91 protein-coding genes and 1 pseudogene (1 of these 92 running past the window's edge) are annotated in these 115,343 nt (G+C 61.6%); 40 read left to right on the top strand and 52 right to left on the bottom strand.

What is annotated here, in order from left to right; genetic code table 11:
- The 20 genes from C8J43_RS17845 to C8J43_RS17750 all read right to left on the bottom strand — a co-directional run.
- Positions 1–2,696 carry the 5' portion of a conjugal transfer protein TraG N-terminal domain-containing protein gene (locus C8J43_RS17845; RefSeq protein WP_133032061.1) on the bottom strand. The gene continues 76 nt to the left of window position 1, outside the view, so 2,696 of the gene's 2,772 nt are visible here — the first part of the coding sequence; the start codon lies at positions 2,694–2,696; the stop codon falls past the left edge of the window.
- Positions 2,697–2,711: 15 nt separating this feature from the next.
- Positions 2,712–4,106, bottom strand: a complete 1,395-nt coding sequence (locus C8J43_RS17840; protein WP_243645663.1) for a conjugal transfer protein TraH — start codon at positions 4,104–4,106, stop codon at positions 2,712–2,714.
- A 68-nt stretch (positions 4,107–4,174) separates the two neighbouring features.
- Entirely contained in the window at positions 4,175–5,101 is a 927-nt protein-coding gene (locus tag C8J43_RS17835; RefSeq protein WP_243645662.1) for a conjugal transfer protein TraF, read from the bottom strand.
- Positions 5,082–5,432, bottom strand: a complete 351-nt coding sequence (locus C8J43_RS17830; protein WP_056678275.1) for a hypothetical protein — start codon at positions 5,430–5,432, stop codon at positions 5,082–5,084. The genes C8J43_RS17835 and C8J43_RS17830 overlap by 20 nt, the downstream gene beginning before the upstream one ends.
- A gap of 34 nt (positions 5,433–5,466) precedes the next feature.
- Positions 5,467–7,260, bottom strand: a complete 1,794-nt coding sequence (locus C8J43_RS17825) for a conjugal transfer protein TraN (RefSeq protein WP_243645661.1) — start codon at positions 7,258–7,260, stop codon at positions 5,467–5,469.
- Positions 7,261–8,001, bottom strand: a complete 741-nt coding sequence (gene trbC / locus C8J43_RS17820; protein ID WP_133032059.1) for a type-F conjugative transfer system pilin assembly protein TrbC — start codon at positions 7,999–8,001, stop codon at positions 7,261–7,263.
- A 12-nt stretch (positions 8,002–8,013) separates the two neighbouring features.
- A complete protein-coding gene (gene traU, locus C8J43_RS17815; protein WP_133032082.1) occupies positions 8,014–9,003 on the bottom strand; it encodes a conjugal transfer pilus assembly protein TraU in 990 nt (329 codons plus the stop codon).
- 23 nt (positions 9,004–9,026) lie between these two features.
- Positions 9,027–9,305, bottom strand: coding sequence for a hypothetical protein (locus C8J43_RS17810; protein ID WP_133032058.1), 279 nt, complete (start codon positions 9,303–9,305; stop codon positions 9,027–9,029).
- A complete protein-coding gene (gene traW, locus C8J43_RS17805; protein WP_133032057.1) occupies positions 9,305–9,916 on the bottom strand; it encodes a type-F conjugative transfer system protein TraW in 612 nt (203 codons plus the stop codon). The genes C8J43_RS17810 and traW overlap by 1 nt, the downstream gene beginning before the upstream one ends.
- 23 nt (positions 9,917–9,939) lie before the next feature.
- Positions 9,940–10,491, bottom strand: a complete 552-nt coding sequence (locus C8J43_RS17800; RefSeq protein ID WP_133032081.1) for a S26 family signal peptidase — start codon at positions 10,489–10,491, stop codon at positions 9,940–9,942.
- Entirely contained in the window at positions 10,472–11,128 is a 657-nt protein-coding gene (locus C8J43_RS17795; protein ID WP_133032056.1) for a TrbI F-type domain-containing protein, read from the bottom strand. Before C8J43_RS17795 ends, C8J43_RS17800 begins: the two co-directional genes overlap by 20 nt.
- Positions 11,125–11,466: a hypothetical protein gene (locus C8J43_RS17790; RefSeq protein WP_133032080.1), complete on the bottom strand. Its 342-nt coding sequence runs from the start codon at positions 11,464–11,466 to the stop codon at positions 11,125–11,127. The genes C8J43_RS17795 and C8J43_RS17790 overlap by 4 nt, the downstream gene beginning before the upstream one ends.
- A gap of 5 nt (positions 11,467–11,471) precedes the next feature.
- On the bottom strand, positions 11,472–14,054 hold the full coding sequence (gene traC / locus C8J43_RS17785; protein WP_133032055.1) for a type IV secretion system protein TraC: 2,583 nt from the start codon (positions 14,052–14,054) through the stop codon (positions 11,472–11,474).
- On the bottom strand, positions 14,051–15,004 hold the full coding sequence (locus C8J43_RS17780) for a conjugal transfer protein TraV (RefSeq protein ID WP_133032054.1): 954 nt from the start codon (positions 15,002–15,004) through the stop codon (positions 14,051–14,053). Before C8J43_RS17780 ends, traC begins: the two co-directional genes overlap by 4 nt.
- A complete protein-coding gene (locus C8J43_RS17775) occupies positions 15,001–15,867 on the bottom strand; it encodes a DsbC family protein (RefSeq protein WP_133032053.1) in 867 nt (288 codons plus the stop codon). The genes C8J43_RS17780 and C8J43_RS17775 overlap by 4 nt, the downstream gene beginning before the upstream one ends.
- Positions 15,854–17,191 (bottom strand): TraB/VirB10 family protein, encoded by a 1,338-nt coding sequence (locus C8J43_RS17770; RefSeq protein WP_133032052.1) that lies wholly within the window; start codon positions 17,189–17,191, stop codon positions 15,854–15,856. The genes C8J43_RS17775 and C8J43_RS17770 overlap by 14 nt, the downstream gene beginning before the upstream one ends.
- Positions 17,192–17,194: 3 nt before the next feature.
- Positions 17,195–18,013 (bottom strand): type-F conjugative transfer system secretin TraK, encoded by an 819-nt coding sequence (locus C8J43_RS17765; protein ID WP_133032051.1) that lies wholly within the window; start codon positions 18,011–18,013, stop codon positions 17,195–17,197.
- A complete protein-coding gene (locus tag C8J43_RS17760; RefSeq protein ID WP_133032050.1) occupies positions 18,010–18,582 on the bottom strand; it encodes a type IV conjugative transfer system protein TraE in 573 nt (190 codons plus the stop codon). The genes C8J43_RS17765 and C8J43_RS17760 overlap by 4 nt, the downstream gene beginning before the upstream one ends.
- Before the next feature lies 1 nt (position 18,583).
- On the bottom strand, positions 18,584–18,874 hold the full coding sequence (gene traL / locus C8J43_RS17755; RefSeq protein WP_031439148.1) for a type IV conjugative transfer system protein TraL: 291 nt from the start codon (positions 18,872–18,874) through the stop codon (positions 18,584–18,586).
- Positions 18,875–18,933: 59 nt separating this feature from the next.
- A complete protein-coding gene (locus tag C8J43_RS17750) occupies positions 18,934–19,254 on the bottom strand; it encodes a TrbC/VirB2 family protein (RefSeq protein ID WP_133032049.1) in 321 nt (106 codons plus the stop codon).
- Positions 19,255–19,894: 640 nt separating this feature from the next.
- On the opposite strand from C8J43_RS17750, the gene C8J43_RS21985 reads away from it, so the two are divergent.
- From C8J43_RS21985 to C8J43_RS17730, 5 genes are all read left to right on the top strand, one after another.
- The gene (locus tag C8J43_RS21985; RefSeq protein WP_165899672.1) at positions 19,895–20,032 is read left to right on the top strand and encodes a hypothetical protein; all 138 of its coding nucleotides are present in this window, start codon (positions 19,895–19,897) and stop codon (positions 20,030–20,032) included.
- 265 nt (positions 20,033–20,297) lie between these two features.
- Positions 20,298–20,813, top strand: a complete 516-nt coding sequence (locus C8J43_RS17745; RefSeq protein WP_133032048.1) for a hypothetical protein — start codon at positions 20,298–20,300, stop codon at positions 20,811–20,813.
- An 84-nt stretch (positions 20,814–20,897) separates the two neighbouring features.
- Positions 20,898–21,518 (top strand): GntR family transcriptional regulator, encoded by a 621-nt coding sequence (locus C8J43_RS17740; RefSeq protein WP_133032047.1) that lies wholly within the window; start codon positions 20,898–20,900, stop codon positions 21,516–21,518.
- Between the two features lie 226 nt (positions 21,519–21,744).
- Complete coding sequence (locus C8J43_RS17735) at positions 21,745–22,392, top strand: lasso peptide biosynthesis B2 protein (protein ID WP_133032046.1); 648 nt, start codon at positions 21,745–21,747, stop codon at positions 22,390–22,392.
- Positions 22,389–24,098, top strand: a complete 1,710-nt coding sequence (locus tag C8J43_RS17730; RefSeq protein ID WP_165899671.1) for an asparagine synthase-related protein — start codon at positions 22,389–22,391, stop codon at positions 24,096–24,098. The genes C8J43_RS17735 and C8J43_RS17730 overlap by 4 nt, the downstream gene beginning before the upstream one ends.
- Before the next feature lie 31 nt (positions 24,099–24,129).
- Here C8J43_RS17730 and C8J43_RS17725 read toward each other — a convergent pair whose 3' ends face one another.
- From C8J43_RS17725 to C8J43_RS17710, 4 genes are all read right to left on the bottom strand, one after another.
- Complete coding sequence (locus C8J43_RS17725) at positions 24,130–26,577, bottom strand: alpha/beta fold hydrolase (RefSeq protein ID WP_133032044.1); 2,448 nt, start codon at positions 26,575–26,577, stop codon at positions 24,130–24,132.
- Positions 26,574–29,531 (bottom strand): TonB-dependent receptor, encoded by a 2,958-nt coding sequence (locus C8J43_RS17720; RefSeq protein WP_133032043.1) that lies wholly within the window; start codon positions 29,529–29,531, stop codon positions 26,574–26,576. The genes C8J43_RS17725 and C8J43_RS17720 overlap by 4 nt, the downstream gene beginning before the upstream one ends.
- Positions 29,532–29,618: 87 nt before the next feature.
- A complete protein-coding gene (locus tag C8J43_RS17715; RefSeq protein ID WP_133032042.1) occupies positions 29,619–30,590 on the bottom strand; it encodes a FecR domain-containing protein in 972 nt (323 codons plus the stop codon).
- Positions 30,583–31,128, bottom strand: coding sequence for an RNA polymerase sigma factor (locus C8J43_RS17710; protein WP_133032041.1), 546 nt, complete (start codon positions 31,126–31,128; stop codon positions 30,583–30,585). The genes C8J43_RS17715 and C8J43_RS17710 overlap by 8 nt, the downstream gene beginning before the upstream one ends.
- Positions 31,129–31,888: 760 nt before the next feature.
- Here C8J43_RS17710 and C8J43_RS17700 point away from each other — a divergent pair.
- The 6 genes from C8J43_RS17700 (at position 31,889) to C8J43_RS17680 (ending at position 37,745) form a co-directional block, all read left to right on the top strand.
- Positions 31,889–32,365 (top strand): sigma factor-like helix-turn-helix DNA-binding protein, encoded by a 477-nt coding sequence (locus C8J43_RS17700; protein WP_133032040.1) that lies wholly within the window; start codon positions 31,889–31,891, stop codon positions 32,363–32,365.
- A 331-nt stretch (positions 32,366–32,696) separates the two neighbouring features.
- Entirely contained in the window at positions 32,697–33,806 is a 1,110-nt protein-coding gene (locus C8J43_RS17695; RefSeq protein WP_133032039.1) for a metallophosphoesterase, read from the top strand.
- Complete coding sequence (locus tag C8J43_RS17690; protein WP_243645660.1) at positions 33,803–35,788, top strand: AAA family ATPase; 1,986 nt, start codon at positions 33,803–33,805, stop codon at positions 35,786–35,788. Before C8J43_RS17695 ends, C8J43_RS17690 begins: the two co-directional genes overlap by 4 nt.
- A gap of 1 nt (position 35,789) precedes the next feature.
- The gene (locus C8J43_RS22410; RefSeq protein ID WP_243645659.1) at positions 35,790–36,431 is read left to right on the top strand and encodes a hypothetical protein; all 642 of its coding nucleotides are present in this window, start codon (positions 35,790–35,792) and stop codon (positions 36,429–36,431) included.
- A gap of 323 nt (positions 36,432–36,754) precedes the next feature.
- Entirely contained in the window at positions 36,755–37,357 is a 603-nt protein-coding gene (locus tag C8J43_RS17685; RefSeq protein ID WP_133032038.1) for a DUF6338 family protein, read from the top strand.
- 199 nt (positions 37,358–37,556) lie between these two features.
- A complete protein-coding gene (locus C8J43_RS17680; protein ID WP_133032037.1) occupies positions 37,557–37,745 on the top strand; it encodes a hypothetical protein in 189 nt (62 codons plus the stop codon).
- Positions 37,746–37,748: 3 nt separating this feature from the next.
- Here C8J43_RS17680 and C8J43_RS21980 read toward each other — a convergent pair whose 3' ends face one another.
- On the bottom strand, positions 37,749–38,129 hold the full coding sequence (locus C8J43_RS21980) for a hypothetical protein (RefSeq protein ID WP_165899669.1): 381 nt from the start codon (positions 38,127–38,129) through the stop codon (positions 37,749–37,751).
- A 130-nt stretch (positions 38,130–38,259) separates the two neighbouring features.
- Here C8J43_RS21980 and C8J43_RS17675 point away from each other — a divergent pair, with 130 nt between their 5' ends.
- From C8J43_RS17675 to C8J43_RS17665, 3 genes are read left to right on the top strand one after another with little or no spacing between them, the layout of a single operon-like run.
- Entirely contained in the window at positions 38,260–39,402 is a 1,143-nt protein-coding gene (locus C8J43_RS17675) for a metallohydrolase (protein ID WP_133032036.1), read from the top strand.
- A complete protein-coding gene (locus C8J43_RS17670; RefSeq protein ID WP_133032035.1) occupies positions 39,399–41,678 on the top strand; it encodes a Mov34/MPN/PAD-1 family protein in 2,280 nt (759 codons plus the stop codon). Before C8J43_RS17675 ends, C8J43_RS17670 begins: the two co-directional genes overlap by 4 nt.
- On the top strand, positions 41,675–42,364 hold the full coding sequence (locus C8J43_RS17665) for a hypothetical protein (protein WP_133032034.1): 690 nt from the start codon (positions 41,675–41,677) through the stop codon (positions 42,362–42,364). Before C8J43_RS17670 ends, C8J43_RS17665 begins: the two co-directional genes overlap by 4 nt.
- Positions 42,365–42,799: 435 nt before the next feature.
- Here C8J43_RS17665 and C8J43_RS17660 read toward each other — a convergent pair whose 3' ends face one another.
- Entirely contained in the window at positions 42,800–43,042 is a 243-nt protein-coding gene (locus C8J43_RS17660; protein WP_133032033.1) for a helix-hairpin-helix domain-containing protein, read from the bottom strand.
- Positions 43,043–43,171: 129 nt separating this feature from the next.
- On the opposite strand from C8J43_RS17660, the gene C8J43_RS17655 reads away from it, so the two are divergent.
- Positions 43,172–44,599, top strand: a complete 1,428-nt coding sequence (locus C8J43_RS17655) for an RES family NAD+ phosphorylase (RefSeq protein ID WP_133032032.1) — start codon at positions 43,172–43,174, stop codon at positions 44,597–44,599.
- On the opposite strand, the gene C8J43_RS17650 is transcribed toward C8J43_RS17655, so the two are convergent.
- Complete coding sequence (locus tag C8J43_RS17650; RefSeq protein ID WP_165899668.1) at positions 44,596–46,182, bottom strand: VRR-NUC domain-containing protein; 1,587 nt, start codon at positions 46,180–46,182, stop codon at positions 44,596–44,598. The two genes, C8J43_RS17655 and C8J43_RS17650, sit on opposite strands and share 4 nt — an antisense overlap.
- A gap of 405 nt (positions 46,183–46,587) precedes the next feature.
- Between C8J43_RS17650 and C8J43_RS17645 the strand changes: the two genes are divergently transcribed.
- Both C8J43_RS17645 and C8J43_RS22405 read left to right on the top strand, forming a co-directional pair.
- On the top strand, positions 46,588–47,424 hold the full coding sequence (locus C8J43_RS17645; protein ID WP_133032030.1) for a hypothetical protein: 837 nt from the start codon (positions 46,588–46,590) through the stop codon (positions 47,422–47,424).
- Positions 47,425–47,572: 148 nt separating this feature from the next.
- Positions 47,573–47,759 (top strand): annotated as a pseudogene (locus C8J43_RS22405) (DNA repair exonuclease); the annotation flags it as partial.
- 389 nt (positions 47,760–48,148) lie between these two features.
- On the opposite strand, the gene C8J43_RS17635 reads toward C8J43_RS22405, so the two are convergent.
- Together C8J43_RS17635 and C8J43_RS17630 are read right to left on the bottom strand one after the other, a co-directional pair.
- Complete coding sequence (locus C8J43_RS17635; protein WP_133032029.1) at positions 48,149–49,732, bottom strand: hypothetical protein; 1,584 nt, start codon at positions 49,730–49,732, stop codon at positions 48,149–48,151.
- Positions 49,733–49,950: 218 nt separating this feature from the next.
- Positions 49,951–54,384, bottom strand: coding sequence for a hypothetical protein (locus tag C8J43_RS17630; RefSeq protein WP_133032028.1), 4,434 nt, complete (start codon positions 54,382–54,384; stop codon positions 49,951–49,953).
- 125 nt (positions 54,385–54,509) lie between these two features.
- Here C8J43_RS17630 and C8J43_RS17625 point away from each other — a divergent pair, with 125 nt between their 5' ends.
- From C8J43_RS17625 to C8J43_RS17610, 4 genes are all read left to right on the top strand, one after another.
- Entirely contained in the window at positions 54,510–55,337 is an 828-nt protein-coding gene (locus tag C8J43_RS17625; protein WP_133032027.1) for an HNH endonuclease signature motif containing protein, read from the top strand.
- Between the two features lie 87 nt (positions 55,338–55,424).
- Complete coding sequence (locus C8J43_RS17620) at positions 55,425–56,417, top strand: serine protease (protein WP_133032026.1); 993 nt, start codon at positions 55,425–55,427, stop codon at positions 56,415–56,417.
- A gap of 344 nt (positions 56,418–56,761) precedes the next feature.
- Positions 56,762–57,016 (top strand): hypothetical protein, encoded by a 255-nt coding sequence (locus C8J43_RS17615; protein ID WP_133032025.1) that lies wholly within the window; start codon positions 56,762–56,764, stop codon positions 57,014–57,016.
- 383 nt (positions 57,017–57,399) lie between these two features.
- Positions 57,400–58,101, top strand: a complete 702-nt coding sequence (locus C8J43_RS17610) for a hypothetical protein (protein WP_133032024.1) — start codon at positions 57,400–57,402, stop codon at positions 58,099–58,101.
- A 166-nt stretch (positions 58,102–58,267) separates the two neighbouring features.
- Here C8J43_RS17610 and C8J43_RS17605 read toward each other — a convergent pair whose 3' ends face one another.
- From C8J43_RS17605 to C8J43_RS17595, 3 genes are all read right to left on the bottom strand, one after another.
- Positions 58,268–59,467: an ROK family transcriptional regulator gene (locus C8J43_RS17605; protein ID WP_243645658.1), complete on the bottom strand. Its 1,200-nt coding sequence runs from the start codon at positions 59,465–59,467 to the stop codon at positions 58,268–58,270.
- Positions 59,440–60,513 (bottom strand): hypothetical protein, encoded by a 1,074-nt coding sequence (locus tag C8J43_RS17600; protein WP_133032023.1) that lies wholly within the window; start codon positions 60,511–60,513, stop codon positions 59,440–59,442. Before C8J43_RS17600 ends, C8J43_RS17605 begins: the two co-directional genes overlap by 28 nt.
- An 89-nt stretch (positions 60,514–60,602) precedes the next feature.
- Complete coding sequence (locus C8J43_RS17595; RefSeq protein WP_243645657.1) at positions 60,603–61,499, bottom strand: DUF6528 family protein; 897 nt, start codon at positions 61,497–61,499, stop codon at positions 60,603–60,605.
- A gap of 112 nt (positions 61,500–61,611) precedes the next feature.
- Between C8J43_RS17595 and C8J43_RS17590 the strand changes: the two genes are divergently transcribed.
- Positions 61,612–64,305 carry a TonB-dependent receptor gene (locus C8J43_RS17590; protein WP_133032021.1) on the top strand — a complete coding sequence of 898 codons (2,694 nt, stop codon included), beginning with the start codon at positions 61,612–61,614 and terminating at the stop codon, positions 64,303–64,305.
- 111 nt (positions 64,306–64,416) lie between these two features.
- Entirely contained in the window at positions 64,417–65,616 is a 1,200-nt protein-coding gene (locus tag C8J43_RS17585; protein ID WP_165899667.1) for an MFS transporter, read from the top strand.
- Here C8J43_RS17585 and C8J43_RS17580 read toward each other — a convergent pair.
- Positions 65,604–66,767 carry an ROK family transcriptional regulator gene (locus tag C8J43_RS17580; protein ID WP_165899666.1) on the bottom strand — a complete coding sequence of 388 codons (1,164 nt, stop codon included), beginning with the start codon at positions 66,765–66,767 and terminating at the stop codon, positions 65,604–65,606. The two genes, C8J43_RS17585 and C8J43_RS17580, sit on opposite strands and share 13 nt — an antisense overlap.
- Before the next feature lie 123 nt (positions 66,768–66,890).
- On the opposite strand from C8J43_RS17580, the gene C8J43_RS17575 reads away from it, so the two are divergent.
- Together C8J43_RS17575 and C8J43_RS17570 are read left to right on the top strand one after the other, a co-directional pair.
- The gene (locus tag C8J43_RS17575; RefSeq protein ID WP_133032018.1) at positions 66,891–69,629 is read left to right on the top strand and encodes a TonB-dependent receptor; all 2,739 of its coding nucleotides are present in this window, start codon (positions 66,891–66,893) and stop codon (positions 69,627–69,629) included.
- Positions 69,626–70,735: a hypothetical protein gene (locus C8J43_RS17570; protein WP_207893442.1), complete on the top strand. Its 1,110-nt coding sequence runs from the start codon at positions 69,626–69,628 to the stop codon at positions 70,733–70,735. The genes C8J43_RS17575 and C8J43_RS17570 overlap by 4 nt, the downstream gene beginning before the upstream one ends.
- 356 nt (positions 70,736–71,091) lie before the next feature.
- Here the strand turns inward: C8J43_RS17570 and C8J43_RS17565 are convergent, their stop codons facing one another.
- From C8J43_RS17565 to C8J43_RS17540, 6 genes are all read right to left on the bottom strand, one after another.
- Positions 71,092–71,643: a hypothetical protein gene (locus tag C8J43_RS17565; protein ID WP_207893441.1), complete on the bottom strand. Its 552-nt coding sequence runs from the start codon at positions 71,641–71,643 to the stop codon at positions 71,092–71,094.
- Positions 71,644–71,923: 280 nt separating this feature from the next.
- Positions 71,924–73,645 (bottom strand): restriction endonuclease subunit S, encoded by a 1,722-nt coding sequence (locus tag C8J43_RS17560; RefSeq protein WP_133032016.1) that lies wholly within the window; start codon positions 73,643–73,645, stop codon positions 71,924–71,926.
- Positions 73,642–75,099 carry a class I SAM-dependent DNA methyltransferase gene (locus tag C8J43_RS17555; protein ID WP_133032015.1) on the bottom strand — a complete coding sequence of 486 codons (1,458 nt, stop codon included), beginning with the start codon at positions 75,097–75,099 and terminating at the stop codon, positions 73,642–73,644. The genes C8J43_RS17560 and C8J43_RS17555 overlap by 4 nt, the downstream gene beginning before the upstream one ends.
- 3 nt (positions 75,100–75,102) lie before the next feature.
- On the bottom strand, positions 75,103–77,562 hold the full coding sequence (locus C8J43_RS17550; RefSeq protein ID WP_133032014.1) for a DEAD/DEAH box helicase family protein: 2,460 nt from the start codon (positions 77,560–77,562) through the stop codon (positions 75,103–75,105).
- 790 nt (positions 77,563–78,352) lie between these two features.
- On the bottom strand, positions 78,353–79,555 hold the full coding sequence (locus C8J43_RS17545; RefSeq protein ID WP_133032013.1) for a site-specific integrase: 1,203 nt from the start codon (positions 79,553–79,555) through the stop codon (positions 78,353–78,355).
- Positions 79,552–80,724 carry a site-specific integrase gene (locus C8J43_RS17540; protein WP_133032078.1) on the bottom strand — a complete coding sequence of 391 codons (1,173 nt, stop codon included), beginning with the start codon at positions 80,722–80,724 and terminating at the stop codon, positions 79,552–79,554. The genes C8J43_RS17545 and C8J43_RS17540 overlap by 4 nt, the downstream gene beginning before the upstream one ends.
- A 2,002-nt stretch (positions 80,725–82,726) precedes the next feature.
- On the opposite strand from C8J43_RS17540, the gene C8J43_RS17525 reads away from it, so the two are divergent.
- The 4 genes from C8J43_RS17525 (at position 82,727) to C8J43_RS17505 (ending at position 87,109) form a co-directional block, all read left to right on the top strand.
- Entirely contained in the window at positions 82,727–83,104 is a 378-nt protein-coding gene (locus C8J43_RS17525) for a hypothetical protein (protein WP_133032011.1), read from the top strand.
- A gap of 57 nt (positions 83,105–83,161) precedes the next feature.
- Positions 83,162–83,668 (top strand): hypothetical protein, encoded by a 507-nt coding sequence (locus C8J43_RS17520; RefSeq protein WP_133032010.1) that lies wholly within the window; start codon positions 83,162–83,164, stop codon positions 83,666–83,668.
- A 993-nt stretch (positions 83,669–84,661) separates the two neighbouring features.
- A complete protein-coding gene (repC, locus tag C8J43_RS17510; protein WP_133032008.1) occupies positions 84,662–85,993 on the top strand; it encodes a plasmid replication protein RepC in 1,332 nt (443 codons plus the stop codon).
- 216 nt (positions 85,994–86,209) lie between these two features.
- The gene (locus C8J43_RS17505; RefSeq protein WP_056678516.1) at positions 86,210–87,109 is read left to right on the top strand and encodes a replication initiator protein A; all 900 of its coding nucleotides are present in this window, start codon (positions 86,210–86,212) and stop codon (positions 87,107–87,109) included.
- A 654-nt stretch (positions 87,110–87,763) separates the two neighbouring features.
- On the opposite strand, the gene C8J43_RS17500 is transcribed toward C8J43_RS17505, so the two are convergent.
- The 5 genes from C8J43_RS17500 to C8J43_RS17480 all read right to left on the bottom strand — a co-directional run bounded on the left by C8J43_RS17500 (position 87,764) and on the right by C8J43_RS17480 (position 91,536).
- The gene (locus C8J43_RS17500; RefSeq protein WP_133032007.1) at positions 87,764–87,946 is read right to left on the bottom strand and encodes a hypothetical protein; all 183 of its coding nucleotides are present in this window, start codon (positions 87,944–87,946) and stop codon (positions 87,764–87,766) included.
- A gap of 50 nt (positions 87,947–87,996) precedes the next feature.
- A complete protein-coding gene (locus C8J43_RS17495) occupies positions 87,997–89,646 on the bottom strand; it encodes an IS66 family transposase (protein ID WP_133032006.1) in 1,650 nt (549 codons plus the stop codon).
- A 76-nt stretch (positions 89,647–89,722) separates the two neighbouring features.
- On the bottom strand, positions 89,723–90,016 hold the full coding sequence (gene tnpB / locus C8J43_RS17490) for an IS66 family insertion sequence element accessory protein TnpB (protein ID WP_133032005.1): 294 nt from the start codon (positions 90,014–90,016) through the stop codon (positions 89,723–89,725).
- 49 nt (positions 90,017–90,065) lie between these two features.
- Positions 90,066–90,413 (bottom strand): transposase, encoded by a 348-nt coding sequence (locus tag C8J43_RS17485; protein WP_133032004.1) that lies wholly within the window; start codon positions 90,411–90,413, stop codon positions 90,066–90,068.
- A 229-nt stretch (positions 90,414–90,642) separates the two neighbouring features.
- Positions 90,643–91,536: a lytic transglycosylase domain-containing protein gene (locus tag C8J43_RS17480; RefSeq protein WP_243645654.1), complete on the bottom strand. Its 894-nt coding sequence runs from the start codon at positions 91,534–91,536 to the stop codon at positions 90,643–90,645.
- A gap of 114 nt (positions 91,537–91,650) precedes the next feature.
- Here C8J43_RS17480 and C8J43_RS17475 point away from each other — a divergent pair, with 114 nt between their 5' ends.
- The gene (locus tag C8J43_RS17475; RefSeq protein ID WP_133032003.1) at positions 91,651–92,943 is read left to right on the top strand and encodes a hypothetical protein; all 1,293 of its coding nucleotides are present in this window, start codon (positions 91,651–91,653) and stop codon (positions 92,941–92,943) included.
- Between the two features lie 4 nt (positions 92,944–92,947).
- Here C8J43_RS17475 and C8J43_RS17470 read toward each other — a convergent pair whose 3' ends face one another.
- Positions 92,948–93,217, bottom strand: coding sequence for a hypothetical protein (locus C8J43_RS17470; RefSeq protein WP_133032002.1), 270 nt, complete (start codon positions 93,215–93,217; stop codon positions 92,948–92,950).
- Between the two features lie 231 nt (positions 93,218–93,448).
- Here C8J43_RS17470 and C8J43_RS17465 point away from each other — a divergent pair, with 231 nt between their 5' ends.
- The 5 genes from C8J43_RS17465 to C8J43_RS17445 all read left to right on the top strand — a co-directional run bounded on the left by C8J43_RS17465 (position 93,449) and on the right by C8J43_RS17445 (position 104,413).
- On the top strand, positions 93,449–93,673 hold the full coding sequence (locus C8J43_RS17465) for a hypothetical protein (protein WP_133032001.1): 225 nt from the start codon (positions 93,449–93,451) through the stop codon (positions 93,671–93,673).
- Positions 93,674–93,685: 12 nt separating this feature from the next.
- The gene (locus tag C8J43_RS17460; RefSeq protein WP_133032000.1) at positions 93,686–94,558 is read left to right on the top strand and encodes a toprim domain-containing protein; all 873 of its coding nucleotides are present in this window, start codon (positions 93,686–93,688) and stop codon (positions 94,556–94,558) included.
- A gap of 37 nt (positions 94,559–94,595) precedes the next feature.
- Positions 94,596–98,816 carry a strawberry notch family protein gene (locus tag C8J43_RS17455; protein WP_133031999.1) on the top strand — a complete coding sequence of 1,407 codons (4,221 nt, stop codon included), beginning with the start codon at positions 94,596–94,598 and terminating at the stop codon, positions 98,814–98,816.
- 395 nt (positions 98,817–99,211) lie between these two features.
- On the top strand, positions 99,212–103,183 hold the full coding sequence (locus tag C8J43_RS17450; protein WP_133031998.1) for a tetratricopeptide repeat protein: 3,972 nt from the start codon (positions 99,212–99,214) through the stop codon (positions 103,181–103,183).
- A 270-nt stretch (positions 103,184–103,453) separates the two neighbouring features.
- Positions 103,454–104,413, top strand: a complete 960-nt coding sequence (locus C8J43_RS17445; RefSeq protein WP_133031997.1) for a hypothetical protein — start codon at positions 103,454–103,456, stop codon at positions 104,411–104,413.
- Between the two features lie 21 nt (positions 104,414–104,434).
- Here C8J43_RS17445 and C8J43_RS17440 read toward each other — a convergent pair whose 3' ends face one another.
- Positions 104,435–105,640 (bottom strand): SMEK domain-containing protein, encoded by a 1,206-nt coding sequence (locus C8J43_RS17440; RefSeq protein WP_133031996.1) that lies wholly within the window; start codon positions 105,638–105,640, stop codon positions 104,435–104,437.
- A gap of 165 nt (positions 105,641–105,805) precedes the next feature.
- Between C8J43_RS17440 and C8J43_RS17435 the strand changes: the two genes are divergently transcribed.
- The 3 genes from C8J43_RS17435 to C8J43_RS17425 all read left to right on the top strand — a co-directional run bounded on the left by C8J43_RS17435 (position 105,806) and on the right by C8J43_RS17425 (position 109,928).
- Complete coding sequence (locus tag C8J43_RS17435) at positions 105,806–106,240, top strand: hypothetical protein (protein WP_133031995.1); 435 nt, start codon at positions 105,806–105,808, stop codon at positions 106,238–106,240.
- Between the two features lie 293 nt (positions 106,241–106,533).
- Entirely contained in the window at positions 106,534–107,622 is a 1,089-nt protein-coding gene (locus tag C8J43_RS17430; RefSeq protein WP_165899665.1) for a DUF5694 domain-containing protein, read from the top strand.
- 1,367 nt (positions 107,623–108,989) lie between these two features.
- Positions 108,990–109,928 carry a hypothetical protein gene (locus C8J43_RS17425; protein WP_133031994.1) on the top strand — a complete coding sequence of 313 codons (939 nt, stop codon included), beginning with the start codon at positions 108,990–108,992 and terminating at the stop codon, positions 109,926–109,928.
- A gap of 60 nt (positions 109,929–109,988) precedes the next feature.
- Here the strand turns inward: C8J43_RS17425 and C8J43_RS17420 are convergent, their stop codons facing one another.
- The 5 genes from C8J43_RS17420 to C8J43_RS17400 form a co-directional block, all read right to left on the bottom strand.
- Complete coding sequence (locus tag C8J43_RS17420) at positions 109,989–110,672, bottom strand: hypothetical protein (protein WP_133031993.1); 684 nt, start codon at positions 110,670–110,672, stop codon at positions 109,989–109,991.
- A gap of 22 nt (positions 110,673–110,694) precedes the next feature.
- On the bottom strand, positions 110,695–111,396 hold the full coding sequence (locus C8J43_RS17415) for a hypothetical protein (RefSeq protein WP_133031992.1): 702 nt from the start codon (positions 111,394–111,396) through the stop codon (positions 110,695–110,697).
- Between the two features lie 163 nt (positions 111,397–111,559).
- Positions 111,560–112,393 (bottom strand): aspartyl protease family protein, encoded by an 834-nt coding sequence (locus tag C8J43_RS17410; protein WP_133031991.1) that lies wholly within the window; start codon positions 112,391–112,393, stop codon positions 111,560–111,562.
- 19 nt (positions 112,394–112,412) lie between these two features.
- Positions 112,413–112,829: a BlaI/MecI/CopY family transcriptional regulator gene (locus tag C8J43_RS17405; RefSeq protein WP_133031990.1), complete on the bottom strand. Its 417-nt coding sequence runs from the start codon at positions 112,827–112,829 to the stop codon at positions 112,413–112,415.
- Between the two features lie 334 nt (positions 112,830–113,163).
- Positions 113,164–113,535: a GNAT family N-acetyltransferase gene (locus C8J43_RS17400; RefSeq protein ID WP_243645653.1), complete on the bottom strand. Its 372-nt coding sequence runs from the start codon at positions 113,533–113,535 to the stop codon at positions 113,164–113,166.
- A 171-nt stretch (positions 113,536–113,706) separates the two neighbouring features.
- Here C8J43_RS17400 and C8J43_RS17395 point away from each other — a divergent pair, with 171 nt between their 5' ends.
- The gene (locus tag C8J43_RS17395; RefSeq protein WP_243645652.1) at positions 113,707–114,348 is read left to right on the top strand and encodes a TMEM175 family protein; all 642 of its coding nucleotides are present in this window, start codon (positions 113,707–113,709) and stop codon (positions 114,346–114,348) included.
- Positions 114,348–114,860 (top strand): DUF2306 domain-containing protein, encoded by a 513-nt coding sequence (locus C8J43_RS17390; protein ID WP_133031988.1) that lies wholly within the window; start codon positions 114,348–114,350, stop codon positions 114,858–114,860. The genes C8J43_RS17395 and C8J43_RS17390 overlap by 1 nt, the downstream gene beginning before the upstream one ends.
- Positions 114,861–115,115: 255 nt before the next feature.
- On the opposite strand, the gene C8J43_RS17385 is transcribed toward C8J43_RS17390, so the two are convergent.
- Positions 115,116–115,343: transposase (locus C8J43_RS17385; protein WP_165899664.1), on the bottom strand; the 228-nt coding region annotated here is incomplete at its 5' end.

Raw genomic sequence — 115,343 nt, 5'->3', positions numbered from 1 at the left:
AGTTCTGCAGCGCCGGTTGTAACAACTCCGTCCTCCCGATCTGTCGATGGTTTGCCGCTTGCGACCGGATGGGGAGAGCTAAGGCCGCTGCCACCCGAATAACGCCCCACAATGCTCGCCTCGGAGGCCACACCCGGCAACTCCATACCTTCAAGAGCAGGGTTGCGTAGCGCGCTCTGGATATCACGCTCGATCCCTTCCGAACGTTGGTTGGACCACTTGCCGATCGCGGCGTTCCGCATGCCCTCTTGCGTCGAGCTGAGGTTCGTCTCCCAAAGGCTAGGTAGGACACCGTCGGGACTGCTGGCGACTTCTTTGTCGTAATAGCGAGCGAGATCTTGGCGAAGATCTTCCGAAAGGTTGAAACCGTGACTTTCGGCGAAGCTGGCATGCTGCTCCAAGGACGAGGACAGTTCGCGATAGTGACGGGCCTGCTCGTTGTAAGACTCGATGCGGCTAAGGGACTCCTCGATGGCTTTCGTTCGCGACTCACTCTGCTGAGAACGGGAGAACTGACCGGACTGACTGAAGGTCCCATCATTGGTGCTCACGGTCGCGCCAGTGGCATGGTCACGATTGATACCGTCAGTAACGGAAAGTGAATTGTCACGATTGGCAGAGGCGGTGTCCGTATCGCCTGTCGTGTTAGCGCGGGTATAAGTTTGATTGTAACCAGCGTAGGCCTCACCTTTAAGCCCTAGCATACCAGCGGCAGCGCCAATGATGCCTCCGCCCTTTCCACCCTCGCCCGCGCCAATGCTACCGCGAACACCTCCGATGGCCTGATCCGACCAATTGGTGCTCTTGCCGGCTTCGGATTGGCGGCGAGTGCCATTGCCAACGCTCTGGCTATTTTGCACGCCGTCGGTGCCAGTGATCGTGTTGCGATCACTAAGCTCGGTGTTGCTGCCGCTACGAACACCGGAACTGGAGTCGTAACCAGACGAGTTCTCGCTCGACCAGGAATGGCCGTTCCGGAGGGCATTTAGGTGCGAGATCTCGCGACGACTAGCCTGCTCGAACCCGTCCGCAACACGAGCGGCCATCGTCGCCTGACGGCCTTCCGTAGCGACTGACCCCTGCGTCATCGAAGCAGAGAACGGAATATTCGAGATCGCCTTCGACGTATCGTAGACGTTCTGACCGTCGCCAAAGCCGTTCGTTGTCGCGCCGTTGTCGTGCCGGAAGCTGGATGCAAATGAACCGGTCGAGAATGCCGGCGCGTCCGACCACTGGTTGCTCTGACGCATGTTCGACGTCGAGTTCGAGAAGCTGGCATTGCCATATGAGTAGTTGCCTGTGGTCTGCTCAGCGGCTGCAGCCTCCGCAGCGTTCTGCGCCGGCGATAGAACCGACGTTGCCTGGCCCGAGATGCTCATGGCACCCTTGGCTAAGCCAGCTGCAAGGAACGGCACTGACATCAGCATGAAGCCTGCGATAGTCGCAGTTTCAGCGTTAACCGCACCGATACCGGCATAGGACCCTAACGACATGCCGCCATCCGCTACACCCTGAGCCGCGGCTGTCGCACGCGTCATGCAGATCATGTGGAGGATGACATAAAGCGGCCCCCACGCGGCCAGATAGAAGAACCCGGTCAGGTAGCCCTTGAGCGCGCCGACCCCGGTCTGCGGCATCAGGAATAGCGGAAAGATTACCGGGAACATCGCATAGAAGACGACGGTCAGCACGATGTTCAGGATCGGGACCCAGCTCATCGCCTGCTGCGCGATCGAGTTGTACGTGTTGCGCGCCTGGATATCGGCCCGCGTCGTCGCGAACGTGTCAATCGAGGCAGCGCTCGGACCACCGGCCATGCCGTCACGCGCCTGCATGAACGCATTGATCGCCGTGTTCTGCCGAACGATGTTTTCGTAGCCAGCGCTGGACGCCGTGAACGCCTGATTGACGATCGGAACATCGGCCCGCAGCTTCGCGGAGGCGACGGCGGTCGAAAGCTTTGGATAGGTTTCCTTGGCCCAAAGCGACGTCTGGGCGTCGATCATGCTGTGCCAAAGACCATCAAGCATCCCGTATGCCTGTCGGCAGCTGACGATGCTGCTGGACGTTGTCGCGCCGGAGCGCTCTACCCAGGGTTGCGACCGCGCAGCAGAGCCGGGTCCCATCGTTGCCCAGAGGTCTTTCGCGGAGGCGAGATCGGTCATCGACTTCTGGCCGAGCATGACGTCGCCGAACACGCAGTTCTTGAAATGCGACGAAAGGTTGGTCGCGAACTCGGCGTCGCGAATCTGAAAATTGCGCGTCGCATCGAGCAGACGGGCACCATAGACCATGCCGTTCGACGAATAGGTAAGCTGGCTCGGCATCGTGAAAACGGTTTCGGCCGTCCGTGTCAGCCAGTCACCGACCTGACTAGTGAAGCTGGCGATTACCCCCAGGCCGAGGGGCACGTTGTCGACAACGGCGGGAGCCAGTGAAGGATTGATCCGGTCCGTCACCTTAACCGTGACGGTCGGCACCATTAGACACATGTAGATGAGCGACGAGCCGAGGAACCAGTTGAGCCAGACGCGGACGTTCATGGTGAAAGCGACGGCAAGGAGCGAGTAGATCAGCCCAAGAACCATTACCACCTGCAAGAGGGAACGGTAGCCGCCTCCGCCTGTCCAAGCTGCTACCGCGTTGAAGGTGTTGACGATGTATTCGCCACCGCCAATCGTGAAGACCTCAACCATGCTCCGTCACCCGTCCTAGTTGAGACCCTGCGCACTCAGGCCCCGCGAGAAATTCAGCGATGCAGACATTGCCGGCGACATGCTGTTCTGAAGGGTAGATTCGAGCATCACCGACTTGTTGATGAGCGCGATCGTCTGATTGAGCGTGGCCTTCAGCTCGACGTTGCGCTGAGCATACCGGGTGCGTGCCTCCGCAAGCTGGTCACGCCACATCTTGCCCATTTCCGCGTCGGCGGGCTGGACCTGGACGGTCGACTGGCTGATCCGGTCGAGCATGTTCTCGATCATGGAGGACAGGAGGTTGACCGAGACGATCTCGGCAAGCGCGCTGGTCTCGCCGTCGGCAAAGTTTTGGTGCGCCATCGCCTGTACCGCGAGCATCTTGTAAAGCGGGAGCGTCGTCATGTTGAGCAACTGCTGTTCCTGAGCGTCGAGCGCCGCATCGGTACGAATCTTGCCGTTGATCGAGTCGATCATCGCCTTGATCTTGGTGCGTAAACCCGGCCCGGGCCGCAGCGTCTGTTCAGTCATGTTCAGACACTTTTCGTCGTCGTCGCAGTGCAGGATCTTGACCGGTGTGCCGGTGCCAGCGCCATCGAGAAGAGCTGTCACCACCGCATCCTCGGCAGGACCGACGAAGCCGACGATCGCACCCTCGGCCGCCTTGGGATTGATGACGATCGTTCCAACCAGAGTCATCAGGAACTCGGAAAACTCCTTGTCGGTGCCGGCGAACTTGTTCGACTTTTTGATCGCATCCCACGTGTAATTTCGCGGGTTACCGGGGATCTTGTCGGCCATTGCCGGATCGGTGTTGGCGTCGAGCGTGGCGTCTTGTTCCCCACCGGCACCGCAGCCCTGCCGGGAGCGCGCCCAATCGGAGAACTTGCCTTGGCTGTTACCAACCGCCGCGCAGACCGTGGATCGTGCACCAGCCATTTTCGGCCATACCGAACCGACCAACCCCTGGGCCGCTTCACACGACGAGATGTTCATCTGGTTCATCTGCTGCGCTTTGTTGGCCATGCTATCCATGACCTTGCCGATCTCGGGCGAGACGCTGTCGATCGCGAGCTGGAAGGCAAAGCCCAACGCGTTGTTGGCAGTCGCCTTCAGCATGGCAACCATTTCAGCGCCATTGATGAAGCTGAAGGAGCCGGTGAAGAGGTCGATGCCACCGCAGCCTGCCGAGACCTTGGGCATCTGCAGGTTGAACGGCTGCACGCTCTTTTGCGGAAAGCGCGTCCAGACGTTGCCCATCGAATAATAGCCAGCGGTCTGCCCCTGATAGGCGCTCGGCCCGGTCACGTTCGCGGCCCCGCCCGCATCCTGGAAGAAGCTGTTCATCTGCCCAGCGACGTCCGCGCGGGCCATACCAACGGGGATCATGCTCGCGGCACCAAGGCTCATAGCGACTGCAGCCGTCCGGCGAAGGAGGGCGCGGAAGGGGGAGGGACGAGGAGAAGGGGCGATCGACATCAGAAGTCACTCCCGACCTTGGCGTTGGTGAGCATGAAAATACGCTCCATCACTTCGTCTGCCGACATGACGCCAAAGCCGATCGGGACGGTTTTGCGGGTGATGGTATCGAACAGCACCAGTGCCGGCGTTGCGAGCGGCACGCCCATGCGCTGACGCTGGCCGCTATCAACGACGTAGTTGGGAAACTGGCGGCTTGGACCACCGTCCGTCGATACCGCCATCACCGTGATGCGGTGGCTTTCGGCAACCGAGCGCAGGATCGGCGAGAACACCTCACAGGCAGCACAGGACTGCGCGAAGAAGTAGAACATACCGTAGCGCTGGCCGAGCCGTGAAAGGACCTGGTCACGCGTAGCAGCGCGATTGTCCGTCCATGCTCGCTTGCCGACGGTCGAGACCGGCCGCTGCAGCGTGTAATCGATGTCCGGGTTTTGCCAGAGCGCACGCTGCCAGGTGTCGGAGAAGGTCGACGCGCGATCGAGCTGCTCACGCTGGTAGCGGACATAGGCGATCACATTCGCCTCGCTTGGCTCGAGGATGGCCCGGGCTTTAAGCTCATCCAGCTGTTTGGTGATCGCCTTTAGCTGCGACGTCGACGACTGCTGCGGCTGCGCGGACGCTTGTGGGGTGGATGGCTTCGCCTTGGGTCGCTCGCAATAGAACCACTGGCCTAGTTTGCGCTCACCGCAATAGAAGTCGCCGCCTTGCTGCTGCTCCCCAGCGTCAGACGTCCGATCAAATTCCGGTTCGACCACAGTGTTTCTGGCCTCGGCATCGTCGTCACCGATCGCATCAGCCATCGCTGCGCTCTGCAGGTCGACGGATTGCGCGAGCGCCGGCGTGGCCAAGGGCGCCGTAGCTGCAAGCAGCATAAGAACGCTAGCGGTTAGCCGCCCGGTACGCTTAGTCTTGATCGTCGTCATCATCATGCTCCCCGTCGAGCTCAATCATTGCGAGTTTGAGAACTGACATCATCGCGGCGACATCGAGCATCCTGGTGCCCTGATCGAGCATCCGGACGATGCCGCGAAGGTGGCTGCGACCGTGCTTCCGCCCCTTGATGGTCGCGCGCATTCCGGTTTCGCGGCGGACAAGCCAGCCCTTGTCGGCCATGCGCGGAAAAGCCTGCTCGACCTCGTGCGGATCGATGTCGCACTGAAACCAATGCGAGATGGTCTGTGCGACCTCACCGGCCGAGGTGCCCCGACCGGACCGATGGATGCGGAGGAAAATGGCAAGATCGAGCACCGACATGTCGATCGAACATAGCCCCCCCGGACCGCTTGCATCATTTGCTCCCGTGAAGGTCATAGTACCCCTGAATTTTGGTTTGAACGTCGGCCATCACGGAGACCTCACTGGGCAGCTTTGCTGCGTCCATGAACTCCGCATAGACCTCGGAAAAATCCATCTGACTCAGGTCGAGGCGCTGAAACTCCTCGATCGTGAAGCCCTTGCAGGTCTCGTCCTTGGGCTTGGCCCAAGCTTTGCCAATCTGCTGACGGCCCTGCTCCTGGAGGATGCGCGAGAGCTTGCTCCCGAAGCAGCAATACGCATCCTTCGACGTGACGCAGACGCCCAGGATCTTGCCCGAACAATAGGACCCGACCTTGTGGCAAAGACCCTTGTCGTCCTTCTCGTCGAGCTGCTTTTCGGCAGAGCTACACAGCCACGGCGTCAGGAGCGGTACGCCGCTGCCTGAACAGCAATTCGACGCACCGAAGATCTTCTTGTTGCAGGTGCCCCGTTCTCCAGAAAACACGGCTAGGTTGGCTGGGTCGAACTGCTTGCCGGCGTCGCCGATCGAGTGAAGCGCGACCAGCGCGTCCTTGAACTCAGTCGAGGCCTCGCGCTCGATCGTCTCGCAGCTGCCGTTGAGGCAATAAACGTCGCCGCCACAGACATACTGCTTGTCGGTGGGCGCCTTATCGTCGGGCAGGGGGCAGCTATAGACGCGCTGCGACACCTTGCATGCGCCGCTCTGCGGATCGTCGAGACATTCGTCGCGAAGGAACTTGCACAGCTTGTTGTCGTCGAGCGCGCTGCAATCGCTGGCCGGCGTGAGACGCTGACAGGTGAAGGAACGCGACCAGGCCCAGCATGCTTGCGTAACGGGAACGCCCTCAATGATGCGGGTCTCAGGGCCTTCGGTGCAGACCTCAGTCGCTTGCGGGACACACGTGGTGTCGGCAGCCAGCGCCGGGCAGGTGCCCTCGTTGCGGGCGACGGTAACGCTGAGCGTCCCTTCTTTCTTCAGATAGGCCATACCAGTCGCAAAGTTGTGGTGGCTGCCGATCTCTGCGGCCGACAATTCGGGATTGCAGGAATACAGCTGCGCCGTGCCGCTGACATTCTTCTTGCAGTATTTGCGGTAGCCTTCGACGTCGTTCCCGCCGGCGCCAAGATCGATTTGCGCGTCGCAGATGTGCTTGGAGACCGGCTCTGCACGGCAAACGCCGGCATTGACCTTCGCCTGCATGACGCTGTTTTTGGCGAACCCGTAGCCCTCGTTTTTGTCGAGAACGCCGTAGTAGAACCAGCGCGCGGTGTTGATGACGGTCGGCACGAGGTTTCCGCGGCAGGCCTCGACCGTGTCCGTAACTTTCGACCCCTTGTTGCAGGTAGCCTCGTAATAGCCTTTTGAACCGACGGGAGGAGGAAGGGCCGTGCATGTACCCTCCGCGCCGCCAAGGTTCTGGCCGCCCAGATACGTGTCAGGGTCTTTCTCAATCGCGGTGCCGCGCGAGGTCGCTGCCAGGATCTCGGCATTGCTGAAGGTCGCTCGCGTGCGTGCGCGATCGGTCACCGTGCCGAACGCCTCATCGGTGCCGGCCTTCGAACCACCATCGACCACCAGCCGGTCGGGGTCGTCGAAATAGACCTTCTCCGCCAGATCGGTGCCGCCATAGCCCGGCAGTTGTGAGAGCTTGGCGTCGTTCGGCCCGAGGCTTTCGTCAGCGCGCATCGTTTTGCCGAGATCGGCGCCCTGCTTGCGTGCTTCCTCGATCGTCGTCTGTGCGACGACGCCGCTGGTGGCGCCCGCCAGGACGCTCAGTAGCAAAGAGAAAGCGATGCGCTTCACTCAGACGCCCTTGGCGAGATTGCGCAGCGCAACCGACGCCACGCCGGCACCGGGGCCGTGCGCCGCAACAAAGGTGTCGAGCACGTAGCGAACCGAGACGTTGCCCGTGATCTTGTCGTGGGTCGGCACCGAGGTGGTGCAATTCAGGCCCGAGCAGAGATCGAAGTCGGTCGATACGGCGACATAGGTCGGGACCGCCTCGACGTTGAACGCGCGAAAGAGCCGGGGATCTATCCCGACATTGGACAGCTGATCCTTGTCGGTGACGACCTTGCCCAGCATGGCGCTGAAGGCCTTCATCGAATTGTTCGGGAAGCCCCGGAAGACGACGACGCCGCCCGCCTTTGCAGTGTCGGCAATGAGCTGTCGCAAGGCTGCTGGCGGCATCGACAGGCTGGCAAAGGCGATGAACTGAGGCGCGTCACCCTTGGTGCCGGCGACATTCTGGCTTGCGCCCTTGATGATTTCGTCGAAGTCGAACGCGCCGTCACCGTTCACTGGTAGATCGGCTTTTGCGAGCGATGCGAGATTTGCGCCGCTCTTCGCCTGGATGGCCACGGCTTCCTCGCGAAAGACATCGCCGCGGTTGCGGACGTGTTCGGCAAAGATGTCGGCGTCACCCTGCATGGCGGCCGAACGACGCTTGATGGCCTCGAGGTCGAGACCGTCGACGGTCTGGGCGATCGCCTGGATGCCGGCGAGACCGGCAAGTGCGGCGATGACGATGGTGATGCGGCGCATGATTGTCTCTCCTCAGAGCACGCAGCAGTTGCGCTTGCGCCAGACGAGGTAGCCCATGTCCTCGCCCTTCACGGGGAAGGACCGGCCTGCCTGCGGTGGCATGGTCGAGGCTCCGAGCGGCGAGCAGGCCATCTTGCCGCTGACCATCGGGATCGGATTGACCATCTGGACGCGGTATTGCTGCTTGCGCAGCACCGGCATCGGATACTTGTTGCAAAGCCCCTTGGAGCCCATCGTTCCCCAGGCGAGGCCCTCGCGGTGGATCTTGAACGCGAAGCGGGCCAGCGCGAGACGCGACGCCTGCACATGGCCGATCGAGGCGGCGATGTTGCCGTTGACCGGGTACATCGGCCCCTGACAGCCAGCGCACCAGAAGGTCGCATCGAGCGGCAGCTTGGCGGTTGCCGCGATGCAGTCGCCGGCGCACGCAGCCTGCGCGATCGGCGATGAGAACAGCACGGCTTCCGGGTTGATAAGCGCGGTAAGCGAGTCATCCTGCCAGAGCGGGTCGACCTCGGTCATGTAGGCGATGTCGAACGACGCCTGCTCGAAGCACAGGAAATCGGTCAGGATCTCTATCCAGTAGAGCAGCGGATAGACGTACCAGTGGACGTGCCACTTGGACGTGTTCTGCCCGTTTCCGCCGGTCTGCGATGGTCCAGACAACTGGCCCTGGCCAATGTCGAAGCCGGGCGCGATCTTCGTGCCACCCAGATTGACGAAGCACCACGGCTTGGTGGTGACGTCGGCAAGACGAACGGGCTCCCAGAAGCCGGCCGAAATGCCAATGCGCGGCACCGGACTGCCACACGCGCAGACGGGGAGGGACGGGTTTTCCGTATCGGCGCGATTGCTCGGCCAGATCTTGAGGCCGCCCACCGAAAGCGGGAACAGGCACGACCAGCAGACGTCGGTGATCGGGTTGACGAATTTGCCCGAGCACTTCGATTGCGCCTCCGCGCGCGGGCTCAGCGTCATCGATAGCACGAACGCACCGAGCATAAGCGTGAGGAGGCGCAGAAGCTTCACGCGCGCTCCTCCGCCGACTGAGCGGCGTCGAGGAAGGCGTTGTCGGCCCGGTTCTTCCGGAAGACGTACAGGGCGGTATGCAGCGCCGTCGTGGCAAGGATGGCCGCCACAATGAACGAAGCCGGACGGCCGAACAGCGCAACAAGCGGCGAGATCGCGATCACGCCAACGCCGGACAGAACGCAAAGCACCTGAAAGGTTCGCCGCATTGCGCGAAGATCGTCTGTTTCAGGAGCCGCCATTGGCGTGCGCAGGAGATCGAGCCACAACGGCATCAGCTTATTCCCTTCAGCTTGATTTCGGAGAGCTTCAGGACGCGTCCATTCTGGACGGCGACGGCCGGCGTGTGCCGAATGCCGAGTTTGCCGGTGAGGCGACCTTCCTGGTCGAAATAGAAGCGCCGTTTGCGGTTGGTCATCTCCTCGATTGGCGAGCCGTTCACGAGGATGATCTTTGCTTTCATGTCGCTGTACTGCGACGTCGCCCATTCCATCTGTGCGGCGTCATCGCCGTCGACGAAAACAAGGGCCTGATGGACCGCCACGAAATCGAGCGGGTTCACGGTCTGGCCGGCACGAGCGATGTAATTGCCCTTCTGGTCCTGCACGTCCCGCTCGATGACGATCGTCGGATCATAGGCCCAGCTGCGTGGCTCCGTCGTTGTGGTGATCCCTGCGACCGGCTTCGGCCGACGCACGCGCGCCTCGGACCGCTTGGCGAACTCCGCGTTCATACGGTCGATCCCGCCGGTGGCTTGGAGACGCTGCAGGCGGGCCTCGATCGTCGTCAGCAAATCTGGCTCGATGATCGGAAAGGCCTGGCCGACGACGCCGTGGTCACTGGCGATCGCAACGGAGGAGGTCAGCAGCGCGCTGACCGCGAACATCACACAGAGATCGAGGGCGGTCCTCACAGGATTGGGTCCCCGACGCCAACGATCTTGTTCGAGCAGGCGTAGCCGATCGCGGCATAGCGGCTGTCGAAACCGTCCTTGTGCGGGCTGCCGACATAGTGGCAGCCCTGTGGGATCACGCCCGTCGGGCCGGCTACCAGCGGCTCACCCAGTTTGGTGAAAGGCTTCATGTGGCTGACGAGCTTGCCGGCGACGAACACATCCGCGCCGCGGTGCACGACGGTATCACCCGGCATGCCGTAGACGATCTTGCCGAACATCTGCTTCTTCGCACCGAAATGCTTGATGACGAGCGGCACGGCAGGCGGCACGAAAAAGACGTATTCGCCACGCTTGGGCACTGCCGTCTTGTGGATGACGAATGCCCAGTTCGGCAGCGATTCCGACGCGTTGATGAGCAGCCCGTGCGTGTCCCGCCACTCCGCGATCGCGTTCAACGATATCCCACCGGCGACGAACAGGCCAAGCGCTGCCCAGAGGCGTTTGCGGGGACGGAAGCCCTCGGCCACTGCTGGCGCCGCAATTGCCTTACTGGCCACCGGGACCACCAAAGCTCGAGACCATGGCACCGGCAACCGACGGATCAACCGGTGCGACGTCCTGCGCAGTGGCGGGGGCAGGCACTGCGGCAAAGGGGTTCGGCGCGGCGGGAACGGGTGCGACCTGCGCCATTTCGACAGGCGCGATCGCCGGCGCGGCAGGCACCTGACCCTGCATCATCGACCCCATCTGCGCGGGCGTCGCCGGCATCGGTGCCTTTACGCCAGACGCGTAGACGGCTCTGGCCACGTCGGCCGTGATGTCGGGCACGCTCTTGGACAGAACTGCCTCCCCGACGAGAACAACCTGACCAGCCGCACCGCGACGCTGCAGCTCAGTATCGAGCGATGCCATGAACGTGCGCATCTGCGCCTGGACCTGATCGGGCGGGGTCGCGCTACGGGCCTGCGCCTGCACATACTCGCCAACGATCCGGGACAGGTCTGCCTTGACGATGTGCTGCGGCATTTCCGCCATCACCAACTTGGTGACCCACATGGCCCAGACCAGCGCAAGAACGAGGGCGGCAGCGATCAGCAGTTGCGCGGCGGTGTAGCCGGCGAACGCCGTCTTGCGCCGGACTGTGATCGCGGCAGGAGCGGTCATAGCGGGCTCGGCCGTGGGGGTGTCGACGGCCTCGGTCATGCGCCGTGCTCCAGGCGGGCGGCATCACGTGGCAAAATAGCGTGACGGCGGAAGAACATGATCGCGCCGGAGATGACCATATGAACGATACCGACGATCATCTTGAATTGGTCGAGCCGGCCCACGTCCGCTGCGAGGTAGCGGCTGGTCATGTTCTGCAGATGGTTCATCATGCCATCGAGCGAGAAGCTGCCGAGCGCCAAGAAAAACAGGACGAAGACGCCCCATGTCATCAGTAGGGTCGTGGCCATAAAGCCCGCGAAGTGTAGGCCGAAATAAAGGAAATAGCCGTAGTTGACCTTGCGTGTCGTATGGAGGGGCTGAAGAACGGTTGCCATGGTGGTCACTCCGCTGCGATCGCCAGCGCGTCATCAGCGCTCGGATCGGTCCATTTCTCTGGGTTGTCGGGGTAAGCGACCCGTTCGATCGCCTCTTCCATCGTCAGGCCCTGCGCGAGCAGGTCATGGATGGCTGCGAAGGTGCGGGGCGATGACGAGTAAACCGTCGCCGAATAGGGATCGAGGACGAGCCGGCCGACTGCCAGCGTCTCTGGACCCTTAATCATCACGTCGGAATATTCGGAGCCGTTGCGCTTCAACGAGCGGAGCAGCGCGTCGGTGTAATCGTCCATCTCGAAGCGATCGTGCTTCTTGAAGTTGGCGATCGTTTCCGCCTTCTGCTGCAGGATAACAAACCAGTCGCTGTTCTCCAGCGCGGCTTTGGAACCGTCCGACTTGTAATAGTCGTTGAGGCTCTGCGTGGCGGTCACCAGCGATGCGCCGTATTTGCGGCAGGTACGTGCATAAGCTTCGATGAAATCGGCCATCGAACCGCCCTTCAGCATCTGCCACGCCTCATCGAGCAGCAGCGCCTTGGGGACCGAGCGGTCTTCGCGGCGCATCGCCTGGCTCGCCATAAACATGATCGCGGTTAGGGCGACCGAACGAAGTTCCTCGCGCGACGACAGATCCGACAGTTCGAACACCGTCAGGTTGTTCTTGAGCTGGAAGGACACCTCGCCCTCGAAAAAGCGGCCATAGGTGCCGTCGGTCGAGAAGGGGCGCATCGCGATCGCGAGATTGATGGCGAGCGGGTTTGTAGTTTCGTCGAGCGCCGCGATGACGTCGTTGACCGAGCCTTGCCGACCTTTCTCCGCCCAGACCTTGTTGATCGCGCCATCGATCAGGCCGCGCTCGGTATCGTCGAGCTTGTCGATGTGCCGCGCCATCTGGTTCACGATCGATTTCAGCATGGCGAAGCAGTCCATGAGGTAATCCTCATCGGTTTCCGCCAGCACCGGATCGATCATCGAGAACGGGTTGATGCAGAAGCCCGAGGACATCGTAAACTCGACGAACGCGCCGCCCTGCAGCTTGCAGGAATGCTCGAACGAACGGCCGTCATCGATCACGACGACCTTGGCACCGGCGCCGACCATCGAGGAGCAAAGCTCTTGCAGTGCGACCGACTTGCCCGACCCCGACTTGCCGAAAACCGCCACGTTATGGTTGCCCGCCGTGTTCTCAAACGGCGACCAGAAAAAGGGCTGACCCCGCCTGCCGATTAGCATCAGATGCGGGTTGTTGCCGCCCAGATACTCACCCTGCAGCGGCATCAGGCTTGCGGCCGTAGTGGTCAGGACGGTGCGCAGGCGCTTCATGTTCTTGAGGTCGAACGACAGGCCGTTGGCCATCGTCATCGGCATCGCAGCGAGCAGTCCCTGGATTTGCAGATAGCGATCGTCGAGCAGGTCCCAGCCTGCCGCGCGGTACACCGACTTCAGGATGCGCTCATTCGCGTCGCCTTTGCCCTTCGGGCTGAACGATGTGACCGAGTAAAAAGCCTGCACCAGCTTGCGGCCTTGGCGCAGCTCGTCCTTCACGAAACGCCACTCTTCGGACTGGTCCTTCAGCTGTGGAAGCATGCGCGCGGACTTGCTGTCGGCGAGACTGGTGGTGCGCATGAACTTCCGGCCGGCGCGCTGCCCGGAGGCTTCGGCGTCCGGGAAGTCGAGGCACAGGTTGGTCGACACCGGGCAAGGCATGCGCAGCTTGTCGGCGAACATGTCGCCGATCAGCTTGGCCATGTCCCAGGGCGCCCAGCGCTGCGGCAGGTTGCGCACCGAGAAGGAGCGCACGTCAAACGTGTCTGGATAGATTTCGCCAATCTCGGGCGCGTTCTCGACGGTCTTGCCGGTAGGGCGAAAGCGCTCGGTGCGCAGCAGAATGCGGTCCGGCTCGATCTTCATTTCCAGATCGTGGCGCACCGCCTGGTCTGCGATTGGGTCGAACGGATTGTAGGTGATCGTGTCGTCACCAGGCGCCGTCGTCGGCGAGGTGATGTCGTCGATCCACGAGATGAGGCCCTTGGGGTCGACTGCGCGCGCATGGACGCCGAGCGACTCCAGCGCCGAGATCAGCCCTTCCATGACCGAGGTAATTTCCTCGTTCGAGACGCGGCTCGATTCCGGCGTCGAATAGGACAGGCCGAGGCGGTGATTGCGCAGGCAAAAGGGAGCTGATGCTGACAACGAGTTCCAGACGCCGCCCATCAGATACTCGGTGCGGTGCCGCGCCATGCGCTCGTAAATGCCCGATGCCGAATAGCGCGGCATGTACCACTGCGAGAGCTTCTCGCTGATCCGCGGGCTCATCCAGCCATGGACCTGCAGGGCACCCGGCGTCGGAATGCCTTCCGACAGCAGCTGGGCCAGCATTTCGTGGCTTTGCTCAGTTGCGCCGATCATCGGCGTTGCCTCGAGGAAGAACCCGCGTGAGGCGCTATTGTAGTAGATTTGCGTCTTCGGATCGTAGCTGCGGTAGGGCAGCCAATGGACAAACCGCGGGACAACCGAGTCCGGACGGCCGTTCTCAGGCTTGGCGGAGTCGCCGAGGAGCGTGGCAAGCAGGCCCTTAAAGATGCTCACTGGACAACTCCGGGGAACGAGGATGCGCGTAGCACGGGCAGCGGGTTCGCCGTCTTTGTCGCCTCCCGCGCTTCAGGTTCGGCGCGAGCAAGACCGGCACGGATGGCGGGGTTAGCGCCCACTGCGGCGATCGCGGTGCGACCAGCCGGGGTTACATACTTCGGCGCTGTGAGTGCCGAGGTGGACGTGACGGCCGGACGGACAGGCGCGGGTGAGGAAAGGGGTTTGGCGGCGGTGGTCATGCCGACCGCGACCGGAAAGTTTGGCGTGGGGGACGTAGACTTCGAGCCATAGGTCACAGCGGGCGGGGTGCGGAGTGCCGATGGCGATACCGAAAGGCGACGCGGGGCTTTCGAGAGCCGACGCGCGACCTGGTCCTTGATGTCACCGACAGGATCCGCCTGAACGCGAGCGGCAGCAACCGCAGCGGCGCTTGGCATATCTGGATCAGCAGTCGCAGAATCCTCCATGAAAGGAGGATCGGCACGGTCAACAGCTGCAAGCAGCGTGTCGCCGCCCGTTGCCGCCTGAACTTGTGCTGGCGTCGTCGCGACCGCGTTGCTCGCCAGCGCGCGCTGCCATTCGCCGCGCTCGACGACGGCATGGACCGCAGTCTGTTCGTGCAGGCGACCGGCACCGTCGATCTGCGCCGGGAAGACGATGCGAAGCACGCGTTCCTGGCTACGCGCAGGCGCAGTGGCAGCGGTATCGAAACCGCGGCCGGCGCTTTGCGGCGCGCTGTAGGGACCAGCGGGCGTAATCATGCGATCGCCATCCTCTCCGGCGATCATTGCCAGAGCGCGATCATCGATCGTCGAACTGGGCGCGCAGATGCCGTCGGGTGCGACGCAGGTGAAGCTGCCCTTGATGTTGCCGCCCATTGTCGTGCAGCCGGTCATCATGGTGCCGGAGGCGAGGGCGACCGCGAGACAAACATGGACCTTATTCACGACCGGCCTCCAGCGATGAAGGAGGCGAGCGCCTCCTTGGGACGATAGCCCTCGATCATCGCGCCATCGGCGCGGACGATGACGGGTGTTCCGTTCAGGCCGTGCGAGCGAGCGAAGCGCTCATTGGCATCGAGGCCTGAGGTGTCGCAGGTGGCGGCGTTGCGCAGAGGCTCGCCGGCATAGGCCTGATGCAGCGCGGTCTCGCGGTTCTTGGCGCAATACACCTGATTGGCGAGGTCACGACTTCCGAGAACAGAGATCGGACGTTCGACGACACGCACGTTCATCGACCGCAACGTGTTCGAGAGTGCCCGGCAATAGCCGCAGCGGAAGTCGCTGAAGACTGTTACCGTCTTGCCCGTCTGGTTGCCCCACACGATTGCGCCGTCCTTGGGGAGGCCATCGAGCGAAATGCGCGAAGGTGCGGCCGGGGCAGAAGCGCCGACAGCCTTGGCAATGGGAGGCTCGCCGCCCTCGGGTGCATTGTTGGCCTTGGCAGCACCGCCAATCAGCGTGTCCGGATTGATCTCGAGGAGGCGGGTTGCGGTCAGATCTTGCCGCGTCTCCATGTCGTAGACACGACCGATAACGAGATAGCGTCCCGACCGATCGACGTAGAACAGGTTGTTGCCGGCCGTCACTTCGCAGAGGCCATCGACGACTGCGCAGTCGACCTTGCTGACCTGCGTCTTGGGCAAGCGAGCTTTCAGGAGGGCGATCACCGATGCGTCTGCCGGACGAAGCGCGGCATAGGCGGCCTTCGCGCCGATCGCGGCAGCAACGAACGCTGCGACGACCAAAAGAAGGACCAGCACCCGACCAACGGTCAGACGCCTGTCGGCGGTGCTATCAGTTCCGAACATAAACACCCTCCAGGAAGACGATTTCAACGTCGACGCCGGTCGGCATTTCGATGACCGGCTGGTACTGCTCGGCACGCTCGATCAGGTATTTCGAGACCATGTCGCCAGCCTCGCCGACGCCATTTCCGATCCCGCCTTGCGCGATATCACCCATGCCGAGCTGCTGGCGCTTGCCGTTGACCTGAACATTGCTGCCCTGGAGGAAAGAGTTCGAATTGGCTGCGAAACCCTTTCCGATCCCGCCGACGAGGCCTGCAATGAAAGCTTGGCTGACGAGTGACCCTTCGCGGCTGACGACACGTCCGCGAACGCCGGTTTTGCCACCGAACGCGATGAAGCCTTTGACCTCGGACACCGCGTAGCGCCCACCCGGCTGAGGGCAGGTCATCTTCTGCAGCTTCACATAGACCTTCTCGCTCGACAGCTCGCCGCGGGCGGCGCCGTTGATGAGGCAGCCTTGGATCTTCGTGGTCAGAAGCTTGCCGTTCTGCAGCACCGATCGCGCAGGGCCGGTGACGCGCAGGACGACGGGCAGGGGGTCGGTCTGGCTGTTGACCCCGGCTGCGGCATCGACACCGACGATAACCTTCGCGCTGGCAAAGCTGTTGGGTGGAAGGTAGTTCGGACTGTCGGTGTAGACCGTGTTGCCCTTGGAAACCTTCGAGGCGTTACCGGCCTCAGCGGAGCCAAACGAGACCATTTTAACTTCGCTGAGGCGCGCAGGGGGAAGGTCCGGACCGGGAGTAGCGCCTGCCGCGCCGGGCCGACCGTAGAGGGCGGCGCTACCAGGGCCGTACATTGCCTGCGGCCCAGGCATCGGGGCAGGCGCTGCGGCACGCTCGTTGACCTGCCGACGCAATTGATCGTTTTCGGCCTGATAGGCGGATACGACGCGCTGGCCGTCGCTCGACATCGACTGGTTCTGCGCGCGCATCGCATCGAGCTGCTCGGCTAGCTGCGCGACGCGAGCGTTGGTGCCCTCGACACCCTTCAGCTGGTTTTCGTTCGACTGGAAACGGTTCTCCGACTGCGCCATCCACTCCTGCTCGGACTTGGTCTTGTTGGTCATGTCGCTGACCGAAACCGTCTTCTTGTCCGCGCTATCGGGATCGATCTTCTTGACCGCGTCGTCACCGCCAAAGATCCAGAAAGACGATGCGACGAGAACCACGCCGCAGCCTACCGCCAGCTTCATCTGCTGCTTCTTGCGGATCTCGACGTTGCCATCCAATTCCGAGGCGATCGGGGATACTCCGTCGCCGTCAACGACTTCAGGAGCGTCGAGCGGTTTACGCTCGCGAGAGAAAATATCTTTGATACCCATGGCTTAGTTTCCGTTCCGCGAGACGAGGTAAGCGGTCGTGACCCGACCAGGCGCGAGCTTAGGTTCGGCGATCGAGACCGCGAGTGCGCTCGATGGCGCCACGCTGGCCTCGGTCAGCACAGTTTCCTTGGTGCCCTTGTTTTCAATGCGCAGGACGCGGCCGGTGAGAGCGTCGCCGCGATATTCAGCGATCATCTGAACCTTGAGGTCGCCGACATAGACGGGCTTGAGCGAGCGCTGACGCATCTCGAAACCGTCGACCGTCTTGTTGGCGTACATCGCCTGCACCAGCGTCACAGCGGCTTCTTCCGGCGAGGACCTTTGTGCGACCTTGGTGGTCGTGCCGGCTTCCGCCGCATCGGCCTTGGCAATCGCCGGGTTCGAGACGAACACCTGCACCGCCTGGTCGCCGCTGATCCGGCACTGAAACTTATAAACGTAGCCGCGCTTGCTGGTGCCGAAGAACGACAGGAGCTGGCGGCCAAAGCCCTCCGGCACCGAAAGGTAGATGTCGCCGCGGACCGGCTCGTTCACGACGGAGAAGTCGTCCGAGGGGTTGCCGGTATTGATCTTGGACACACCAGCGAACTCGTCACCGACAAGGCTGATCCGGGTGAGATCCTTGGCGGACGCGTTGCAGGATACCTGCGCACCGTCGTCGGCCATTAGCGTCTGGTCGCCAGCCGCGAAGGCGGGGGCCGCAAAGACGAAGATCGCCACGGCAATTAGAGCGGCACCGGCGATGCGGCTCAGCCAGCAAAAGTTGCGGCTGGAGAGGGCAGTGCCGAGCGCAGCACTGCCAAAAGCGTAGATTGCGGTCACATCGCAGCTCCCGGACGGGTCTTGGGTTGGACCATGCTGAAGCCGACGAGCTTCAAGGTCATGCCGGCATATTCCCAGTCGTAGACAAAGGTCCGCTGCTCGGATGACACGATTTTCTGGCCGATGACCGTGTTGAGCTTGCCCGACACGGTGGACTGGAGCGCCTTGGGGTCGATCTCCATGCCCTCGAGCGTAAAATACTGCGACATGCTGGAGCCGCGCTGCTCATCGACGATCTTGAGGAGGTCGGCTTTGATCTTGCCCTGCGACTTGGGCGAGACGATCGCGAGAACCGACTTAATCCAATAGTCGAGGCTGCTCGGCGTGCGGTTAAGCGTCAGCACGGCCGTGTCGCGGGTCACAAGCTCCAGATACTCGCGCGAGACACCCGACGTGGACAGCGTGACCGGCGAGCCAAGAACAGGCTGCAGCACGATTTCGCGGCTACGTGTCGCCGACATCAGGAGCAGGAGCGCAACAAAACCGGCAAGAACCAGTGCGGCTATACCGAGGACATTACGCTGGCGAAGGACGCGCTGGCTTTGCGCGTGCTGGTAGGAAAAATCCATGTCAGCCCACCATTAGTCGGAGGTAGGAAGGTGGCGTGGCGCGCAGCGACGGGAAGCCGCCTGGCAGATGCCAATACGCCAGATGAATCAGCCACGACGTTGCCCGTCCCGCCTTTGCCCTCCTAAGGGCCCACCAGCCTAGGACGGCTAAGCCGATCCCGATGACGATGTGTTGGGACAGGATCCCCCAAGTGAAGGGGATAACCATCGCGAGGAACTCGTCGAGCGTCCAGAACCCGATCAGCTCAGGATCGTCGAGGTGCGATGGGATCACGTACTTATCGGCTGACATCACGCCACCTTCAAAGACGGTGCCGGCGAAGCTGCTATCAACGCCGGCACCGGGCCGGTTCAGATGGTGGCGGTGACGGTCGAGGTGACGATCGGAATGCCGGTACCGGCACCGACGCCCACGCCGACCGGGATTGCGACCTGGCCGAGCGAGAAGCGACCCGATGCCAGACCGACGACGCCGCCAGCCAGTGAAAGGACGGTGATGATCTTGCCACCCGAACCTTCGAGAAAGCCCGTGAATTTTGCGAGGGCGGTGTCGAACGTTGCGTCGGCGCCGGCGAAGGCAGGGTGGGCCATCAGCACTGCGGCAGCAGCCGTGCCGATGACCGCCAAGGTGGTCGTCTCGGCACGACGGCCGATCTTAAGCATGGTCTTCATGGTAAGGAGTCTCCCTTCGATCGGGCGCATTTCAGCACGCCCACAAAAAGGCTGGTGGCGTGGCATCGAAGCGGCAACTCCAAATTCATGGAACCTTGAGGCTCCGGGAGCATCGCGGGCGCTACGAAAGAGATTCTCACCTTGTGGCTGCAAAACTGTCGCGCACGTGCGACATCTTTGCCCCTTTTCGAACCCGCCGGCTCATATATGAGCTAGTCGAACCGACGATGCTTCGGGCGGGGCGGAGGTGAAGCGTCGTTTCGCCGGATTGATTACATGTGGCTGGAAGGACGATTCGGGCCAAATCTTGCTCTTCGCGCTATCCTCATTTATGTCGCGGCGCCGCCACTTGGTGACGACGGGATTGTCCGAAAAACTTGATATTACGATCGCTGAACGTTCAGGACAGTTTGCGAGACAAAAAGCTTCAACTCGAACCGCCATGTCTTCCGGTGAGGCAGGACCCGCCGCCTAATTACGCTGAAAAGCACGGGTCGGCGACAAAAAGGCATCGGCATGAAGCTGATGTGTTTGAAACAATACTACGGTAAACTTCGTCCCTCCGGAAATGGCACGCAACCGTTCCGCTGCCTCACGCAACGGCGAGATCAAACGGTGAGATCAATACGATCCGCGGGCCGTGAATCTAGGCTGCGATCGCGCGCGCTCAGATCCACCGGCGGACGAGGCAGAGTGCCCTTTCGAACTCGGCGGCGTCCTGTTCGTCGGCATCAAGCCGGCGATCATGATCCGCTCGATTTCGGGCCGCGTCAGTTGAGCCTTGATGTATATCGCACGATCTGCCCGTGTATGCTCAGTACGTTCGGCCTGAAAAATACAAAGGACGAGCCTCACAAGCTTACTTGCGCGGCGCAGAAGTCGCGCACCTCGTAAGATAACAGCGCATCAGAGATATCGTTGATAGACAAAACGACCGGCAGCCAACGTCTGAGGGCGGGCTGCAATGATGCCAAATTGGCATCGATTAAGGTTGCGCACTGCGGTCAACGCGTGGAATCCTTCGTTCAGATATGGAGGATCCCGTGAGTGCGATTTCCAGTTCAGGGCATGCTAGTCCAAAGACCGTCCCAAGCAGCCGTACTATAATTGATTATATTCTCTTCAAGGTAGACGGCAGACGTGTCAGCATTCGAAGGCTCGGAGAACTGGCCGGCATCAACCACAGTAGATGCGCTCGCATCCTGCATAAAGATCCGGCGCGGCGTCATGAGATCAAGATTTACGAACTATCACAGATCCTCGACGTCCTGAATGTCGAATTCATAGAGGCAGCCCTCGCGAGCGATGCCTGGCGTCACGATCCGGTGATCCCGCACGCTTCCGTCGAGCGCGCCGCAATATTGACATCTGAGTTTGTCCGAGGACTTCCAGCAAAAATTATCGGTATCGTTGGCGAAATACAAGGTCTCGACTGCCTCGATATCAGAAAAGAGCAGGGCCATCCTCTAAAGTGTTTGATCATACAGATAATTAGCAAGCATTACGCGGAGATAGCCCGGCGTCGCGATGTAAGGATAGAATTTGAATATAAGATATAGGCTTTAGGCACTGATGCAGCTCAGCCGCTCGAGGCTAAGTATGGAACCGCAGTTCTCTTTGGCTGCCAAGCGAAAGGCACTTACTTGCGACAATTGTCAAGAGTCGAGGGCGTCCGACGACACATACTTCAAGGGCTGCGCAATGGTGATCAGCGACCTGGCGCTGTCATCAACGTAAAGGAAATAGCGGCCGGCTTGGGTACGAGCCCGACGCCCGTCAGGGAAGCGCTCGAGCGCCTTGCAGGGGAGGGCATCGTTCATGCGGGGCGAGGCGAGCGAGGGTTTTCGGTTCCCCGCTATGGTGCGCGCGAACTGTCAGATCTTTACCGACTGTTGGAGACACTGTTGCAAATTGCTCACCGAGATCACGGCCCGCTCAAGTCCGACGAAGACATACGCGTAAGTATCGAAGACGGAGCTCCAGCTTTAGCTGTCGAGAGCGTGTTGAGTCATGTAGCAAGCCGAACCACAAGCAGGATTCTGTCCGGCGAAATCCGTCGGATCATCAATATCCTCGGCCCTTACCGTATTGAAGAGCCCAGAATTATTCCAAACTGGCGAGAAGAGCTGGGGGATCTACGCGCGAGCCTGACTGCCAATGACCAGGTTGCGAAATCAATCCGATTTCATACAAAGCTCCGATTGCAGCAGGTCGCTGCGTTGATCGCATCGGTCGACGAGGATGATCACGGCCAAATATATTGAAGATATAGCAAGAATAGAGACGCGCATGATGCTCTATTAGCCGGGCCGCGATGGTGCGGCGTACAGGAAGGAAATGATCATGAAGACGTTCTCGCTCATTGATCTAGGCCGCGCGAGCAAGGTCACCGCCGCATCGCTGATGGGGCCGGTCGCAGAGCGCGACAGCGTTACCCTGCGCAACTATATCTGAAGGGTCGGCGGCGTCTTCGGGCGCCGCCGCATTCATGTGATTGCGCTATCCAATTTTGCCTATGGCGTCGTCATCGGCTCGGACGCCATCCTGCTAGATGTCCGAGCTGACCGCTATCACGCGATGGTAGGAGCAGCGGCTGACAAAGATGGACCGATCCCCTTGCCAGAGACCGGCCGACATCTGGTTCCGGAAGCATGGACAGCACTGATTGAGACAGGGTTGGCATTCCGGGGATCGGGACGCGGCTTCAGCAATCTGCACAGGCCCGAACATGCGCTTGTGCTCTCTGAAGACATTTGCGAGCGCTCCACCTTGCGTGACTCTGTCGATCTGGTCGTTGCGATCATGACCGCCCGGTGGAGATTGCGGAGAGGCCTGCCTTGTCGCTCTTACAACGCGACGAGGCGGGCGCCCAACGCAGCGACCGTGACTGCACTGCATTCCGCCATGACGGCATTGCGCAGGGTCAGATTGTTCATCCCGACACCTCGACGCTGCCTTCCGGCATCGTTGATCACGGCTTTGTTCCTGGCGCGTCGTGGCGTCACGACGCAGATCGTGTTTGGCGTTCGATCCTATCCGTTCGAGGCGCACTGCTGGGTCGAGCACGACGGCGTCGTCGTTGACGACGACCTGGACAAGGTATGCGCCTTCCTACCGATCGTGGTGGGACATCCATGAACACCCGCTTCGTTGTCGTGACCACGCGACGTGATCACGCGGTCGAGCGAGCATGCCGGATCGCGGATCACCTGAAGTCGCACGGGCTTCAGGAAGTCCGTCGGAGCAGTCGGCAGATCTTTCTCGCCTCGCCGGGCGCATCGTTCGAGGCTTTCGGCCCCGCGATCACGATCTTCGGGACGCTCTATGGACGTTGCACGCCGCCGCAAGGTGGTCCTGCCGGCGCAGACGGCGGAACGACTGAGCGGTTGGCGCGAAGGCTCACAAACTCCTCATGGGGACGGTACGTGGCGTTTTTCGAAACGGACGACGATCTCGGGGTGATGGCCGACCCTTCAGGTGCGGGCATTGGATACGAGGTGGCGGACGAGGAGGTATCGCTGCTGTGCGACCGGGTTGATCCGCCCCTTCTGCGGGCTGCGGGGTTCACAGGCCGTGTTGAGCTGAACGCATTGCACGGATGCCTTATCGACCCGACCACTGCGATACAGGCCAAATTCCTGCGCGGCGTGGAACGGCTCGTCCCGGGCCGACTATATTCCCTGCTCGGGCGGCATGCACCGGTGGCAATATGGTCTCCGGCGACCGTCGCGGAGAGACGGGACGATCCAGAAGATCGTCTACGCGCCAACCTCGACCAGACGCTTTCGGGGCTAGGGTGCATACGGCCACTCGTCCAGCTGTCGGGCGGACTTGATTCCAGCATCGTCGCATCAAGCCTTGCCGCCATCGCTCCGATGACGCGCGCCATGACCGCAACGTCCGCAGCGGGCGACGTCGAGGAGACGCCTCACGCCCGATCCGCCGCAGCGCATGCCGGTGTACCGTTGACCGAAAAGCGGTCCGATGCCTTTCCCAACTATCGGTCCTTCTTTGACGCACCTCAGATCGCACACCCCTATCTTCATGGGCTCGACGACCTCTTTGCACACAGCGTTGAGGACGCCGGCTCCGACATGGGCGCGGACGCTGTAGTGACAGGGCAGGGGGGCGATGCCCTGTTTTTCCATCCGCCAAGCCCGCTGGTGGCCGTCGACCGGAGACGGGCGTTGGGCAGTTGGGTAGCGTGGCGCTCGCTTCTCGATGATGCTCGGCGCAGCGGGAGCACCATCTGGCACCATCTGATTCCTGCCGAGCTGGATCGGTTCAGGCAAACGCAGATTCCGTCTCACACCATGGTTCCCCCGTGGGTGGTTCGCGACAGGCAGTCTTCGACCCTGAACGAACCACACCCGTGGACGGCGGATGCGTGGAGTCTGCCTCCTGGCAAACGGCTACACATCATGATGCTGGCCAACGCGCAGATATTCCATTCGGAACGCCCAACTCCGAGCCAGATGCCCCTGCATCATCCGTTGCTCTCCCAGCCTATGATGGAAGCGGCGATGTCCATACCGGTCTGGATGCTGGCATCGGGGTCGCTCAATCGGGGACTCGCCAGACGCGCCTTCGCTTCGCGAATTCCAGTCGACGTCGCACGGCGCGGTTCAAAGGGGGAGGCGACCGTCTTGTACGGCAGGGCGGCGGTGGCGAATCTCCAGTTTCTGCGCGAGACTCTGCTGGGCGGCGTTCTGGCAAGCTGTGGCATCGTCGATGAACAACGGTTGGAGCATCTGCTGACACCGGATCATCTGTTCTATAGTCTGCACAATCACTCGCTGATACTTCTGGCAAGCTGCGAAGCCTGGCTCAGGGCTTGGCGGTAGCCTGCGTCAGCTGCCTGGCGACCTGCGCCGGTTATGAGTGCGGCGCGGCCGCAGCCCCTTCGCCGATGGTCCGCTTGAAGAACCCAGTAACTAGGTCCCAATATTGGCGAATGTTACCAGGACTGGAAACCTCATGCCCTTCGCCCCAGAAGCGCACCAGGGTCGCGTCGGCACCAGCCCGGGTAGCCTCCATGAAAGCGCGCTCCGAGTGCGACATATCCACCGGATCAAGGTCACCGCCGATTACCATCAACGGCCTGCTCAACCCATCCATTTGGAAAGCCGGGCTCGCGTGCACGTAGGCTAAAGGGGCCTTAGCCGGCATTGACCGCATGCCCCCCTGCCCGGCCTCCACCCATCCTGCAGACGATGAGAGCGGTATGCCACGCTCGAGACGGACCCTGTCGCTCCCGCTGATCGAACCGTGCATCGCCGCCACGTCCGATGGGCCGTTGCTCGCGACCACGGCGGCATATCTGTGCGACCGTGTCGCGATAGTCAGCGCAGCGTATCCGCCAAAGCTGTGGCCCAGAACGCCGACCCGGCGTTCGTCAACATGTCCCTCCGCGATCGCGGCGTCCACCGCTGCGTCGACTTGGGCGACGACGTAATTGCTGGGATTGGCCCCATCGTACACTGCGGGCATGCTTGGAAGGAGAACGGCGTATCCAGCGCTCGCGAGGAGCAGCGCGTTCGTCGACAAGTCGTATCGTGATACCGAGAGCTGCCCAGGCTCGAGGGCGCCGAACGACATGCCAGGATAGGGCGTGACCACCATCGGAAGCTTCCCCGCCGCACGACGCGGGAGAATGAGCCAATGGTGTAGGGTCGTGCCGGTCGAATCCTTCGATGTGAGACCGACCATATGCGGCATGGCGACAGTGGAAACGCGCGCGTTCAATCGATCGATCTCAATTGCCTCCATTCCCGTCCGGCTAAGGTACAGCCTATCCTGGTTGCGCTGATCGGACGACCACGCGACGGCGAATCCCGGTACCGCGGCCAGCGGCACCGAGTCCGCAGGCAACGTCGTGGGTCGTTCGAGGCGCCCTGATACTGTCACCGAAACAACGGACGTCGAACCTTGCTTCTTCACGACGATTGCCTCGACCCGTTCTGGATTCATGTCCACGCGGAACCCCTCGTTGAACGGCTCGAGAAGGGCGGTCCGGCCTCGCATGACATCGGTGGCGACGAGCTCGTCACGACCGCGCCCAACCGCGATCAGCCGTTCGCCATTGAGCAGCCACATGCTGTGCAGCGTTGTTCCGATCGGGCGTGCCGAATGCTTGACGCCGAGGTCCGTCGCCTTTCCCGCCGTCAGTCGCATCCATGCACACCGTCCCGAGGCAGTCCTCATGAGAGCCACAGGTGTGGAACCGGCCCAGCCTGCGTGGACGATGCGCCCGCCCCCGTCCTCCACGACATCGGCATGAACGTCGGTGCCGCCGAGACGTTCGAGCGTTCCGGTCTTGTCGAGGATGGCATAGTAGCCGTTGCTCCAATCGGGCGCATCGTCGCGTCTGAGTATGAGAAGGCGGTCGTCTGCCGACCAGGTCATGAACCCGCGCATAACGTCGCCGGCTATATCGCGGCGTTTTCTGTCCGTGAGGTCGAGCAAGGCGATTTGATGACGACGAGCATCGAAGCTCACCGAGATGGGCTTGCCGCCGGGTAGAGCGGGCCTTCCCGCCAGCAGGACCGCAGCGGTCGTGCGCGATCGCGATAAAGAGAGGTCGACGATGTCGCCCTTCAGAAGAGGGACTACCTCGGCGGTCTGCCAGGATACCCGTACGAGAACGCGTTCGGTCGCGTCTGGTACCGGCCCGTTCTTTGTGGAAACCACGGTTCCCGAAGCCTCACCGCGGGCTTGTGCCGCGTACAGGCGGCTCAGGTCGCCGAAGGAGGCGCTGCCCGACAGGAGTACGGAGGGCAGCCTATGGGCTGGCATCGCAATAAACACGAGCTCGTCGTCGTTGAGCCAGACGGGATTGGGCGACGTCGTTGGCAAATCGGGCGCTGGATCGAACCATTTCACGACCCGACTGCGGAGGTCCACGACGCCAAGCGTAAGCCGTCTCTTCTGCAGTCTATAGACGGCGAGGCGACCCTTCGAAGGGGACATTCCTGCCATCCAGTACCCTGCATCCGATGACTGCTCGAACAGCGGCTGGAGCGACCTGGGTCGGTCGGTCCGGGTGGCCAGTATACGGGACAGGATGCGACCGTTGAACTGCGCACCATAGCCGAAGTCTGCCGCGTCCGCGTAGGGACGTCGCTTCTCGACGAGCACGAGCTTCTCAGGCTTTGCAATTGCGACTTCGCCGTAGCTTTCGAGCCCAAGAAGGTCCTCGACCGTATAGTCCCGCGCCAGCGCTGCATTGGGCGCGAGTGCGCACAACGCAAACAGGATCACTCTGCGCATAATTATCTCCGACATGTTGTTCGACACCCGCACCCGGTGTTCGGGCGAAATCACCAGGATCGTCTGATTTCGATTGCTGCAACCCGTCCGAACGGAGAGGCATTTGCGGCATCGAACCCGAAGCCGTTGGAGCGATCGACAAAAGGTGGGTCGGCATCGAACACATTTTCGACGTTGATCGAGAAGCGAAAGCCGGACAGTGGTCCCGATGTCGGCGCATAGCCGATGTTGAGGTCGGCGGTCACGAATGCACCGATTTCTCGGATGGGAACGCTGGCATCGTCTTTGTAGCCGTCAACAAAGTTGCCCGCCACGAAGGCGGATAGCGCACCGCGGGACCACTCCGCCGTTCCACGTAGCTTCAGATCTGCTGGGTTGCTCAAGGTGTTGAGCCGATCGACCGACGAAGACAGCGGCGTGAGGGTGTCGGTGTAGTGGAACAGCCACGTCGCGGACAGGTTCACGCCGTACCGTTGCTTCCCGGCCGTTCGCACGACGCCAAGGTCTGCATCGAGTCCGCTGACCTGCAGTGCCGAGGTGTTGCCGAAGCGCGTGTCGATGATCGCAGCATAAGAGGTCGGCGGATAAAAACCCTCGCTTGCGCCTGGTTCCGCCAGAAGCGCAGTCACGCGCGCGAGGTCGGTAGCACTAACTGAGGGGGTGATCCTGTCGACGTACGGCGTCAGTGAAGGGTTGGTCAAAGCGCGCGACAGGTCGAGAAGCGCGGGTTGCGCGATCCTGCCCTTGAACCGAGTCGAAAAGCCATTCACGTTGAACGTCAAGCCTGGGATCTGAGGAGGCGCCAGGGAGAAGCCCGCGCTGAACGTTCTGGCTCTCTCGGGCGAGAGGTCCGGGTTGCCCCCGGCGAGGATGAGCACTGGCACCGATCCACCCGTGCTGTCTGGCAAGACCGTGGGCACGATCCTGCGGCGCTCCTTCGTCTCGGCCAGCGCGGGTGCGCGAAAGGAGGTGCCCCAGCTGGCGCGCACGGTCACACCCTTGGCCAGTTGCCATGACAATCCAACCTTCGGATTGGTGGTCCCGCCAAAGTCTTCATAGGCTTCATGCCGCAACGCCAGCGAAAGGTTCAACGCCTGGACACCGGGACGCGCGTTGATGGGACCGACGAGCGGAACCTCGAGCTCCGTGAAGATAGCCTTGATGCCCCGTCTGCCCTCGAGTTGGGCGAGCGTTGTCGGCGTACTTCCCGACATGAAGGTTTCGCCACCGGACCGCAGCGTTTCCCGGCGGTAGGACGATCCCAGGGCCAGGCGGGCGTCTCCCCCGGGAATGCGTACTACCGGACCCTCGCCCTTGACGACCGCCTCCGCCACGGAACTGCGTCGACGTGCTTTCGAGTAGCCAGCTCCGATGAAGTCGAGGACAGCCGCGCTGTTCGCGCCCCCTGCGCCGTAGGGGTTGAAGTATCCGTCCGCCGCGGCCGAGTAGCGGGTCGCTGGATCATCCAGCACCGCGCCGACTGCCTCGTTCAAGGCGCTTGCGTTAAGCTGGTTCGACAGGCGCTCGCCGCTGCGTTCTCGCGCAAAGCTTCCATAGCCGTCGATGGTCCAGCCACTGCCCGCACGCCATGTCAGCCCGGCCGCCGTGCTGAGCGCGGAGACGCCACCCGTCGCGTGTGCCGAACCCAGATCATTGAGGAACGAATAGGCTAAGACGCTGGACTGTTGAGCGTCGACAGGCAGGAAATAGGGGTTTGAAGATGTGACCACGAAGACCGTCTGCGCTGCCGGCGACCCGTAGGAGAAGGTTCGTCTGGCATAGCGCCCCTCGGCGAATACATCGACGTCGCTACCAATGCTTTGTTCCAGTCGCGCATAGGCCGCATGACGATCGATCCGCGGCGACAGATCGACGCCTGCAACGATGTTCGATAGGTTTGATCCCGGCTGCAGGTCGCTCAGAACAGGCTGGCGGCCGCCGGGGAGGGCAGGAATCGCGTAGGCCGGTACGTAGGAAAACGTTGTTGGGTCGAGCGCGAGGATCGTACCCGGCGAGGAGAGGAACGTCCTGTGGTCACTGCCGCCAAATGGCCGAAGATCGCCGGTTGCCGTGTAGGCGCGGTCTGCGGCGCGGAGCCGGTCGCGGTGCTCGAAGTCGTACGCCACGAACAGCGATCCGGTCTGCCAGGCTTGGCCCGCCGCGAGGCCGAGAAGTCCGTCCTTGCGGCCGTCGCGGCCCAGGCTCCCGCGGGTCCGAACGTCCAGACCTTGATAACGACGCCGCAGGAGAATGTTGACGACGCCCCCAACCGCGTCGGACCCGTAAATTGCCGAAGCACCGTCCGTCAGTATCTCGACGCGGTCGACCGCGAGCGAAGGAATGGCCGACAGATCCGTGAAGTCACCGCGACCACCCGACCCAGCGACGCGGCGTCCATCGAACAAAGTGAGGGTCGCATCGCTGCCCAGCCCCCTAAGATTGGCGGCCGGCGCCACTGAGTAGTTCAGGCCGCCACCATCGACACCGGTCAGGCTGGCCACAGGATTACCTGTTCCACCGAAATTTGCCGTCTGCGCGGCAATGAGATCGGCCACCGTCGCTCGTCCCGATCGCTCGATATCCGCTCTCCGTAGCGTGCGAACTGGCCCTGTAGCCACCGCGCCCCGGATATTGGTGCCCGTCACGAGGATCTCGTCGTCCGCCGCACTCACTGACGCTTCGCGCGACGGATCGGATCGCCCCCGGATAATGACGTTCTCGTCGATGACACTAACGGAAAGATCGGTGCCACGCAGCAACTGGTCGATCGCCTCGCCGATTGTGTAGTTACCGCGCAACGCTTTGGCGTTTTTGCCCCGCAAAGACGCGGATCCAGCGATCAACTTGTATTTGGAACCACGCGTGACTGTCCTTAGGGAAAGTCGCAGGTCCTGAGCCGGAAGATCGTAGCTTCTACGGCTTGCTTCCTGTGCTGCACTCGGGGCGCCCACTATGATGGCCGCGACCGTCGCACTTGCAAATAAACAACCCCTGGTAAGATCGACCATGCTTCCCCCGTTTTGCAACTCGGCCCCTGTTCAAAGGCGCAAGCGGTAAAGACGGGACTTTTCGAATTTGAAGCTGCGGCCGCAGAATTATTTGTTTCGCAGAACGATCTTCCCTCGCTGCGACCGGTCGATGCGAAGGTCGAGATAGGCGGCGACGCCTTCGGCAACGGCATCACTGTCGCGGATATCGATATCGCCGAAAATCTCGCGCGTGCCGAGGCTTGGATCGGCGAGTTCGATATGCGCGGTGGCATATCTATTGGCCTCTGCGATGATCGCATCGATCGGGACATCGTTCAGGCTTTTCGTGCCCTGCACCCACTGCGTTTCGGATACTGATGTGGTGGTTACGGACGGGGGCCGCCTATGACCGGGGTCGAAGGCGATATGTTGCCCGGAGTTGAGGGCAATGGGTGGCGAGGAGCGGGGTCCGAGCGATATGCTCGGTGGTCTTACGACGACACGTCCCTGGATGAGGTCGATGGAAAGGGCGTCACGATAGGCCACGTCGAAGACGGTGCCGGTCGCCACGATTTCACCGCCACCCGCGTGAACGACGAAGGGCCTTGCCTTGTCATGGGCAACCGAAAATCGTGCACGACCGTGTTCAAGGTTGAGCAGCCGCCGCTGGCCTGAGAAATCGGTCGTTAGAAGAGTGTCGGTGTCGAGGATGACGCTGGATCCGTCCGCCAACGTCACGCGGCGAAGCTCGCCAACCTTGGTCGCCAAGTGCACCGTCGGCCGGGCGAGTGGCTTGGCGGATTGCAGGGCGGTGAAGCGCAGGGAAAAACCTATGGCTAGGCATGCGCAGAGGAACGCAACTGCGAGGAGCGTCGTGCGAGCGCGCATCGACACCGGGCGAGAGGACTGCACCGATACCACGCGGACGGCAGCAGTAGCGTCATCAAGATCGCGCATAAGCCGATCGTAGAGGGCGCCGCGACCGGGCTTTGCGGCGATCCATTGCGCAAGGTCGTGCTGGTGGCGGGTCGGGTCGTCCAGCATCCGGACCGCCCATTCCTCGGCGGCGCACTGATCCTGCGAATTCAACTCAGTCATCAGAATCGCTCCGATTGGCGCCAACGTGGCGAACGGCCCGAAGCATGTGTTTCTGTACCTTCCACAGGGGAATTTCCAGTTTGTCGGCGATCTCCCGAAAGCTGAACCCCTCGACGCGGTTGAGCATGAAGACCTCCAGTGTGTCCGCCGGGAGCTGCTGAAGGATCGCGCGCCACCGTATTACGTTTTCGCGCGCCTCCAGATCGCGATGCGGATCGAACGGTGAGGGGGCGCCCATCCCGTCGTCGAGAGGCACCGACCGCTGTGCCATGCGGGTCGAATTGCGAACGGATCGGTCCTTGACCAGGTTATGCGCTATCCGGGTCAGATAGCCGCGCGGCGTCGTGATCCCTGGAGGGGCAGACCGCAAAAATCGAGCTAGCGTCTCTTGAGCCATTTCGTCTGCATCGGCTTTGTTGCCGAGTTCACGGAAGAAATATCGGATCAGGCGCGGCTTCTCGGACCGGTAGACCTCGCTGAAGTGACGGCGATGGGCACCGCGATACCAACCGCGGTCTTGGCTTTCTCCGGCGCTCATTGCGCGGCGCTCTTTGCGCCGAGCGGAAATTGGGAGAGCGCGCGCGCATATCGCGCCCGCTCAATGAAAACTAAGCGTCGGCTCTGCGCCGACCTTGGCCCGTGGCTCATTTGTCGCCCCTATGTCCACTTGGAGCGACGGCCTGAAGCCGGATGTTGGAAACCCTGGCAATGCACAGAGCGCATGCGCCTTTACCGTTGCCGGTTGGACATGCGCGCATGCCACCCGGCCACAAGAATTGCGACCGAGTTGCATTGCTTTCGGGGTTTCCACGCCCCGCTTCCGGTTTTTTGCCGGAAGCGGTCCCAATGTGCGCGGTTCGCGTCACGATGCAAGCTTGAAATTAGTGCCAGATTGGCTGGACCTTCGTGGACTAGTCGGCGCGGCGGCGGGATTGGCGGCGGCCTGGGTGCGGGCTATTTCGGCGGCAGCACCCCGGACGTCGTGATCCGGCCAGGAGCGGCGATCGGGTTCTTCGCGCTCGGCCTGCTCGTGGCGATCCTCGGCAGCGCGTTGCCCGCCCGCGTCGCGGTGCGGGCTGTACCTGCCGCAGCGCTCAAGAACGCCGGCAACGTACTCGATCCGCGGCGGCCGGTCGCGTGGTGGCCCGTCGCCGCGCTGCAGGGCGCAACACGCGGCGATAACCTGCGCTTCGATGCTTCGGTCGGCCAGCAGAGAGGGAGAGGGAGGAAGGAATTGAAGGTGGGAAACACCAAACTCTTCCCGCCCCCACGATCCCAAATCTCTCCAGGAGGCCAACATGACCGACAGTGCTACGCTCGCGCTCCTTCGCCGGTGCAGTCGAGAATTGAACCGGCGATTGCCCAACATCGCGGCCAACCGGGCCCTCGCAGCTAAGGTCGACGATTACTTGAGTGCGTTGACCGAGCCGACCTCCGCCCCGAACCTGGCCGAGGTGCTCGCTCGATTGCAGACTGCCGATCTGGAGCATCTGACGGTTGATCGCGGAGAGCAGGCGATTCGATTGCATCCTGATGGTGTTCAGGTCCGCGCCTGGTGGCTGGTGCCGCGAGATGCGCTTCTTGCGCTCGAGCATCTCGATCCTGAGATCGTTGTTGCCGCAGCAACGCTTGCCCCTGAAGCACGCGACGTCCTGCGGCTTAGCCGGATCGACGGAATGAGCGGCGAGACGATTGCTGCTGTGCTGGGAATCCCGCGTGAGCGGGTCCGCGGGCATTTCCGGCAAATCATCGCTCGGCTTAGGCGTCGTAGTTAGTGGTGAGCCCGAAGGTTGCGTAAGGTGTGCTGTCAAATCCGCATAAGATTCGCCTAGATCCGGGCTCAAAGTCATCCGTTGAAGAGAACGCCATTTTCCTTTTTCCGCAGTGACTTAAGCGCGCGAGTCAGCGCGCTTGAATGCTGACTATCTCCCGATGGCAAAACTCCATGTTCCCGCAATGATCCGTTTTGGGGAGCAAATAGCCATCAAGGGGGGCAAACTCCGACGGCATGGTGGACAGCCTTCAAAACGCTTCCGCACACCCCGACTGTTCGCTAGACGTTCCAGGTGAACTGAAGCGGGCGAGACGCCCGCAAGGGAGTGAATAGTGCGCGTTCTGCACAGTGCCGACTGGCAGCTCGGCAAGGCATTTGGTCGCTTCGAACCCGACGTCCGGGCGGCTCTTACCGAAGCTCGCTTCGATGCGATCGACGCCATCGGCCACGCTGCCCGCACCCATGATGTTGGCCACGTTCTGGTGGCCGGCGACGTGTTCGATACCGAGGGACCGGAAGATAGAACCATCGTCCAGGCATTGTCCCGGATGGGGCGCTATCCCTGCCGCTGGTGGCTGCTGCCAGGCAATCACGATTATGCGCGCAACGGCGGTTTGTGGGACCGGGTAAGAGCGCGCCAAACTGCGAACGTCACCATCCTGGCCGAGCCCAATCCACAGCAGATGGAAGACGATGTCTGGCTGCTACCGGCACCGCTCACGCACCGGCATAATCTCGACGATCCGACTGCCGATTTTGATACGATGGCCACGCCGGAAGCACGGCTTCGCATCGGTCTCGCGCACGGCTCGATCAGGGACTTCGGATCGCGAGGCGAGGCCAACAATCAGATCCCACCCGACCGAGCCGAGCGTTCCGGTCTCGGCTATCTTGCGCTCGGGGACTGGCATGGGGTCCTTGAGATCGGTAGCAAAACTTGGTATGCTGGAACGCCCGAGACCGACCGCTTTCAGCGCGACGTTCCAGGGCATGTCTTACTCGTTGATTTTGGGGGCGGGGAGGGGCCTCAGGTCACCCCAATCCGAACCGGCCGCTACCAGTGGCTGATCCGCGAATGGCGGGTCAACGACACGACAAGTTTTGACGCGGAAGTGGAGCGCTTGATGGGCGAGGTCGATCCCGCCTCCACCTTGCTCCAGCTTTCACTGGTGGGGATCACCAGCATGACAGATCGCGTCGCCATCCTCGGCAGAATCGAACATGATCTACGACACCGGCTCCGCCATCTCGATCTTCGCTCCGACGATCTGGTCGCCAGGCCAAGTGACGACGATCTCGCGTCGCTGTCAGGGGAGGGGATGCTTGGCGCTGCGGCCGCCAAGCTTTACGCGAAAGTGAGGGCAGGGGAGGGGGATGCCGCACTGGCCAAGCGCGCGCTTGAACGCCTGTTCGTCGAACATATGAGGGGGGCTGCGGCGTGAGCCTCAAACTGCGGCGCATCACCGTTAACAACTTCCGCAAGTTCCGCGCACCGGTCACGATTGACGGACTTACCGACGGCCTCAACATCGTGGTCGAGCCTAACGAGACCGGCAAGTCGACCCTGCTCGAGGCTATCCGAGCAGCCTTCTTCGTACCACACCGATCGGGCAACCAGCTGACGCGCTCGTACCAGCCGTTTGGTGAGAATGTCGCGCCGGAAGTCGGGGTCACTTTTGATGTCGCCGGAGTGCCGTGGACGGTCACAAAACGCTTCCTCAAGTCGCACTCGATGGAGGTGCGAGGACCGAATGGCAGGACCCAAGGGGATGCTGCTGAAGAGCAGCTTCAGGCACTGCTCGGGTTCGAGAAAGACACCAGCCGTAACGGCGATGTCACCGCTTACGGCGCGCTTGGTTTGCTTTGGGTCGGACAGGCCGAAGCACTTGCTGTTTCGGCGCCGGGCCGGATCGTTCGCGACACGATTCAGGCCACCCTTGAGGCGGAGGTCGGCACGATCCTCGGCGGTGCCGCCTATGAGAGGGTTCGTGACCGGGTCGACCAGCAGTTCGCCGCTTTCTGGACCGCGAAAAAATCACCTGGTGGCGAACAGAAGGCTGCAAGAGAACGGCTCGATCAGGCGCAGCGGATCGCGCGTGAAGCCGCCAGCAAGGTCGACCTCTTGGAGAAAAGTTTTGCGGAGCTAGAAGCCACGCGCGGACGCCTCGAGGTGCTTCACAGGGAGATGGCCGACACCACCGACATCGAGAGGCGCGCCGATCTTGTTCGCTCGCTCGAAATCGCGCGGGCGGCAGCGCAGATACTGGCACAGCGGAAAGCCGAATCTGAGATTGCAAAAATCCGGGTTCAGACGCTGGATGAGGTCGCATTGCGCCATGCCAACGCTGTACACGCTCGTGACAATGCGCAGGCCGCTTTAGACGCCGCCAAAGCGAGCAGGGCAGAACGTTCGCAGGAGGTGACGGCGGCCAGGCACAAGGCCAATGCGGCACGCACAACGCTTATGGAAGCGCGGGTTAACCGGCAGCTGGCCAGAGCGGCACTCGCCGAGGCCGAACGGCACGCCGCCTCCCTACGGCGTCAGCAAGCCATCAGTTCCGCGTGGATCCGGCACGGCACCGTCATTGCGTTGGAGGAGCGCCTCTCCGTCGCCAAGGCTGCCACTGCAACCATGATTGCTCCAGAGGCGATCAACCGCCTTGAGAAGGGGGAGCGGGGCATCGCTGAAGCGCGCGCTAGGCTCGCGGCTGGGGCGACTACCATCGAGCTCGTTGGCTCTGCGCCAGACGTTACGATCGACGGTGACCCGGTAACGGCCACCCGCCGTGTTTTGACGCGCCAAACGCGCGTCAGCTTGGGCAGCGGCGCAGAACTCATCATCCGTCCACCAGCGTCCGCTGGAAACACCGAACTGGGCCTGGCTGACGCCATTGCTCGACACGACGAAGCGCTGAAAGAGTTGGACGTAGAGAGCGTCGCTGTCGCGCGGCAACGCAACGACACAGCACGGGATGCAGCCGGAGAGGTGAAGACGCTTTCCGCTCAACTTGAGGCGAGCGCACCCGCTGATGCCGAACTCGATCTTTCCGCCGGCGTAGCTGCGCTCAAGCTGCTTCTGGTGGGATTGCCGCCAGAACCTGAAGGCGAGGGTAACGACGAAGGAGCACCGCCGGTCCGTGTTTTCATTGACGCAGTCGACGTCGCCGAAACCGCGCTTGCCCGTGCTGAAGGCGCAAGAAAGTGCGACGACGGCGCTAGGCATGATCGAGGAACAGGATCGGCCACTGGCCTCCGCCGAAGCAGGCGCAGCCAGCGACCTTCGGAACGCAGCAGATCAGCTTGGACAGATCGAGCACGGGCAGGGGTTCGCAACTTTTGCAGGGGATCTCACCGATGCAAGGGAACGGGCGGCGGAAGCGGCGACTGTTCTGAACGAAGCCGAGCGCAACGCTGGCGTCCATGACGTGCATTCGATCGAGCGCGGGATCGCCAACATCGATGTACGTCAGGTCGCAGCTAACGAGGCGCGGCGACGGCTGGAAACCGACATTGCCCGGCTGGAAGGCACGATCGAAAGCGAGGGTGGCAAGGGACTGGCCGAACGTGCCGCCGTAGCGACTGAAGAAGCCTTGGCCGCGGAACAGGCGCTTGTCCGGATCACCGAGGAAGCGCAGACGCTCAAGCTGCTGCGGGACACTCTGGAGGAGGTGCAGGCCGAAACCTCCCGGACCTATGTCGGTCCGGTCACCGCCAGGGCGAAGCGACACATCGAGCGCCTGTTGCCCGGCTCGGAATTGGTCTTTGCCGATGACCTTGGACTGTCCGCAATCAGTCGCGGCGGGTCGCGAGAAGAGTGCATCAGCCTTTCGAGGGGCACGCAGGAACAACTCGCCGTTTTGACCCGGCTCGCGATCGCCGATTTGCTGAGGGAAGAAGGGCGTCCTGTGTCTCTCATCCTCGACGATCCGCTTGTGTATGCCGATGATACGCGGCTGGATCTGATGACCGAGATTTTGACAGAAGCAGCTCAGCACATGCAGGTCATCTTACTGACCTGTCGTGAGCGAGCGTTTCGGCATATGGGCGGTACCAGGCTGGTCCTGTGACTCCGGGGTGTAGAGATGTTTTGGTGGAAAGCGGAATGGCCGCTTTAGGGCGTCGACCGCAAAGAAGCGGACGTTCGTTCAGCCGGGAGGGCAGGGGCTTGAACGCGTCGTTCCTCGTACCGCGACTGGACTTGTGACGTGGCCTTCTGACACTTCGAAGCCGGCAAAAATCCGTACGTCAACGCGCCGGATCAGAACCGTCCGGTTGTGACACTTGATCGTTCTATCAAGGACGATCATTTTAGCGCAGCGTTGATTGAGGCGGACGCCCGCCCTTCCTAGTCGCAAGCAGATCAGATAGCGTTCGACCGAAAGGGTAGCGCTTGGCAGACATTCCAACGGCCGCAGAAATAACGAAACTCACGGGATTGCTAGCACCGGGCATAGTAATCTTATGGGTCCGATCACGTTTTCGCGATACCGTGCCACCCACACTCTCCGATAAAGTGACGAGCTATGCAGTTGTATCAATCGCTTATAGCGCTGCGTCTTATCCGGTATTCCATGCTGACATAGGCCCAGCGCTGCCGTCATGGCTTTGGCAGCTTCTCCTTTATTTCGCGGTTCCGCTGATTGTCGGAGTTGCCTTAGTGTTTTTTGACCAATCAGAACGCTTCTACGCGCTCACCGAGCGGATGGGGCTTAGGCCAGTCCACCACACACCAACTGCCTGGGATTATACCTTCCGCAAGCGGGAACCATCATTTGCATTGGTTCACCTTAACGACGGGTCGGAAATAGCAGGCGCGTGGATTGATGGTTCGTTCGCGTCATCAACGTCCGGTGATCGGGACGTGTATCTAGCGCAAATGTTTCAGGTCGGAGATGATGGTAATTGGAACGAGGTTGTTCCGCCTCGCTCCATCCTTATCTGTGGCGGAAGCATCCGTATGGTTGAGTTCATCAAAGGAGGCTCGGATGAGTGACAAAGAACGCAAGCAGTTCAACGATGGCTGGACCGTGGGCCAAAAGGGTTACACGCCCTCAAAGAACCCGGACACGTTTGGCTACAAGCCCGCATCAGGTAGCCTCGGAAGTCCGCCTACCAGTGGATCGGCTGTATCTAAGCCCGTGCCTGACAAGAAAGGGTGACGGCTACTATAGATAAACCTGGAGGATACTTTGATGGATGACGATGATTTCATCTCGTTAGAGGGATGGGGAATGGGGAAGTTTCCGATCCGCGGTGGTATGGGTAAGGTGCAGGGTGGCTACATCGGGCCTAACGGAGGACTTGGAGCACTTCCTACCGTGGGTAGTTTAGTATCAAAGCCTAAGCAGCCTCAACCGCCGAAGGATGAGAAAAAGGGCTGACCGTTAAAAGTGATCACGCCCCTTAAATCCTGAGACTGCTACCCGGCAAACGATCGGGAAACGGGACGGAAAACCACATCGGGCAGATCGTGAATGCCTATGTTGAGAATGGCGGCGGCAGTCAGGGTGCGATCGGCGCTGCGCCTTCGCTTCGGGTCGATGCCCCTCTGATGCTCGCCTTTGCCATCCGGTGGCTTGAGCCATGGACGGTGCAGCATAAGGTGGCCGCGATCGCAGCCGCTTTCCCATTTTCCGATCGGCCAGCAAGACGCTCAGGGCGGCATGGTTCTCGCGGTCTTGCAATTTGATTCCGATCGCGCCGCTCACAAACGATGCGCCAAGTTCCGCTACCAATTCCCCGTGAGCGTAATGCTCTCGCTTCATAGGAATAGGGGGCGGGCGGGCAAGCCGGTCGGCGTACCCGGCCGCATATGCTGGCAACAGAGTTGCTTCCTTGAAAGGCGTGCTGTTCTACCTATGTCTTCACCAAACCTAGGTTGAGAAAGGGAAGGATATGGCTAAGACCTACCACTTCAAGGTGGGCAACGGCGACATGGCGTTGGTCGAACTCGAAAACGGTCGACGTATTCTTATCGACATCAACATTCGCAGCTCGGCTGATAATGCCAAAGACGACACCCCCGATGTGGCCACACAGTTGCGCGGAATCCTTGATCGAGATGATGATGATCGGCTGTTCGTCGATGCGTTCTTGCTGACGCATCCCGACGCCGATCATGTACGCGGATTGCAGAACCACTTCCATCTCGGACCGCTCTCGTCGCACAAGGCGGCGGACGACAAGATCGTGATCCGCACGATGTGGTCGTCGCCGCTGGTCTTCCGCCGTCGCCGCAAAGATGATCTGCTGTCGGCCGACGCCGAGGCGTGGAAGGATGAAGCGCGTCGGCGTGTCGCGTTGTTCCGCAAGAACAAGACGCTCGGCGATGGGGATCGCATCCTCGTGTTGGGCGAGGACGTCGATGCCAAGACCGATGATCTGGAGGGCATCCTTGTCCGTGCCGGCGAGCGGTTTGCGAATGTGGACGGCATTGAAGATGAACTCTTCGATGCGCTGCTGCTGGCGCCGCGGCTCGCCGAAACCGAAGATGAAGCCAATATTCTTACCAAGAACAATTCGAGCGTCATCATTCAGATGCGGATCGGAGCCGCGGGCAAAGAGGATGCCGCCTATCTTCTATTCGGAGGCGACGCCGAAGTTATGATCTGGGAGAAGCTATGGGATCGCTGGCAGGACGAACCTGCCAATCTGGCGTATGATCTTTTGGTCGCTCCGCATCATTGCTCCTGGCATAGCCTGTCGTGCGACAGTTGGTCGGAAAAGGGCGAAGACGCCGAGGTTTCGTCGGATGCACGGAGCGCGCTCGCGCAAGGCCGCCCCGGTGCCATGATCATCGCCAGCTCCTGCCCGATCAGCGACGATGACAAGGACCCGCCGTGCATCCGCGCCAAGCGCGAATATGAGGACATGGCCGGCGGTTTCAGCGGTGAGTTCAAATGCGTCGGTGAGGTGGAAGGCGACGATCCGGTTATGTTCGAGATCGGCCGGAACGGTCCGAAGCTGAAGCGCGTGGCGCTGGCTGCCACCACGGCAGCGGCGACGGGTGTCGGCAGCGAGGCACTGGCGCACGGGTGAGCGAAGACTCCGCAGTACCGGCCGAGCTGCCGATCGCCGTCGCACGGGCGCTTCGACAGGCTGAAGCGCACCCGTCGGTTCGCAGCGTCTCCGTGACCGGCAAGGCGGGGGATTGGACGCTCTGCCGGGTCGTCATTCACACCGAACTACCGGCGGTCTGGCGCGCGGCGGGGCAAAGCCCATTCGGCGTCCAGATGGATGAAGCGGTCACGATCGCACTGCATGATCGTTTTCCATTGGTGTCGCCGTGGATCAGGCTGCGTAATGACTTTCCGCGCATCCATCCGCATATCCAGCCCGGCAAGGCTGGTTCGTTGGTCGAGCCGTGTCTGGTCCTGGGCAGCCCCCGTGAGGTTGTTCAGGCGCGTGGGTTTGTTGGGCTGGTAGAGCAACTCGTCGAGTGGCTAGATCGGGCTGCGGAACTCGACCTCAACGATCCTGCGCACGGCTGGGAGCCGGTGCGGCGCGACACGATCTCTGACATCATCGCGTGTGATGCTGATCGGGTACGAAGCCACGTTACCCTAACCAGCGGTACGGCGCTCTTCGTGACGACCTACATCCACTACCCCAAATCCGACATGTTCAAGCTGCTGCTCGGCTCGAGCTGTATCTTGCCGCCTGCGCTGATCGGCCCGATCCTGACGCGCGAGGACGATATCGGTAGCGGTCTGACGTTGCTGGCTTGGCCCGGCTCGGGACCACAGGGGCCGATCGTTGCCGACTTCTACCTGCCTGAGACGGTTGCCACCGTCGGCGACCTCTTCGACCGCGCGAACCTTTATGGCTGCCGGGATGATCTACTAGCTGGGTTGGTTGCCGTTCGGGATGGTCTGATTGCCAATCCCCCACCGCAGGCTATCCCGCTCGCGATATTGTTGCTCCCCCGTCGACCCTATCCGTTGGTGGGGTCGGACAGCACGATCGAGATTTGCCCGTATCTGATCGAGGTGGCGCCGGGGCATGACTTCCTCGATACCGCGACGCCGGTACGGCTGGCTGCGCAACGGGAGACGATCAACGCGGGATTGCTACGAAGGACGTCCGGTGACGGCTCCAGTGCGGCGACGTTGCCTTGGACCATGCTTGGCGCTGGTAGCGTCGGGTCGAAGATCGCGCTCCACGCGGGCCGCGCCGGTCGGGCGCCGTCGATCGTCGTCGATCGTGGCTACATGAGCGCTCATAACTACGCGCGTCACACCGCGATGCCGATCGGCATCGCGGAAAGGCTCTTCCTGCGCGCCAAGGCCGATCTCGTCGTCGACCAAATTAATAAGCTCGACCAGAAAGCTGCGGCCGTGTCGGATGATGCCGTGTCGCTGATCGGCTCTGCCGACGGGCGAGCGCAACTCGCCCAGGAGGGGTGCGCGATGTTGGTCGATACCACGGCGAGCCTCGTCACGCGTGAGGCGTTGGCGCACGCCCCTTGGCCCGATCGCCCGCGGATCGTCGAGGCGTGCCTGCTGGGCGCCGGCCGCATGGCGTATGTCGCGTGCGAGGGACCGGACGCGAACCCAAGCATCAGCGACCTGGCTGCGGAAGCGTATCGAACGCTGGCACTCGACGCCAACGATGCGGCGATCGCCTTCGGCGCCCGAGCGGAGGAAGTGATCATCGGGCAGGGGTGTTCGGCCGTCACCTTCCCGATGCCGGATAGCGATCTGTCAATGCTAGCCGCATCGATGGCGCGACCGATTACGGGGTGGGCGCGCGATGGCCTGCCCGCGAGGGGGGAGGTACGTATCGGCCGAACCGATGCCGACGGCGGCTTGGCCTGGTCGGTGGCGAACGAGGATGCGTGGATCGATGTCGACCAATTGGCCCCCGACGAGCCTGGCATCCGGATCCATCCCCGTGTCCACGCGGCGATCGAAGCGGATATCGCACTATATCCGGGCGTTGAGACCGGCGGGGTTCTCGTGGGTCGTTTCTCTCATATCGGCAATCTCTTCCAGGTGGTCGATCTGATTGCTGCCCCGCCTGATAGCATCCGCAGCGCCGCCGAGTTCGTCCTTGGCACGCAGGGTTTGAGGGCCGCGGTTCTCGGCATTGCGCGGCGTACCGGCGGTGCGCTGCAAGTGATCGGGACATGGCACAACCATCTGATGACCAGCGGTCCCTCGATGACCGACGCCATCGCTGGCAGTATCCTTGCCATGCGCCAGTTCGGCCCCGCTTTGCTTCTCATCCATACCCCAGGGGGCTACGCTAAGCTGATTGCGGAGCGGGTATACTCGCAACCCGCGATTAAAGTCAGAGGGGGCGAAGAGCCATGAAGGACTGGTTTCCGCTCGCTAGCTATGAGTTTTATGCGTTCCTGACGACCGGTATGGTCGCGCTTGCGGCATATGATCGTGTGTTCATGGGGTCCGCTCTCGCGCACGAGCAGCATTGGACGATCGTATCCGGGGTATTTTGGGCCGTAGTAGCGTACCTTGTGGGGCAGATTATTGCCATGCCGTCGGCAGCCTTGCTGGAGCATGTTGTGGCCCGGCGCATATTGCGGCCGCCTTCGGAGATCGTGCTTGGCATCCATCCGCCGCGTCGCCGAGAACGCTGGCTTGCGGCATTATCGGGCGCACGGGAGTATCAACCGTTGCCCGTCCCCAACCAGACGCGGATCATGGGCAAGCTCGCGACAGGGCTAAACGTCGCATCTACCGCGATGGATGGCGAGGCTGCGTTCGTCGCGGCCTTTCCTCATGCGCGCGGTGTGGCCGATACGGCGACTCGCCTCGATAACTTCATCAACCAATATGGCATGTGCCGCAATGTCTCGATGGCGGCGATCATAGCGACCGCCATGCTAGCTTATGCGTCGTGGCAGACACATGATCGCATGACCGTCACGCTGATGATCGGTGCAGCAGTCTTGGCGATCGGCTTGTTCCTTCGCTTCATTAAGTTCTATGCTGCGTACACGCGAGAGGTATTCAGGACGTATGATAAGGTCGTATCCTGATAGGATCGGCGTTAAAGTGCATCGTGCTGAAACTCGATCCTGACTGCGAAAAGGGGCCGCCAACGCCTGCAACTGGGTCTGCTCTCGGCAGGCGCCGTGGCAGCTCACGACCAACATGCGCCGTTCGCCGGTCGGGCCTTCAACGGCAGCTTCTGCCAGAAGCTGCCGCTCGGTCGGCGTCAAACCGTCTGGCAGCAACGCGCCCCAATTTCGTCCGTCCAGCAGCACCGACAATATCTCCGAGAGCGGCCGTTCTTTCAGTCGATCGCCAATGGTCGCCACTTGGATCACGGTCTGGCCGCTTCGGGGCGGCCGGCGGCTGTCCGAGAACGATCTTCGCGACATGATAGCGTTCATCACAGTTCATGCATTGCGGCATGGTTGTCGCGGAGAAGCAGTTTGTGAACCTCGCGCGGCAGGCGCAGCTGGACGGCGCTACGCGACCAAGCTCCTAACTTCGATCCACGGCCTCAAGGCGGCCGTGGACGAACTCAGCCTACGCTGACTTGGTCCTCGTCTCCGTGCTACTTCCCCGGCGAGGCCGGGAACCTCCTCGAGCTGGCGACGCGTCTCGAAGCGGCCGCGCGCCTCGCGGTAACGGACGATCTCGAAGCCGTGTCCCCTGAGTTCGGGGACCGTGTCGAGCTGCTCGGCGCTTGCGGTGTGGAGGTCGATCATGGACACTCACTATCACAGTGCCGGTAGCCGGGAAGCCGATCGCGCGCGCCTCCGCGCCCAGCGCCGGGCCGGCGCCGCCGGGTTTGCGTCGCTAGGCATCTTTGGTCGTCGGAAAGGGGACAATGCGTCGTGGAGGAATTGGACGAGGACGAGGACCACCGCGTGTGCCACGAGTGCATCGGCGAGGACGTCCTCAAGGCCGAGATCCTCCGGGACGGGCGGCCGGGCGAATGCTCCTACTGCGCGAACGAGGACGAGATCGGCGTCACCATCGGCGCCCTGGCGCGCCGCGTCGACGACACGTTCAGGGAGGTCGTCGGCCTGGCGCGCGAGGACGTGACCATCAACGGGGGGCATGTGACCTACGGTCCGTCCGGCGAGACACCCAGCTTCTTGATGACGGAGATGGCCGAGGCCGCCGACGAGGAGATCGGGCAGGACATCGTCAGCTATCTCTCGGACCGGCACCAGTGGGACGTTAACGACGGTGACTTCGACTGGTATGACGACACGTCGGATATCTACGCGATCGTCGACGCGAGCGACGGGCAGCTCCGGGAGCGCTGGACGCAATTCTGCGCCCAGCTCAAGCAGGAGCGCCGGTTCTTTCTGGCCGACGGCATCGCCGTCCTGGACGAGATCCTCGCCCCGCTACTGGACGGCCGTTGGCCGGACGGCGGCGCGATCAGGACGATCGGACCGGACGACGCGGACCGATACATCTACCGCGGCCGCATCGCCAACGACGAAGGCGCCAGCGCCGAGATCCTGCGCCAGCGCGTATCGCAGCTTGGTGCGGCACGGCCCGGCAAGGCCGGCTCGGGCAGGATGAACCCGGCGGGGGTGAGCGTGTTCTACGGTGCCTTCGACCCGATCACCTGCGTCGCGGAACTGCGCGTTCCGGTCGGCGGCGCCGCCATCGTCGGCAGGTTCGAGGTGGTCCGCCCGTTGCGCGTCCTGGACCTGACGCTTCTCGAGGCGGCCCAGCGCCACATCAGCTACTTCGAGCCCGGCTATGCCGAGCTGCAGGGATATGCGGGGTTCGTCCGCGGCTTCCACGAGGAGGTGAGGCGCGCCGTGATCCCCGGGCGCGAGACGCTGGACTACCTGCCCACGCAGATCGTCGCCGAGTATCTCTGGGCGCGGGCCGACCCTCCGTTCGATGGCCTCATCTTCGGGTCGTCGCAGCTGACCGACACGCAGAACAACATCGCGCTGTTCCCACACGCCTCGGTCGTCGAGGGTGCCGAGGACGACGTCGAGCGGAAGATTCACTTCAGCTACACGCACCGCGACGAGGAAGGGGATTACGTAGAGGAACGGGTCCTCTTCGACCCGTTGCCCGCTCCGGCGGCCGCTGCGTCACCCTCCCCGCCGGCGGTGCCCGAGGAGGATTGGTTCAGCTCCCTACTCAGCGGTGAAGAGCCTGTGGCGGTCCAACCCTCGCTCCGCCTGGCCGAGGACGGAATTTCTCGCCATCGCGTCCGCGCGATCGCCTTCGATACCGAGCCGCCGGTGCCGATCAGCTTCTCGGACTGGGAGGATCACGGCTTCTAGGCGGGCGCGCTCCGCTGCACCTCCACCAGCGCGACGTCGAACCCGAGCGGTACGAGGACCGTCGTGATTAGCCGGGACTGGCTCGCGTGCATCTGGTCGGTCGGCGACTTGATCTCCGCGAACCTCACCTCGCGGTCGCGCCAGAGGGTCAGGTCCGGCCAGCCGGCGCGCAGGTCGTATGGGGCCGTCGCGAAGCTGGAGGCGATCGCGGCGAGGCGTTCGGACCCGAGGGCACCGAACAGGCCCTCGACGTGCTCCCAGCGGACGCCGGGATAGTATGCCGGGGTCGTCCCGGCGGTCGCGCTGATCACCTTCCAGTTCGCGGCGATCTGCGCCAGATCAGCCCGACGGACGGTCTCGACCATGTGCGCCGGCTCGAACCTGTCCTCCTCGAACGCGACGTTCTGCTGGTAGAGGGCCTCGATGAAGGTGTCCGCGTTCCGCGGCGCGAGCCGGGCGAACGAGGCCGCCTTGATGAGCGTCAGGATGAGGCCGCCCTCCGACGCGGCGCCGGACCAGTCCTCCGCCGCGTAGTGGTCGAGCGCCGCGGCCTCGACCGGTCCGAACTCGCGGTCGCGCCCCAAGCGCCACTGCTTCGGCCCGCCCGTCTCGAGAGCGATCAGTTCGTGCCTTATGCCCAGTCGCTGAGCCTGCCGCTCGAAACGGCTCATCCGCCGGGTCGGTGCGGCGGCGGGACCGGCCAGCTGCTCGCGCAGCTTGTCCGCCTTCCGCGACACGCCGACCTGCGGGTCCAGCCGCAAGGCCCGTTCGTAGGCGTCCAGCGCCTCGACCCCGTTGCCGAGGTCCTCGTGAAGTTCGCCCGAAAGCCTTTCCGCGCGGGCCCTTGACCAGGCGTCGCCGCTGGTCGCGGTGTGGGCGAGCCCCTCCATCAGCCTGGCCGCAAGAGCGGCATCGGCCCGGTGGGCATTGTCGGTGACAAGGGTGCCGATGACCCGGAGGTCGCCTCGGCCGATGCGACGGTCGAGCCAGTCCTGGCGATCGACCATCTCGCCGTCTAGGCCGTAGGTCTCCCTGTCCCCGTCGTTTGTGAGGACGTGGAGGCGCCCCTGCGCCGTGTCGAACTCGAAGCCGTTGGCGGTGCCGCACCCGGGGCGGAGCCTGGCCACGAGCTCTCCGGCCTCCACGTCGAACAGCGCGACCCGGCTATCGTCCGGACTGCCGGGGGAGCTGAGCGTCTGGCAGGCGGCGTAGCGTCCGTCGGCGGACAGGCCGTTGCAGGCTAGGTTCGCGGAGAATTGGTGGCTGAAGGCCTGGCTGCCATCGACGCGGTGGCCGACGAAGCGCCCCACCATTTCCCCGCTGTGCATCCAGTCGTTGAGCACGAAGGTGCCGTTGTTGGCGACCTTGGCGTCGTGCGGACGCTCGAGCGCCCCGTGTGCCAGAAGGTTGCGGCCTTCGAGGAGGGCATACATGCCGTCGCGCCGTCCGTCGGGATGGCGATCGCCTCCCAGGACCGAGCCAGTGACGATCGTGAAGCGACCATTCGGAGACGTGATCGGGGTCCCGAAGAGATCGAGTTCCTCTATCGTGACCCAGTCTCTGCCCATGCTGCTGAGCGTCACCGGCCTTCGAGGTTTCGATGGATGTGCGTGGACCGCCTCGGCGGACGCTGTCGATGCCGGTTCCGCCGCCGTCGCCGGTCGCGATCGGCCGGCGCTTCTGAACAGCTTCTTCAACAGCTTCATTCCTGACCTCCCGGTCCGACCGGTTGTAGTCCGTCGGCTCATCGCCGTCGCGTGCTAACCGGCCGATGCGATGTCGCCGACCGCGGTCACGACATGGGAGGACGGCTCCGCCGTCGCGCTACCTCCTGACGCTGAACGTCGTCGTGAGCGCCGCGGTGGAGTCGCCTCCTGCGGACCGCTGGCGCAGCGGCGAGCCGCCCCCGGCCGCCACGCAGCCCGCGCTGCTGTGATGCGCGTCAGAAAGGTGTCGCGCGGCCGGGCGCCGGCGTGCGAAAGTCGGGGATGGACATCGAAGAGCAGCTGCTCGCGGCATCGATCCGCGAGACGATACGCGGAGCCGACCGGGCGCTCGTGAAGTATTACCACGTCTGCGAGGGCAATCGCGAGGACAACGTCGAGGAGGGCGATCACGCGGATGAGCTGGCGGGGGCCGAGCAGTATCTCGAGTTCCTGATCGGGAAGGTCTTCCGCGACACGGCGGTGCTCGCCGAACGCATGTCCTTGCCAGGATACCGCAAGGAGGTGACGCGCGCCCGCAAGTCCTTCAAGCGCCTGACCGACACGGAGGTGACGCCGTGGGACGTGACCTTCCACAGCCCACCGCTGGCGTCGGCGAGGGCCATGTTCAACTCGATCGCCACGATGATCGAGGGGCGCGAGGTCACCGGCCTAGGCGTCTTCGAGACGATCCTCCAGAACACCCCCAAGATTATCGAGCGCAATGCCCTGATGCCGGATAACGAGGCCAAGGTCCGCGAGGCGGTGATGGACGTCCTGAGGCTCGCGTTCCGGGACGTAGTGCGCGAGGTCCCGATCCCGAAGAGCATCAAGACCTACCGGCCCGACATCGGCGTCCCTTCGCTGATGGCGGCTGCCGAATACAAGTTCATCGACACGAAGGAGGAGGCGAAGGCCGCGCTGGATGGGATCTACGCCGACATGCGCGGCTATGCCGGGCATCACGCTTGGCGCAGCTTCTACGCGGTGCTTTACATGACCGAGAACTTTTACAACCAAGCGGACGTGGACCACGAGTTCCGCCTGGCGAGGGCGGACGTGAACTGGACGCCGCTCGTGGTCGTCGGTCCCGGTGCGAGGAAGTCCAAGGCCGCCGGCTGAACTGCCGCCCCGCGGCCCAGCATCGCGTCCGATGCGGTCCGGGTCCGCGCTGCAGGACTTGTAAGTCGCGGTCGAATGTCCCCACATTCATCCGGTTAGCTTGACGACGACCCGACAACGAGGCGCCGATCCGGCAGAGGGAGATGAGTTGACGAGCTTCAGGTTCCTGCACGCTGCCGACGTCCAGTCCGCTCCACGGCCTGTCGAGATACGACGGCCTGCCCGTCGTCGAGATCCGCTCCGCGACCCGCTCGGCGTTCGATAACCTGGTGCGGTTCGCAATCGACGAGGCGGTCGACTTCGTCGTCATAGCTGGCGACCTGTTCGACGGCGACCCAGGACCTGTCCAGGCCCTTGTCGTAGATCCAGATCGACCGACGGCCCACGTCCGACGCGAAGTGGCGGAGCTGCGCCTGCGGCACGTAGTGGTACTTCCTTGACGGCTTGGCCTGCTTCGACATGGTCTGGACATAGGTCGTGCACGGTCTTGACCCAAGGCGGCGCCGGGCCGTGTATCCGGCGCCGCGATGCGCTACCCGGGTCGTATGTCCGACGATAACGCACAGACCATGGCTTGGTGAGCGTGGTCTTGCCGGTTGCCGTTCCAGCGGCGACGAGTATTTTGGCTCGCGTGGCAATGCCCTGGCGCAGAACGGCCGCATGCAGCGGAGCATCCGCACTGAGCGGATGAGTTGCGGTGGTTGGCGGCCGCGCTGCAGTAGCGTCATTCAGATAAGAGTTCGATTAGATTTGGTCCGAAGACGCTGTCGATGCCGGTATATCGACGGGCGTCGCGTAGGAATTTGGCGATCGCCTTATCGTCGTTCCTGATCTTGCGGGTGAGTTCGAGATGCATCGGCCCGGTCACCCATGAGATCGCATCAATTTCCACAGCCGTAGTTGCGCGGGTGCGGGCTGCGAAGGCGATGAGATGGTCCCCCATTGCGACCTTGTTCACGTATAGAAGTTCGTAGCTGCTATCGGGCGTGGCGCCTGTCGGCAGCGGGCTGGTGAAGGTGAACCCCGAGAGTTTGTCAGGGTCAAGTTTCATCGTCCGGATGGTCTTGAGGTCGGGAGCGGCCGCCAGCAGCTCGTCAGATGTTAGTTTCGTGCCCGGCGCCTGTGCGGCCGCCAAGACCCATTCCGCCGCCTCGGCCAGATCCGCCATGCGATCATGGCGTTCGGCCTCCGCCAAATCCGGCGTTGGATCCGTGCCACCCTTGAGTGGTGGCGGGCCGCCGGTCTTTTTGGTCTTGATCTCTATGACGAGAGCATCGCGGATGCACCAGGCGCCGAAGCGGTAAAATGTTGCCCAATCGGCCGCTGGTGCTCGGAGGTTGGCGAAGTCTCCCATCGCCGCGAAGAGAAGTCCGCCACCCTCATTTCCGTTCACATCGACACGGATCCTGAGCAGGCTGGTGCGGCACTCGGAGACAATCCGTTCGGGACCGGTAACAGTGCCAGGAACTCGAAAGAACTCTCCTTTCATCTCGAGCTTTTTGCCGTCCGGGCGGGTCGCGATGATCATGCAGCGGTCGGTCGGCCTTGGTGCGACTTTAAGTGTTTCCCAACCGCTGTCCTTCTCGGGAGGCGGAAACGGAGATTCGATTGTGATATCGAACCGGTTTTCAACCTGAGCGATATCTGCGACCTGAAGCGATCCAAGTCCAAGGAAGCCGTCGATCAGTTCGTCTTGGGTATTGGCTGTGACCGTCGTGCGAAACTGAATGCCCCCCTTTTTATAGCCAAGGCGCGCCAGTTGGCGCCGCTTCATGGTGGCATATGCGGTCATACCCTCTGGGATGCAGGCTTCCATAGCGCACTTGAGAGCCGCGCCGGTAACAGAGGGAAGAAGCTTTCCCCATTTCGTGGTCGTAGGTTCGAACGTAACCTCGCTCGGCCGCTTCCCTTCGGAACGTGCTTGGCGCAGACGTTTGAGGACCTCGAAAAGAAACGGCCCTTCGACATGGATGATGTGGGCCTTGATGATCTCCAAGGTCGGATCATCGACGTCAAACACGATGATGAAAGCGGGCCGTGCGTCCTTGGCGATATATTCGAACGTGCTCAGGTTGATCGATATCGTGCCGTTGCCCGACCAGACGGTCTTGGCCTGAATGTGGCATGCAAGCGGCTCGGGCCGGCTGTCGGCAGGAGCTGTCTCGTCGAGTGGCCACGTCACCACCGAGTCCCAACCGACGCGATCGCGATCGGGACTATTTGGTTTCAGGCGGGCGTCGAGCAGAAGCTCTGCGAGCCTCTTCTCTCCCTTGCCGCCAAGTTCATCGGAATCTAGTGGGCGAGTCATCGAGCCGATCTATCCACGCGTGCGAAACTGCCGCAAGTCCTCGAATCCACGTCTGAAGTTGCAGCCGCTTAATATCTGCGTACGCTGCCGAATAGGATCTCGGCGGGAGAAAGGGCGATCGGTGAGCAGATGGCCTGATTTGATCGCGGCCCGATGTCGAACCTACATCTCGTGCCATTTCTCCTCTAGCGTAGCGTGATGGTGAAGAAGCTCTCCCGCTATTTTTGGCCGCCCTTGCCTTCAAGGGCGGCGCGACCGGGCAGCTGCCCCTCCTCGAGCGGCCAGGGCATGCCCTTTGCAACATCCGGATGCCGGGGCTCGGTGTCGATTGCGCCATAGTCGCGACGGAGTTCCTCGATAAGCTCGAGGCAGTCCCTTGCCAGCGGACTCTGCGGTGACCCGTCTCTCATGATCGCAAAGAGCTGGCGGCGCAGCGATGCAAGATCGACCGGCAAGATCTCTTGGCTGCCGGTCATCCGCTCGGATGTCCGGTAGGAGAGAGCGCAGTTGCGCAGCGCCTCGGCGAGTATCCCGTCGAACGACCGTCCCCAGCTCGCGTAGCATTCGACCAAGAAGGGGACATTGTCTGGATCGTGCATCTTGGCGATGGCATGATCATAGACGCTGCGGGCCACGCCTTGACTGGACCGGTAGCGGGCGAGATACACATCGCGCAAGGTTGGGTTCCCTGCTAGCTTGCCGGCGAGCTTGTCGCCAAGGGACCAGATCGCATGGCTGTCAGCGTTGCGCACGATACTGCCGGCCTCAAGCAAGTCGCAGAACGCCGAGAACGCACTTCTTTCCGGGCGGTGGAGCACCGCGGCCTGCCAGGTGAAGTTCTGCTTGAGCGCAGGAAGCCGCTCGGCGAGATCGACCAGGCCGGTATCGCCGACGCCGGTCGGCGCCCAGCGCAATGCCTCGCACACTGCCTCGATATTGCGGTCACGCAGAAGAGCCGGTTCCAGAGCCGCAATGGCGTCGAACAATGCGTCGGGCCGGTCCGAGAAAGGAAACAGGGCGAGCCAACGCCCCAAGTCGCTCTGGTCATTGTCCAACAGCCAGCGCTCGCCTTCCGCCTGCTTGAGGAACGCCGCGAGACCAAGCCGGATCGGCTCTTCAGGAAGCGTCACTCCCGCCATCGCCAAGGCTGCCATAGCGTCGCGCTTGGCGAGGGGCGAAACTTCGGTATCCCGCAGGAGCCCCCGTATCGCAGGATGATCGGCATGGGGCATGCCAAGCATGACCTTTAACAGATACAGCGCTTGTTCGCGATCCGCGACCGACGCTCGCTCACCGGTCAAGCGTGAGATTGCATCGAACAGGGCCGCGGCCTCGGGTCCGGGCGATGGGTGGCCCTTCCCCGTGGCACTCGCTGCGAGCGTTGAAAAATCGGGCCAAGCCTGTCCGAATTTCTTCTCGGCCTCGTCGGTCCGATGCGCGAAGATCCGGCGCAGCGCCATCGCCGCGTCAGCACCGAAGCGCGGCGATACCAGATAGTGTGAGAGGATGCACACTACCCGTTGGCCGCCGATGGCGACGAAGGCCCGCGAGAATTGCATGCCGAAGGCCATTGAGAGATCGTTGCCATAGTTATAGCGCGACGGCCGCCCCCGGAACTGCTCCCAATCTCGCCGATACCGTTCGAGATCCTCGACCAACAACGCCTCGAGCGTCACGAGCAACTCCTCGCGAGGTACCCGCTCGATCGCGACAGCGAGTGCCGCTACCTGAGATCGGGTCGCGACGGGATTTCCGAGCAGGGCTTGTGCCCAGCCCTCGATCAAGGCGACCATCTGGAGCGCCTGTTCCTCGGTGAGAGCTAGCGGACGCACGTCCACGCCGCCGTGGTGTCGATTGATGATCTCGACGATGTCGTGGATATGCTGAGGATCCGTCTCCGCGGAGAAGGCGGTAAGGGCTTCGACTAGCGAGGCGACCGGGGATGCTGTGGCCCGCTCGACCGCGGCCCAATAGGCTTTGCGCCTTTGCTCTTTCTCCTCGGGAAGCGCCTCGCGACCGGCGAGCGCTTGGTCGATCAACTTTGTCACGGTGCCAGTACCCGCGAGGCGCGCCGCGGCCTTTGCGCCCTCGTCGTCCGGCGGGCTGTTCAACACCCGTTCGATCAACAACCCGTCATCGACCGGAGTCGTCCCCAAGAGCAGCGTCTCTGCCCGGAAGGGTAAGGGAAGACCTCCCTCCAGCCGGTCCACCATCGCGTCGGCCACTTCTTTGGGCCAGCGCGCCGCGAGGCGATCGGTCAAATGGTAGATACGCTCCGCACCGACCGGAAAAGCGGGGTCGGCAAGGATCTCCCGCACCCGGCCGGCATCTGTATCTCCTGCCTGTTCCAAAAGCGCATGTAGAAGGGCCACCGGATCGGCCAGAGCTGAACGCTGACCCGCGTTGATGGTTTTGAGACGGGCAACGACTTCGGGGTCGTCTATTCCGTCCCAATAGCCTCGGCCACCGGCCAAGTCCCAGACCTCGCTACCCGAGGCTCGCAGAATGCGAACGGCATGACGGCTGGCCGAGCGGAATTCGAGCGCCGAGAAGGTCTGTAGGCGGACGTCGGGGTCCGGGTCGCTTTCCGCGACTAAGGTAGCAAGTTCGATACCTTCCATGCCGCCGTTGCTGGCCAGCTCCTGAAGGATGTGCGACCTCACTTCGGGTAGGGCTTGCGCGATACGGTGCGCCGCGTCCTCCCCCAGCACCGAGGGTCGAAAACCGTTGCCTGCGCGAAGCGTCCGCAAATGGATCTGGCTATTCTGGTCCGTTATGAGCGGCCAGACAAAGTCGGCGAATTCGGGCCTGCCCGTCGTGATTATGAAATCGACGGCACGGTCGACCATGCCCGAAGCATGCCAAGCGGCCGCGAAATCCCTGATGGCAGGTCCCGCCATCGACCAGAATGCCTCCGGCGCCCGCGCGATGATCTCACCTGCGAGATCGGGGTCGAGCCGCAGAGCTTCGTTCACGAGCAGCGCCAGAAGCTGCAAGGCGTCGGCACTAGCGGAGGCGCTGATCCGCTCGACGGCGAACAACAGGGTCTCGTCCCAATGGCGCCAGTTCATGACGGTGCCACGTAGCCAAGTTAGCGCTGCCTCATCTCCATCGGCGGCTGATCGGATTGTCGCCTCTACGTCGCGCGAGGCGAACCATTCCTGGATCTGCTGGTGCTGAAACTGGAACATCATGCCGTCACCTGGCCGTTCCAGAAGATGCAGGTCGCTGAGAATCTCGAGCGCCCTACCAGGCTTGGGCGCGGCGCCAATCTGTCCTTGCCCCAACAGCGCTTGGCCGGTTTTTGACACGATCGCTCTCGCCCGCTCGGCCTCAAACAACACCCGCTGATCCTCCCGCATTGCGCGCGCCAACGCCTCGAGATAGCGGAACGCCATATCCTCCAGCTCTTCACGCAGGCTGTCGGCCCGGGCATCGTCTCGCGCTTGAGCACGAACATAACCCTCGAGTATCTCGTCCTTCGACCGCGGCAAAACAGCGCCGATCGCCCGGTCGAGTAGCGCAGTCAGGAAAAGCGGGATTGCAACGAGGTCGCGCAGACCTGCGACTCGCCATGCGGCGTCGAGCACGGCAACGCCTTCCTCACCGCGCATGCGCCGCACTGCTTCCAGTTGCTCGTCCTCACGTAGCGCCTCGATCTGGAATACCGGACCTTCGACGGGGCGGTCAGTGTGGGCGCGGGTGGCAACGACCAGCACCAGCAGCGGATATTCCCGGCGCAATTGCTGGAGCTGCAGTTTCAGCCGAAGCCGCTGCTTGGGATCGAGCTCGTTCCAGCCGTCCAGCAGCAGCACAAGCCGCCCTTCCGCGGCCAGTAGGCGTAGAGCGTCCAAGTCGAGATGCGCAAAGGGCGCGCGCGCGGTCAGCGACAGCAGGAGGTCTGCCTGCTGGGCGCCCCATTGCGCGAGCGGCACATAGATCGCCACCCGCCTACCGGCATCGAGCATGGTGCCGGCGAGCTGAATCATGGTCGTCGACTTTCCGGTCCCGGGCGCCGACGCGATGATGACATCGGTTGCGATCTCCAGCACGGCAGCGAAATTCGGGACCGCCGAATCCTCCTCGTCCACCCGCGAGGATCGAACCGACAGGTCGATTGGGGATGCCGGCCAGGTCCGAAGCGCCTTGAAGTCGGTGACATCGCGAAGCGCAGCCTTCCGCCAACTATCGACCGCGTCGTCGATCGGGGGCCCCTTTGTCGCGAGCGCGTCTTTCAGGACAAGGTAATCGTGCGCGATGATCTCCGGCTGGTATCTGATCGCCTTATCCAGATCGAGCGGCCTGCGGCCAAGTTGCTCGAACGATCGGGCCTCCGCGTCACGCTTCCAGTCCCGAAGCTTGGCTACGGTGAAATGAGTCGGGTCTGTGTCGATCCGGGTATGGCAATTGGCGCACAGCCAAAGGCCATTCTGCTCCGATGCCCGATCGATGGTGTCGATGTCGGGATCAAACCGGGGGCCGCCGGCAGCCGCCGCAGTGATATGGGCGGCGACACCGATATTGACGACGCCGTCGCCCTCGGCCCGGGCGCCCAAGGTGAAGGCCCGGCAATCCGGGCTAGAGCAGATATACGCCGCGCGCTTTGCGAGGTTCGTCTTGGTCGTCTGGGAAAAGGAATCTCTGACCGCCATGGAGACCGCATATCAGCGGTTGGACGCGACGCCGAGCGGTAAGGCAGGCAATCAAACGGACGAACATTGAAGCCCGGCACAGTCGCCGCTACCCCTGTAAGCGCACGCAAAGCCGAGGTCGGTCCTTGTCGAAAGAGCCTTATGATAGTGTCAGGCCCCACGTACCGGCAGACGTTCGGCGTCTCGTCCTGGTCGAGGCTGGCCACGCCTGCGCGCTGAGGGTCTGTGGCGAGACAACCTATGTCGAGCTTCACCACATCGACGAAAACCGGGAGAACAATGACCCCGGGAACCTCATCGCGCTGTGCGACATGCATCACAAAATGGCACATGATGGGAAGATCGATCGCAAGTCGCTCCGTCTTTACAAGGAGCGGCTTTCCGCAAGCCGGGAATCGGAAATTGTCGAGCGGCTCACGCGGTTGGAGACACAGTCCGAGATTGCTAGGTCGGACCTTCCGGTCGCTCAGAGCAGTGCCGAGCAGCCGACCGACGCCGGCATTCGCAAGATCGCGGCCCGGCGCTGGCAGGTCCAGGCATTCGCGCTGAGCCAAGTGGCGATCACCAGATTTGAGAAGGAGGCCGGAGTCTATTTCGAGCGACACGTCGAGCTTGTGGCAGGCGAGAAGCGCCTAGTTCTCGACGGACTCAAGCAATTCCAGGACGATCAGGCCGATATCGTCGTCGACTTCGTCTATGTCAGGAAGGCGTATTTGGATGCGCCCGCTTATGGGAATTGGCTGCAGGAAAAGCTTGAAGTCTATGAGTTGATGACCGGCCGGCGAGCCAGCGGCGTGCTGCTGGCCGTGGTTGGGAAGGACGCCATGTTAGAGGAAGCGGCGATCCCGGAAATTCGCTCGAGTGTGTGCGATGTCGAGGACGTGACGCTTCGAGTCTATTCCTGCGGCCAGCTTGGCTTTCACCCCGGGCCGATCAGTGCCTCTTTGTTTTGACCGTTCTCATCTGCCGGAAGGGGTTGCCCATGGAGCGGCAGGAGCCAAGGCTGCACTGGCCTCCTTTACGCGACCCGGAGCCTGCGGATGAGGCATGATCCGCTCCGGCCGGCGATCGACGAGGCGGTTCCGATCGTCGAGAGGCGCTTCTCGCTGTTGTTCAGCGACACGCCGGCTGCGCTTGAGCTGGTGAGAGCGGGACTGAAGTTCAAAGGCGCCAAGGACATCGAGGGCCCGCTGGGCCTGTTCTCGAAGATGAACATGTTCTCCGAGGAGTTGCTCGAGGCGATGGTTTCGGGCGGGGAATCCTACAAGCCCGCCGCCGTCGCCTTCATCTGGGAGCGGCTGGTTGCCGCGCGGCTGGTTCGCAGGTCTTTCGGCTCAAGTTGGCGCGCCGTCGTCGACCACCAGTTCGACCTTATCCGTATCCTCGGGCACTTACGCGACGATACGTTTCGCAACCTCTTTTCAGCCCCGGGCGAGCTTGCCGGGCGCTACGCTTCCGCCCTGCTGGCGGTCGACGTGAGGAAGGCGGATGGCGCAGAGGCGCGAGGATCCGGTTTTTTAATCGAGCAGGACGAGCGGCCCTGGCTTGTGACTTGCCGTCACAACGTCGATCCGGCTGACGAGGTAGTGGACGTCAGAATCTCGGACGTGAAGGGCGCGCCGGTGGCCATAGAGGCTCCAATCCTCTCGCCTGACCATGACATCGCCCTTTACCGCGTCACCGGTCCAGTCGGGCCGGCGTTCAGGTTTACCACCGATGTGGCGATGTTCGATGAAGTCTTCACTCTGGGCTATCCAAGCATTCCAGGAGCGCAATCCCTCGTGGTGGGGCATCGCGGCGAAGTGAACGGCTTGGCCGATCTTTATCTGCAGCGGACGCCCGCGCTGCTCATCTCGAACCTCGTTGCGCCGGGCAGCAGCGGTTGCCCGGTCCTGCTCGGGGACGGACATTGCGTCGGAATGACCATGCGATGGCTCGAGGGTCAGTATGACAACGATAGGCTGCGCTACTCGGCCGCACTGCCGGCCTCGGTAATAGTCGATTTCATAAAGGCGATCGCCGGGCGCGGCTAATAGTAGAGCCTTCGAGATCGGAATAGAGGCAGGACGCGTCAGCCAAGCTTCCGCGTATGCAGCCGTCTGACCGGTCTAATGGGTCGCGTCCGGTCCTGACGATAGCTGCCATTTGCTACAGTCGCGGCGAATGGCAGCAAAGTCCCACTTTTTGCCGTTCTTTGTCCTCGACACGTCGCTTACGGTGTGCGGATCAGTCTACATGAATGAACGACCGAAGCTCGGAAGTGGGCAGAGCGGCCTGAACGTCCAGTTGTGGGTCGTCAGTATGAGCATGCGACGGGCAGGGGTCCCGCTTGCGTCCGTCCAGCAAGGGTGACATCCTCGTTCAGGGGGACGTTGCGATGCTAACACCCATTCTTCTATTGGCGGCCGTACTGGGACAGGGCGACGTGCCGCCGGTTCCGGGCCTTTGCTCTGCGCCCGTGCCGGCTGATCGGGAGACGCCCGGCTGCTACCAGACCAGCCAGATCGACCTCGGCGACGTCCGCTCCGAGCTATACTGGCAGATCTACCAGTTTCCGACCGAGACGGTCGCGACCGCCGAGGCCGCCCGACATCGCTGGTCGACCGTCGCACGGGCCCATTCCAGATTTTGACTGTACGTGCTTGGCGGAGTGTCCGAGCCGGTCAGGGGTGGCTTCAAACGCGCGACGATCGGTCCCCTTTACCCACCGGCCGGACCGGTTACTGCGCACTTCTCGGAGGCGATCTTCCCACCCGGGATGCAGACGCGCGTTCACTCTCATCCCGGTCCAGAAGCCTTCTACGTTGTCGAGGGGGAGCAGTGTATGGAGACGCCCACTGACAAGCGGCGCATCACGGCTGGTGGCACCTATGTAGTCGAGCGCGGACCCCACATCCAGGCGGCACCGACGGGACGACGCAACCTTGTTTTGATCCTTTCTCCGAAGGGTCAGCCTGCGGTGATCCCGGGCGGTGACTGGCGACCGACGGGCTTCTGCAAGCCGTCGACGCCTTGATGCTATCTGGCCGCCAATCGTCAGCAGGAGCGGCTCTGACGCTTGCTGCGGGCGCACTCGCCCTAGTTGTTGCCGTCCCTGGCGAGTACGCTTGGGGTCAGGCAACCTCACGGTCGTGCGGTGCTGAAGAGACGGTCGGCCCGGCCTGCCTGCTGGCTCACCAGGAGCTGCCGCGGCTGCCGTCGGGGCCGCTATACTGGCACCTCGACCAGTTTGCATCTAAGGCGGATGCCCGGGCCGCGGCGAAGCCGACAAGTACGATCGTCGACGCGTTCGGCACGGTCTGGCTGTTCACCATCGAACGCAAAAACTGGCGAGCGAAGCGCGGTCGCCCCGCCGCCGTCATCGGGCCGTTATCCGTGAAAAGCGGGCCGACGTTGGCCGCAGACTATCTGCGATCGATATTCAGCCCTGGCATGACCGCCCCGGTCCACGTCCACTCGGGACCAGAGGCATTCTTTGCATTTACTGGCGACACCTGTTTGGAGACGCCAGAGGGAACGCAGGTCGGCCGCGGACCGGGCAATTCGCTAAAGATCAGAGCGGGGCCGCCCATGCTGCTCATGGCTATCGGCAAAAAGCAACGACGCGGTTTTGCGCTCATCCTGCATGAAGCCACCAAATCGCCAACCACCTTGACCCAGCAGTGGCGACCCCCAGGCTCCTGTGCACGGCTGCTGGCCCTCGACCAAGCTCGGTAGCCGCTAAACCGTTGCTTATCCGTCATGCCGTTGAGTATGCGCGAGGCGGTGGTCCAAGCCGGAAGTTCTAACAGTGAACGAATGGCAGGTTCTTGGCGATGCTCGATCTCTGATGGACGTCCGAGATTGGGTCACCCCGGTCCACCCCAAATGCCGTGATCTTGTTTCAGCCGAAGAACGCTGCACGCAGCGGCAGCATTGCAGCCCCTATCGCCGCCGCGTCCTCGGTGAGCGTCGAGGGGACGATCCGGGCGGCGGGGCGATGGTGGCCGCGACGTGCCGGGTTGGTCAGGCGAATCCGCGCAGCGATCCGTTCGGCCAGCGCAGGGGGCAGGCGACCGCCAAGTACGATCAGGTTCGGGTCGAGCGTTGCCGAGATCGCCGACGCCACCAGGTTGAGCGAGGGCGTGCACGCGTCGAGCCAGCCGTCGATCGCGGGATCGTGCGGGTCAAATCCGGCCAGCATCGCGTGGAGATCGGGATAGTCGCGGCAGTGCTGCTCGACGAGGAACCGGCGCAACGACTCCAGATTGGGCTGGGGCCAGCCCTCGGGCAGGATCGACGCGAACTCGCCCGCGTTGCCGTGGGTGCCGCGCATCGGCATCCCGTCAGCGACCACGCCGCCGCCGAACCCGGCCGCGAAATACAGATAGGCAAAGTCGCGCGCGTCGCGGCCCGCACCCAACATCATCTCGCCGACCGCTGCGACGTTCCCGTCATTGTCGATCCACACCGGTCCACCCAGTCGCTCGGCGAGCATGGTGTCGAGCGGAACCAGCGCCCACGGGTCGAGCTGTGCGGGTGGATTTAACCGCGCGCCATCGCCGATGAAATAGCCGGTGACGCCGATCCCGATGCCGACGCGACGTGCAAGGTCGAGGGCGGCGGTCGTCGCCGCGGTGTCGATCATTGCCGCGATCTGCTGCGCGGCGACGTCCAGGTCGACGCTTGCAAGCGGTGCGGTCGCGCGGCCGACGACCGCACCTGACAGATCGAGCAGGACCAGCGCCACCGAATCTGTGGTCACCGACACGCCGACCGAGAAGGCCGCGTCCGCGACGATCGCCAGCCGCGTGCTCGGCTTGCCGACGCCCATCGGCTGCGGAGTGCCTTCGCGCACGAGCCCGCGGTCGAGCAATGGCTCGACCAGCCGCGTGATCGAATGCGGCGCGAGACCCGTTAGCCGCGCGAGATCAGCGCGCGAGGCCGGGCCTTGCCGATGAAGCAGATCCATCACCACGCGTTCGTTCGCGGTCGCGGTCCGCTTGCCGTCGTCGCGCAGGAAGTGTGCGGGGAAGTCGCCCGCCATGATGCCGCTCATCGCCGCGACAAGAAGGCCTACGAGACCGAAGTCAAGCGCGGCCACAGCATCAGGGCTGCCGCCAGACACGCCAGCGCGACGAGCATCGCAAACCAGGCGAATAGGCCCGGCGCGAACGATGGCGCGCGGCCGAGTCCGGTAGCGAGCGCCAGCCCCGCTCCGCCAAGCGCCAGCTTCGAGGCCATCGTATAGATCCCGTAGCCCTTCGCCCCGCGCGCCAGCGCCGGCAGCAGCGCCCAGCCGATGAGGTTCGTCACCCCCATCGCCAGCCCCAGAGTGAGCAGTGCAGGCGCGGCGATGCTCAACGCGACGGCGATCGCGACCAGGGCCGCAACCAGATACGCGATACCGAGCAACCTTAGGCCCATCCGTGCGTCCGCGATCCGCAGTGGCACCAGTGCCGACAGGGTACGCCCGGCGGTCAGCATCAGGAGCATCGTCGCCGCATCGATCGGCGCTGTTCCCGCGAAAACCGGGACGTGCAGCACCGCCTTGGCCAGCGCGCCCAGCGCGACGATCCCGGTCACGCTGGCGATCAGGAACGGCCATGGCAGCGCAAGCCGCCCGTCGCCGCTTTGCGCTGGCGGCGGCGGGATCAATGGCAGGCGCGCGAGCAACGGCACCAGCAGCATGCCGATCATGAATGCCGTTGCCGACAAGGTCCACAGGACCGGCCCGATGGTGCGGGCGGTGGCGATCTCGTGTGCGCAATACGCCACAACCGCACCGGCCAGCCCGGTGCCGATCGTCCGCCCGCGCGATAGCCAGGTCGCCTGCCTCGGTTCGGGTGCGAGCCGCGCCATCAGTGCATTGTGTGGGACGTCATACCCCGCATAGGCGATGCGGAAGACCAGCATCGCCGCCAGCACTGCGAAACCGCCATGCGGTGCTAGCAGCATGGTCGCAGGGAAGCTCGCCGCGCTCACCGCCAGCGCCGCCGTCGCCAGCATCGCACCGTGCCGGGGGTGGCGATCGAGCCACACGCCTACGCCGAGATCGGCGACGGCGTTGGCGCCGAGCGCGAAGAGGAACAGCGTGCCCGCGACAACCGGATCGATCCGGTAGAGCGTGACGAGCACGTACAACGTCAACAGGTCGCTAGCCGCCCACAACAGGCTCTTTCCGAAATGCGCCGCGCAATATGCAACCCAGGCGTATCGTCGAGACGCGCCACCGAGCGTCACCGTATCCAGCGCACCTTGTACAGATGCATGCCCGTCACCGGCACGCGCGCGGGGGCGCTGCCATCGGCGCGCGCGATCGTGAAGCCGTTCGCCCACCAACTTTCCTCCGCCTGTACCCAGGCCAGTCGTCCGCCGGCCGCGCTGACCGCTTTCACGCGCAGCTTCGGGTTGAGCGCTGCGAACGCGGTAAAGCTGGTTGCGACTGGATCGGTCAATCCGGGATCGAACGTCCAGACGCCGTCGTCGGTGGTGACCAGATAGCGGCCATCGGCGCGTCGCGACAGGTCATGGCCGTCGCGTCGTCCCGGCAGCGTCCACCGCGCCGCCTCGCTCAGCGTCGGTGCCGCCTTGGTGCCGCCGACCGTGTAGGCCTGGATCAGATCGTGCGAGAGCGCGAAGAGCTGTCGGCGATCGGCATCCCAGACCGCGCCGTGCCCCGAGGGCAACGGCACATGGAGCAACGGCGTCTCGCTACGGGTCCGGTCGTAGAGTTCCAGCCGGTCGCCCGCCCGGTGGATCGAAAGCGCCACGGCGATGCGGCCGCCGGGCAGGAGGTCGGCGGAATGCGCCATCGGCGCGGTCGCGCGGAACGTGACGCGGCCGGTCGCCCGGTCGATCAGCACGACCCCGCCGGTCGACGCGGTGACGAGGATCGCGCGACCGCCGTCGACCGGCTTGCAGTCGTCGATATGCGCCAACAAGGTCGTGCGGTACGCCGCGGGCAGATCGCGTGCCGACGCCGCGGTCCAGCGCCACGATTCGGACGCCGTATTCCCCTCGAAGCGGTATTCGCGAACCTGGTCGTCGCCGCACGCATACAGCCTGTCCGCGGCGGTTGCGGGGTGCGCCAGCGCCGCGGCGGCGATCGCCGTCATGCTCGAAATCCAGATCATCATGCTTCTCCGACGGAACCGATTGCCAAAATATAGCGCGACGTCATAGATATGTCACCTATAGTGATTAATCCAAGCGGCACGACGATGCCGAATCCCAGGGGGGAATGCCATGAAGACCGTGACACTGTTGCGCAGCCTGTTGCTGCTATCCGCCGCACTGCCAGCCGCCGCGCTCGCCCAGAGCCTGCCCGCGCCCGCACCGGCGCCGGCTCCCGAGACGCCCGCATCCGACACCGATGGCGAGATCGTGGTGACCGGCGCACGTCTCCAGGCGGTCCGCGAGATCGAGGCGAAGCGCAAGATTTCGGTCATCTCCGACAGCATCAGCTCGGACGAGATCGGCACGCTCCCCGATTTCGGGCTCGGCGAGGCGTTGCAGCGCGTTCCCGGCGTGTCGACGATCCAGAACAATGCGCGCGGCGAAGCACAGTTCCTGTCGATCCGCGGCCTCAACGCGGACTATAACCTCGTCCAGATCGACGGCGTCACGCTGCCCGCCAACGAGATCGGCCGGCGCAACGTCTCGCTCGATGTGATCCCGTCGTCGCTCGCCAGCCGGGTCGAGGTCTACAAGTCGGTGACCGCGGCGATGAACGGCAACGCGATCGGCGGCATCGCCAATCTGCGCACCCGCAGCGCGTTCGACGGCAACGGCAAGCCGTTCGTCGGCGGACGCTTCGACATCGGCAGATATGATTTCGAGCGCACCCGCGGCAAGGAAACGCCATCGGGTCAGACCGAACTCGTCGCTTCCACCACCTTCGGCCCCGAGCACAAGTTCGGTGCGGTCGTCTCGGGCAGCTACTTCCGCCGCGATTCCGCGTCGCTCAATTCGGCCAGCGACAATTATCTGTATTTCGATCCGACCACCGGGGCCCGTCTCACCTCCCCCGCCAACGACGTATCGAACGCCTTCGTCGCGCCCGACCGGCGGCGCTGGCTACATTATGACAACGTCCGCCAGCGTTACGGCGTGTTCGGCAAGCTAGAATTCAACGATCACAAGATGTTCGCGGCCGCACTGACGCTGGCCGATTTCCGCCATACCAACGACGAGGAGCGCCAGTCGAATCTCGTCGTCGCCAATACCGCGGTGACCGCCGCGACCAATCGCTACACCAATTTCAGCGCCGTCACGGCGAGTGGCGGCACCGTCTCGAACGCCAATGCGCAGGTCGACCTGGTGAACTACTATCAGACCCGGCGCATGCGCTACGCCGATTTCCACGCCGACCTGACGCCGGGCGACCATATCCGTGCCGATTTCGGGGTGAACTATGCGGCCGCCACCTATCGCCAGGATGCGCGGCTCTCGACCTACCGGATCGCGAACACCAACAGCCTCGGCTACACCTATGCGATTACGCCGGGCAGCTTCACCTATTTCAACTTCGCGCAGCCCGGCTATGTCGCCGGCGCGTCCAATTATCGCCAGTTCGAATACGGTACCAACAGCGATGACAACCGTGAGACTGCGTTGACCGCGCGCGGCAATATCGGCGTCAACATGGAGGCCGACGATCGCGGGTTCGGCGTCGCGGCAGGCGGCTATGCGCGGTTCCTCGATCGCCGCTATGATTTCCAGGTCGACAATTACCGCACCAACGCGACCTCGAACTATCTGTTGAGCGCGGTGCTCTCGCCCGACAGCTACATGCCGTATGATGGCCGGGGCCAGGCTCTGTTGCTGATCGATCCCGACGCGGCCCGCGCTGCGTTCGACGCGACGCGCAGCGGCTTCACCGCCAATCCGACCAACATCGGGGGCAGCCTTCAGTCCGATTACACCCTGACCGAGGACATCTACGCCGGCTATGCGATGATGCGGTACGCGCTCGACAGCGCACGGCTCAGCGCGGGCGTCCGCTACGAGGATACCCGCCTGTCGACCGGGTCGTTCGCGTTGCGCGGCACGACCTATACCTATGGCCAGCAGGACCAGCATTACCGCAACTGGCTGCCGTCCGCGCAGTTCGACTGGGACCTGACCGGCAAGCTCCGGTTCCGCGCCGCGTACAGCCGCACGCTCGGCCGCCCCAATTACGACGATCTTGCCGCGCGCGAGACGGTCAACGTCAACAGCTCGACCGGCGCGATCAGCATTACCTCGGGCAACCCGACGCTGAAGGCGCGGCGCTCGGACAATTACGACCTCAGCCTCGAATATTACGTCAACCGCGACATCCTGTTTTCGGGCGCGCTGTTTCAGAAGGACATCGCCAACGAGATCGTGACCGTGCGCAACCAGGCGACCGAGCTGTTCGACGGCACGCAACAGCTGGTCACGCGCATCCGCCCGGTCAACACCAACGCCAGCAAAGTGCGCGGGCTCGAGCTGAACGCAGTCGTCGCACGGATGCGGTTCCTGCCGGGGCCGCTCGACGGACTCGGTTTCTCGGCCAACCTGACGTTGCTCGATCCGACCCCACCCTCGGTGACGCTGGCGGACGGCGTGACGCGGCGTCGGCTGTCGGGGCTGTTCGAAAGCGCGAACACGGTGGCCAACGTGAAGCTGTTCTACACCACCGGCCCGCTGACGCTGCAGAGTGCGTGGAACCACCTGTCGCCGATCCTCTATTCGGTCTCGACCTCCGATCCGCTCGGTGATCGGCGCTACGCCACCAGCGACCTGTTCGACGCGCAGGTGCGGCTGATCGTCAACCGCCATCTGACCGTCGTGGCACAGGGCAAGAACCTGACGAATTTCCGCCCACAGCGGCTGTTCGGCCCCGGTTTCGGCCTGCTGCGTGAGGAGATCGACAATGGCCGAGCGTTCTATGTCGGCGCACTGGTCCGCTACTAACGGGGCCGGGTGCCGGTCGCCGAGGATATCAACAAAACCGACTTGTCGTCGTGCTAGCGGGTTCCGGTGGGGACGCATGCGATATCGGGGACGAGTCGGAAGACGGCGTCGGTGGCGACCTATCTCACCGCGCATTTCGCCAAGAGCCTGGTCTGGCACAGCAGCATCCTGCTCTTTGCGTTCTATTTGACCGAGGCATGCGGATTGCGTCCGGCGATGGCGGGCGCGTTGCTGGGGGTGTCGCTGGTCGTCAACGGCCTGACGGATCTCGCGGTCGGCATCCTGAAGGATCGGACGATCACCGACGGACGCGGCGCGGCGCGGTTCCAGCAGGCGGGCGCCATCGTCGTCGCGGCCAGCTTTGCGGCGTTCTGCGCGGCGTCGCTGTTGCCCGACGGGTGGCGGCTGCCGGTCGCGATCGCGTCGTTGATGCTCTTCCGGTTGAGCTATCCGATCGTCGATGTCGCGCAGAACGCATTGCTGTCGCTCGCCGACTTCGACGATATCGATCGATATGAACTCGTCGCATGGCGGTTCATGACCGGCGGCGTGGCGATCCTTGTCATCGCGACGTTGGTCGCGCCGGCGCTGGTGCTCGACGGTGGTACCGCGACGGCGCGGTTCGCGATCACCGGCGCGATACTGGCCGGCTTCCTACTACTGTCCTCGTCGCGCCTGAGGATCGGCCCGTTGCCTCGCCCGCCGGTCGCAACGGTTCGCGAGGACACGGGTTCGGCCTTCCCGGCGGTGTTGGTGATCGTCGTGCTCACCGGTTTTTCCGGGACCGTATTTCGCAAGCTGGAGGCCTATTACGCGGCGTTCGCGGACGTCGGCGCCGGGCCGTCGATGACGCTGATGATCGCGGTGGCGGTCGGCAATCTGGCGTCGCAACCGGGCTGGCTGCGGTGCCAACGTCGGTGCGGCACGGCGACGACGCTCGCGGCCAGCGCCGCTGTCACGCTTTTGGCGGGCGCGGCGTTTCTGGCGACGATGCGGCCGGGGGTGGCGTTGCCCGCCGGCATCCTGTTCGGGATCGGGTCGGGCGGCAATGGGCTGGCGCTATGGGGTATAGTCGCGACACTGGGCGCACGCGGCCGGCCGATGCTCCGCTTCGGCGCTTTCACCTGCTTGTCGAAGCTCGCGCAGGGGGCGGGTGCCGCGGCGATGGGCATTCTGCTGAGCCGGGTCGATTATCGTCATGTCATCGGCGTGCCGGGCAACGCGCTGGTCCTTACGATGATCGTCGCACCGATGGCGAGCGCGGTCGCGTGCATCGTGATCGTCCATGCGCTGCGCCGTCAGCTGAAATAATCGCGCTCGAGCAGGAGCGTCGCGGCACCGATCGTCGCGGCAGCCTCGGCGGGCAATTTCGCAACCAGCACGGGCGGTGCGACCAGGCCCTGGCCGCGACGTTGCGGTACCGCATCCTCCGGCCAGGTCATCCTCGCGGTGATCCGCGCCGCCAGCGGGCGCGGGATCCGACCGCCGATCACGATCGCGCCTGGATCGAGGACGAAGCGCAATGCCGCGGCGAGATAGGAAAATGATACGGCGTGGCGATCCACCCATGCCGTCACGCCCGGCCAGTCGTCGTCGTAGCGCGCGACAAGATCGGTGATCCCGTCGGTGGCGACGCCGTGATCGGCCAGTACCGCGCGCAAGCTGGTCAGGTTCGGTACCGGCCGGTCGGTCAGGTCGAACAATCCCGCCAGCTCGCCGGCGTTGCCGCTGGTGCCGCGGACCAGATCGCGGTGACGAACGATACCGCCGCCAAAACCCGCCGCGACGTTGAGATAGACGAAGCTGTCATGCCCCGCACCGACGCCCAGCAATCCCTCGCCCAGCGCGGCGGCGTTGCCGATATTCTCGACCATCACCGGCAGGCCGAGCCGGTCGCCGACGATCGCGGCGAGATCGACCATCGCCCAATCGTCGAGTTCGGCGGCCGGATTGACGGTCGACGGCGCCACGAAGAACCCGGCGACCGCGATGCCGATCCCGCGCAGTGCCGCGGTCGCGATGCCCGCCTCGGCACAGGCATCGGTGGCAAAACCGGCAACCGCGTCGAGGATCGCGCTACGGTTCATGCCCGCGGCGCTAACGTCGCGGCGCGCGCGGACGACGCCCGACAGGTCGACCAGCACCGCCTCGGCATGGTCGGTCATGATCGACAGGCCGATCGTCGCCGCCGCGTCAGGCCGGATGCGGACGATCGCGCTGGGCTGGCCGCGTCCTTCCGCCACCGTCTCGCCGATCGCGATCAGGCCTTCGCCCGCGAGCTCCTCGGTACCGCGAAAGACTGCGACGCCCGACAGGCCGACGCGTTTCATCAACTGCGACCGCGAGATCGGCCCGCTCTCACGGATCGTACGGAGCAGAAGCCGGTGGCGGTCGGTAAGTGTCGACCGGGCGGTTCTGGCGGAGGCGAAGGGCGGCACCGCCGGGAAGGATCGGGTCGACATCAGCATGCCTCAGTAACGATGATCAGAAGCGATGGCAGATAAAAACGACGAATTAACGCGAGTGTCAAATTAATATCATACAACACGATATATATAGAATGGATAACCAATCAGGGGGACGACGTGATCCATTCTACCAGCCGACGGGCGATGCTCGCGGCCAGCGCCGCTTTCGGCCTGTGCGCCACCGCGGCACAGGCGCAGACCATACCGCCCCAACCAGCAGCGACGGCCGACGACCCGCAAAACGAGATCATCGTCACCGGCAGCCGCGCCTCGGCCCGCGCGGCGGTGAAGGCGAAGCGCAACGCGACGGTGATCATGGACGCGGTCGCTCAGGACCAGGTCGGCCGTCTGCCGGACCTGAACATCGTCGAGGCCAGTCGTCGGATCGCGGGCGTCTCGGTCGTCGGCGGTGCGGACGCGACCAAGAACCGCGACATCTATCAGCGTGCGACGATCCGCGGACTCGATCCGCGCTACAATCTGGTGACGATCGACGACGTGCCGCTCGCCTCGCCCGACTGGGTGTACCGGGGGGCGCGGCTCGAGATGCTGCCCGCCGCGCTGGTCTCGCGGATCGAGGCGATCAAGACCGTCACCGCGCAATATGATCCGCACGCGCTCGGTGGCCAGATCAACATCGTGTCGAAAAGCGCGTTCGACCAGGATGGCAAGCGCTTCCTGGTGGTCAACGCCTTTGGCGGGCTGAACGACACCGCGGGCAAGCTGATCGAGAAGACCCGCACCGCGGTGCGCGCCGATGCCACCGCGTCGACCGTGTTCGGTCCGGGCGGCCAGTTCGGCGTCGTCGTGGCGGCGGAATATCAGCGCCTGCCATCGACCGCGCGGGCGGAACTGCCCGGCGACACGTTCGGCGCAGGCTGGACCTATTTCACGCCCGCTGGTGCCCGCACGCAATTTCCCAACCGCTCGACCGGATCGATCGCGCCGGTGCGCAACCAGGATTATTTCTTCGAGAACCTGCGCACGCGCGCCAGCGGCAACATGAAGCTGGAATGGCGTCCCGACGATGCGACTGCGGTGTCGCTGTTCGGCGGCTATTATCACGACAAGGACGTCGAGACGCGCAACGAGATGCTGACCCAGGCGACCGGCGCGCCGACCAACATGACCGCCAGTTCGGGCGGTTTCGCGCAGGCCGACGTGCAGCAGGGTCTAGTCTACCAGCCGGTCACGCGCGACACATGGCTGGTCGATGCCAAGGGGCGTCACGATTTCGGCAACCATGTCGTTCTCGATACGACGCTCGCACGATCGAAGGCGACGTACCGCGAGACGCGTCAGATGATCAAATGGGATACCAGCCCGCGCGCCGGGGCGGCGGCCAACACCTTCCTTCCGGCGGCCGGCTACAGCTACACGATCACGCCGGGCGGCGCGCCTCGCCTGACCTTCGCCAATCCCGGCTTCGTCGCCGATCCGGCCAATTACAAGGCGCTGTATTTCCGCGACATCGCCCGTGATCTCGATTCAACGGTCGATTATGGCAAGGTCAATCTCGGGTTCAATGCGGCCCCCGACGATGCCGGTTTCGGGCTGAACGTCGGCGGCGCGGTGACGCGGACCGACCTGTCCTACGATCAGCGCTATGCGGAATATGTTCCGGCGACCACCGCGGCGCAGACCGTGATCGGCGGCCTCGGTGCGGTCACCTATGCCGACCGGCCGTTGCCGTACCAGAGCACGCAGCTTCCCTATCTGCTGATCGACCGCAGCAAGGCACTGGCGCTGTTCGAGGCCAACCGGTCGCAGTTCGTGGCGACAAGCCAGATTCCCAACAACGCGGCCGACGATTTCCGCGATCTGGAGACGACCAAGGCGGTGTACGCTCAGGGCCTGTATCACGGCGAGCGACTGACCATGCAGGCCGGGGTGCGCTACGACGCGACCAACCTGACGATCGACACCAACCGCGCGCCGACCGTGGCGGGCACCACCGCCTACACGCCACAGCGGCGGCTGACGGACTATGATTTCATCCTGCCCTCCGCGCTCGCTACCTATCAGATCGACGACGAGATGCGGGTGCGCGCGGGCGTGTCGAAGACGATCGGCCGCCCGGACTATGGTCAATATGCCGCGCGGACCTCGTTCGGGATCGCCACCAACGGCCAGTTGACGATCAACACCGGCAATCCCGGTCTGCGCCCGCGCCAAGCGTGGAACTACGACCTGTCGTACGAATGGTTCATGGGCGATGGCGGGCTAATCTCGGTCGCGGCCTTCGTGAAGGACATCAAGGACGAGATCTTCACGAGCACGCAAGCCGGGCCGACGACGCTGTTCAACGGCGTCACCTATACCGACGTCGTCGTCAGCACGCCGCTCAACGCCGCCGGGGCCCGCGTGAAGGGGCTCGAGGTCTCGTTCAGCCAGGACCGCATTCCGATCCTGCCGGGACTGGGGTTCAATGCGAACGTCACGCTGCTCGACGGATCGTTCGACCAGCCGGTCAGCAGCGCCGGCATCGCCGCCGGCTCCGCAGCGACACGCAGGACCAGTGGCCTGATCCAGCAGCCCGACTATATCGCAAACATGACGGTGTTCTACACGCAAGGACCGATAGACATCCGCGCCTCGTACAACCGCATCGGCCGTGCGCTCCAGTCGAGCGATGCCGACACCCGGACGCGCGACCTGTATCAGGAGCCGCGCCAACAGCTCGATCTCCAAGCGCGCTACACCGTCACGTACGGCGTCGATCTGGTCGGACAGGTGCAGAACCTGACCAAGGAGCCGTTCGTCGTGCGGCAGGGCGAGGACCGCCGACTGCTCAACTATTACTTCCCGGTCGGGCGCACCTTCTGGCTCGGCCTGTCGTGGAAGCCACGGCTGTGAGGGGCAGTGCGCTGATCACGGCGCTGGTGCTGGCGTGTGCCGCGCCGGCCTCCGCGCAAACCGACGATACGGTGCGTCTGGTCGTGAAGTTCATGAAGGCCGACGGCGCGGCGCCGGGTTCGGTCGGGCAGGATCGGGTGCGGTTCGATCCGGCGTCCTGCCCGGCCTGCTCACTCGACACGACACCCGGCTTCGCGGCGGACAATTCTCGCGAGACGATCGTCGCGCTGAACGTGCCGCGGCTGCGCCAGCTTGAGCTCGGCTTCACCGGAACGACGCGGCGGGTGATCGTCGAGACCGGCGATCTCGCCTTTCGCATCGAGGGCGGACATCTGATCGTGCCGATTCCTCCGCTCGACCGCGACGCGATCACCGCGGGTGAATATGCGATGCACATCGTCGAGCCGGGCATGGTGCTGCGCTTCGAACACGCCGATCCGGCGCGTCGCGCGGGCGCCTATGCGACCGGCCGCTTCCCCACGGTCGAGCGACAGGCGGCAAGCAATCTGGAATTTGCGCAGCGCGAGGTGATCCGCCGGCTGGGGCTGGGCGAACGGGTCGCCCGCGAGCGGCTGGGTACAATCGAGGTGATGGGGTTCGACACCAATTATCCGCACGGCCATACCGACGCGCCGCCGCACATCCACATGCACCTGCGCTGGCCGCGCAACGCCGGGACGCAGATCGGGCATTATTATATTGGCGCAGACGGGCTGCTCGTTCGTAACGTCGTCGGCGTGAAGGGACTCGGCGCGCCCGAACGCGTCTTCGCACGCGGCGAGACATTCACGACGATCGGTCCGGACGAGCGCGGCGTCTATGCCCACACGATCACGCCAGAGGGATGGCTTGCACTGGGCACGGCTGGCGAACCATCATGTATTATCCGGCCGATCGGCGAAGGGTTCCAGTCGGGCGCACGCATACTCTGCCCTGGCCAAGCGGATATTGACGTGCGCGTGACCGACGACCTCACCGAGGCTACTGTATCGGTGCAGATCGGCAGGGTGACCGAACGCTTCCGCTACGATCGCGATACCGGCGCGTTAACCTCGCCGTCCAACGTCCCGCCATCCCCGCCATCTGTCTATATTGATACGCGTTGATGGGAGGGAGATAATGGAGCGATTCCCAGCTCTTTGCTCAGCGTCAAAAGCGAACCTCGCGATCGCTGGATTGCTGTTTTCGAGCTTGCGTGGTCTTGGCGCTCCGGACGCGCGCCAATCCCATCTGCCTTCCTTCCATTCCAAAGAAAGGATTGCGTCATCAAGCCGTGGGATCGAAAACCAGGCTCCAAGCTGCGGACAAACGTTGAGATGAACGAATGTCTGAAGTTGAGAAGTTGAAAGGAACGCGCGAATGGCCGGTTGTGGGTCGTCGTTGCTGCGGCGGGTGTCGACCAAAGATGGTCATTCGCTCCAACAATGGTAACTGTCCGGTCCTATCGGAAGCCGCCGACCGGCTAGGTCAGAGAAGCAGCCTGAGCAGTCTTGTACCGTTCGGAATGCTGCTCGCATTCTTCCCGCACGCGGTTTAGCCAAGTATCATACCAGCACCATTGATTGCCGACGGCTATAGCCCCGTAACCCTTCGCCGGGTCTTTCGCGCCGAGACGCTTCCAAAGCCGGGTATGGTTATCCATCATAAAGGCGTCGAAGTCCTCGTTCTTCATCGCCGTCACGATGGCGGCGGGAAGATACTTCTTCTTCTCCACCTCTTTCAGCGCCATGTTGAATTTTTGATCGACGTCCGATCCCGGCGGCACGATCTCCACAGCGAGATCAGCGCCGGGCGCACGGTTGGCAGTCTTGTGAACCATGAAAACCCGGAAGGCGAACCGAGGGTCGGCCTGCTGCTCCGGTGTCAATTTCTGCTCAAAATTGTCCATCGTGGTTTCGACGTGACGCGGCAGCGTGACGGCCTTTTTCAGGATCGCGCGCTGATCCGGGCTGAAGGTCACGAATTGCAGCGCGATGGGTAGGCGGCGTTCCAGCGCATGTTGGGCACCGAACATGCAATTCGTCACCGTGCAGGCTCAGGCCTGTTTCCGGGTCCACCTCCGGCCACGATGCGACGAAGGCTTCGAGCTCGTCGGCCGTCGCCGCCTTGATGGCGGCGTGTCTGGCATTGCTACGGATTTCCCCGATGGCACGGTGATTGATCGAGCGCGTCGGCCGAGTGAAATAGGCGAGGATGTCCTGATCGTTCGGCCACCTTCCGTCCGCCACCATGGCCTTGATAAGGGCTATTTCCCAACGCTCAAGTCTTGTTGCCACGGCGACGGACAGGCATGGTCAGACGGGCTCCAAGGCGTCGTGCAGGACGGCTTCCAGCAGGCGGGAGCGGGTTTGTTCGCCCATGGTGATGCTGGCTTCGAGTTGATCGCACAAGACCATCAGTTCATCGACCTTGGCGATAATGCGGTGCTGTTCGGCAAGCGGGGGGAGCGGGATCCGCATATTCTTTAAGGCTGTGCCGTTCACATTCGCTTGCCCGGTCTGCTGCTTGATCAGCGGTACGATCTGAGTTTCCCGAAAAACGGGGGCATTCATCGCGAGGTTTACATATGCCGGCAGGCTATTTTCGACCGAGCAGCGAATTCTGATGAGGTAGGATGCAAAAGTGCGGCAATCATCTTCTCCAAGATAAATTCCCGTTTTGCCGACAAGTTCGGCACTATTGGTTCGATTGTAGAGCAAGTCGAATTTTTTCAGGTAAAGGCTTGGCAGCTCCTCGGATGACGCCGGAATGCGCTTTTCATTGTTCCATACGACGCGGCCATCCTGAATGTTGCCCATCGTCAATACGGGAACACCTTGCGGTCCCGGCTCAGATTTTTCAGACGTTCCATATTGCGTGAACAAGGCAGCGTCTCCGATCCGACACCAAGCCCAGACAGGCGGAATTTCAAACGGCGCATGCTCTCCGCCTATCGGATCAAGAGGTTTCTCTCGACGGATGGCTTTCGCCTGCACCAAAGAGTGGCGCTCGCCGCTAATGCGCTGAAGTTGGTTCGCTACAGGCTCATCGCTGGGATCTTGCTCAACCAATCTACCGTGGACGGCGAGGTCGAGGATGGTTTGGCGCAACTGCTTAATCTGGTCGGGACGCGTGGCGAGTGGGGTGAGGTTGGCGAGGGTGAAGCGGGCGTCCTCGGCAAAGGTTTCGGGATCGGGTGCGTTGAGTTTGGCCAAAGCAGACAGCGTGAACGTGTCTCGCGCTGCCTCGCGCGCTGCCCGCGCCGCCTCAAGCTGATCGCACAAAGCCATCAACTTATCGACCTTAGCAACGATGCGGTGCTGTTCGGTTAGTGGTGGAAGCGGAACAGGTAGCCTGCGGACTTTGTCTGCATTCAAGTTCTGCACCACCGCGCCCGCAGCGGCATTTGCGAACGCCTTTCGCGCAAAATCAGATAGGAACAGTGACTGAAGATACCGCTTATCCACCATGTTCTCGGGAATTCGGATGACTAGCCAGCCGTCATGAATGCAGCCCGTAACATTCGTAATGTAAGGAAATCCGAAACTCATTGAATTCGACAATAATAAGTCGCCCGGGAATACCATGCGAGATCGTTTTGCGCCTTCTGGTCGAATGCGTTCTTTTACTTGATTGATGTATACTTCGCCACGAACGGCATCGCCGATCTTAATCCACGGGATGCCATTTTCTTCGGCCGTCATGAAATCCTGAATTGGCCTCGGCGATCCACCTCTCGCAATGGCAGCTATGTCATCGAGCCAGCACCAAATCCAAGAATGTGGGAGATTGAAAGGAAATTCGTTCGGTTTCCGCTCCAGCGCCTCGCTCGCAGTGTTAAAGCCCTCCGACGCCACAAGTTTGTTCTTCGCCGCCACAAGGCGCTCAAATAACGCTGAGGATGGTTCATCCGCCGCGTCCTGCTCGACCAGCTTCCCACGCACGGCCAAGTCCAGCACGAAGCGGCGCAGTCGTGCGATGGCATCGGGCGCGTCGGCAATCCGCGCATAGTGTTCCAGCAATAGCGCAGCGTTCATCGCGCCAGCGCCTCGGCCAAAATGCCTTGCAATTGCATGCGCAGGTCAGCTGTTTTGGCCTCAGCCTGATCCAGCTTTTCCAGCAATTCCGCCGGATTGCCGTGGTCGGCTTCCTCGCTATGCGGGTTTTTGAAATCGAGGTTGTAGCCGCGTGCCTTCACCTCTTCGGCGCTGACCTTCCACGCCTGAGAGCCTTCCTCGCGGTCCTTGCGCTCCGCACCGCCCCACCATTCCACGCAGGAGGCAAAGTGCTCCACGCGGATTGGCTTGGTCATCGAATAGGCCTTCTGTCCTGCTGGAACCTGATGTTCGTAGAACCAGATGTCCTTAGTCGGCTCGCCCTTTTCGAAGAACAGCAAGTTGGTGCCGATCGAGGCGTACGGCTTGAACACGGAGTTGGGCAGGCGAACGACGGTGTGGAGGTTGCACTCTTCGAGCAGCGCTTCCTTCAGCCGGGTCTTCACGCCTTCACCGAACAGGCTGCCATCAGGCAGGACGATGGCCGCCGCCCCGCCCTTGCGCAGCAGGCGGATGAACAGAGCGAGGAACAGGTCCGCTGTCTCGCGTGTGCGGAAATGCTGGGGGAAGTTGCTTTCGATGCCGTCTTCTTCCTTGCCGCCGAAGGGCGGGTTGGTGAGAATTACATCGACGCGGTCCTTCTGCTCCCACGAAATGTAGGGTCGTGCCAGCGTGTTGTCGTGGCGCACGAAGCTGGGGTCCTCCACGCCATGGAGCAGCATATTGGTGACGCATAGCATGTGAGGCAGCGGCTTCTTCTCCACGGCGCGCAGCGATTGCTGCATCAGCGCCTCATCCTCGGGCCGCTTCACGTAGCGGTCGCGCATGTGCTTCATTGCGCAGGTGAGGAAGCCGCCCGTCCCGCAGGAGGGGTCGAAGATGATCTCGCCCGGCTTTGGGTCGATTCGATCCACCATGAAGGCCGTGACGGCGCGGGGAGTGTAGTATTCTCCCGCGTTGCCGGCGGATTGCAGGTCGTTGAGAATCTGCTCGTAAACGTCGCCGAAGTGCTGGCGCTCAGACAGATTGTTGAAGTCGATGTCGTTGATCTTATTGACCACCTGCCGCAGCAACTGGCCGGATTTCATGTAGTTGTAGGCGTCCTCGAACACGTCGCGCACGACGCGTCGACGTTCGCCGGGTTGCCCGGCGGGCTTCAGGCCCTTCATCGCCGGGAACAGTTCTTCATTGACGAAGGTGAGTAGCGCGTCGCCGGTCAGCCCCTCGGGATCGGCAGCCCAATTGCGCCACTGGAATTGTTCAGGAACCGGCGAATGATAGCCGTCGCGCATCAACTCCAATTCCTTATCCTGATCGTCGATGATCTTCAGGAAGAAAAGCCAGCAGAGCTGACTGATGCGCTGGGCGTCGCCATCGACGCCGCTGTCCTTGCGCATGATGTCTTGAATGGATTTGACGAGAGTGCGAACCGACATTGATTAAGCAACTTCCTGATAAAGTTCGTTTTGTAGGTCGTGGACGGCATCTTCAAAGCCGGCCTTGCCGCCGAAAGCCTTGATGAGCTGGACTGGGGTGCCAAGCGCGTTCAGCGGCGGGATGCGCAGTACGTTGGTGTCGTCAAGATTGAGAACCCCCTCGTCGGCATACTTGTCGAGCAGGGCACGCAACACGGCGCGGGCCTGCTCACCATATTTGGCGAAAACATCGCGTTTCTGAACATTTTCCGCTCGCTCGCGCCGGGTCAGTGGCTTGCGGCCAAAGGCAACGTGGCAAATAAGGTCGAACGGATCGAGGTCTTTGCCGAGTTCACCCGCGATAACATCGAGCGCGAGGCCTTCCGCTGACAATTCATCGACCAACGCCTGTTTGCGTTCGGCACCATTCCACCGGTTAAGGAATTCGTCCAAGCTGGCGAAGTACTTGCGCAGAGCTTTCTTCGTGAAGTCTCGCAGACTTTCGGTAACAAGCTTGCCACTCTCGTCCAGATATTCCACGCGCTCGGCCACGATGATGACGGGCACACCATCGACATAGACCTTGCCACGCCTGCCGCCGCCATCGGTGATGGTGATATCCGGTGTGTCGCCACCATCGATGATGGTTTCGCCCTCGCCGGGTTGATCGCTCTGATCGTCGCCGGGGTCGCCGATAGTGCCGTCGTCATCGGGCGGCGTAACAGGATCATCCTCGCCCGGCTCATAAATTTGAACGGGCTCGCCATCGAAATCCGGGTCGGCGAAGTGGTTCGTCGCCCCTCGGAAATCCATCAGCGTGAAGAAAAACTTGCGGCTGTCTTCATGAACGCGGGTGCCGCGCCCGACGATTTGCTTGAACTCGGTCATCGATCCGACGTCGCGGTCGAGTACGATCAGCCGGCAAGTCTGGGCATCGACGCCGGTGGAAAGCAACCGTGACGTTGTGACCAGCACCGGGTAGCGGCTTTCGGGGTCGATGAAGTTGCCAAGCTGCGCCTGACCTTCGAGGTCGTTGCCCGTGATCCGCATGACGTAGCGCGAGTTCTCCGCCGCGAGGTCAGCATTTTCGTTGATGAGGGCCTGCCGCATACGCGCCGCGTGTTCCTGATCGACGCAGAAGACGATGGTCTTCTGGTAGCGGTCCCCGCTTTCTTTTAGGAATTCCGTGACCTTGCGGGCGACGAGCTTGGTCCGGTCATCCAGCACCAGTGTGCGGTCGAAATCGCGGGTGTTGTAGATACGGTCGTCAACCTCGTTGCCGTCGCGATCAAGCTGACCCTTCTCTGGCCGATAGCCCTGAATGTCGCGGTCCACGTGGACCTTGATGACCTTATAGGGGGCAAGGAAACCGTCCCGGATCCCCTGTTTCAGAGTGTAGCTATAAACCGGCTCGCGGAAGTAGTGGATGTTGGACGCGTAGCGGGTTTCCTTGGGTGTCGCGGTCAGGCCGATCTGCGTGGCATCGGTAAAATGCTCAAGAATTTCGCGCCATGCGCTGTCCTCGGCCGCGCTACCACGGTGGCATTCGTCAATAACGATGAGGTCGAAAAAGCCGGGTGAGAACTCCTTGAACAGCTTTTGCCGTTCCTCCGGCCCGGTGATGGCCTGATACAGCCCGAGATAAATCTCGTAGGCGGTATCGACGCGCCGCTTCTTGTCCATGGCGATCGGCAGGTCAATGTTCGTGCCGTCATCACGTTCGATCGTTTTCGCGTTGGCGGACAGCTTCGCCATCGCTGGGCCAAAAGGCCGGAAATCGTTGACCATCGTCTGATCGACCAGCACGTTCCGGTCAGCGAGAAACAGGATGCGCTTTTTGTGCCCGCCCTTCCACAACCGCCAGATGATCTGGAACGCAGTGTAGGTCTTCCCGGTGCCGGTCGCCATGACCAGCAGAATTCGGTTCTGCCCAGTTGCGATGGCTTCCATGGCCGCGTTGACGGCGTTGACTTGATAATAGCGCGGCTGCTTGCCGCTGCCGTCGTCATGATAATCCTCGAGGACGATCTCCTCACCTTCTGGCGTCAGGCCCCTCCACGCGGCATATCGCTGCCATAGCTCGCCCGGTGATGGAAAGGCATTAAGGGGCAGCGTGATTTCGCGCGCATCGCCTGTACCCGTGCGGTCATGGAATACGAACCCATCGCCATTCGACGCAAACACGAAGGGAATGTCGAGGGTTTCGGAATATTCCAATGCTTGCTGCATACCCGCGCCGATTGGCTGGGTGTTGTCCTTGGCCTCAATCAGCGCCAGCGGGATGTTGGGCTTGTAGTAAAGCACGTAGTCAGCACGCTTGCCTTGACCGCGACTGACCATCTTGCCGCGCACAATGATGCGGCCCTTTGTGAAACTGACCTCTTCTCTGATCTGCGTCATTTCATCCCACCCGGCGTCCTTGACAGCAGGCGTTATGAACTTCGTGCAAATGTCTCGTTCGCTCAGAGATCGTTTATTGAACATTGAAGGCCCATCCCGTGTGGACTGACCCTAGAGGCATGATGAAGATCTTGCCAGTTGGCGTGTGAATTTGCCTCGTTCAGGCGGATTCTCGATGCTCCTGCAACGGGAGCCGATAGGCAAAGCGCCGCTAGCGCGGCGATGGAAAGGCTCATAATGGAAAGGTCTGGTTCCGCCGGAAGCGGCCGTTGACGGGCGCTACCCCGAATGGCCGCAATGTCCCTATTTTCGCCGTTCCAGCTGCGGCGCGGGGCGACGATACACAGCCTAATGAACGACGAAAGTTGGGTTTGAGATTAGCGGCCGGGAATGGTGGAGATTGGGTCATCGACAGTTGGCATTCGGTCCGCTGCCTGAACAGCCAAGAGGGAAATTGCGGCCCGTTCAGGCTTCGGCGTCGCCGGCTCGGTCTATCTCGATCCGAAGACCGGGGGCGGCGTTTTCAGTGGCGGACGGGGTTGAGTTGCGGCGGAAATATCCGCTGGCTGCTCCATAGAGCCAACCGCCGCCCTTCGCGGCTCCCGTTTTCGCAAAAGTCACCGCGTGACCGACGGCGTCCACTGTAGCGCTCGCTCCATGTCCGACCGCTTTGGCCCCATCAGTTGCAACGTTCGCGACCGTGGTCAGTCCGGCGGCCGAAAAGTCCCTCACTGACGGTCCGGCCGGGTGTGCTTCTAGACCCGCTCGTATACACCTTGCCTCGTAGGCAGCCAGATTGAACGACCGCAGGTTGTAGGCAAACCAAGATCCAGTGCCTGCGGCATAGACCGCCAAGGAGACCCAGCCCACAAGCTCACGACATCATTTGCTCGATAGCCGCTCCGATCTGTTCTGCTGCACCGAGGACATGATTGTCATCGAGGTGCGCATAGCGCGAGGTCGATTGAGTGTTGCGGTGTCCGAGCAAGCGACCAATCATCGGCAGCGTTTCCCTATTCATCGCCGCATGACTCGCGAACGTGTGCCGAATATCATGAACTCGAACCCCCGGCAGCCGAGCTCGGTTGCGGATCGACGGCCAGTGATTGCCGATGCGCAGTACCGGCTTGCACAGCACCGGGTTCCAAAACAGCCACGCCACGCCCCGCTGGCGTGGCAGGGCGTCGATCACGCCACGGGCTTGATCACCCAGCCAAACGGTGCGCGGCCCTGTCTTACTGTCGCGCAGCTTCAGCCGGTTGCCCTTGACGTCCGACCATTGCAGGCCGGCCACCTCGCCGGAACGACACCCCGTCAGCAGCAAGAGGGTTACTGCCGACGCGACAACCGCCTTAAGCTTGTCCTCTCCGGCTCGATCCTCTGCCAGCACTTCGCCCAGCCGCTCCAACTCAGCGGATGACAGAAAGCGCTCGCAACGGTACTTCCGGTTAGGACGAACGGTCCGGCATGGATTGGTGTTCTCAAGACGATAGCCCCAGCTTTCTGCCTTGGTCAGCATGTTGGCGAGGATGGTCAGGCAGCGGTTGGCAGCCCCCGGTCCGGTCTCGTCATTTAGCGTGGCGAACCATTGGGTGACATGAGACTCGTTCAACTCGTCGATGAAGATGCCAGGGAAGGCATGGTCGAGATAGAGCCGGCGGTACACGCCGTGCGTCGCAAGAGTGGACGCCTTCCACTTCGCCGACCAGCGCCGCCAATATTCGTCGACGAAATTATCGAAGCGTGGCGCGGAGCGGATGCGGGCGCGATCGGTCGCCGGGTCATGACCGACCTGTGCATAGGCGATCACGCGCCGTGCAATCGTCAGCGCCTGGTGCTGGCTAATGATCGTGCTGGGTGCGATCGTGACCGTGCGGAGGCGCCCAGCCATGCGGGTCTGGACGATGTAGACTTCGCGCCCAGTGGGGTAGAGACGTAAACCAAAGCCGCGCTCATGCTCGAACCAGGTCGTCGACCGGGCCTTTGTGTCGGATCGATAGGGATATCGATATTCAAAGGATATCCCAACTTCGGCCAACGATTCGCGCACGATTCTTTTGAGTACCAGTGCGGTCATGCCCGCAGCCCCATCGCTTGAGCCAGCGCGCCAGAGACTCGCTGTGCCGCATCCCCAATGACGTCGTCTGCAAGGTGGGCGTACCGGGCGGTGGTCTCCGGCAGTACGTGACCAAGCAGTTTGCCGATAGTCGCGAGGGGGACGTTGTCCATAATGGCGGTGGATGCGAAGCTGTGCCGTAGGTCATGAATGCGCAGGTCGGGCATCGAGCACCGCTGACGCAGTGCCGTCCACCAGCTGACGACAGCGACAGGCACTTTGCCGGTTCTGTCCGGGAACACCAGAGAGCAATCTTCACTGCGAGGCAAGGCGTCCAGAATGTGCATCGCCTGACTGTTCAGCCAGATAGTCTTGGCGCCCGTCTTGCTATCGGGTAACGCCAGACGGGGCGGTTGCACCCACGTCCAACGTAGTTCGCGGATCTCTCCGACCCGCGCGCCCGTGTAGAGCAGCAGCCTGACGATCGCGACCTGCGCCGGGTGGGTTGCTTCCGCGTCCCGAAGCGCCGCGCCCAGTCGGCGATATTCCAGCGGCGAAAGAAAGCGCTCCTTTGGCTCGCGGGGGTAGCGGGGAAGACCCCGACAAGGGTTCGAACCCTTGCGTCGGAAATGGAGCGCCTCGGCATATTTCAGGAGACTGGCCAGCACCGGCACCGCACGATTGAAACGGGTTTCGGCGCCCCCCGCACAATCGTCACGCCAGCGGATCACATCGGCTGGCAACACCTCGGCGACCCGCGTTCCGCCAAAGACCGGCGCGAGGTCGCGCCGCCATGCATCATGGTTGCGCTTGGAGGTCGAAGGTTTCCAGTAACGGGCAATGTCGTGCCAGTAGGTTTCGACAAAGGCAGACAACGTCGGTGTGGCCTTCACCGACCTATGCTTGGGCAAGCCGTCCAGTGCCACCTCGGCCAACAGACGGCGCGCCTGGGCACGCGCAAGGGTTGCGTCCACGTCCTCGACCCGTCCGATCGTAACGCGGCGCTGCTTACCGCGATGACGAAGCCGCACTGTCCAGAAAGCGTGTCCGCTTGGTCGGATACGGAGGCCGAACCCGGCAAGCTCCGCGTCCCAGATGACATATTCCGAAGGGCGGGCAGGATGGTTTTTGCGAGCAAAATTACCGTCCAGTAGTGCCCGTTTTTCAGCTCTGGAGGCATTGGGGACCAAATGGCCATCAGAAGGGGCCGAATCAGGTCCGCAACCGACTAAAAACGTTGATCTTTTGGGGATCAAATGGCCATCGCCATGCCCCAAACTGCAAGCCGCTCTTGAGCGACGCACCATTGATTTTGCTAGCTTTTTTTCCATTCTGCAAGCGTAGCTTGCGTAAGGTGTGCTCTCCCGCGGGCATACAGCCTGTCAGACGTCCGGTTTCAACACCGTTACCCGCAGCGTGGCGTCCGGCGACCACTCCAACCGGGTAACCCTAATTGAATCTGTTAGGTCTGACGCTGATACCCGCCGGTACCACTTTTATTCGCAATTCACTAGGGAGGTGACGGTTCACAACGTCTTGGCTCGCCATGGATTGTGCATTTGCCGGCTAATTTTAACGCAGAATGGCGCCTGCGACACTTTACCATCGGGCAAAGTGTCGCAGGCGACAGAAGCGATATCATCGGAGGAACAGGGATTCACGAGTTTCTTGTTTTGTGCTTTACCTGTTCCATGATTCAAGCTGATCTGTTCCCAATCGACAAAGGCGAACCAGTTTCAGGTACGTCGAAGACGAAGGTCACCGCGCCAAGCGACATGCCGTCCGTTATCGAAAGGCTGGCAAACTTATCCAGCCGCCCCCGTTACGCGTTTATGGTCTTGAACTTGATAGCACGCGCTGCCGGCGAAAGCGGCGAAGCCGGGCCTTACGTCGTCGAGGAGGGTAAGGCGGTGCGTCTCCGCGATTGGCTATGCGATGCACTATCGCCAATGGCACAACGCGATCCTCGTCGGATCGCACTTATGGGGCGGGTACGGGGAGAGTTAGAGGCGCAGGGAGCCTTACCTCGGGACGCCAAAAGTGCCGCAGACGCCGTCGAACTGGCGGTCCGGTTGCGCGTCCGGGCTTCCGGACGTTGCAATGTCAGTCGGGCTGTATCCGAGCTGGTACGCGCTGGTCTGATCCGTAGGCACTATCAGGGTTGGCGGGTAGATCATCAAAACCGCGGAGCGCAGCGAGAGGCGGTCTACGCGCTGACCCCCGAAGCCCTGCGCTCGTTACGCAATTGCTGTTGAGACACGAGCGAAAATCTAATTTTTGCCGGCTAGAGGGCACCCGGGTCTCGAATGCCTGGAATGGATCGACCCTTTTCTCCGCCCATTCCTCCTCGCCGAGAGTAATTCGGCCGTAGGGTTTGCCAATTATTTGCGCGGGCGGCTTCGATCCGTTCTGCTACGTCGAGCACGTTATCATCATCAAGTTGCGTATAACGCGACGCCGCAAACCGCCGGAAACGCCCAAAATTTGGTGGCAGATGACCAGCTTTGTATTTTCAAATTCGGGCGTCTTCAAATGGCTAACCGCTGTACTCGGTAGCTTTTTCTCTGTTCAAAAGGGGGGCTCGCCTTCGGTGTGCTACGCCGTGAAGGCGTCGTCGCTCCGTACGGTATGGTTTCGGGTTAATATGCGATCGCCACTTCGGTATCACCCTGATTATGTCAGTCGAAAAACTCTCGCCCCGTGAGAAGGAATGTCTGCGCCTGCTGCTGCAGGCGATGCGACCCAAGGACATTGCGCGTGCGACAGGGTTATCCCTTCATACGATCAACGGTCATCTTAAATCCGCGCGTCGCAAGCTGGGCACGAACGACAGCCTGACAGCGGCACGTATATTCGGCGCGCATGAGGCCCCCCCAAAAATTGGGGGGACCAGCCTTTCGGGGTCGCCGCCACCGCTCCAAGCAGTGGAGGGTAATTGTACCGAAACGACAACCGAGGCAGGGACTAGGAGCCCACGGTCGACCTATCCCTTTTCAACTAGGGAGAGGCCCCGGAACAGTCTGAGCGTGCGGTGGCGTCTTCTCTGGCCAATCCTCTTGCTGGGCCTTGTTGCCCTGGGAGCGGGAATGCTCGTCTCGGGCGCTGCGTCACTTTCGATGGTGTTCCTAGCCCTGCACGGGTGAGCTTCGGCATGCACGTCAACGCCTTTGTGGGCTCAGGAAAGATCGCGTCATGTCCTTCATCGAAATGCGCCGCCACCAAATCGAGCGGCATCGCCTAGCCGAGGAGATCACGGGTCTTCTCAACGTCTTCGAGCATGATCTGGGTCGTGCCCTGACCAGCGGATCATTGCTGCTTGGGTTCATACCCACAGCGCGAAGTACGGCCAATGTCTCAGCAACGATAGGGCAGGGAGCAATTGACCAATTCGTGACGTCATTGGGCCTTATCTCGCAAGCCATGAGTTCTGCCGTTGAGGGGCATCACAGGCTCGACGAGGCTCGCCGGACCCTGCGGGTTCCAGTTCTTGCAGGAGGTGACAAAGATCCGATACCGTCTGCACAGGTCGGTACCATTGCGGTGGAAAACGCGAACTCAGGGGGCAAATAATGGATCCCACCAGCCGCTCAACGGAGATCTGCGCTGCTACGCATACTTCTCTTCAACATGTTCTACGCCGGGACAGGCGTGTTCGCCCTCTGGAAGGGGGGAGCACCCGAACGTATCGCGGTAATCGTGCTTGCCGCAGATTTCGAACTCAGTCACTGGTTTCTCAAGCCGTTCGTCGATCGGTATTCCGGTGTCGAATGGTCCGTGTTCGCGACAGACACGATCGCCTTCCTCGGTTTGTATATCCTGTCATTGCTGACGACACGATACTGGCCAATCTGGATGGCGGCCGTGCAGGGATGCGTGGCCATGTCTCATCTGACCGGATTGCGCGCGGATGTCATTCCGACGGTGTACGGCAATTTCGTTGTTGTCTGGAGTTATGTCCTACTGATCATTCTGGTTGTGGCCACGATACGTCATCGCACACGTCTGGCTCGCGATCAGAACGACCCGGCGTGGTCTTGGCACAGCGCTGGAATCCAAGCTCAGTCGGAGTCGTGTGATGACCGCGCGCCTTCTCAATATGCCGCAACCTCGGTCGGTAACGCCGACCCTGGATAGCTCAACCGCCTGTCCGGCGCTCGATCCTGCCATGTTTGCCAAGAAACTTTACGACGACCGACGACGACGGGAGGCATTCTTCGGATCCGACATGTTTTCAGAGCCTGGCTGGGACATATTACTGGATCTTAGAGCGCAGTTCGACGCTGCGCGTATCCCTGCAAGCCTTGCGGTTTGCGTTGCAGCCCCAATTTCTACGGGCGTCAGGCATCTGCGCGCTTTAGAAGAGCTCGATTTCGTCGAGCGGTGGAAAGATCCTCAGGATTCTCGGCGACGCTTGTCGAGGCTTACGAAGCACGGATTGCTTGTGATGGATCGTTATCTTCGTTCGATATCACCCTGACGCTGAAATCAGGATCTGATGTCTAGGCCCGTAGTATCTTGGTTAATCGTTGAGGGACAGGGACCACCTTACCCTTTCCGCTGTGCAGGACCGAGAATTGCCGACCGACTGAAATACTTAGTTGATGGCGCAGCCATTCTAGTATCTGCGGAAAAGGTAAGGATCAAATAGCAGACCAAGTTCCTCTTGCTTTGTCTGGGTCGATTTTTGCCGATTCAGAGACGGCGTTTGCGATAGCACGTGCCGCAACCCACGGCGTTTTCGATAGCACGAGTCTTGATCGCGGCGGCGTTTGCGATAGCACGAGCGGTGCAGCCACCCTGTCACCGATAGCACGTGATTCAGAGGCACGCTGTCATCGATAGCACGATTCAAGAGCTAGGACGGGTGCGTAACGGACAGTTAACACTTCGACCTGCGACCAGCCGGGCAATCCGTGCGGCGCGGCCTGCCCATCCGGGAAGGTGTAACAGAGACAAGGAAACCGCGCTAAAAGTGAAAAGCCCGACACAAGGCCGGGCTTTTCGGAACGCCCCTAAAGACGACCTCGCACCTCTTATTTAGGGGAGGTTCCCTGACGACGCAATGCCAAAGCGCGATTTCGCGCCACGGTGTCGGCTGCTTGCTCGGTAACCCGAAGGGGAACCCATATGCACCATGCGCATCATCCCGGCAGAGGGCTGCGTCGTTACGACGAGCGTACCGCCATCGCGTCCAACCTAACGGATACGTTTCGCGGGTTGGATAAGACGGTCGGTCCGTCGAACGTACTCTCCGCTCTAAAACGAGCGGCGCCGTACATGGCGATCCCCTTACGAGTGGTAGCGCTTGTCGACCTGTTGTTCGCGTGGACGAAGCCTCAGGATTGGCAAGGCGGCGATACTCTCCCGGTCGTATGGCCTTCGAACGAGCTATTGGGCCAGAAGCTCGGCGTCGGCGTCAGGCAGGTCCAAAAGCTGCTCAATCAGGCCCAGGCGCTCGGACTAGTAAGCTTTCTCGATAGTCCCAATGGCCACCGGGGAGGCCGACGGTCGGAAGGGGGGAAAATCGTTTGGGGATATGGAATCGTTCTCGCGCCGGTGGGAACTCGGTACGCGGAATTCCTGGAGCGCGCAGCGCGAGGCGTTGCCGAGGATCAGGTCATCACCGTGTTACGCAAACGGCTGGCCTCCGCGCGACGAAAGATCAGAGTGATGGCCCAGACGTTGCTTGATGAAGGCTGTGACGCGCCTGAGGCAGAGGAAATTCTCGCCTTGGCGCTTATGGCAACGGATCAGATGCGCGGTGTTCGCGATCCGGGCCTTCTCACGTCGTGTGTCCAGCAAATCGAAGACGCCTCGAATACGCTCGCCCAGCGCCTTGAGACTGTTCTGACGTCCAATCCTAAACCTACCGGTTATATGAAAAGTTCATGCGAGGATGTCCTCCGTGACACTCACTCTACAACTACAAACCACCTTCAACCTGCTAACGCAGGTACCGGTAGGGGCTTAGCGATAGCGAGTAGTAAATCGGTCGAACCGGGTTCCAATGGCGACACGGCAGTCCATGCCGATCTGGATAAGCATGGTGTAACGCCTGGCTTCATAATCGATGTCGCACCAGACCTGTGCCACGACCTGCTGGGTCACGATCGATCCTGGGGCGAGTTAACGGCAATTGCAGAGCGGGCAGCGAATCAGTCGGGAATCAGCCAAAACGCCTTTCATGAAGCTATTCGCGTCATGGGAAGCCGGGGTGCGACAGCCTCCGTCATCGCAACTATTCAGAAATACCGTGCAGGTGAGGTCCGACGCCCCGGCGCGTATCTTCGTGGGATGACAGCGAAGGCGATGATGGGCGAGCTGAATCTCAGCCGAACTTTGCATGGATTGAAGGATTCCAGTCGCTTAACCGCGATGAAAGGGCTTGCAGCAGAGTCCGGAGCAACTGCGGTCGGCACCCTGATCTCGGGGCTCGTCAGTCGAACGATCCGGACCTGATGATACCAGCGGTCGTGTTTCGGCAAAGTCGCGACGGTGTTTGCGATAGCACGTGCTGTGGGGAAACTTGCCTGAGCCTTTGAGCCTTGATCGGACCGGTAGGCTCCTCAGTTGACGGAATCCACGTGCTATCGCAAACGCCGTGACCGTAATCCAATGCCATCGTCGCAAATTGAAGGTATGAAGGGCCCCGCAATCGATACAGGCGGGTTGATCATGGCACTGCAGAAACACGGCGAAGTTCAGGGAAGCCTGTTCGGTGTGCTAGACAGTCCGCTGCACGGCAAGGTGCGTGGTGAGCAAAGCATCATGGATTTCCCGCTTTTCTCGCTGGCCAAGCGTCCCCAGATGGATCCGATGACCTTCAAGATGGAGGGAGTCCAGATCGAGCTGAAGCCGAGCGCTAACGGGATTGCCACGATGTGGGACAAAGAGGTCCTGATCTACGTGTTATCCCTGATGTGCCAGCATCTCGCCAAGACGGGCGAAGTGATCAACGTTTTTACGTTCAATGCTCATGATTTCTTCCGCGCTACCGGCGTAGCTCGGCCGTCCAAACGGGATTACGATCGGTTCATCGAGGCGCTCGGGCGTCTGCAGGGAACGCAAATCAGGACCAACATTAAGACGGGCACGATAGGGACCAAGGGATTTTTCTCATGGTTCGCAGAAGCGCAGGCCATGACCCGGGCCATGCCGAATGGTGGCGAGCAGCTCATGCCGGTGCGCGTACAGATTTGTGACTGGCTGGTACGAGCGGTGTCGCGCGATAGCCGCATTTACGACTATCACCATGACTATTTCAGGCTCGGTTCGATCGAAAGGCGGCTTTATGAGCTTGCGCATTGTTACAGCCGCGAAGAATCCGCCGAAGTTTCCCTTGAAATCCTCGCTGCAAAAATCGGCTCTACCGCCCCCCTGAGAGCGCTCAAGATGCAGCTGAAGAAAATCGCTGCAGAGGATCGACTGCCCGATTATAGCATTGTCATCCGTGAGATCGTTCCAGACGCACCGACGTTAGATAAGATCGGCCGCAAGACGTCAAAGACTGAAACTATCGTGATCATGAAGCCACGTGAGAAGCCGTGCGATGTAAGGTTCAGTATTACTCAATAAGTAACAGGCTTTGAGACACCGGTAAGTGCGCCGTATTAGAACGACTCTGTGGTCTTCCTGAGGACCTTGCTAAATATCTACGGCTATATCTAGATTCAGACTAAAAATCGTGAATATGTGAATGAATCGTACCTAGAAAAATCTGCAAGCCTTAAGCAAGTTGGCTAGTCGTGCAAGGGTGGTGTATTTTACATTTCTACTGCGCATTACCTTTATCCGTTGCCAGCCTTCGTCCCGTCCTGTTCGCGGAACACTCGATTTTAAGAAACTCATCGCATTGCTTGGCGGATCACATTCTTTTTTTATGGTCAGTACGCAGTATGCTGGCAACCGGTCCTTCTTTGCGCAGATCACTGCAAAGCATGATCATTGGCACAATTGTTCAAGAGGCACGTTGCCCTTGCATGCAAGATGGAAGCGATTGCCCTACAGAAGGAGGGCGTCAGCGATCATAAACCTGGCGCAGGTAAAGCACTTAAGGCGCCGTGGGCTGCCGCCAAAGGTTGTCGGTTAAGAAATAGTTCAGGCATTAATTATCCGCCAGTATAAACTTACCGTTTATGATCCTCACGAAAAACACCGTCGATAATAAGTAAATCCGGCTATCGCGATGTATGCATTCGGTGAGCGCCCTCAAGGTTGGCGCAGATGGTGCTACGAGCCGTGGAGCCTGGTTTCGTCGATGATGTATCGGAGGTTCTCGATACCTTCATCAGTGAAGGCGGACGCCAGGGCCCAATCCTCGTCGCCGAAATCGTCGTCGATGACCTGGATGGCGCCATCCTCGGGAAACATGCTGATGGCCGCGTCGGAGACGGTGTCCTCGGTCTCGCCCAACAGTCTGGCAGCGTGTCGCAGGGTGTAGACGCGGCTTGTCACAGGCACGGCTAGGCGGCTTGCGCGACGGGTTCGGGACGCTGCTGTCGAGCTTTCCACTCCCACGGCAACAGCTCGTGAAGCCGTGTCTGCGGATGGTCGGAGATCTGCGCGATGACGTCGCGGAGCCAGGCATGCGGATCGACGTCGTTGAGGCGGCAGGTCTGGATCAACGTATACATGGCGGCCGCACGGTCACCGCCGCGGTCCGAGCCGCAAAAGGTCCAGTTCCGGCGCCCGACCGCGACGGTTCTCACCCGGCGTTCCGCGGCATTGTTGGTCATGCGGATCCTGCCGTCAGACACGAAGCGGGCAAAGCTGCCCCAGCGTGACAGCATGTAGTTGATGGCCTTGGCCAGATCGCCCTTGCGCGACAGGCGACCATATTTCTGGCGCAGGAACTGCTCAAGGTCGGCGACGAGCGGGGCGACGTAGACCTGCCGCGCGGCGAGCCGTTCGCTTGCGTTCCGACCCCAGATCACGCGCTCGGCCGCGAAGATTGCATCCATGCGGGTGACGATGTCGACCGCGAGCGGCGTCCGGCTCAGGCGGGCTTCCTTGAAGAACGGGCGACGGGCGTGTGCCCAGCACGCTGCCTCCAGGATAGGCCCTGGTTTGCGACCTGCAGCGTAGAGCGCGTCATAGCCGCTATAGGCGTCCGCCTGCAGGATGCCGGCATACCGGGCAAGCTGCCGCTGCGGATGGGCGCCTGTGCGGTCGCGGGTGTAGTAATAGCAAACGGCGGGCGGGTCGGTGCCGCCAAAGGGGCGGTCGTCGCGAACGGATGCCCATATCCTGCCGGTGACGGTCTTGCCGGTTGCCATGACCGGCACAGTCGTATCGTCATGGTGGATGCGCTCGCCGGCGAGGATGTGCGCCTCGATGAGATCGACCAGGCCGCGCAGCAGGACGGCGCCGTGCCCGACATAGTCGGCAAGCGTCGACACGCTGATGCTCATGCCTTCGGCGGCATAGGTCTCGCTCTGGCGGTTGAGCGGCTGATGCAGGCCAAACTTGTTGAACAGGACCATCGCCAGCAGGTTGGGGCCAGCGGATGCACGCGGAATGGGGTGGAAGGGCGCTGGCGGCTGCGTGATGGTTTCGCAGGCCTTGCAGATGAACTTCTCGCGGACCGTCTGCACGACGATCCACTGGCGGGGAACGACCTCACGGCTTTCCGTGATGGTCTCGCCAATCTTCCTCAGCTCCGCACCGTGGCAGCATGGGCAGCTCTCTGGGGCGGGTACGACGACACGGTGGCGGGGAAGGTCGGCAGATAGCGGAGCGCGGGTCGGCTTCTTGCCAGTGAACGGCACCACGGGAACGCCGGCTACACTGGCTTTGGCGACCGCTATCTCAGCGGCGAGCTCATCCTCGGTTGCGGTAGTGACAACGTCCTCGAGTTGCATCTCGAGCTGGTCGAGCAACTGCCTGTGCCGCTCGGACGACTGCCCCCATTTGTCCTGACGTGCCTTGGCGATGCGCAGCTTGAGGTCTTCGATGATGGCGTGTGCATCGGCGACCTGAGCCTGGGCGATGGCGGCAAGTGCCTCGGCCTCGAGTAGAGCTACGCGGGCAATGAGGACGGTGTGGCGCTCGGCAATCAGCAGCGCTTTGAGCGCTTCGACATCATCGGGAAGGGCCTCGGCGCCGGTATCCATCGAGGCTCATTTTACAGCAGAAAACCGCCGATTTGTCGAGGCGCTTGATGCCAAAAGCCTAGGAAAACTGGGCGTTTCAGCCCGCTAATTCGGGCCTGAACGTGTATTGTGGATTTCGCCAGTCGATGCCTTCCAGCAGGAAGCCGAGTTGCCCCGCCGAGATTGAAATGACGCCGTCAGATGTCGCTGGCCAGGTGAACCGACCGCGCTCCAGTCGTTTTGCGTAGAGCGACATTCCGAGCCCATCGTGCCACAGGATCTTCAGCAGATCGCCGCGGCGGCCTCTGAAAACATAGAGGTCGCCGACATGCGGGTTGTGTCCGAAACCCTGCTGGATCTGCATCGCCAGCGACGACATGCCCTTGCGCATGTCCGTCTTGCCGGTGGCTATCCAGACCGGGCCCCGCCCGGAACAGGGATCATGCTTTGAGCTCGCGCAACACCGCCACCAGCAAGCTCGCAGACACGCCGCCAGCCGCACGGATGGTCACACCGCGGAGCTCGATGACCAGCATGTCCGACGCACCGTGGTCGATCTCGGGCGGATCCGCATGAATGGCCACGGGCGCAAAACCGGTCGGCTGCGCAAGCTTGCTGCACAGGTTGCGCCGCCAACGGTAGATCGACGAGGGCGAGATATCGGCAGCGCGCGCGATGGCGGCAACCGACGCGCCAGGCGCAATTGCAGCCTCCCCCAGGGCAAGCTTGCGCTCGTCGCTCCAATGGCGACGCCGCTCAACGCTGGACAGTACAGTGATCTGGGTCATCGCCACGTTTCTAGCCACGGTGCAAACCACGGTGCTTGCACTGTGGCTAACATCTCAGCTCAGACCGTCACCCGCCAGATGCCCCTCACCGGATGCAGACATCGCGATCTCCGTAATGTCGAAAACTCCGATCTGACACTGCCAAGTCGACAAAATCAGATGCCGATACCGAATATCTCTTGACGTTCTTTCGACTTCTTCAGTTCGTTCAGACGGCGCAAGACTGTGATCAATACCGGGTGTAGGCTACGTAACGAAACCCGGGTTTCGGAACGAGCGCCGGCGATCCCGGTGTCGTGCTCAGTCGAGACCAATTTGTGATGATGTCCGTCACATAGGTCTGTGTTTCGGAGATGCGAGGAACCAGCCCCCCCCGGATGCGACTTGGCCCTGCATTGTACGCGGCAAGAGCAAGGTTGACTTGCCCAAATCGATCGAGCTGCTGACGAAGATAACGGGCGCCGCCACGCATGTTCTGAAGCGGATCATATCGATTGACGCCGAGGCCAACCGCAGTTCCTGGCATCAGCTGGGCAAGGCCGTAGGCGTTAGCGGTCGAGGTTGCGATTGGGTTGTACCCGCTCTCGCGGATAATCATCGCATCGAACAACCCTGTCGGAATGTCATGCTCACAGGCGACCGCGCTCATCATGCCATAATACATCGCGCGGCGTGCCTCTGCGCGGCGCGCTAGAAAACCCGACGGACGATAGGTCAGCGGTCTGCAGCCCGGCCTTAACGGCACCGGCTGAATGACGATCCCGCCACGAAGCCAGTTTGGAACCTGGATCGAAGAAAACGCTGCGACGCCCGGTGGCTCACGCCGCACGACGGGAACGCCGGGCGAGATCTCTGCGGCTTCAGCCATCTCCTGCTGCATCCTGAACTGCACGTAACGTCGACTGAGATCATGGACCTGGAAACCGTCAGGCAGTGGCGTTGCCCCGTCCGCTACGGCCGATGCTGAGACGTCGGGCGAAGAACCAGGGTCGGAGATCGGCAGGCTCCCGGTCATCGAGATCAGCTGCACCTTGCGGAACGCCGATCCCTTTGGCGAAGCAACGGCTTGCGAGCCAACGACCAGACCGACGCATAGGCCAGCAACAGCGAGTGGATAACGCACGGAAAACCCCCAGACGACGTGATATCCAAGAGTTGAGATCAAGAGGTTTGTGCTTGTCAAGACCATCGGGCCTGACGAAACTGACCAAAATCAGCGCCTAAAGGTCACCCGAACATGTGGTTGATTCACCGCGATACCGATGGAAACAGCCGGGATCGGATCCCACTACCGGCACCGCTCCATGAGGCGCTGGTGCGCTGGTATGTCGGCGAAGGCTCGTTCCACGACGAACAGGCCGGCGTCACGCTCGTTCAGAATGCCCGAATTGGTCATCGCTGGATCGCCTGCGGATGTCTGGGACCGGGAATGGCCCCGCCCATACTGACGCCGGCATACCTCTCCGAGGCCGAAACCTACTATTTGCGCCGGTTGACCAGCACCAAGCGGCCGGAGCACCGCACCGATTGCCCTTTCTTCCGCGACCAGGCCACCAATCGCATCACGGAAGTCAGGTCCCACAACACCCCGACCGATCCACCTTCAGGCTTTTTCGAGGTCTTGCGACCAGCGCCGGAGAAGCTCGCACAGCGGCCTGAGGACGACAGTCTCGACGATCGGACCCGCAACGCCTCGACCCCGCGGCTCGCGCGCCTCCTATGGCGCCTGCTCGACAGCGCCGGCTGCAATACGATTGCCCCGTTGGGTATGGGCTACGAATGGTCGATCAGGGAAGAGTTTGCATCGCTCGGCCGTGCGGCCGCCAAGATCGAGATCGCGCCGGGCGTCGAGCTGGCCAGAGCATTCTGGACACACGCGCGCCCTCTCGAGACGAACACGGTCTATGGCACACTACGCGCACTGGCGCCGAAGTGGCCCAAGACGCATGCTCCGCAAGGCTTCGTGGCGCTCTATGCAAAGACGATCAAAGGCAATGAAATCCATGTACCTGACGGTGAACCGGTCAACATCGCGACGCGCGTCCAATCGCCCTCGATTCGGGGTAACCACATCAGCGGACCGTACATCGTCCTTGTCGTCGCTGGCGAATATCCCGAGGCGCGCGGTTATGCGCCCCTGCGCGCCTATGCGCAGCCGATCTACAACGGACGTATGTTCGTGCCTGTCGAGTCCGACTTCGAGCGCAAGGCGCTACGCGCGATCCTCGATACCCAGCGCGTGTTGCATGCCCGGGGTGTAGACATGGCCATCAGCAAGCCGCTCTTCGATTCAATGACACCAAACGGGCCTTGCCGGCCGGACTTCGTCCTGGAGGCGAGGTCGCGAATGACGGGGGAATTGCGGACGGTGGTGGTGGAGGCGATGGGATTTGACAGCGACGAGTACGAAGCTACCAAGGCGGTGACGCACCCTCGCATGGCGGTCCTGGGTGATCTCGTGACGCTAGATAGGTCCGAAATGGATCAGAGCTCTGCGTCTATCAAACTGCTTCAAGCTCTGGATATTTGAGCGATCAGCTCCAAGTCATTGTCGCAGCGAAATAACTAACAATCCCAAGCGTTACCGGTGTCGACAGCAGATACAGCTTTTGCCAGCGCAACCATGCTTTTGGCATGAAAAGCACGGCGCCACGACCAGTTCGAACATCTTCCCAAGCCTTGTCCCGGTACAAACCGTGGACCGTCACGGAGACTGACATAGCCATGGCGATCGCGCAGCACATAGCCGCTGCCAAATAAATGGCGATCCAGTTGGCAATCTCGACCTGCGAGAACTGGTTCATCGACACCTCGAATGAAAAAGGGTGCGTTCGACAAAGTTGCGCAGAATGAATCTAGTTCCAAGAGCAGCTTAGCGGCGAGATTTTAGCAGCTGGTAAATGAGACAGTGCGCAACATAGTCCGTCAAAAAATTGGAGTGGAGGGGGAGGGTAAAAAAGGGTCGCGGAAAGCGGCCTTAACCTTCCACCCCAGGGCAGCCGGTACAGGCAGCCTTAAGCACGAGGCCTGTAGCCATGACCAAGTACGTCCTTTTCATAAGGGACCGCGGCGCCAAGGACGTCCTGGATTTCCATCCGAGCGAGATGTCCGCCAAAAAGGCTCTGGCCGCCTCTGTGACGAAGAAGACAGGGCGCGACCTGCCCTCTGACCCGGAAGCGGCTGTCGAGGAGATCGCTAGGTACTTCAATCGTGACAAGACCTTCTACGCGATCGCCGGCGTCCCCGCCGGTGCGCGCTAAGGGGTATGGGATATGGCTATCATCGCCAATCGACCATCCCAGCACCTCGTCAATTTGGTCGGCGCGCTTGGCGGCACCTGGCACGGGAACAGCGCGATGTGTCGGTGCCCCGCGCATACCGACGGTACGCCCAGTCTCTCGATTAGGCAGGGTGACCACGGCCTGCTGGTGACCTGCTTTGCTGGGTGCGACGCCCGCGACATCCTGCGTGAACTGGACCGGATACCGATCGGGCGGCGGTATGAACCGCCTGTTCCGGCCCAGGCAAAGGGTACGGCTAATATCGACCGGCTGTGGAACGAGGCGGTTAGTGTCTCCGGTAGCCTGGCGGAGCGCTACCTCGCCTCGCGGGGACTGTTGCCGGTGCCGACCGACGTCCGCTTCCACCCGCGTTGTCCGCTGGGTCCCAAACCCATGACTGTCTTCAAGCCGGCACTGCTGATCGGGGTCCGCGAAGCGCAGCGCCTGGTCGCCTTTCAGCGCATCTTCCTGAAGCCCGATGGAAGCTATTCTCAGAAGGCGACGCTCGGCACGCTTGGTACCGGGGCATGGCGGGGCGGTGGCCTTAGTGCGACCATTGGCCTGGCCGAAGGATTCGAGACGGCGCGGGCCTGGTCCCGGATTCGCGGACTACCTTGCTGGGCAACGCTCGGCTCGCGCCGGCTCGATCTCGTGACGATCCCTGACAGCGTTACAAAGCTGATCCTCGCGGGCGATAATGATCTCGCCGGACGCCGTGCGGTCGCGCGAAGCATTGCCCGCTTCGCATCCGACAGTCGTGTCATCAAGGTTGAATACCCGGTGGGCTCCAAGGACTGGGCCGAGGCGCTCGAGGCGCTCGAGGCGCTCGAGGCGGCAGAGAGGGGAGGGGGAGGGAGGCGGTGAGCTGTCGGATTGGCAGCGCAACCTGAGGGAACCTGCCATGTTCGATTTGCTCGATCTTCCGCCCGTCACCGATCACAGTGCCGCGGCAAGCATTGCCGGGTTGCTTGCATCGGGCACGCCGATCGCCCGCCGCGATCTGAACGAGGCGATGACAGCGGCCTTTGGCGGCTCGGACGCCGACGGACATTGGACGCAGCGTGACAGCTTCGAGATGCTCGAACACGGTATTGCGCTCCATCTTGCGTCGCGGCCGTACAAGCTCACTGGCATGTCGGACGTGGCACAGGCGTCGGCGATCATGACGATGCTGCCGACCCAGACGGTGCGCAGCGAGGAACAGATCGACCTCCAGCAATTCTCGACGCCGGTCGATATCGCGGCGATCGCGGTGGTGATGGCCGCGATCGGTCCGCACGACATCGTCCTCGAACCCAGCGCCGGCAACGGCTTGCTGATCGTTCAGGCACCGGCGTGCGCCAGCCTGCAGCTAAACGAAATCGACACGAAACGCCGCGACCGCCTCGCCGGCATTTTCCCCGATGCGATCGTAACTAGTCAAGACGGCGCGGCGCTAGTCAGTCTGCACGCACGACTGCCGAAGCCGACCGTAGTGCTGATGAATCCGCCCTTCTCGCGCAGCGTCGGTCGCGGCGCCGACGATCTTGCTGCCCTTCGCCATCTCCAGGCAGCGATCCGCCGGGTCGCAAAGGGCGGCCGGGTGGTAGCGATCATGCCCGACTGGTTCGCGCCAAGCGCACGGCTGAAAGCGGCCTATGAGGCGGTGCTGACCGGCTGCACGGTTCGCACCTCGCTGCGGCTTGAGCATTGCTACCGCAAGCACGGCATCGATATCGCGGTGCGACTTTACGTCATCGACAAGGTGGCAGGCGGCACCTCGCACACTGTCATCCAGCGCAATTCGGTCGCGGGTTTCCTCGACGCCGTGACCGTCCCGCCGCGGGCCTCGCTGGTGGCTGATACCCCGATAGCGGCACTGCCGGTGCCCAAACCCAGCCTGTTCGGCGCGGCGCGGCAAGCCAAGGCTACGGTTGCTCGCACCTATCATGCACCGGTCCGCAACAACGTACTGCCGGTCAGCTACAAAACGCTAGCTACGGCCGCACCTCTGGCCGACCAAGTTGGTTGCTACCTGCCCTACCGGCCAAGCCGGATCGTGTTCGATGTCGCCGGCGACCACCCGACCGCGCTGGTGGAATCGGTCGCGATGGGTTCGATACCAGCACCCATTCCGACGCACATTGCCCACCTTCCGGAGCGCACGGTGACGGAGCGGATGCTGTCCTCATCGCAGCTCGAGACCGTGGTCTATGCGGGCGATGCTTGGGGTCAGCTGCTCCTCGGGTCGTTCAAGCCTTCCAAGGAAGGCGTCGGGCTCACCATCGATCCCGAGGGCAGCCGTTACCGGAAGGGCTTCTTTCTGGGCGACGGTACTGGGGCGGGCAAGGGCCGACAGGTCGCAGCGTGCATCCTCGATAACTGGCTACAGGGTCGTCGCCGGCATATATGGATGTCGAAGAACGAACCGCTGCTCGAAGACGCGCGTCGCGACTGGACCGCGCTCGGTGGGATGTCCGGGGACGTACAGCCGGTCTCAAACTGGAAGATCGACCAGCCGATCAAACTGAACGAGGGTGTGCTCTTCGTCACCTACCCGACGCTGCGCTCGATGCGTTCCGACCATAGCCGCCTGCAGCAGATCCTCGATTGGGCAGGTTCCGATTTCGACGGGGTCATCGCCTTCGACGAGGCGCACGAGATGGGCGGCGTCGCCGGTGGCGAGGGTGCCATGGGAAAGAAGGAAGGTTCGCAGCAGGGCATCTGCGGTGTGCTGCTTCAGAACAACCTGCCAGGTGCCCGCGTCCTCTACGCCTCGGCAACCGGCGCATCCGATGTGAACAACCTCGCCTACGCGGTGCGGCTTGGCCTGTGGGGACCCGACACCGCGTTCGCCGACCGCGAGGCGTTCATTGCCGAAATTCGCAAGGGCGGGATCGCAGCGATGGAACTGGTGGCGCGCGACCTGAAGGCGCTCGGTCTCTATACCTCGCGCGCGCTGAGCTTCGCCGGCGTCGAGTACGACGTGCTGCGGCACGCACTGACGCCGGCGCAGATCGAGATCTACGACACCTATGCCAAGGCCTGGAGCGTCATTCATCAGAACATGGAAGAGGCGCTGGAACTGACCGGCGTCGTCGACGGGTTCGAAAAGACGACGCTCAACAGCGGTGCCAAGGCCTCGGCACGCTCGCGGCTGGAATCGACCAAGCAGCGCTTCTTCGGGCAGGTCCTGCTCTCGATGAAGCTGCCGACGGTCATCGCCGCGGTCGAACAGCATCTGAAGGCTGACCAGTCGGTGGTGCTGCAGCTGGTCACGACCGCGGAGGCGATCCTCGATCGTCGCCTGGCCCAGATGTCGGCCGACGAGCGTGCGGATCCCACGATAGATTTGTCACCGACCGAGTATATTGCGGACTATCTGATGCGGGCGTTCCCGACGCGGCAGATGCAGACCTATACGGACGACACCGGCACCGCGCGCTCGGCGCCGATGAGCGATGAGTTCGGCAATCCCGTCCATAATCCCGACGCGCTCGCCGCCCGAGACCAGATGCTCGAGCACATCTGCGCGCTGCCTCCGATCAAATCCGCTCTCGACGCGCTGATCGAGCATTTCGGCACCGACATGGTGGCCGAGGTGACGGTGCGCTCGCGGCGTCTCGTACCGACGTCGGACGGTCGCCAGAAGATCGAGACCCGCTCGGGGCGGTCCTCCCAGGTTGAGGCCGCGGCGTTCATGGCCGGCACGAAGCGGGTGCTGGCGTTCTCTGATGCTGGCGGCACCGGGCGCTCGTACCATGCCAGCCTCGATGCGAAGAACCAGCAGCAGCGCGCCCACTTCCTGCTCGAACCCGGCTGGCGTGCCGATCGCGCGATCCAGGGGCTTGGTCGCACGCACCGTACCCATCAGGCGACGACACCGCTGTTTCGGCCGGTGACCACCGACTGCAAGGGCGAGCTGCGCTTCACTTCGACGATCGCGCGGCGCCTCGACAGCCTTGGCGCCCTCACGCGCGGCCAGCGGCAGACCGGCGGGCAAAACCTGTTCGATCCAGCCGACAATCTCGAAAGTGAGTATGCCAAGGATGCACTCCTGACATGGTTCGCGCTCCTCGATGGCGGCAAGCTGACCAGCACGACGATGGACGACTTCTGCTCGCGCACCGGCCTCGAGCTGCACGACAATGACGGCGTCCTGAAGGAAGAGCTGCCGCCCATCCAGCGCTGGCTGAACCGTCTGCTTGCGCTGCCGATCGGGCTTCAGAACCTGATCTTCGACGAATTCCTGGCACTCGTCGAAACCCGCGTCGCCGCAGCTCGCGAAGCCGGCACGCTCGATGTCGGCGTCGAGACGATCACCGCGGATACCGCGACGGTCCTCGACGACACGCTGCTGCGCACCGATCCCCTGTCGGGCGCGACCTCGCACCTTCTCACGATCGAGATCACCCGCCGCAAGAATCCCATCTCGCTCGAACGTATCCTCGACCTCGCCAAGTGGCAGGACGACGTCGCGTTCGTGGTCAACGCCCGGTCGGGGCGCGTCGCGCTCCGGACCCGGGCACGGTCGTGGATGGACGACGATGGTCAGCCGATCGCGCGCATCGAACTGCAGCGTCCCTGCCGACGTGAGTATATGCGCGAGGCCCATCTGCTGGAAACGGCATGGGACGTTGTCGACCGGGAGACCTTCGAGGCCAAATGGAGCGCGGAGGTCACCGAGGCGGCGGGTCAGGTCGATACCGAGACGATCCGACTAGCGACCGGCCTGCTGCTGCCGATCTGGTCGGCGCTGCCGTCGGACCATCTCGCGGTGAACCGTATTGCGGACGCCCACGGCAATTCGTGGCTAGGCCGTCTCGTGTTCGACCAGCACGTCGTCCAGCTTTACACCAAGCTCGGGATCGCCAAGACCGCCGATCTGCCGGTCGACGCGATCGCACGTTCCGTTCTCTCAGGGCGCAGCGTCGACGTCGTGCGGCCGTTCCCGATGACGCTCCGGCGCTCGATCGTGAACGGCAACCCGAGGGTGGAGATCGTGGACGCACCCGCCTCGCAGCTGTCTTGGCTGAAATCGCTCGGCTGCTTCACCGAGATCATCGCCTACCGGACCCGCGTCTTCGTGCCGGCAACCGATGCCGAGACGGTGCTCGGCCGCGTCCTGAAAGGGGACCGGTGAGAGGATGTTAGAATCGTACGCCAAGCCTGAGCGCTTTGCAGCACATAGATCGAGTGACGGGTTGCGTGACATGGATCGGCTACGATCGAACAGGACCAGCGATCGTCACGCAAACCCTCGTTTGCGACGCGTCCCGTTTCTCCATGTCCAACGGGCAATTTTGGGAAAACTCATTTGGGAACAGGTTTCGAGAAAGCCGGTCGGTCGTGATGCAGGCGATCGGCTTAAACTGCCCGGCTATCTCGCTGAACCTTCATTTCTGGGAACGCTAAAATTTGTCGATTGTCCGCGACTACATTTCGCTGGACACCAGCATCCACGAGGAGAACGATAGAGGAACGTAGCGCAATCCCTTTCCTGTCAGGGAGTGTGCAAAAGCAGCGGAGACATCCAATTTGAGTTCGTCGACGATCATCGGCATCCCTACCGACGAAAAGGTGTTCGAGAGCAATTGCGTGCCGCTGTTCGCAGGCATCATCAACGATCCGAATGTCAAAATGCTGGGTACGCGCGGCAAGAAGCAATACGGGCTGGACCTGATCGGGCGACGCGATCGGGACCCTGCCCAGCCGGTGGGAATCCAGTGCAAGCTCATCACCCGCGGCGCCAAGCTAAGCGAGAAGATCGTTCGCAACGAGGTTGCGCAGGCCCTAACGATCATCCCGCCGCTTACCGAATTTTATGTCGTCACGACCGCTACCGACGAGCCGGCGCTCGATCTTCTCGCGATCACGCTCGGCCAAGAGCAGGCCAAGGCGGGGCGCAGGATCGATATACAGGTGTGGGGATGGAACACGCTGCAGGATAAGATCCGCGCCGACCCAAGGGCTCTGGCCGTTTTCGATCCGGATTACAGCGCCTCGACCAACAGACTGTTGGCGCTCGGCAACGAGACTGTCGAGGGCCAGTCGCAGCTCTACGCACAGAACGAACGCCTCTTTCAGCACATGGAAGCGATCAGTGCGATCGTCGCGGTCGGGCCTATCGATACGGCGCGAAGCGCATTCGAGCAGCATCTCGACCTTCAGGTCGATCAATATCGCGACCTGATGAATGCGGGGAAGTCGCGGACCGCACTCACGCTGCTCGAAATGCTTGATGGAACTCTGGAGGCGACGAGTTCGGCCGCGATCCGGGCGCGGGTCAAGGCGAACATTGCCCATGCACGCCTGCGGCTCGGTGACGAGACGAGCGGCGCCGGCCTGCTCGCCGAAGCCTATGCGCTTAACCCGGTGGATCCGAAGGTGCGCGCAAACTACATCCTCGCACTCTCGCTGCAGGGAAAGCTCGAAGAAGCATGGCAGTTCGCCGAACAGGTGCTGCGCGATGATCCGACCAATACCGGGGCTGCGGGGCTCGTGTTCCAGGTCGCATCCATGACGGACGAGGCGCACGACCCGCTCATGATCGTGCCCACTGCGCTCCTTGACGATCTCAACGTCAGCATTCATCGCATCAGTTATCTGCGTGCAAAGGATGTGCCGGACAGCTGGTGGCCGCTCGCGGCGGACACGCTGGTGCGCTTCCCAGACGACGGGACCGCGATGCGCATGGCGGGCGACGCGCTCATCGATGAGGCGCTGAGCGACCGTTCGCGCGAGCGTCGCAGCTTTCTGGCAGAGGGACGGCGCAGCAAGCTTATAGCGGGTGCCGCCCTGTTGCAGCGGCACTGGGATACCGTTCGTCTGTACGAAAACGCGACCGACCCTAACTGGATCATGGTCTCTTACAATCTGATCACTGCCTACCGCGCGCTTGGCGAGTTCGATCGCGCCAAGGCCACATCCGATCAGATGCTCGCGCTTGGCAGCAACGATCCCGAGACCTTTCTCACGGCCGCATGGGTGGCGATCGATCAGGATGCGTTTGCCGAGGCCGTACGCCTGCTGCGCAGCGGACCCTGGACCGATGCGGCTACGCTGCCGCTGCTCGTCGCCCTCTCCAACCAGAACGACTGGCCGGACGTCCTTGAGACCGCGACACCCGAACGTCGCGCTACGCTCGCGCCGGCGGACCGCCAGCTGTTCGATACGCTTCTCTTTCGCGCCCGGCACGCTGCCGATCCCGCCTTCGACCTTGCAGAGGCGGTCGATGGGTTGCTTGAGGCGTGGCCGCTCGGCGTCTCGGCGCACATCGCGGTCGCCGATATCTACCGACGAGATAAGCAAGAGGACGCCACTCGGGTCGCCGCGAAGGCGAAGACACTGATCACCGACCAAGCAAGCTATTCCGACCGTGTTATGTTTGCTCAACTCTCGCTGTTTCGCGAAGCCTGGGACGACGTCATCGCGGTGCTCGACGGGCACGTCCGGTTGGACCAACCATCGGACGAACTCGGATGGTTGTCCCTAGCCTTTGCTAATGCAGGCCGAAGCCCGAGGACGGCGCCGTTCTTCAAATCGCTTGGGGTTAGCGTCATCTCTCAGTCTCGCTTCGCCCGCCTAGCAGGCGCGGCCGAACACCACCGTGGAGATCTGCGCGCGGCCGAGCGGTACCTGCGCACCGCGATCACAGCGGATCCAACCGACCTTCGGGCCCTGCTGCTACTCACCAATACACTCATGCGCGCCAATCGCGAGCCCGACGCGATCGATCTAATACGGCAGATCGACGAAGATGCGGTGACGGGCTCGCCGGACGACATGATGCGCCTCGCCCACCATCACCGCCGCAACGGAGATGTCGAGCGCGCGCTTCGTCTTGGGTACACGGTCGCTGCCGGTCACCGCCAAGTCGAGGAGGTGATGGCATCCTATCCCGGGCTGATCTTCCTCGACGAAGCGTTGCCCGCCCCGATTGGGCGTTCCGGCCCGACTCAGCCAGATTTCTGGTTCGACCTTGAGGGTCTCGATGGAACGCGCGACGCCGCTGGCGTGATTGATGCCGCGCCGATCGAGGGGGTGGACAGTTATGCGCCCGACCATCCGCTCGCTGCCGCGCTCGATGGAAAGCAGGTCGGCGACGAGTTTGTGATGCTCGCCGAGATCGGGACCGATCGTCGATATCGGGTTCGGCAGCTCAAACATAAGTACATCTGGCTGCTGCATGACATCATGGCGACCCACGCCGCGCGTTTTCCGGACGCCACCTCGTTGGTCGAGTTGTCGATGAAGGAAGGCGACGTGCAGCCGGTTCTGGACCTGGTGCGGGACTATCAGAAGAAGGACGACATCGTCGTCGACACCTATGCCGACTTCCCGGTGCCGCTCGCGGCCGTGGCCGCGATGTCGCACAAGCATGTTCTCGCGCTGGCGGAGCATCTCAGTGCGAGCGGAAAGAACCTGCGGACGTGCGTCGGCACGCAGGACGAACGTGATGAAGCGATGCAGTTCGTACAGCGCGCCCGGGGTGAGGGTGCTGTGCTAGATACGCTCACGGTATGGCAGCTGCGCGAACTGGGGCATCTCGCCGCAGCCAAGGCCTATTTCGGCCGGCTTTGCATCCCGCGATCAACTTTCGACGAAATCCTTGAGGTTCGCGCCAAGATCGAATCCAATCGCGGCCGCGAGTTCATGACGATGGGCTATGACGGCGACCAAGCGTCGCGCCGGGTCCATACGCTGGAGGAAACCGAAGCGCAGCTCGTGATGGTCAACGGCGTCATTGCCGACCTCGAAGCGCAGTGTGAGATTTTGCCAGTCGATGGATCGGACGACACCCGGCTCGAGCAACTAATGGGTGCCTATGTCGCCCGCAAAATCTTTGATCCTGCCCATCTCGCTGAAAGCCAGGGCCTCATCATCGTTTCCGAAGATTTGAACCTCCGCCAGTTCGCGGCGCAACAGAAGGTGATCGGGGGTGCTTGGCTTCAGGTCGTACTACATGTTCTGGGTTCCGAGGGTGTGGTTTCTGAGAAGGATTATCTGATCGCGGTCGGCATGCTCGGTGCCATGCGGCACGATCATGTCTGGGTTGACGCGAAGATCCTGATCGGAATTCTGACGCTGGATGATCCTCGCGCCTTCGCGCTGTACCAGGCCGCAATCCGCTTCATGGGCGGGCACAAAGCCGAGATGAGATCGCACCTCGGTGTGACGCTCGACCTGATGCGGACTATTTGGCTGACGACGCTACCGAACTGGGAGCAGGGCCGTGCGATCGGCAGCCTTTTAGATCAACTGGCGCGCTCGCGACCAGACGACTGGAAAGTAGTACTTCATCTTATTGATGCGAAGCTCAGGGAACTGGCGGCTCGGGGAGATATCCTCGCCGGCCGGAGCCGAGACTATCTCACCGGCTGGATACGAGGGCACTTCCACGATCTCGATGAGATCCGATCCTACGAGAAGATCATTACTGAAATCCGGACAGCACGTCCTCTACGGAGCGCGCGAAAGCGAAAAGCGAGGCGATTCAGGCCAAGTTAGCGAGGATGTGTTGGTGCAAACCGAACTGAATCGCTGTTGTGATCGTGAAAGGCCCCAAGCTTGCCCAGTTCAGCACCAACGCGGCCGCGATCGGAGCAGCATAGCCTAGCCGCTTTCCCAATATTAGTTCCTAATCGGGAAAGGTCGCAAGAGGCCGTCAGACTGCATGCACGCCGTCGCGGTAGCCCACGGCGTAATTCGCTGATGTCCAGATGCCCTGCCAGCATAAGTCTCGCGTGTCCCCCAATCCGCGAGGATGCTGAATTCACAATGACGATCTCGATGGCATGGCTTCGAAAATCGGGCGGCACTCAAGAGCTGATCTTTGCGTCCGACAGCCGCCTGAGCGGCGGGGGCCATGTCGATCAATGCCAGAAAGTGTTTGGTCTTCCGCGCAAGGACTGCTGCATCGCTTTCGCAGGATCGACCTCGATCGCTTACCCGTTCATCCTCCAGCTACAAAATGTGATCGAGCATCACACAAAGTCGCTCGATCGGCAGGTCGATATCAAAGACGTAAAGACGAGAGCCGTATCTCTCCTCAATTTCTTCATACGGGTTCATGAGGGGACCATTGCCGACGTTTTCGCGAGCGAGCTTCTGGAGACGAGCTTTATCTTTGGAGGTTGGTCGTGGCGAGCTGCGCGCTTCTATGTGTGGAAGATCGTCTACAAGCCCGCCCTGAAGCGCTACATCGCAATCCGCGCCGGCAACACCAAGACCGCAAGCGCCGACCAAGGGGTGATCGCTCTAGTGGGCGACTATCTCCCTCAATTCCATAAGGCGTTGAAAAGGGATCTAGCTGGCGCAGCTGCGATCGCTGCGAAAACTTACGCCGCTCTGAACTTGGATTTTCAGCCGCTCCGCGTCCTCGCGAAGATGCTTGCCGACCCAAAATTCGCAGACCGGAGAGGCGATCTAAGCGGTAAAATCGGGGGCGCTCCGCAAGTGACTGCCATCTATCCGTTTCTGCGGACCAAGGACTTTGCGGTCGAATGGGATATCGAAGATAAATTTGTCTACTCGATCAAAGGGCGCGTGATCGCGGATTTCGAGCTGTTTGAAAATCCGGCCATCGATCCGTTTACGGGCGAGTTCCGCACTCCGGTTCGGGGCCCGCGAGGTAACGAGATCGAGGCGCCGGGAATGATGTCCGGAGTCTCTGCGGACATTGGATGGTCGTCGTGGCCGATGGGCATTAAGCCTTTGGATCTTGGTAAGGAAACATAGAACTCAGTATTGACGAAGTATTCAACCGCGGAGCGCTTTGTTAGCGCCACTCAATTTGATCATACGCTCCTTTTTCTTCTTCTTATTTGGCTTTGCCGGTGCCTCCGGTGACGGGGGCGGCCCGAACACCGAAAAGTTCATGGTCGAGAACAAGGTCGAGACTGACAGCCTCTCCGACTTAACGAAATCCATGAACGCCTCGGCAAACCAATCATGATCGCTTCCGGGAAATCGGAAGGAAAAGTATGGCGATCGACCGTCTTTGTCATCGGTATAGTCGAGAAAATGCCATGCGGTCAGCAAGCGCGTGTCTATGAGAAGATCCTGCGTGTTAGGATATTTGCGCTGAACGAGGTCAGCGTTGATCACATGATAGTCGCTAAAGCCATAGCGATGCTCGCTCTCATCCATCATCCAGCCGAGCAGACCGCGCGACAGGCTTGGAAGAGCCTCAAGCCGGTCGATGAAGCCGTTGAGCGCGACGGCCACCTCAGTAGCGGACGCGAACCTCCCGTCCGCCGCATTGCTTGCCTGAAAGTGTATTGCATCGGACCTGGTGACGCTGGGCCGACGCTCCACCAAGTCGGTCGTGTTTGTTTCATAGGTGCCATTGATCTCGGGCTCGAGCTCAATACGGATTTCGGTGCGCTCTTGCTGCAATTTTTGCTGTACGGAGCGAATAGTCTCGATACTGGTGTCCATGATCATTCGGCAGAGGTCGCTGATGCCGATGATATTGGCGTCGCTGAAACCTTTGCACTTTGCCGAAAGCGCTGGATCGATCGCATAGCTCTTTTTGCGCTCGCCGATCGTCAGGATGAAGAACTCGTCGTATAGGGCTACCTGCTCACCGTTGATCTTGGTCAGCGTATGCGTCACTTTCGCGGCATCGGTGCGCGACGTGATCTGGAATGCGATCTTCCGCTTGCTCGTTTTGTCGCCAAGGTCGAGCCCCGGCGCATTTGAGCGGCGGGCGTTGAGGTTGGTAAGGTTGGTATTGAGCGTCAGATTGAGAATGTCGCGGAAGAAATTTTCCAGCAGACTGTTGAGGTCGACCTGCCCCAACGCGCAACGCCGCCGGATTTGGCTAGAAATTGCATCCAGATCATCAATGATCTGACCAATAAAGACACCCCTACTCGACACCGCTGACGATCCGCACCCGTGTTGCCAATCGACAATACCCGAGCGGCGGCGAAGCACCAAAGTCCGCTTATTGCCGTTCATTTTCTCGAAATTCTTGCCAGAGCTGGGTTTCGAGAACCCGTTGGCGCTCTTTAAATGCGATCCATTCCGGGAACGGTCTTGCCCAAGTAAGGCACCGGCTGGATAGGTGTACAGCGTTGGTCATGAGTACACTCATGGTAGACGCTGGTTTGGGAGTTTCTAGGAATGTCAGTTTGGAAGCCGGGGGAGCCGGACCGCTCCTCGATCGAAGATTTCGTCTTCAGTTTCTGCCGTGAGTACAAGGCTTGGAACAACGATGCTTATGCAGCTTATTCCAAAGAAAACGTCGAGCAGCCTGCCGATGATTATTCTTCCGCGTCCTACGCAAATCTGCTTCGCCCCTTTATTACGCCCGAAACCCGAACGCAGCTGCCCACTTTCGGGTCTGAACCGCGCTTTGACCCTGATCGGCTCGCCATCCGCTGCATCACGCCGGCGAACGACGGGGCTACGGTCGAGTTCGCGATACAGTCCATGGTGGGTGAGTGGGCGGACGACTTCGTAGCAGATCTCACGTTAAAGCCGTTCATTGCCATCAGGCAAATCTACTATGTAGACCTTTATCCAGACGATGACGTCGATCGTTTGCCATACCTTTAATTCGGTCATCACCGCGTGATGCGGCGAGCATCACTGATCGGCAGTGGCTAGGTACATTCCGCACTCGCTTCTGTGATTCCCAATTCAGCATCCTCTCGGGAAAGCCCTCGCCGTCTCGCTGGCGGTGCCTTGCGAAATAGGCAGCCACGGTTCTTCCTTGATCCAGCTAGACACCCGCGTAGCGGTGTATTACGACGGCATAGCACCATCTAGCATATGCATGATGGATTGGAAAGAATGGCTCGGTCGTAGGTGCTCAATACACCGGCCGACATACCGGTTTCGGAGGTCGTATGCGTATTGTTTTGGCCGTTGGCATTGCGTTTCTGACCGCTATCTCACCCGCGCAAGGGCAGAGCTACCAACCCGTATTTCGGCCCGAAACATTGAAGGGGCCGCCTGCGGGTCATCCTAACGACGTGCTAGTCTTAGGCTCGACCCATTTGTCTGGCGCGTCGCAGGACTTCAAGCCGCCTATGCTTGTTCCGTTGCTCGATCGACTGGCGACATGGCACCCGACCGCTATTGCTACGGAGGATATGTCCGGCCTCCAATGTGATGCCCTTCGTCGCTACCCCTCCCGTTATGCGGAAACCGTGCAGACTTATTGTGCCGATCCGACAGCAGCAGGCCAGGCGACGGGATTGGATGTACCCGCCGCCAACGCAGAAGCGGAACGGCTTCTTGCCGCTTGGCCGGCCTCGCCGAAGGCGACCGATCGTCGGCATCTCGCCGCCATCTTCATGGCAGCTGGAGAGCGCAACTCTGCGCTGGTCCAGTGGTTGCGGCTGCCACAGGCAGAGCGTCACGCTGGCGATGGTCTGAACGATGATCTGGCCGCCGCGCTGACGAAGTTCGGCAACGGGCGGAACGAGTCCACCTTGATCGGCGCCGCACTAGCTGCGCGCTTGGGGCTGGAACGCGTTTGGAGTGTAGACGATCATTCGGCCGATACCGCAGATGGTCCCGATCCGGCTGAGCGGAAGGCGTACGGTGACGCGATTGCCAAAGCGTGGAACAACCCCTCTGCCCACGAACGGCAAATCGATGATGCCCGGCTTGATGCGGGGCTGGCCAAGCCAGACGGCGTATTGACGATGTACCGTGCGCTAAACGCTCCGACCTTGCCAAAGCTCGCCTTCCACGCAGATTTTGGTGCCGCGCTCGTTGAGCCATCACCGCAGCAATTCGGCCGAAACTATGTCGGTTATTGGGAAACGCGGAATCTTCGCATGGTTGCAAACATTCGTGACGTGCTGGGGCGTTACCCAGGCACGCGGATGCTCGCCATCGTCGGCGCGTCGCACAAGGGCTATTATGAAGCATACCTAAATCAGATGCACGATGTTCGCTTGGCGGATGCTGAAACCGTCTTGAGATAAATAGACGCGGTTGATTTTATCGGAGGTGATTTATGAATCGTGTAATCGTTGTGGCGGCATGATCCTTAGGCCTGACCGGATGTTTGGCCGGTAATATGGCCCGTAACTTATCTTTGAAGGGAAAACCGCTAGCAAGCCTAGAGCAGCGCTACGGCCAACCTGATCATAAAGAGCCCTTTACAGGAGGAAACAGATACACGTGGAAAGCTACCGATGACCAACATCCCTGCACATTGTTGGTGACGACCGACCCAGCCGAGCGGGTGACGGACGTTAAGATGGTGGGCGATAATAGAGACTGTTATCGCTTCGGAAATATGGCTGTTGGCCCGCACTAAAATTCAGGGGGTCCTGTCATGCGGAGGCGAACGAAATTTGACGCCCGCGTTCCCGAAATGCGATCGATTCCGAGAACGCCGATCCCTTCTCGACTGCCGTTCGATTGTGAGAACACCCACGCGGTCTCGGTCGTCTTTCGTTTACGGGAAAGGGACCAGTCGGTTTCGCCCACCCGCCGCCACGCCGCCCTGACGAGTCTCAGCGAAACCGGACATTCACTAGAATAGCCCGCACTGGGGAGTTAGTTTGGACGAAGAACATCTATTTTCCCATGTGAATAGGATTTACTCGATAACGCCAATATACTTGATAGCTATCATGGCTATAACGATGTTCAATATAAATGCCGTCGCTCGTATCTCACCCGTTTTGCACTTGACAGCAATCAATGACAATATGACGGTTATAAGGCCGAATGTGATGGACCCTAATTCTTGAAATCCTCTAGACATCCCTTCACCCGCCACGTCGCTTCCCGACGCGCTGGGATTGTCACTGTTATAAGCCAACCAAAGGGACACGAATATCAAAATCTGGAGGATGTAGACAGCGTATGTCATCAGGTCGGCTTTGCGGTGCAAATCAATATCCTCAATTATTTTAGATGCTAGGTCTTCAGATATATCTATGACGCCGAGATTCGGATGGCAAAGTTCAGCGTCTGTATGACGGACACCATTTATGATGGTGGCCGTCCCGTACCGCACTGTGTGTTTCGTCAGATGGTAGCTCCCACCCACGGTCCACTACTCAGCATCTCCCTGCAAGGGGTTTTGAGGGGCCGTTTATTTCCTACTGCTCGATCTCTTTCAAAAATGACGTTTTAGACGCGTGCTATGGATTCAATCAATTGCTGATCTGTGATTGCTCCAGGTCCGTTGCGATCGGCAACGTGATACCCACAACCACTTGGACGGAGACGTCGTTTCCGAGTGGACCACGACCGCGGGGCTTGGCACTGTATCGTCGTTCATCGTACCGCCTTAGCTCTTGAACGTTGGCGGCTATAACCCCAGATAGGATTGTAAATGCTCGCGAACGCCTTTGCCATTTTAGCTGCTGCCGCTTTAGCGTCCGGAGTTTCAGGAGACGGTAAAGTGACTGGCGCTCGAACGAGTTTGGCGGGAAGCGCGCTGGCTGACGCTTCCGCAAGTCTCGCCGGCAAAGCGCAATGTGTTCCTTTCGCATGGTTGCCGAACGATAAGGGTGGGGAGCGCGGCGGTATCAGCATTCCAGTTGAGGTGAACGGCATGACCTTGCCTCTCCAGCTCGACACCGGTGCTAATGTTACGATCTTATACGGACAGTTTGCCGCGAAAGCGGGATGGGCGAAAAAGGGCGACGAGAATTTTCAAGCACGATCCTTCAAGGTCGTTGGAACAGCGATCGACCGACCAAAAATCTATATCAACACGGATCTGGATGATGACCCGACTGTTCGTGGAACTCTTGGCCTTCCAGCTCTGCTGGGTAAAATTACGGTCATAGATTACCCGGCAAAGAGACTCTGTGTCTTTGCAGAGGCAGACCTACCAGCGCCACTGCGCAAAGCTGATTTTGTCCGCGCTATGCTGCGCAACGCTAAGTTTCATGTGCCTATCACGTCGGGAGGCTTCAAAAGTGATACAGTAGTGTTTGATACCGGATCGAGCGAAATGCCGCTTCACGTTGATCTGTTGCAGTGGAAAGCTCTCACCGGTCGCGATAGCACCGACAGAGCGCCGGCATCTATAAAGGGAATGGCTTGGGGGAAGTCATTCACGCTGGCCGGCGCTCTGTCGCTCTCCCCCGTCATGATTGGCGAAACCACGTTAGGAAAGGTCGACGTGTTCACCAATCCCGACGCTCCTACCAGCTTCTCCGACTGGCCGGTTCAGACCGATGGTGTCCTTGGCAATGCACCGTTTTGGGATGGCATCGTGATCCTCGATCTAACTGCCAACGTCCGATTCAGTATGATCCGCTAAGTCGCCAACCGTGGAAACCGTATGGCCTCTATTGCGATCGTGACGGGCTAATCAGCCTCTTCAGATCGCATTAGCGGACAGCGTTAGCTTATTATCGTTCCGGGAATATGGCACACCGGTCTGCTGGAACAGCGTCTCGATCGCACCCGTAGGATCAGCGACGCCTACGGATAGTATGGATTTGACGATACCTCCTGCTTCGCTATCTCCGGAAACCGCATCGAAGCGGGTTAACCAGTCCGCGCTTCCCAAAAGCCGATCGGACCTGTGCTCATCCAGCAGGGGGCGGATGAAGTCGAAGTAATCTCGACCTCCTTTGCGTTTCTGAGCGCTGACCGCCGCAAGTGCGAACGTCGCGCCACAGGAATAGAAGGTACGGTTTTCGTGCCGCTCGCCAGCGCTGATGACGGGCTTGGTCGCGGACTTGATGCAATCCTGAACTGCATGCTGAAGCTCGGCTAACGCATAGTCGTGGTCCGTGGCGGCCAAGAGCGTAAACGCCATCATTTCCGCACCGCCTTCTGTAATCCAGGCCTCGGACGGCTTCCGATATGCGATGCCGGAAGTCCCCAGCCAAAAATGCGCCATCTCATGTGCGATGAACCATCGCGTTCGTTGTGCGGCACGTTCGTTACGCTCGAGCAGTCCCTCACCTTCAAAATTAAATACGATCTGTCCGGGCCGTACACCACCGTCGTTGATAACTTTCCCCGGCGTTGCACCACGCCAGCCCATCAACAGCAACGGCAGATGAGGATCAGTGCGGCTACCCAGTCGTGAAGCGTATGCCTCGGCAACGTTTTGGTGCGAAGCCCGCAACCTCAGCCTTTACCCATTCGGGCAACGCCGGGTCGGCCAACATTGCCACTCCAGCCGTTTCCTCGACCTTGCTCGAACCGAAAACGACGTACGTCTCTCCTCCAATCAAGACGGGATCGCTTTGTCGCCGCCCCTGAACGAAGACCGGACCGCTGACATCGTGAAAGCGTACCGTAGTGTGCGATCCGCCCAAATCTCGGACTGAGAGACCGGCTTCTTTGGCGCCGATCGCGTTCAGATCGGCGCTTGGGATCACGTCAAACTGATCCGAATACAATGCGGTTGCACCGTTGCTGAAGGCGATGGCTGGATCGTACTCCCGATCAAGCGTGGCGTTGGTCGGCGTGAAGACGATCTGGACTTTCAGCGGTACGAAAGTGCCGTTCGTCGGGACGAGGACGTCATACGAACCGCGACGTTCAATGTGGACGCCGGCGGTTATGACGCGCCAGGCGCGCTCCCGCCAAGGCTCGTGGGTACGCGATACAGGTTGTGAAACAGGAAAGAGCCATGCCCTGCTTTTCTTCTTCAGACGATACTCTACCCGCCATTCGTTGCGGCTGCGGGTAACAATCGCCGTGGCAGGTTTAGAGGGAGCTTCTGTCGTTGTTATAGCCTGAGTCAACAACGCTATTACCAATGTCAGCATGTTCCCGATCCCCCTCGGCTCAGGTCATATTAAAGGTGACCCAGACTGTATGTGCGGTGAACCAAAATCGGCATTGCTGTCCCAAGCGCCCTGCTGCAATTCTTAGCGGAGCGCTTGTTGTTCTGTTTCCTTGCAAAGGATCGCAGAGCGACGGTCCGATCTATCACCGCACAACGCTGATCCATGCGCGCCCTGTTTTTAAATCAAGAGTTAGGTCGCGCCGCCCCATCAACTGCATCCCGATGTTGCCATCCATTATCATATCCGGAAAGACGCGAGCTTTTCCTGCGAAGGTAACGCCTGGCGCGATGGTAGCAGTTACCGGCTGAGCCTCTTTTGTATCGGCGCGAAGACCCAGCAATGGAGCAATCTGGGGTGACACAAAGATGGTTGGCCCAGCATTACCGGAGTCAAGTTCCATCCAAGCACGGCCGCGGGGAGTATCAACGCCGATGTTCACATCTAGCGCAGCACCCTCGCTCGGGCGAGACAGGCGGATCGGCACTTCGGTGGCATTCCGTACTCGTTTGGCAGCGGAGGCCGACGTCTCGACAATCACATCTCCCGTGGCAAAGCGGATCGTGATGGTATGACCGGCGAACAGATCAAGTCCGACCGCGCCTCCCAGTGTAGCGGCATCCGTGTCAACCTTTGCCAGATCGTACACGATGGTCGTCGGCGCGATATAGCGCTTGCCGGCGAGTTCGATCGCTACATTGTCGCAACGAGGTACGTCGATGCGTTCACCTGCCATTCGAAAGCCGGTTATATTGCCCCACGGGCGGCATCCAATGTCGCGAGCGATCTGGGGTGAAATCATGGTGACGCCCTCGCCGGTGTCAAACAGCATGGTGCGTTCGACACCCGCCACTTTTGCCCTGACTGTGAACTGTTTACCTTGAAACCGATCGAGTGCGATAACGTGCGGACCGTCGACCGGCGATGATGTCGCTGGGAAGCTGACAAACAAAGCACCCAGCAGCAGCAACTTTTTCATTCATTATCCCCCTCTTTGATTAGCCGTCCGGGCTGCTCACAGTGTCGTCATGAGTGTCGAGTATCGCCCGTATGTCGTCGATTTCCTCATCGGTCGGGGTCAGGCTCAGCGCGAACGAGGCGAGCCCAAAGAGTGATCCGCCAAACAGCTTGCGTGTGATCTCAGCTACATACGCGGTACGAACCTGCTTCTCGGTAACCGAGGGCAGGTAAAAATGCGTTCGCTGGCTGTCGACCCGTGTAAGTAAGCCTTTGGCGAGCATCACTTGCATGAGCTTGAGAACCGTAGTGTAGCCCCGCGTTCGTTGCTCGTTCAGATCGAAGTGCGCGCTTCCGACCGTGCTGCGCCCCTGCTCCCAGATTACCTTCAAGATTTCCAGTTCAGCCTCTGTCGGCAGCGGCACTTCGCTGTCTGGAAAGGTGTGAAGACGCTTCATGATTGTACTGCTACGTCAGTCATCGTAGTTCGTCAACGTAAGTCGTCGTACACCCTCTAGTTCTGGCCTCGGACTGAACCACACGAGTTTCAAGACGCTACCGGATTCTCGCTTGACCATCGTTGGCGGGAAGGCTGCATCAGCGGCCTTTGCCCGTAGTTATCCTCGTGTAGGGTGCGCCAGTTCCATCCTTATCGACGGCACCTCGCCACCTGTCGCAAGGCAAGGCCGCATGACGCGCCCGGTTTCCACGAAGCCGAGCTTGCGGAGCACCCGACCCGAAGGGGGATTATCCTCAAAATAGCCAGACGTGAGGACGGGAAGACCGAGACTGTCAAAACCAAAGGCAACGACGGCTCTTGCGGCTTCGGTCGTGATGCCACTTCCCCCAGTGGGTAGGGGATAGCCAATAACCCAACTCAGCGGCGTCAGCGCCTTCTTCCGGCGTCAGGCCGATCGCCCCCAGAAGCGTGTCGGACCCTCGCAGAGTTACAGCCCATACCCATTCGGTAGGCACGACATGATCTAGAAAAAAGCGGGCATCGGCCGGGCCATACGGATGCGGAACACGCGCCAAGCGGCGCGCCACTTCCCAATCCCCGACCACGCCTACAATGACGTCGACGTCACGATCGTTAGGACGCCGAAGGGATAGGCGTTCGGTGGCGAGATCGGGCCGATTGCCCAATGACAGGTCGGTATTCATTAATTTTGGATAGACCGGCGCGCGTGGCCGCCGCAACTATTGGCCGGCTTCCCAAAATTCGATCTTAATTGGGAGGGGCCGTTCACCAGATACCCTTCTCCCCCGGATGATGCTCGGTCCGTCTTGCCTCCTTCGCGACAGTTCGCGAAGATGCGCCCGATGGGGGTGACAATGACAAATGATCGCGAACACGCGAAACTCGAACGGCTGACCTTCTTCTCGGATGCGGTGTTCGCCATCGCCATGACGCTGCTGGTGATCGAGGTCCGCCTGCCAGAGCTTCACGCGCCAACGGATCAATCGCTAGCGCAGGCGCTGGTAGACCTGCTGCCGAACTACATCGGCTTTATCATCAGCTTCTTGGTAATCGGTCGCTTCTGGACGGGCCACCATCGCCTAATGGCGATGATCGATCGTGCAGATCCAGCGCTGATACGTGCGAACCTGCTGCTGCTTATGGCCATCGCCTTCATGCCGTTTCCGACCGCGGTGCTAAGCGATCATTCGCTACTGCGTGTCGCGATTGGCTTCTACACCGCCTATCTGATGCTGGTCGGTGTCGCCAATGTTCGAGCCATCAAGGTGGCCTTACGGCATCTGTCCCGAGACGATCCGGAGGCGGTGGAGGATGCTCGCCAACTGCGCCACTCAATGTGGTCCCCTATTGTTATCGCTGGCTCGGGATTCGTGGCGGGTATGGTGTCACCGGCGGCCGGGCTCGTCGCCATGATCGTGGTGACGCCGTTCGTTCTCCTGATACTTACAAAGCTCGGCAATCGTGCGGACAAGCCTGTTGAGACGGAGCACCAGTAATGGCGTCCGCAGCTCACACTGCCCCACACCCCGTGTCCGTCGCACGCCCGGAGCGTATCGACCGGCTGCTGTCGATCGGCGCGGTAATCCTTTTCGGCGCGGCCGTCGCCGCGGTCGTACGCGGTCACGATCAATGGCGGATGGTGCCGGTCCTCATCTGGGCTCACCTGACGACCATTCTTGTCGCAACTGCGCTGACCCCGGTCATGCTGTTACGCGTGCGGGGCGATCGGCAACATCGGACTATCGGCAAGGTCTGGATCACCGCTATGCTGGCAACCGCGATCACTTCGCTGTTTATCCATGTATCCGGGCCGGGGCGCTTCAGTGTCATCCACCTGCTGTCGTTCTGGACACTTTTCCAAGTGCCGTTGATCTGGTGGACGGCTCGCCACCACAATATTACCCGACACCGCCGCGCCGTGCATGGCATGGTGCTCGGCGCCTTGCTCGTTGCCGGCTTCTTTACGTTTCCGTTCCACCGGCTGCTCGGCAACTGGCTGTTCGGCTAATAGCAACGCGATTTGCTGCTCCGGGTACCCGCCTGCCGCGCTGACAACGACCGCCGGGGAACGGCATGTGCTTTCCCCGGTCACCTTCTCAATACAGCATCAGACCGTGCGAGAACTCGCCGTCACATGGGCACGGACGTCTTTTGTTAAACGGTGGAGCTGGGCGCAAATATTTTTGAGTTACTGCCGTGGTGGCGCTGTGGTGGCTTCAAGGGGAAGCCATTGAGCGCTGCGCAGCAGATTTGGCGAGCTTGATCAGGCCTGTACGGCCCTGATCAACCCCGGCACGCCGATGAGGGTAATGGCTCTTCTTAGATTGTAGGCGAGCGCGGTCAGACTGAACTCGGCGCGAACCTTCTCCAGCCCGCGCATCAGGAATGCGCCCTGGTTCATCCATTGCTTGATCGAGCCGAACGGGTGTTCGACCGTCTCGCGGCGAACGGCAAGAATATCAGGGCGCGCAACCAAGCGCGCCGCCATGCG

The organism is Sphingomonas sp. PP-CE-1G-424, assembly GCF_004341085.1.
GTDB lineage: Bacteria > Pseudomonadota > Alphaproteobacteria > Sphingomonadales > Sphingomonadaceae > Sphingomonas.
Note: the sequence above shows the minus strand (reverse complement) of the source record. Positions and strands in the feature narration are given on the sequence as shown.

Coding starts and splice junctions, on each gene's coding strand:
- C8J43_RS17425 (WP_133031994.1), top strand. CDS start 108,990: ATGCTCGCGAACGCCTTTGCCATTTTAGCTGCTGCCGCTTTAGCGTCC.
- C8J43_RS17730 (WP_165899671.1), top strand. CDS start 22,389: ATGAACACCCGCTTCGTTGTCGTGACCACGCGACGTGATCACGCGGTC.
- C8J43_RS17635 (WP_133032029.1), bottom strand. CDS start 49,732: ATGACTCGCCCACTAGATTCCGATGAACTTGGCGGCAAGGGAGAGAAG.
- C8J43_RS17710 (WP_133032041.1), bottom strand. CDS start 31,128: ATGAGCGCCGGAGAAAGCCAAGACCGCGGTTGGTATCGCGGTGCCCAT.
- C8J43_RS17700 (WP_133032040.1), top strand. CDS start 31,889: ATGACCGACAGTGCTACGCTCGCGCTCCTTCGCCGGTGCAGTCGAGAA.
- C8J43_RS17560 (WP_133032016.1), bottom strand. CDS start 73,645: ATGAACGCTGCGCTATTGCTGGAACACTATGCGCGGATTGCCGACGCG.
- tnpB (WP_133032005.1), bottom strand. CDS start 90,016: ATGCGCAAGGGCATGTCGTCGCTGGCGATGCAGATCCAGCAGGGTTTC.
- C8J43_RS17400 (WP_243645653.1), bottom strand. CDS start 113,535: ATGAATACCGACCTGTCATTGGGCAATCGGCCCGATCTCGCCACCGAA.
- C8J43_RS17760 (WP_133032050.1), bottom strand. CDS start 18,582: ATGGATTTTTCCTACCAGCACGCGCAAAGCCAGCGCGTCCTTCGCCAG.
- C8J43_RS17470 (WP_133032002.1), bottom strand. CDS start 93,217: ATGAACCAGTTCTCGCAGGTCGAGATTGCCAACTGGATCGCCATTTAT.
- C8J43_RS17555 (WP_133032015.1), bottom strand. CDS start 75,099: ATGTCGGTTCGCACTCTCGTCAAATCCATTCAAGACATCATGCGCAAG.
- C8J43_RS17715 (WP_133032042.1), bottom strand. CDS start 30,590: ATGACTGAGTTGAATTCGCAGGATCAGTGCGCCGCCGAGGAATGGGCG.
- traW (WP_133032057.1), bottom strand. CDS start 9,916: ATGTTCGCGGTCAGCGCGCTGCTGACCTCCTCCGTTGCGATCGCCAGT.
- C8J43_RS17610 (WP_133032024.1), top strand. CDS start 57,400: ATGCTATCTGGCCGCCAATCGTCAGCAGGAGCGGCTCTGACGCTTGCT.
- C8J43_RS17590 (WP_133032021.1), top strand. CDS start 61,612: ATGAAGACCGTGACACTGTTGCGCAGCCTGTTGCTGCTATCCGCCGCA.
- C8J43_RS17410 (WP_133031991.1), bottom strand. CDS start 112,393: ATGAAAAAGTTGCTGCTGCTGGGTGCTTTGTTTGTCAGCTTCCCAGCG.
- C8J43_RS17390 (WP_133031988.1), top strand. CDS start 114,348: ATGGCGTCCGCAGCTCACACTGCCCCACACCCCGTGTCCGTCGCACGC.
- C8J43_RS17430 (WP_165899665.1), top strand. CDS start 106,534: ATGCGTATTGTTTTGGCCGTTGGCATTGCGTTTCTGACCGCTATCTCA.
- C8J43_RS21980 (WP_165899669.1), bottom strand. CDS start 38,129: ATGAAGCGAGAGCATTACGCTCACGGGGAATTGGTAGCGGAACTTGGC.
- C8J43_RS17405 (WP_133031990.1), bottom strand. CDS start 112,829: ATGAAGCGTCTTCACACCTTTCCAGACAGCGAAGTGCCGCTGCCGACA.
- C8J43_RS17505 (WP_056678516.1), top strand. CDS start 86,210: ATGGCACTGCAGAAACACGGCGAAGTTCAGGGAAGCCTGTTCGGTGTG.
- C8J43_RS17810 (WP_133032058.1), bottom strand. CDS start 9,305: ATGCCGTTGTGGCTCGATCTCCTGCGCACGCCAATGGCGGCTCCTGAA.
- C8J43_RS17445 (WP_133031997.1), top strand. CDS start 103,454: ATGACGATCTCGATGGCATGGCTTCGAAAATCGGGCGGCACTCAAGAG.
- C8J43_RS17680 (WP_133032037.1), top strand. CDS start 37,557: ATGGATGACGATGATTTCATCTCGTTAGAGGGATGGGGAATGGGGAAG.
- C8J43_RS17720 (WP_133032043.1), bottom strand. CDS start 29,531: ATGGTCGATCTTACCAGGGGTTGTTTATTTGCAAGTGCGACGGTCGCG.
- C8J43_RS17795 (WP_133032056.1), bottom strand. CDS start 11,128: ATGACCGAGGCCGTCGACACCCCCACGGCCGAGCCCGCTATGACCGCT.
- C8J43_RS17840 (WP_243645663.1), bottom strand. CDS start 4,106: ATGAGCCTTGGTGCCGCGAGCATGATCCCCGTTGGTATGGCCCGCGCG.
- C8J43_RS17580 (WP_165899666.1), bottom strand. CDS start 66,767: ATGTCGACCCGATCCTTCCCGGCGGTGCCGCCCTTCGCCTCCGCCAGA.
- C8J43_RS17520 (WP_133032010.1), top strand. CDS start 83,162: ATGTTCTACGCCGGGACAGGCGTGTTCGCCCTCTGGAAGGGGGGAGCA.
- C8J43_RS17455 (WP_133031999.1), top strand. CDS start 94,596: ATGTTCGATTTGCTCGATCTTCCGCCCGTCACCGATCACAGTGCCGCG.
- traL (WP_031439148.1), bottom strand. CDS start 18,874: ATGTCAGCCGATAAGTACGTGATCCCATCGCACCTCGACGATCCTGAG.
- repC (WP_133032008.1), top strand. CDS start 84,662: ATGCACCATGCGCATCATCCCGGCAGAGGGCTGCGTCGTTACGACGAG.
- C8J43_RS17440 (WP_133031996.1), bottom strand. CDS start 105,640: ATGAACGGCAATAAGCGGACTTTGGTGCTTCGCCGCCGCTCGGGTATT.
- C8J43_RS17630 (WP_133032028.1), bottom strand. CDS start 54,384: ATGGCGGTCAGAGATTCCTTTTCCCAGACGACCAAGACGAACCTCGCA.
- C8J43_RS17415 (WP_133031992.1), bottom strand. CDS start 111,396: ATGCTGACATTGGTAATAGCGTTGTTGACTCAGGCTATAACAACGACA.
- traU (WP_133032082.1), bottom strand. CDS start 9,003: ATGCTCGGTGCGTTCGTGCTATCGATGACGCTGAGCCCGCGCGCGGAG.
- C8J43_RS17485 (WP_133032004.1), bottom strand. CDS start 90,413: ATGACCCAGATCACTGTACTGTCCAGCGTTGAGCGGCGTCGCCATTGG.
- C8J43_RS17460 (WP_133032000.1), top strand. CDS start 93,686: ATGGCTATCATCGCCAATCGACCATCCCAGCACCTCGTCAATTTGGTC.
- C8J43_RS17525 (WP_133032011.1), top strand. CDS start 82,727: ATGTCCTTCATCGAAATGCGCCGCCACCAAATCGAGCGGCATCGCCTA.
- C8J43_RS17770 (WP_133032052.1), bottom strand. CDS start 17,191: ATGGGTATCAAAGATATTTTCTCTCGCGAGCGTAAACCGCTCGACGCT.
- C8J43_RS17475 (WP_133032003.1), top strand. CDS start 91,651: ATGTGGTTGATTCACCGCGATACCGATGGAAACAGCCGGGATCGGATC.
- C8J43_RS17750 (WP_133032049.1), bottom strand. CDS start 19,254: ATGAAGACCATGCTTAAGATCGGCCGTCGTGCCGAGACGACCACCTTG.
- C8J43_RS17495 (WP_133032006.1), bottom strand. CDS start 89,646: ATGGATACCGGCGCCGAGGCCCTTCCCGATGATGTCGAAGCGCTCAAA.
- C8J43_RS17660 (WP_133032033.1), bottom strand. CDS start 43,042: ATGATCGACCTCCACACCGCAAGCGCCGAGCAGCTCGACACGGTCCCC.
- C8J43_RS17565 (WP_207893441.1), bottom strand. CDS start 71,643: ATGTTCGGTGCCCAACATGCGCTGGAACGCCGCCTACCCATCGCGCTG.
- C8J43_RS17595 (WP_243645657.1), bottom strand. CDS start 61,499: ATGATCTGGATTTCGAGCATGACGGCGATCGCCGCCGCGGCGCTGGCG.
- C8J43_RS17620 (WP_133032026.1), top strand. CDS start 55,425: ATGAGGCATGATCCGCTCCGGCCGGCGATCGACGAGGCGGTTCCGATC.
- C8J43_RS17465 (WP_133032001.1), top strand. CDS start 93,449: ATGACCAAGTACGTCCTTTTCATAAGGGACCGCGGCGCCAAGGACGTC.
- C8J43_RS17615 (WP_133032025.1), top strand. CDS start 56,762: ATGCTAACACCCATTCTTCTATTGGCGGCCGTACTGGGACAGGGCGAC.
- C8J43_RS17545 (WP_133032013.1), bottom strand. CDS start 79,555: ATGACCGCACTGGTACTCAAAAGAATCGTGCGCGAATCGTTGGCCGAA.
- C8J43_RS17645 (WP_133032030.1), top strand. CDS start 46,588: ATGGACATCGAAGAGCAGCTGCTCGCGGCATCGATCCGCGAGACGATA.
- C8J43_RS17395 (WP_243645652.1), top strand. CDS start 113,707: ATGACAAATGATCGCGAACACGCGAAACTCGAACGGCTGACCTTCTTC.
- C8J43_RS17790 (WP_133032080.1), bottom strand. CDS start 11,466: ATGGCAACCGTTCTTCAGCCCCTCCATACGACACGCAAGGTCAACTAC.
- C8J43_RS17435 (WP_133031995.1), top strand. CDS start 105,806: ATGTCAGTTTGGAAGCCGGGGGAGCCGGACCGCTCCTCGATCGAAGAT.
- C8J43_RS17675 (WP_133032036.1), top strand. CDS start 38,260: ATGGCTAAGACCTACCACTTCAAGGTGGGCAACGGCGACATGGCGTTG.
- trbC (WP_133032059.1), bottom strand. CDS start 8,001: ATGCGCCGCATCACCATCGTCATCGCCGCACTTGCCGGTCTCGCCGGC.
- C8J43_RS17550 (WP_133032014.1), bottom strand. CDS start 77,562: ATGTTCAATAAACGATCTCTGAGCGAACGAGACATTTGCACGAAGTTC.
- C8J43_RS17775 (WP_133032053.1), bottom strand. CDS start 15,867: ATGTTCGGAACTGATAGCACCGCCGACAGGCGTCTGACCGTTGGTCGG.
- C8J43_RS17835 (WP_243645662.1), bottom strand. CDS start 5,101: ATGACGACGATCAAGACTAAGCGTACCGGGCGGCTAACCGCTAGCGTT.
- C8J43_RS17665 (WP_133032034.1), top strand. CDS start 41,675: ATGAAGGACTGGTTTCCGCTCGCTAGCTATGAGTTTTATGCGTTCCTG.
- C8J43_RS17830 (WP_056678275.1), bottom strand. CDS start 5,432: ATGTCGGTGCTCGATCTTGCCATTTTCCTCCGCATCCATCGGTCCGGT.